We start from the raw sequence: 115,343 nt of genomic DNA, 5'->3' as shown, positions 1-115,343 counted from the left end.
TGGCAGGGTTGTCTAGATGCCATTGATCTATCTGCGACTGAATTTTGTCACGAGTCTCAAGCAGTGCCTTGTTGCGCGGGGTGAATTCTTTAATGACTTTTTCGAAACCTGACCAATAACTGTCTGAGTCAACACCGACTTTCGGTAGCACTTCGTTTTCAATAAAGTCATACAATTGCTGGTCGATGGCAAGGATGCCTTTTTGAATACGATTGGCGTTAGAAGACTGGCTCATGTTGTTATCCTTATCTGTTCGTGAGAGTGTAAATACGAAGTTACTACCGCAATGATTGGACATTGTCGGTCTTAGACATCTATTCCAAGTTTAGATGCAGTACGAATCAAACTTGTTGTTCTATCATATAAGCTTGTCATGAATAGCGTTTTAAACATTTGTGCTATGCTACTAGCATACATTTTTTGCGGCGTTGAAGCACGCTTGCTAATAACATTATAGAAAACGATACAGGTCATAAATATAGCCATTTATTTCAAACGGCGTATACCTGTGTATCAATAGCTTTATGTCGTATTGGCATGAGTTATAATACTCACTACCCATCACCAAGTGATGATTGATATATCAATAGTAAGAAAGATTCTGCTTTAGCAAAATCTTATCCTACTATCAAATAAAGAAATAAACAAGAAAACACCATTCACTAAGTAAATGTTGGGGTTGTACAATAATGATGACCTATAAACTGTCGAGCCTAAGGCCTATTCTCAGTGATTTCATATGCACAGATAATTAGGCCCAGATAAACAGTAAGTAATCATTGCTGTATCGACTTATAGTTATTAGTTATCTATCCAATTTTTATGTTTAGCCAATACGTACCAAATACTAAACCATGACAGAGACTATGAACAAAGAAAATATGAAACCTATTAACAGCAGTGATAATGCCTTAAACGATGAACTTATGAACGACAACGATATGGTAAAAGACGGCATAGAAAGAGAAAGTGCTGATATCACTCAGCTACGGACGCCTATAAAGGTAGACCTCACCCCTGTCTATAATTTCTTGGGTGCTCGAACCACTCAAGCATGGGTAGATGCTGCGATTAATAACTTGCCATTAATCATTCAGGACCACGCCAATTGCGAAAAGAAAGCAGCAGGCACCGCCATGAATCTCATATTCCGCTATGAGTTTTCCTATGATTTGCAGTGTAAATTGGCACAGTTGATACGTGAGGAAATGCTACATTACGAGCAGGTATTAGGCATCATGAATGACCGTGGTCTAGAGTGGAAATACCTCAGTGCTGGACGCTATGCTAAAGGTATGCTAAAGCACAAGCGAACTTACGAGCCAGCAGCGATGGTCGATGTACTAATCATTGGAGCATTCATTGAAGCACGCTCTTGCGAACGATTTGCGTCGCTAGCCGAGGTTATCAATGATGAACGCTTGGCAAAGTACTATCGTTACTTACTTAAGTCAGAAAGTCGTCATTTCGAGGATTACTTGGCCTTGGCTCAATCACTGTCTGAAGACAATATTGATGAGAGAGTGGCTTTCTTTAAAGAAGTAGAGTCAGAGCTGATATCTAGTCCGGATGCTGAATTACGCTTTCATAGCGGTACACCTGCTTAGGTATTGCTAGTAGTTGTTTAGATACTGATAATCGTTTAGATAAAAAAGGTACTACTACGGTTCAAGGTTAATATCTTGAACCGTAGTAGTACCTTTTCTGATTCTAATTCTAATTAGATCTGTCTATTGACGTTTTTACTTATGACATTCTTTGTTAAGTCCAGAACCATCACAATAAATCATTATTCATCGTCTTTCATTAATGGACTATCATACTGTTTGTTATTTTTGGCAATGTTATGTGGGTCGTGATCGTCTGTGGCTCTTTCTGCAGCAGCAGGATTGGCTTTCTGTAGTGCATCGTCAGCGACAATGCCATTGTTATCATCTGCATCTTTTAACTTATGACTCTGATTAACTTCCTTATCGTCTGGCATGCTCATAATGACACCTCATTCTCGTCGTTATTATTATTGTCTTATTCAAATATAAATTACTAAGTAAATACTATCTGTCTTTTTCATCAGGGTTCAACACACGCGATTGCGCATTATCAGCGTTTGCATAACGGTTTAAATTATTGATACCTTCACTCTTAGATGGATCATTAGTAACGGTATGCTCATTGATACCGTCATCAAAAGCATTGCCTTCTTGGTCACGGCGGTCAGGCTGACGTGCAGGATTGTCGTTATCATTTACGTGTTCTGAATGAACGACACCTTCTTTAAACGTGTCCGTTCCTTTGTTCTCAGTGATCTTCTTTTCTATCTGGTCATCTGATAATGCTGATTTTTTATTTTCCATGGTCGTATCCTTATTATTTTTATTCGTCTGTTTTCGACTGCTATGATGCTTATCATTAAAAGCTGTTCATTACTAAAGCTGCTTATCAGATCCTCTCGACATCAGCCGATCTTTAATTGTTACCTTTCTGACTCAAGTCATGAACATTCAAATCTGCAACGTTTTTCCCACCAGCAGGTAGATCTTCCTCTTTGCGTGGATCAACGTATACCTCATCTGTTTCTTGAGAGGCTTGCTCGGGACCGTCGATCTTCGGTTCATGCTTGCGGCCTTCATAACTATCCCGTGGGTTGTTTGGATGTGATGCTGCCGAATCGTTAACTACTACTTTTTCTTCATTATTTGGCTGACTATCAGTTGTCATAGCGTATCCCTCAAGTTGTAGTCAATCCTCTATAAAAGAGTTACCGCATTAACCTTGCTTGAAGTATTAAATATACGTCTACACTCGGTTGCCTTGTATTTCTTCTAAACTGGATTAACTATAGTTTGTTGAACGTTAAATAAAAGGTTATATCGCAATGACTATTTATCAGTGCGTAGCTCATCTTCGATAAATGAGGTTTGTTCTTCATCACTTAATGATTCAGGCGCATCTACTTTTTTATCACTCTTAAGGTTTTGTGCAATTTGTTTGCTGTCAGCGTTTTCAGCTGCTTGTTTGATATCTGAGCTGTCGTTGTTTGTCGTACTCATAATGATTTTCCTATTTTTATAATTTATTGGTTTTACTTGCTCTTTTATGTAGCTGCCTATCTAGTAGGACTGCTATTGATTATAAGTAGAACGTTGCGCACCTCACCAGTGTACTGCCGTATCAATATGTGAATAAATGTGAGGTTACAAGACAGTTTGTAACTTATACAGATCATTTGCCCAAATAAAAACCAAGCGCCAGTATCTACCAGCGCTTGGTTTTGTTCATTCATTTGCCACTTTTAATGTCATCAAAGATGTCATTCACAAAGTACGCTAGACTGAATCTCCCACCCCATTGATAACCTTTAATAGGTGTTCTTGGGCAACATACGGTGTCTCACCCGCTACTGATTGCAGATGTGTCCACACACCATTACCGTCTAGTGTCCAAGCTTGAGTATTGTCTTTTAGATAACTGAGCAATCCATCTTGATAGACTTGCTTAAAAAGTTTTTTGTCTTCAATGGGAAATGCCACTTCTACGCGATGGAATAAGTTACGATCCATCCAGTCGGCACTGCCACAATATAAGCGCTCATCACCATTGTTATAAAAATAATAAATACGCGTATGCTCTAAAAACCGGCCGATCACAGAGCGTACTGTAATATTTTCAGACAGACCTTTTACTTGTGGACGTAAACAACACATAGAACGCAAAATCAGCTCGATTTTGACCCCTACTTGCGAGGCGTCATATAACTTAGCAATCAGTCGACGCTCAGTCAGGGCATTAACTTTCACAATAATATGAGCGCGTTTGCCTGCTTTTGCATGTGCGATCTCATCATCGATAAAGCGTATCAATTTATCATGCAACGTAAATGGTGCATGTAATAGCTTTTTGAGATTGGCAGGTTTGCCCATGCCTGTTAACTCTTGGAATATTTTATGGACGTCTTCAGAGATGTCAGGATCTGCGCTAAACAAACCATAGTCGGTATAGACTTTTGCGTTGGCAGCATGATAGTTACCCGTACCTAAATGCACATAACGGCGGATACGGTCGTCCTCACGGCGTACGATAAGCATAAGCTTGGCATGGGTTTTATAACCGACGATACCGTAGACTACAACTGCGCCTGCTTCTTGCAAATAGTTGGCAACAGCAATATTAGAGGCTTCATCAAAACGCGCGCGCAGCTCGATGACAGCAGTCACTTCTTTACCATTACGAGCAGCAGCGGCAAGTGCTTTGACGATTTCTGAATTGGTGCCTGAGCGATATAGGGTTTGCTTAATCGCTAGCACTTTTGGATCGCTGGCGGCTTGCCACAATAAATTGATAATTGGCGAAAACGCATGAAAAGGATGATGCACGAGCACATCTCTTTTGCGCATAGCCGCAAACATACTGGTCGCTTTGTCCAGCTTGTCCATCTCACGGCGGAACTCTTTCGGTATCACATGCGTAAATGGCTCATAACGCAGCGCTGGAATATTAAAATCAAACAGCAACCGTGTTAAGTTGACCGGACCATTGACGCGGTATAGCTGATTGTCATGCAGCTCAAACTCATTGAGCAAATAGTCACTGATATGCGTCGGACAGTCCATTGTGACTTCTAAGCGGACTTTATCACCAAACCGGCGATTCTCTAGTTCACCCTCTAGCGCTTTGGCAATATCTTCGACATCATCAGCCAAATCTAAATCAGCATTACGAGTCAACCTGAACTGATGACACCCTGTCACACTCATACCAGGAAATAGCTCGCCGATATGCTCATGAATGATGGCAGATAGCATGACATGATGCTCTTTGCCACCTGTCAATTCATCAGGTAGACGAATCACACGTGGCAGGCTGCGCGGTGCTGGCACAATCGCCAGATTGATATCACGACCAAAAGCATCTTTGCCTTCTAAGGTAGCGATGAAATTTAAGCTTTTATTAACCAGACGTGGGAACGGATGCGCAGGATCAATACTAATCGGCGTCAACACTGGCGATACTTGCTCAGTGAAATAGCGTTTCATCCAAGCCGACTGTTCAGCATTCAACTCATCGCGTTTTAGGTAACGGATGTCTTCCTTAGCAAGTGCTGGCAAGACAACTTCATTAAGAATACGATACTGCTCATCGATAGCATCGTGCATCACCGTGGATATCTCGTTCAGTACCTCACTAGGACGCATACCATGAATGCTGGTCGAGACATCACCAATATTGAGCTTTTGCATCAGGCCTGCGACCCGAATCTCAAAAAACTCATCGATGTTTGAAGAAAAAATAATCAAGAAAAACAGGCGCTCAAGTAGCGGATGACGAGGGCTGGCCGCCTGCGCTAGCACACGTAGATGAAACTGCAATAAAGATAGGTCACGATTAATATAGCTGCTCGGCGAGTAGCTACCGTCTTCTGAGCGCTGCCATGGCACTGAGGTCAAACTCTTATTATTGCCCTCTATATAAGCTTTATTATCAACAGCCACAATGTCATTTACATTGCTATCACTACTTTGCTCTTTATTCATATCTAACACGTCATTATTCCTTTTACTTTATCGATACGCGATCATCTTTTGTAGGTTAATGAAACTAGCGCGACTATGGTAACACTGCGTTTTTCATACGCTTTTTAACGACACTCTGTTTGTTACGTAATCGTCTGTCACCCTGATTGTCTTCGTAATATTTTGGGTTGGTCAGCATGGAAATAAGCAAAGCTGACTCATCACGGTTGAGATTGGCAGCCGACTTATCAAAATAATGATGCGCCGCCGCATCGATACCATAAATACCATCGCCAAACTCTGCCACATTGAGATACGCAGCCAAAATACGCTGCTTGTCCCATAGCGTTTCAATCATCACGGTAATCACCGCTTCTTCGCCTTTACGAGCGTACGAACGATGCGAGGTTAAAAATAAGTTTTTTGCGAGCTGCTGAGTAATCGTTGAGCCACCAGCAGACGCTTTGCCTGTTTCTTCATTTTTCTTACGTGCGGCCTCAATACCTTTAAAATCAAAACCACTATGTTGGCTAAACGTTGAGTCCTCACTCACTATCGCCGCTTGTTTGGCAGATTTTGCAATGGCATCATAATCAGCCCACGTCTGTGTGACCGTGCCACCCGTTAGGCGATGCGACAACATAAACATGCTGTTATTGATCGGTTGCGTTTTCCAAATTAACAGCAGTCCAGCGACTAGTACGTGAAATGCCACAACTAATAGTATTAATACCAATAATAGTCGTTTGAGAAATTTGCCAAAACTTGCCATGCGCGATATCCAAATGTTAAAAAAGGTAATAAGATGAAGTAATAAGTCAGTAATGAAAAGCAGCAGGTCATCTTACCTAATCTCACAATCGCTGTCATTATTTACCCTACTTCTTTATCATGTCATAACGGTGAAATACTGTGTTAATTTTTGATTAAAATTCTAGGGCGTGTCCTCAATTCAATCGATAGTCATCTAAATGGGTTAAAAATGGCTAAACCTTGCCAAACGGCGTCAAATAGCTGACTAATATCTCGATATTATCTGCGCTATTTTCCTTGTTTGACGGCAATTTATCTCATTTTTATCACCATTTCTAAAATGAGGACACGCCCTAAGACAAGCTTTTTGTGACAAGTATTAAAACAAGAGAATTACTATGTACGATGATAACAATATAAAAGAGCTGCGAGCACGCCTCATTGAAAAAACTCCTAGTCTCAAGGCCGATCAAGATAAATGGTGGTTACTGGGTACGTCTGGCTGTCATCTATGTGATGTCGCAGCACACCTGCTGACACAGTTTCAAGCAGTACAGCCCGTTACTTATCAAGATGTTGATATCGCTGATTTTGATGAATTATTAATGATGGAATTTGCCACCACGATTCCTGTTATTCTGACACCATCCAAACGATTGAATTATCCGTTTTCGGTATTGGACCTACAGCAACTGCTCAGTCAATAATATTAAAACAGTCATAGAAACCAGATAGTGGGAACGCCATGAAAGACTTAACGCCTATTTTAAAAAAGATAACAGAAATCGAAGACTTGCGGCGAATCGCCGAACGCAAAGTACCGCGTATGTTTTATGATTATGTCGATTCAGGCTCATGGACCGAAACCACGTATCGCAGTAATGAAACTGACTTTGACCGTATCAAATTGCGCCAGCGGGTCTTGGTCGATATGGACAATCGCAGTCTAGCCACACATATGATTGGCGAATCCGTCAAGATGCCAGTGGCGATTGCACCAACTGGATTTACGGGCATGATGTGGGCGGATGGCGAAATTAAAGCTGCTCAGGCGGCTGAAAAATTCGGTGTACCCTTCTCACTCTCGACCATGAGCATCTGCTCTATCGAGGATGTCGCTGAAAACACCAGTGCACCATTTTGGTTTCAGCTGTATGTCATGCGCGATCAAGATTTTATGGCCAATCTGATTCAACGGGCAAAAGACGCTAATTGCTCGGCACTGATATTAACTGCCGACTTACAAGTCATGGGACAACGCCATAAAGACATCAAAAATGGCTTATCTGCACCGCCTAAACCAACGCTGACCAATATCATTAACCTAATGACCAAGCCGCAATGGTGCATGAACATGCTAGGCACTAAGCGTCACAGCTTTGGCAATATCGTTGGTCATGCAAAAGGTGTTGAGGATTTGTCCTCATTAAGCTCATGGACCGCAGAGCAGTTCGACCCGCGGCTAAGCTGGGACGATGTCGCCCGTATCAAAGATGCATGGGGTGGCAAGCTGATTATAAAAGGCATCATGGAACCTGAAGATGCCATCATGGCCGCTCGTAGTGGCGCTGATGCACTGGTCGTCTCCAATCATGGTGGTCGTCAATTGGATGGCGCGCTGTCTTCCATCTCTGCGCTTTCTGACATCGTGCAAGCTGTGCATGCCGAAAATAGCGATATAGAGGTCTGGTTAGACAGCGGTATTCGCTCTGGTCAAGATGTATTAAAGGCTATATCGCTGGGTGCGAAAGGCACGATGATTGGACGAGCATTCCTGTACGGGCTTGGCGCTTATGGTGAAGATGGCGTACGCCGCGCACTTGAGCTTATCTATAACGAATGTGATATTAGTATGGCATTCTGTGGTCATACCGATATCAATAACGTCACAGATAATATCTTAGTGAAAGGTACTTATGAAAACCTCAAAATTCCTAATTATTAGAAACACCATCTTTATAACTAAAGCTGTCAGTCATTCACTTGCCAAGCTTTAAACTATGCTGGCAGGTTGATGCATAACATTATCTGACCATACCCTTTATACTCTACTCATAACCTTTCATTAATAGTTAGCTTTTATGACCATTCAACAATTATTCAAAACAGCGCCCGTCACTACGTTATTGTTAGTCAGCTTTATTGGCTTATTTATTGTGCAGATGCTGACAGGCGTCGATGCCAATAATCCCTCGACTGAGGCATTGCTAAACTGGGGCGCGAATGCATTGCCTTACACTATGCAAGACCAACCATGGCGGCTAGTCAGTAGCGCATTTTTGCATATTGGTTTGATGCATTTATTGTTTAATGGCTTTGCTATGTATTTCTTTGGGCAAGTTGCCGAGCCGATGTTTGGCTCAGCCAAGTTTTTGGCATTGTTTTTATTGTCTGCAATCGGTGGTAACTTACTCAATAGTTATGTGACATGGCAAAGTCTTTTAGAGGGTACGGGACAACCTGGGCTGTCGGCTGGTGCTTCTGGTGGTATTATGGGTATTGGTGCAGCATTGTTAATCGCTGCCCTGTTTAAAATATCAGTGAATGGCATGGTGCTGAATCTAAAAAGCCTGATATTTATCATGGGCATTAACCTCGTCTATGGGTTTGCCGTACCGGGTATAGATAATGCGGGTCATATCGGTGGCGCTATTACCGGACTGGTCATCGCACTGGCTTTCGCTATTGCTTACCGTCACCGTTTGGCTGTTGCGCTACAAAATGCAGCTATTTATCAAAATCAAAACCTACACAGCTATCAAACGACCTATATCAACCAACCGCCTAGCATCGATAGTTACTCAGCTCCTCACGCTACTGATTTAGATAATAGTGACTTAAATAGCTCTGACTTAAATAGCTCTGACTTAAATAGCTCTAACTTTAATAGCCAAGACTTTAACAACAATAATTTAGATAGCCGTGATTTAGATAGCACTAATTTCAATAGCAATGACATTGATGGCTATCGTTCAGATATGACCGGCTCATATAATGATGATACTTATGCGCAACGTAGCGCTGGTATGGATTCAAGGTTAGATATCGACACTGCTCATGCCAACAGCACCACACCAAAAACACCTATTAAACCCTCGTTTATCTGGCAGTTATTGCCATGGCTAGCGATCTTATTGATCAGCATTGGCTTTGTCTGGTGGTGGCAAGATATTCACTATCAGATACTACAAGTATTAAAAGCTATTGAGTAAACGCCCATACTTATCTATCATGGCTCAACGGCTTCTTAGTTTGGTTTTCCCTACTCGCTTATTGCCACCTAACTGTTTTACCTTATTATGATCACTCCTTTACGAGATTCTCTTATGTTTACACTTGCAGCGCTACATCATATCTCTACGCGTACTATGTTCAATGCGTTAACCGCTACTGCGCTACTCAGTGTGGCTAGCCTGTCTAACGCTGCTCTTTTTGAGGACGACTTGCCCACTGACAAAGACGCGGTACTAAGCGTCGGTGTCAACGTCATGGCGGTCAAGTCCGCATATGATCTAGAAGATAACACCGAGGTAAATGTGTTACCTGGTGCATTTTATGACAATAATAGAGTTTATATCCGGGGCGCTCAAGCGGGTGCTTATGTGCTGAATGATGGCGTCAATCAGTTGTCTGCTTATGTCAAACTCGCAGGTTCTGAGTTTGATCCTGATGATGCCAATGGCGATCTGTCTGGGCTTGATGAACGTAAGTCATCAGCAGAAGCTGGTCTGAGCTATCAACGTAATACATCACTGGGCGCTATCCGTGCTCAAATAGGGACTGATGTGCTAGATCGCAGTGGTGGTAATACGGCTCGTTTGACGTATCTTGCCAGAATCACTAAGGGCAATTTGACAGTCTACCCGAGCATTGGCTTTGAATATTATGATGCTGACTATAATGAATACTATTATGGTGTTAGTGATGAAGAGTCAGCGGAAACGGGCGTTGCTGCTTATCAGTCTGATTCGAGCCTGAATCCTTATGTAAGCATCAGTGCTAACTATGATTTCAATGACAAATGGGCTGGCTTCTTTAATCAAAGCTTGAGCTATCTACCAAATGAGCAATATGATAGTCCAATGGTAGACTCACGTGTCGAAGGCGCAACGACACTTGGTTTGCTTTATAAGTTTTAATTAAGATTAAATATTTGATATAAAAAAGACCTTACCGCGTAATGTGGTAAGGTCTTTTTTCATAGGATGTTTAGTGAAAGTTATACTTTGACTTTTGAGATATTTTCGCCAATTTCTTGGATAGCTGCTTTCAATACGTGCAGACATATTTTGGCAGTATCTTCTCTTGGATTAAATCCAACACTCATTTGCTGATGCGGATGAATATAGTTCCGAAAATCTCGTAGCGTATGGCTAAACCTCTGAATATCATGTTGTACCAAGCTTAATTCATAAGCAACATCAATAAAAGAGCTTAACGACCATTTGGAGAGTTCGTAAACTTTACCTGATTTATCCTTAGGAGAGGATTTTGCAGTATTAAAATGTCTAGGATACTGATTCGCTAAACCTAACAAAATTCCTTCGAGAGTACTGCCTGCTATGATAATCACAGACAAATAGGCTTCTGAAGAATAGCACCTTTCTATTTCTTTTATTCTTCCTTCTATTACTTCCGACACCATTCCTTCTAATCCAATTTTTTGTACAGAAACATTTGAAAATTCCCGACTTAAAAACTGGTTCTCAGTAGTAGTCTGTTTAGGTTTTAAAGGCTCCTGCACCTCAATCTTATCTAGCCGCTGAAAACTAATATCAGAACCGTTACGAATTATCTTCCATTTATCGAAAGCAATATATTTATTAAACCCTGTGATATATGCATCGAGGTCTTCTAAACGCTCTATAAAGTTAACAGGATTGAATAAATCTTTGATACAACGATCTAGCTTAGGAGTTCCATTAATACCTTCTAGTTTTTCATCAGTATACGACCAGCGTGAGGGAAAACCCTGTCCATAAGTATCATTGAATCCAAGATTATTAAATAGGCGAACAAGCTGAGGACCCGACCTATACTCAGTATCTTCATTAATTAAAATACGTAATTTCTCAAGCGACTTTGAATTTAAATTCATAGACAATCTCCAAATATATCTATGCATCATAGCATGAACATCTGCACCTAAAACCTTTCTCACAAAGGGACGTAATTTAACGAATAGTTTTTATTTTGAATAAAAAAAAACCTTGCCGCGTAATGTGGCAAGGTCTTTTTTATTTCTAACTTCTCAATAGACTCTAAGCATTACTTTTTAGGTACTCTAACATAGTGTCTGCATCTGATACTTCAAATGGGTCTATTGGACAGTTGTCGCCAAAATCGGCTTCCTTAAACACTTTCTTAACTTCTTTATTGTCGACAACCATCGAATAACGCCATGAGCGCATACCAAAGCCAACATTACTCTTATCAACAAGCATGCCCATTTTACGAGTGAACTCACCATTACCATCAGGAAGTAAGAAAACGTTTTCACGGTTTTGCTTTAGACCCCATTGGTACATGACGAACGCATCATTGACAGAAATACAAACTATTTCATCTACGCCTAATGCCTTAAACTCATTATAAAGCGCTTCATAACGAGGGAGATGGCTAGTCGAACAAGTTGGCGTAAAGGCACCTGGTAGAGAAAACACAACTACCTTTTTATCGGCAAATAACTCATCTGTGGTTAGATCATACCATGTGAACGGGTTGTCTCCTCCAATAGAGTCATCACGAACACGAGTTTTAAAAATCATATCAGGTACATGGGTAATCATTGTTTACTCCGATTTAGGTTGTTGTCTTTTTTTATTCTAAATTCTCAGTCGAACAAATATGACGCTGCTACCAGAAAGACGAATGCAAATGGTACTTATCGTACATTGAGCAGGTCTGACGCCGTAGCAGGTCACTACTTGATATACTGCTTACTTAGGGTTCACCATATCAGCAGGAATTACCCACTCATCAAACTGAGCTTCAGTTAGTAGCTCTAGCTCAACCGCAACTTGCTTCAAGGTTTTGTTTTCTTTATAAGCAGTCTTAGCGATTTTCGCAGCATTTTCATAACCAACATGACGGTTCAATGCAGTGACTAGCATCAATGAGTTGTGCAAGAAATCATCGATTTTGTCTTTTACTGGCTCGATACCAACGGCACAGTTTTCATTGAAGCTGTTACAGCCATCACCCAATAGTTTGATAGATTGCAACAAGTTGAACGCGATAACTGGCTTATAAACGTTTAGCTCAAAGTTACCTGATGCGCCAGCCATGCTGATCGTTACATCGTTACCCATAACTTGAGCGACAACCATCGTCAATGCTTCTGACTGAGTTGGGTTAACTTTACCCGGCATGATAGAAGAGCCTGGCTCGTTCTCAGGAATCGTCAATTCGCCTAGACCACAACGAGGACCTGATGCCAACCAACGTACGTCGTTAGCGATTTTATTCAAGCTAGCTGCTAGCGTTTTTAGTGCGCCTGACGCAAATACTTCGGCATCACGAGCGGCTAATGCTTCGAATTTGTTCGGTGAGGTGACGAATGGCAAGCCAGTCAATGTCGCTAATTGCTCAGCCGCTGTTACTGCATAATCAGGATGGGCGTTTAGACCAGTACCAACCGCAGTACCACCTAATGGCAATTCATATAGGCCTTGTAACGCATTATCAATACGTACCAATGAGTGATCAAGTTGGCTAACATAACCACTGAATTCTTGACCCAACGTTAATGGAGTAGCATCTTGTAAATGCGTACGGCCGATTTTTACAATGCTATCAAATTCTTTGGCTTTAGCCGCTAGCGTATCACGCAATGCTTTTACCGCTGGAATCAACAAGCTGTTGATCTGACGAGCAGCAGCCACACGAATTGCTGTTGGGAAACTGTCGTTGGTAGACTGTGCATGGTTCACATGGTCATTTGGGTGGATTGGCGTGTAGCTGCCGCGCTCAGAACCAGCGATTTCGTTGGCACGATTAGCCAATACTTCGTTCATGTTCATGTTTGACTGCGTGCCAGAACCCGTCTGCCATACAACCAATGGGAACTGATCCGTTAAACCACCATTGATGATTTCGTCAGCAGCTTGCACGATGAGATCACGCTTGTCATCTTCGATACGCTCAAGGCTAGCATTGGTGATTGCAGCGGCTTTTTTGACCAATGCCATTGCTTCAATCATCGGACGTGGCAAAGTCTCGCCACCGATTTTGAAATTTTCGCGGCTACGCTGGGTTTGCGCACCCCAATAAGCGTCAGCTGGGACTTCCACGTTGCCCATGGTATCTTTTTCGGTACGAGTTGCCTGATTCTGTGTCGACATAACTACCCTCTTTGATGGTTTGTTGTTTTATAACTGCTTCGTAAAAAGTGCAACACCTGCTGCACATAAAGGAGAATACGATGTAAAGTGGCGTTATGATAGCATGACTAGGGCGTGTTGAATATTCACAAATAGCCATTGCTAACGTCTAAAAGCACCAGTAACCATCAACTTAATACATTATTGGATAGTATAACTATGCATCCTGAACCAAAAAACGTAGCGTCAGAGGAATCAGCCGTTAGCAACCCACCTAGACGACACTTTACTCGCCAGCGTCGACAGTTAAGTGATGGCACGCGTAGGAATATGGGACAAGCAGCGAGTGTGCATTTAACGAAGTTACAGCAGCGATTACCAGCACATGCTCGGATTGGCTTATATTACGATGGCTTTGGTGAGCTACCCACTCAGCCAATATTAGATTGGTGTCAACGCTTAGGCTATTTTCCTTATTTACCAGTCGTCGGCTCACTTGGTCGTGCTAGCAATGGCAGCGATAATAAACATTTACGCTTCGTACCTGTTTATCACTCAAAGCTACTCAACATACCGACGCGTATCCATCGGTTAGGTATGAAGCAAAACCATCATCGTCGTCTACTTTGGGCGCGCGAATTGGATGTCATTATATGTCCACTGGTGGCGGTCGACCTAAACGGCAACCGTATGGGCATGGGTGGTGGGTTCTATGATACGACGCTTGGCAAAAGCTATCGGTCAGGTGCGAAAAAACCATTAAAAATTGGCTGGTGTTATGACTTTCAAGTGGTTGAGCAATTAGAGCGTCAGCCTTGGGATGTGCCATTAGATGGCTTAATTACACCAAGCGGCATAAGGTGGTTTTGATGAAAGACGATAAACAGTTTGAAAAAGACTCTAGCGCTGCTGATTCCAGTGCAGATAGTGTGGATGAGTATTTGCAGACATTAGGCAATGAGGACGCTAGAGAGCTACGTTACTACAGTCAAGAGCAGCCCTTTAGCGCTGATGAGATGACAAGGCTTGTCAATGAAGAGCGTCTAAATAAACTGCTCGCACAAAGTGATGAGTTTTTGAACAGTTTAAGCGGTGAGTTGAGAGATTTTGATCAAGACAGTCTCTGATTTAAGTAGGGTACGCCCAGCGCACTAAAAAATAGATTGATGATAGTTCTTGGTACGCTCGGTGCACCCTACAAAACTTATATACCAGCCACATATATTCCTTTACTTCCGACATCAGCATAGCTCACTTTTTTAAATTTAATTAACATAGGTATCGTACCTTGATTCCCTCAATAACTCATTCTAACAAGAAAACCATAACGATAGTAATTATGCTAATAGCAGTCATCGCGCTATCACTTGCCTTTTTTTTAAGCAAGTTTCAAGTGTTTTGGTCACCCTTTCAAATCCTAAGCCATGACGACATTGAAAAAAACCAACAAGGCATTTGCTTAGCGGAAGATAGACAACTTGATGAAAAAGAGCTGTTTGTTCGCGCTATGCAAGGCTATTGGGACAAACGTACACACAGCGTAGCAAGAGATATTAATTATGAAGGTGACGTTATAATGCGGTGTCAGAAACAATCCCTATGTGAATATTGGAAGATACCTGAACCCCTGCTGTTAGGAAAGTATACAAAAGCCATTTTAGATCGACCAGATACTATCGATTTCAAAGCCCTGATGACGGACTATTTTCAGGCCGCACTCTTTGAGCAAGACAGTATAGCGAACCTGTCCCAATACAAGGATGGTGGGTTTCCTTATTCTATTTTGGCTGCAGAACAGGGTAGATACAGTTTGATTCCCAGTGATTGCTGTCAATTATTGACTGACAAACACTATAGTCAGGCGTTTATCAAAAAAGACCCTGAACAAAACACGAAGCAACAACAACGAGGCAATGGTCATTACTTTATTAAGGTAAAAGATGTACTTTTGTCCAAGGCTTTTTCTGATAATGATATGGCTAAACCTCATCATTTAAGACCAAGGAATATACATTCTACGATATATTCTATCTCTAATTGTGGTGAGTTCTATGAGGAATATTATGAAAGCATACTTAATTCTGATTATGTCCCTTTATCTTTCAAAGACAGCGTGCTTGAAGGGCTTCTCCCTACTGACGATTCACTGTATTGGTATGACGATAAATATATCAAAGGAGAGGTATTCGAATCCACCACAGACTATGACGAGTATTTAAAAATACGAAAAGTCATAGACGAAGAAGCGCGGCAGTATCTGTTAAAAAAGTCAATTAAATAACGACCAATCAAACAAACAAACCATAGGAAACCTATTATGAGTACTTTTAATTTAAGCTTTTAGCGCCGATAAGTAACGGCAGTGATTAACGAGAAAAGCCTAAATAAACTGCTGGCGCAAAGTGATGCGTTTTTGAATAGTTTGAGCGGTGAGATAAGAGGTTTTGATGATTAGGCATGACACATGAGCACAAAAAAAATTTCTATGAGGACAGTTGCTAGCTACTTTAAAGCGCAGAAACTACGAATAGTTTTCGCTATTTTATGGGCTTTGTTTGTCGGTCTTATTATTACTTTAGGTTTTGAGCCAAATCCTTATGCGCTAGAGATGCTTGATGCTCCTGAGCCGCATTCGTATGATATAGAGCTCGTCGTCATATTGGTGGTTGCGATGCTTTTTCATTTGAGCTTTCTCGTCACTATCGACGTATACATGCGTAGCCGGTGGAAGTTTTTTACCATGCTGGTTATTACCACGTTATTTTTGCTTTGCTTCGGTATGGTGGCAATGCATGCACCGCCGTCACTAGGCTGTATGATTTTTTGGACTTTCTTATCATTTTTACTGTTTTTAGTTATTTGCTTTTGTCAGGCTTGCTTGTTTCTTTTGCGCCGATTTTTTGGTAGAAAATAAGTTTGATGGCATAGTAACAGGTATTTAAAAATGATTTAAATATCCAATTTTTGCTAACTAACAACCAAACTATAAAAAAAGGCGAATGATTATAAAATCACTTGCCTTTTTCATGTCTATTATAATAGTTCGCATTATTGATTAAAGCACCATCGCCGCTATCCAACCAAATATCAATAACGGAATATTATAGTGAATAAAGGTTGGCACCACACTGTCTTTGATATGGTCATGCTGTCCATCAATGTTTAGACCAGACGTTGGCCCTAGAGTCGAGTCTGACGCAGGAGAACCTGCATCACCCAACGCGCCAGCCGTACCGATAATCGCCACAGTCGCCAATGGAGAGAACCCTAACGAGATACATAGCGGTACATAAATCGCGGCCAAAATAGGAATCGTCGAGAATGATGAGCCAATTCCCATGGTCACAATCAGGCCAACCAATAACATAGTAAATGCAGCGATTGCTTTATTACCAGCGAACAGTGAAGCTGCCCCATCGACCAATGGCTGAATCTGCTCAGTTACTTTCATGACTTCCGCAAACCCTTGCGCAGTAATCATGATAAAACCAATCATCGCCATCAACTTGATACCGTCATTAAAGACCGAATCGGCTTCACGCCACTTGACCACGCCGGTAGCCATAAAGACACCAAAACCAAACATTGAACCTAGTAATAGCGAGTCGGTATAAAGTTGTACGACAAAAGCAGTCACAATCGCTGCCAGTGCAACTAGCGTCTTTAGCTTGCTTTGCGACTGTGCATCAGCCGCCGTTTTGCTCAATGCATCACCCTCTACGACCGCATCATGTGCCTCTTTATCTATGGCAACTTGTTGATACGCGCGTGGCTTGCGATAACTGATAAAAACAGCAATCAGCAAACCAATAAACATGCCTAGGGCTGGTATCGCCATCGCTTTAGTGACAGAGATATCAGTAATATCAATCCCCGCCTCACCCACGTTTTTGAGCATGATTTGATTGAGGTAAATATCACCAAAACCATATGGGATAAACATGTAGGTAGTGACCAGACCAAAAGTAATCAAACACGCAATCAGTCGTCTATCAATGTGCATACGATTGAATGCTAGTAACAGTGGCGGTACCAATAAAGGAATAAAGGCGATATGAATAGGGATTAAGTTTTGGCTAAAGCAGCTCATGGTAATGAGGCCTGCAAACAGCATGTACTTAATCATGCCACTAGTGCCGCCTGCATCAATGCGCTTGATGACGGATCCTGCCAGTGATTGCGGCAAGCCCGAATGAGCAATTGCGACCGCAAACGCCCCAAGTAACGCATATGACAGTGCAATCTCTGCACCATTGCGGATACCTTCTTGAAAAGCCTCTAAAGTCTCAGTAATACCGAGACCCGCTATTAGTCCACCAGCCAGCGCACCAATTAATAAACTGAGCACCACGTGCACTCGCGCAAGTGACAGCCCCAACATGATGATGACTGCCAGCAGTACCGCATTGATTGCCATGTGTTGCCTCGTATTCTATTTGCTTTAATTCAATGTAAACTTATTGATATCTCATAATGTATGGATATCACCGTCGTCTCAAAAATGCTTTTTCTCTAATGTGTCTCTAAAAATTTCTACTCAAAAACACACCGTTTAAGACGCGCGACAGTTTACCTTATTTTGCCTATAAAACCTATGCGTAGAACCCAATAGATATTTGATAGCGGCTATTTATAAGTAGTCTATAAACAGTCGTTATAACTGCTTTATGCCATTTTTTTATGGCTATTTCCGATATACTAATTCTCATCAATGACGCATAAAACTGATAACCGTATGACGCTCTGTATTCAGTTAGATATAAATATTTTGCAAAGTTAAGCAGGTGAGTATGAGTACAAGCCTTGCAATTTTATCTGCGAGCACCATTTATCTAAACATGAACCACGAACTTGACTTTACAAGTCTGGTGAACGAGGAAAAATATATGAGTGAACATAAAATAGCCCAAGACAATATCGACATAGATGTCGATGTTTCATCTACTGTTGCTGATGATAGCCAGCCAGACACTGTGTCTAGTCATGCTTCAGAAAGCGAGTTAAAGACAGCGTCTGATAGTATCGAAGATATTACAAAAGACGAAGATACTGCTAAAGATGACGATAGCGAAGACAGCACTAGTGAAGACGACGATGCTAAAGACAGCGTTGAAGACGACACCTACTTACCGTTATTGGCATTGAGAGATGTGGTCGTCTATCCACATATGCAAATTGCCTTGTTCGTCGGTCGTGCACCATCGGTCAAAGCCGTTGAACTGGCACAGGCTGAGTACGGTAATAAAGTACTGGTCGTAGCGCAAAAAGACTCGCTGACCGAAGATATTGATCAAGACAACTTGTATCAATACGGTACGGTGTGCCGCATCGTCAGCACCATGCCACATGATAGTGACGAAAACTGCATAAAGGTATTGATCGAAGGTCAATATCGTGCGCGCGTTGACAATATAGAAGATCACGACACGCTATTGATGGCGAGATTTGAGCGTGCTGACCTCGATGTCAGTATGGATGAGAGTCAGCAAAAGAACACCATTCAAGCGCTGACCACGCTATTTGAAAGCTATGCTGATGCACGTCTACGTAATGCCCGTGAGCTAACGCGTGTGGCGAAACGCATCGACGACTTACTTGAGTTGGTGTACTTCATCTCAACTCGTGTGTCGATGGATCTTGATATCAAACAGTCGTTCTTAGAAAAAGACGATATCAAAACGCATATCAATACCTTGACCGAATACTTGGTCAAACAAAGTGCTGAGCAAAATATCGAACAAGATATCCAAGAAGCTGTCCGTCAGCAAATGGAAGAAAATCAGCGCGAGTACTTCTTAAACGAAAAAATGAAAGCCATCAAAAACGAGCTGTCAGATATGAATGACGGTGCGTTCGATGGTGATGATGATGTCGCCGAGCTTGAACAGCGCTTAGAAGATGCTGACTTGCCAGAAGATGTCCGCAAAAAAGCGGAGCAAGAGTTTAAGAAACTTAAGATGATGCCACCTGCATCGAGTGAATCGTCAGTCGTACGCAACTATATCGAATGGATTTTGGACACGCCGTGGAACGCGACGACCAAAGTTTCTATCAATTTAGACAAAGCTAAAACAGTATTAGACGAAGACCATTACGGTTTACAAGATGTAAAAGACCGCATCTTAGAATATCTCGCCGTGCAATCACGCGTGAAAAAACTCCGTGGCCCGATTTTATGTCTCGTCGGTCCTCCTGGTGTCGGTAAAACCTCATTGGGTGAGTCGATTGCACGTGCCACTGGTCGTAAGTTCGTGCGTATGGCGCTTGGCGGCGTGCGTGATGAAGCGGAAATTCGTGGTCATCGCCGTACCTACATCGGTGCGATGCCGGGTAAAATCGTCCAGTCACTGGCCAAAGTCGAAGTCAAAAACCCGCTATTCTTATTGGATGAAATCGATAAGATGGCGCAAGACTTCCGCGGTGACCCAGCATCAGCGTTGCTTGAAGTGTTAGATCCTTCACAGAACGATACGTTTAACGACCATTATTTAGATATGGACTTAGACTTATCGCAAGTGATGTTTATCTGTACGGCAAACAGCATGGACATTCCAGCAGCGCTTCTTGATCGGATGGAAGTTATCCGCTTACCGGGTTATACCGAAGAAGAAAAAGTGAATATCGCACAGAAGTATCTGGTGCCAAAAGCGATCAAAAATAACGGTCTCAAAGAAGGCGAGATTGAGATTGTCGAAGCAGCGCTGCACAGTATCGTTCGTAGCTATACCCGTGAAGCTGGTGTCCGTAATCTCGAGCGTGAAGTGAATAAAATCTGCCGCAAAGTTGTTCGCGGTTCAGTTGAGACACATGGCGCTCGTGCTCCGAAAAAAGCAGAGCGTGAGCTAATCGTGGTTGATGACAAAAACATCGATGATTATCTTGGTGTTCATCAATATGACTATGGTCTGGCTGAAGAAGAGCCTGAGATTGGTCGTATCACTGGTCTGGCTTGGACACAGGTCGGTGGTGAATTATTAACCATCGAAGCAGTCGCCATGAAAGGTAAAGGCGAGCTTAGCTTTACAGGTTCGCTCGGCGATGTCATGAAAGAGTCTATTCGCGCAGCCATGAGTGTGGTTCGTGCTCGCGGTGATAGCTTAGGCATTGATTATGAGACGTTTAAAACCACTGACGTCCATGTGCATATGCCTGAAGGCGCTACGCCAAAAGACGGCCCATCAGCTGGTGGTGCACTGACCACAGCGCTAGTCTCTGCGTTGACAGGTATTGCGATTCGCCCAGATATTGCGATGACAGGTGAGATTACTTTACGCGGGAAAATCCTACGTATCGGTGGTCTCAAGGAAAAGCTACTCGCGGCACATCGCGGTGGTATCAAGCATGTGTTGATTCCAGCGACCAATGAACGTGATTTGGCTGATATCCCTGATAACGTGAAAGAAGGCCTAACCATTCAACCAGTCGCCACGATTGAAGAGATATTGAAAGTTGCGTTGGTCAGTATGCCAAAACCAATTAAGCCTGCCAAAGTAACGGTTGATAAAACTAAAGGTAAAGCATTGCACAGTTAATAAGTGTTCTGTTATTAGCTCAATCTGATAGATTATAAAAAGCCGCTCATCATATGATGGGCGGCTTTTTTCTGCATGTTAATTGCTCATTTTTGAATATTCATACATTGTTCAATATGCACTTCTTACAAACCCAGATTAGTTTACTCTCACAAGGCTTTTAGCTAAGTCTGTTTTTCAAACCCATACGATACTTACATTTATTAACCGATTGTTGCGCATTTGATGAATAACTATAGGGTTAGCTTGGCTATACTAACTCCGATGTTAACGGATATTGACACGAGTTTTAGTAGAACAATAACCATAGATATTCGAAACTTTCATGACAACCAAAAATAATGACTAAAACAATTGGAGAAAATAATGAATAAGACAATGCTTGCAAGTGCTCTATTATGTGGTTCAGCTTTAGCGATGACTGGTTGCCAAACCGTAGAAGGTCAGATGCAAACAGGTAATCCTTTGAGCCAACCTACCCTAAAATCAACCATACACACTGTAAATGGTGATAAAAAAGAAGTTGGCCAAGTATTCTTACGTCCAGTTGATGAGGGCGTACAAGTATACGGTAAGCTGATGAACCTACAGCCAGGTCAGACTGTATCATTGCATATCCATGAAACAGGTAGCTGTGCCGATATGGGTAAAGCCGCAGGTGGTCACTTCAATCCAGATAACAAACCACACTCTAACCCAGACGACATGAATGGTCATGCTGGCGACCTACCTAACCTAACGGCCAATGACAATGGTGTAGCGACTATTAACTTCGTAAACAAGAAAATATCTGCGGCTGAAGCAGGTAAATATAGCGTGAACCGTTTAGCATTTATCGTACATGGTGGTACAGATGACTATACCAGTCAGCCAGCGGGTAATGCTGGTGATCGCGTCGCTTGCGGTATCATCGAAACGATGTAATAGCTTACTAATAATATTTAAAGCTAAAAGTTATTGAAACTGAATATCATTAGAGCTAAATATTATGGATAGCATAAAAAAACCTCTTAGATGATCTAAGAGGTTTTTTTATGCTTTAAAACTATTTATGACAAAGGTAAAAGAGATTTACTCTTCTACCCACTCACCTTTACGCCAGTACACACCCCAACGGGTGGCTTTGCCATTTTTCTCAGAGCCGATATATTGCTCTTTTTTCTTGCGTGACCAACGTAATATCGTTGCATTACCCTCAGGATCTTCGTCTGGGCCTTCGAACAGATACTGGAACTTGTCTTCCATCTTATCTTTGATTTCTCTTAGCTCAGCCAGCTTTGGCGGACGTGTCTCGCGCACTTTCGGGAACTTAGACGCTGCTAAGAACATCCCTGCTGCGCCTTCACGCAAGATAAAGTAATCTTCATGCTTGGTCGATTTTAGCTCTGGTAAGTGAATCGGATCCATACGCGGTGGTGCTGCTTCGCCCGTTTTTAGTACTTTGCGAGTATTGTCACACTTTTGACAAGCGAAATAAGGACCAAAACGTCCCGTCTTTAGCTCCATCTGTCCATCACACTTATTACAGTCGATGGTAGGGGCATCTGAGCCCGGCACTTCGAACTTACCTTCTTCTAGGATATAGCCGTCGCAGTCAGGGTTGTTACCGCAGATATGCAGCTTCAAACCACCATCCACGATATAGCCGTTCATCGCTGTACCACATTTGGGACAGCGTTTTTTCTCCATCAAATCTTTGACTTCGGCCGCTTCGTCCTCTTCACCTTCAGCATCATCGAGATTGGCGAAAGCTTCGACTGGCATTAAGTTTTTGGTGCCTTTACAGCGCTCTTTCGGTGGTAAATTATAACCAGTACAACCTAAGAACACACCTGTCGAGCCAGTACGCAGCTGCATCGGGCGGTCGCAAAGATCACAATGGACGTCTGGCACGTCGGTCGGATCATTTGGACGCATGCCGTCTTTTTCTTTAGCACGATCTAGAGTCGTTTTGAACTCGCCGTAGAAATTATCTAGCACGTCTTTCCAGTCTTGCTCGCCCTCTGCCACGTGATCAAGCTTGTCTTCTAATGCGGCAGTGAACGTATAATCCATCAAATCTGGAAAACTTGCTGTCAATCTGTCAGTAACGATATCGCCCATTTTTTCGGCAAATAAACGCTTATTCTCAAGCTTCACATAGCCGCGATCTTGAATGGTCGAGATGATAGAAGCATACGTCGATGGACGACCGATACCTTTTTTCTCAAGCTCTTTGACGAGACTGGCTTCGGTGAAACGAGGTGCTGGCTTGGTAAAGTGCTGGCTTGGATCTAGTTTATCTAGCGTTAGCTTATCGCCTTTTTTAACATCAGGTAATAGCGTGTCATCGGTCTTGGCTGGTGGCATAACACGCGTAAAACCATCAAACACCATGGTACGACCACGGGCCTTTAACTCGACATCATCAGCGCCAACAAACAAGTTTACTGACAGGTATTTTGCCGGTAGCATCTGACACGCTACAAACTGACGCCAGATTAGCTCATATAGACGTATCGCATCACGCTCAACCCCTTTAAGTTGGGTTGACTTCATATTGACGTTAGAAGGTCGAACGGCCTCATGCGCCTCTTGTGCGCCTTGTTTATTACCATAAAAGTTCGGCTTTTCTGGCACATATTTTGTGCCATAGCTGTCTTCGATATAACCACGTACCGCCGCCAGTGCATCACCTGACAAGAATGTCGAATCGGTACGCATATAGGTGATATGGCCAGCTTCATATAAACGCTGCGCCAAAATCATAGTTTTCTTAACAGAGAATCCCAATCGCGTACTAGCGGCTTGTTGCAATGTAGAAGTAATAAATGGCGCACTTGGACGTGACTGTGTTGGCTTCTCTTCGCGTTCTTTGACGATAAAATCATTTGCATTAAGGATGGCTAGTACTTTATCAGTCTGCTCTTTATTCACCAGCTTAAGCGTCTTGCCACCTTGCTTGGTCGCTTCTAGGCGTATACCAATTTGCTCAGCGTCTGAAGTTTTTGAGGCATTGCTATTGGCAATATGCGTGTCTGCATGAATCTGCCAGTACTCTTCTGGAATAAAAGCGCGAATCTCATGCTCACGCTCAACTACTAAACGCATGGCGACTGACTGTACACGACCTGCTGACAGACCGCGCGCGATTTTTTGCCATAATAGTGGCGACACCATGAAACCAACCACACGATCTAGAAAGCGACGTGCTTGTTGAGCATTGACGCGGTCAATATCGAGCTTGGATGGTTGTTTGAAGGCATTTTGGATAGCAGATTTGGTAATCTCGTTAAAGACCACGCGCTCATACTTACTATCAGCACCGCCAATGACTTCTTTTAGATGCCAAGCGATTGCTTCCCCTTCTCTATCCATATCCGTTGCGAGATAGATTTTGTCAGCGTCTTTGGCTAGCGCTTTTAGCTCTTTGATGACTTTGGTTTTGTTTGGCAGTACTTCATAGACTGCTGCCCAATCGTGCTCTGGGTCTACACCCATGCGCCTTACTAAGGCTTGCTGGGTTTTTTCTTCTTTACTTAGGCTCTCATCTTTTTTGGTCGTTGCTGCTTTTTTGGCGCTCTTGCTCGCACCAACTGGTAAATCACGAACGTGACCAATACTTGAGCGCACAATAAAGTCATCACCAAGGTATTTATTAATGGTTTTTGCCTTGGCTGGTGATTCTACGATCACCAAAGACTTACCCTTTGGGCTGTCAGCAGGAGTTGCTGTACTTTTTTTGGCTGCGGTTTTTGCCATATTTTACGACACCATAATATAAGTAAATTAAAAGTAAGAATAAATTCAGCGGCATGGCAATTTATAATAATTGGTTATAATAGCTCAGCGAATTATTGTATTGAGGCGCATTAAACATTCGACCATGGCGCTGATAGTTGCTCATAAAAACAGTTATAAAACAAACAATAACCATAATATAAAGATATAGTTATAAAGACGTTACACTGCTAAGCGCTAAACTGTCAACTGAAAATGACTGGGAGTCTATCAAAAGCGCTTGCATATTGGTTATTAATGGAGATTAAAAAATTATTTACTACCCTGCTTAGGTTTTCTGCACTTCTATTGCCCATTTTTCCAAATTTTCTTTTAACGCTAACAGGTCTTTTTCTATCAGTGAGTGATGATAAGCAGGATTACTTAATGGACGTACATAAGCAATATCTTCCCAATAAATAATAATACTATTGGCTTTGGTCCATAAGCCTTTTACAAATGGCTCAATACTGACTGGTAAATCAAGCGGTACTTTATCCAAGCTAAAATTGGTTTTTTTGACCGTGGTATCCGCATGACCATAATTGGAACGAATAGCACTTGGGATAGTAAGTTTGGTCGTATCTCTCGTCGTATCGACAAAACTACTGTCTGGACGCCACTGTCCATCAATCACTTGATAACGTGTATGCGGTAATTGCGTGTCATCTAGCACCAAGCAATATTGACCCATCATGCCACGGCCATACTCGTTATCTTTACCTTTAATCCAATCAGGACAGGCCACCAGTTTTGGATTGAGCTGTAACCGACGCGCCGTCATGCGCAGTTTATCCAAGCGCTGATCGATACCATTCGGTTTGAGCGCCATCATACTCCCTAATACAAATAGTACAATGATAACGCCAATAAATATGCCCATGATGGTCTGACCTTTTGACTGAATTAAGTAATACTATATAGATGCTTATAATGAGCACGAAACACGAAAAATCAAGCACCATGAACTGGTAGCCATTTACCGGCGACTCATTTAAGCCATAGTAATACCACTATATATATTGATATATCAAATACTTAGCAGCACTAAAAGCCAGCCTAATAATAAGATAGAAAAAGTGGTCGGCCGTAAAAAGTGCTATGATAAACCATAATTTTAAACGCGCGCAGGTTTATTATGAATTATCTTATTAAGCGAAACTCATCGACTACCGATATTTCTAACAATTTGGTCAATAAAGTCATGAGCAAACCCGGTATCTCCATATCACTGATCAGCGCGGTGTTACTGACATTGTCAGGCTGTGCAACCACTCAAAGCCTCACACCGCAGCAATGCCAAGCTAGTAACTGGCAAGAAGTCGGCTATACAGATGGCAGCCGTGGCCGCTCAGGCGCTTATTTCGGACACTATGCAGGTAGCTGTGCAAGTATAGGCGGTGCCACGCCCAACCGGATACAGTGGGAACAGGGGCGTCAGCAAGGGCTCAGAAACTACTGCACAGAGCTCACAGCTTACAAACTTGGCCGCGAAGGTTACGAGTGGCAAGCGGTCTGTCCACTAGAAGGTATCGAGAAGTTAGAAGAAGCCTACTCACAAGGGCGCTACTATTATATCCGCCAGCAAGATTTGGACTATTTACGCTCACCTTATCCTTTCGGATATGGTCACTTTGATCGCAGATATCGCCCACTGGGCCATCGCTGGTAAAAATTAGACATTATTATAAAAATAAAGCATCGCTAGTAAAAAAGAAAACCTCACTGAGTACTTAATTTGAGGTTTAAGTACTCAGTGAGGTTGGAGAAAAGTTTATTATTTTTATTTTATTATTATACTAGCTACCTATCTTGCTATGTACCTATCTGATGGTTGGCTATCTAGCAATCATCATATGACAATCTCACCCCACCTTACTCATTGACAAAAGCTATCTTGGTCAGCCCTGCTTCGCTAGCAGATGCCAGTACTTGTGCGACCGTGTCATACTTGCTTTCTTTATCTGCACGCAGCTGAATAGAAGGATTTTTGCCTTGCGCGCTTTCCTGCTGTAGACGCTTATCTAGCTCCTCTATCGTGATCGGATCACTGTCCCAAAACACGCCCGCATCCTGATCAATACTGATCTGAATCGTTTCTGGTGGCGGCTCATTGACTTGTGCACTCGTCTCCGGCAGGTTAAGCGGAACAGTCGGATTAAGAACGGTCGCAGTCAACAAAAAGATAATCATCAAAACCAGCATGACATCGATAAGCGGAATGAGGTTCATCTCATTCATGCCTTGGACGTCATCATCACCTAACTGAAATGCCATAATTACTCTCAATATATGCTTGCTATGTGTGCTTAGTCAGTACTTGTCTTCACTGTTTGTTGCATCGTTACTTATACAACGATAGAAATCGCTGTTACCCACTAAAGGTAACCGTCGCTATCTCACGATGCCGTCTATAACTGTGAAGTAGACACATTACGATACTGTTTATTAGTATTGCTCGCTTGCGTGTCAGCTGAGCTTTTCACTGAAGTTACTTGCTCGGTAGGCTGCGTGTTCGCTACTGCTTTTATATTTGCAGAATCCGCCAGCAAGTCATGCGCTCTATCATTTGCCTGATACATCACACGGCGATTGATACGTACAGCGAGGTTATAAAAAACCACCGCTGGAATAGCCACAGCGATACCTAGGCCTGTCATGATAAGTGCCTCACCGACTGGCCCTGCTACTTGACCCAAGCCTGCTTGTCCGCTCGTACCAATATTATGCAGCGCATGAAAAATGCCCCATACGGTACCAAATAAACCAATAAATGGGGCAATCGCTGCCGTCGTACCAAGAATAGGCAGGCCACGCTCACTAGAAAAGCGATAGCGTCCAATATGCTTGAGTAACGCCTGCTCTATCACCAAGCGACGAGTGGGTGCATCCTGCTCTATCAACCCAGTCTGTTTGGCTTGGATTTGATGAGTTAAATCATCGGCAACCGTCGCCGCCAACTTGCGGCTTTGTAGTACACGAATGATACCCGTCACCCAAGAGATAAGGGATAAAGCGAATAGTACAAAGAACAAGGTTTTGGTCACCATGTCACTATATTGCCAGTATTGCATAAAGTCCATGTCAGACTCCTTCGTCTTTTGTGTTATGGCTTGATATTGATGTAGTTGACGTGTTTTATCGTGTTATACAACTATCCATTAAAATCATGATAGTTGTTAAAAAAAATAGTTGTAGATTTTGAAGCTGCTTGTCAGAAAATTACTTTTGCTGAGGTTACTTTTATAAATAAATAATATTAACTATCAGGTAGTAGACTTCATATAAACCTTTATTGGACAACAACTGACATAGTAACGTTACCCACGACCGCTACCCCGCCTCTTATAAAAGGCTTTATTTTACTATTACGCATTCTCTTTTTAACTTCCCGAACTGCATCCCGATCCTTACCACTAACATCGATACCTTGAATCACACCTTGTTTTGTCACAGTAAACCGTATCGTCAAGGTCTGAGACTTACTAGAAATGTCTGTAAAATCTGGCGCTACTATCCATGATGCATCGCTACCACTAAAAGACTGTGGCGTATTGCTTGCGGCAGCTGCGGCTTCTGCATCCGCTTTTGCCCGCGCATCGGCTTTTGCCTGTGCATCGGCAGCGGCTTTAGCATCAGCTATCTCTTGAGCTTTTTTGGCATCAGCAGCAGCTTTTACCTGTGCTGCTATTGCAGCCGCATTGGCTTGTGCTGTCTGTTGTTCTGCTAATAATGCATCTCTTCTTGCTTGTTCCGCTTGCGCTGCCAAAAGTCTACGCTGATCATCAGCCACTTTCGTATCAAGGCTCTTTTGAGGGGCAGTTTTTTGTGGGGCAGGTGGCGGCGGCAATTTGGCAGGTTTAGGCTTCTCTACTGGCTGCTTTTTCTGAACAACTTTAGGCTTGGGTGCAGCAACTGGCTTCGCTTTTGGTTTAGGCTTAACTTCTCTAACCGGCTCTGGATCTTCTTTCAGATTTATCTCTTCAACCTCCACAGGTGGTGGAGGTGGTGGAGGCGTAATCAGCTCTATTTCAATAGGTGGCGTCACTTTTTCTGGTTCTACTTTCATCTCAGGCGTTTTGACCGCCGCTAATGCTACTGCCGTCAGCACATGCAATCCCACAACTACCGCAATAGTCGCAAGCGTCAACTTAGGTGATGGCGCGTCTAAATTCGTTGAACTCATAACACCCTAATATTAATTAACTGAGATAGAATGGCGTAGATAATAATGCAAACGATAATTATTATCAATAATAAATTGAGATAATCGCTCTTTTATTAATACAATTATAACAAACCAAATCTACCTTGTTAATAAAAATCATTATCATTTATATTGATAATGAATCTCAATTGCCTTATCATTGCGGTTCTTTAACAGCTTATAGCACTTATAAAAAATTACTTATCGAACGCTATCTTTTATTTTACACCGTAAGATAATTAAACACTTTAAGTTATAAGTGCACAACCACCTCATAAAAACTATAACAGTTAAATAAATACCGCCGAGCATTGTCTGGTATATACATCACATTAGACAAACTCATTTCATTTTTATATGGGTAATCATATTTTTAATAATCTGCCCAAACCGCTAATATACCGAGTTATCTATGTCTATCGCTTTATTGTCTAACCGCTCTCCTAGCGCCTTTTTTAGACGCCCATTATTGACTGCTATGACGACTGCACTCATTGCTAGTATCAGTGTGGCAGGCTGTAGCTCACCAGAATCAACTGACTCTGAGCCAACAGATACCACGACTGAAAATCAAACGGCCGATAACAGCGCTGCTAGCACTATCACAGTGGATACCGTAAAAGGAGATGTCGAATTAGCGGTAAACCCATCGCCAATCGTGGTGTATGACATGACATTGATGCAGGATTTGGCAGCGCTTGATGTTGCGATTGATGGCGCCCCTAGTGGGATGCATCTAGATAATTTGAAGTCTAAAAACCAACCAGAACCTGCAAGCATGGGTACGGTATTTGAGCCAGATCTTGAGGCATTGAATGCGATGCAGCCGCAAGCTATCTTAGTTGGCTCACGTATGGCTGAAAAATATGACGAGCTCTCTGGCATTGCCCCAACATTAGATATGTCTATCGATACGGCCAACATCTATGAGTCAAGCAAACGCCGCTTGGCCGATTTAGGCGCATTGCTTGGCAAAAGTGAACAAGCCGCTAAATTACAACAAGACATTGATGGTTTGATTGAAGAAACCAAAGCCGTCACCAAAGACAGCGGCACTGGCCTAGTGGTCATGGTCAATGGCAATAAAATGTCGACATATGGCGCTGAATCACGCTACGGCTTTATTCATAACGTCGTAAACATACCCATCGCTGATGATCAAATCAAAGAAGGGCGTCATGGTCAGCCAATATCGTTTGAGTATCTGCAAAAGACAAATCCAGACTGGTTATTTGTGATTGATCGTAGTGCGGCTATCGGCGAAGACAGTGTCGGTGCAAAAGCGGTATTAGACAATCCATTAGTGGCACAAACTACTGCCTGGAAAAAAGACCAAGTGGTGTATCTAAGCCCAGATTCTTACCTTGCATTTGGCGGCTATTATCAGTGGATGCAAGATTTGACGACCATCAAAGATGCCTTTACTAACGCTAAGTAAAAGCCATCATTGCCCCATTAACTGTGGTTGATTGCCGTTTTTAATGACCGTTTTTATACCTCATCTGTATGCCAGTAGCCGTTATGTCGTTATTTTCACATCGTGCACAGCCCAGCGTTAAAACCAGTACTTCTTCGCCAGCCGCATCAACGAGTTGGAAAAGAAGTATTGGCAACAGTCTAAATACTAAACATCGCCGTGCCGCCATGCCACCATGGTTAATCAACACGGGAAGCCTCATTATTATGGGGCTTTTGGTGTTATTGAGCTTATCTATTGGTGTCGCAGATTTTTCGTGGTCCGGTTTTCTACACAGCCTTATCAGTCATAGCGCCAACTCTGATAGCTCGCTATTTTTAGTTAGCAGACTCCCCCGCACTATTGCGATTATCTTAACTGGTATCTCGATGGCAGTTGCAGGGATGATTATCCAAGTAGTGCTAAAAAACCGCTTTGTTGAACCTTCGATGGTTGGTGCCACTCAGAGCGCAGCGCTCGGACTGCTAGTAGTCAGTCTGCTGTTTCCAGCCAGCGCACTCATTGTAAAAATGGGTGTGGCGACCGTCGCAGCAGTATTTGGCATGATGCTGTTTATGCTGCTTATTCATCGAATTCCACCGACAGATTTTTTGATGATTCCACTGATTGGTATTGTCTTTGGCGGCATTCTCGAAGCAGTGACAACCTTTATCGCTTATCAGACTGAGTCATTGCAGATGCTCAGCGTTTGGCAGTTTGGTGATTTTTCTGGTGTACTAGCCGGTCGATATGAGTTGCTTTGGCTGACCGGAGGTCTGTGTGTGTTGGCTTATATCATCGCTGATAAGCTCACCATCGTAGGATTGGGCGATAATATCGCACTGAACTTAGGCATTAGTAAACGACAAGTCACATGGCTTGGCGTTGGCATGGTTGCGATGATGAGTGCTGTCGTCGTGGTCACTGTTGGGATGATTCCTTTTATCGGCTTAGTCGTGCCCAATATTGTCAGCCGACTGATGGGAGATAAGTTACGTCGTAGCTTGCCAGCAGTCGCATTGCTCGGTGCATCCGCCGTCCTGCTCTGCGATATCATTGGTCGCTCTATCCGCTATCCATTTGAAGTGCCCGTCGCGACGGTATTTGGCGTGGTCGGTACGGTGCTGTTTTTATGGCTACTATTGCGCGCGCCGGCTGATCGATAAGCTTGATATTTATGCTTGATACTACAGGATTCGCGCATGTTTTCACCGTCTACGCCTCGCTCTAAAAAAACGACCATGGCTAAAACCAATACAACAAAATACAGCTCGATAGAAAGCGGTGCCTTGGAAGATAGCACTTTGAAAAACAGTGCTACTGCCACAGCTTGGCAGAGTCGTCTGGCACAACTTTGGATATGGATCGTCAATCATCCAAAGTCGATTGCCACCGCTATCTTGGTCATCTCGATGCTGCTATTTTTGACACTCAACGTCAACGGACATTGGGACTTTGCCCTACCATTACGTGGCAAAAAACTGCTGGCATTAATGGTGGTCGGCTATGCTATCGGAGTGTCGACACTACTGTTTCAAACCTTAACGCACAACCCTATTCTCACGCCTTCCTTGTTGGGCTTTGATTCACTATATATCTTACTGCAAAGCCTACTGGTGTTCTTTTTGGGTGCGATTAGCTTTACCAGTATCGACCCCCTTGCCAAATTCACACTTGAAATTGTCTTGATGTTTGGCGCGTCATTATTACTATTTAAGTTGCTATTCTCAAAAAGCAGTCAGGATTTGACGCGGCTAATACTGGTCGGTGTTATCTTTGGCGTGCTGTTTCGTAGCTTATCAACCTTGATTGCCAGACTAATTAATCCTGATGATTTTGTCATCGTACAATCTCGCAGTTATGCGCAGTTTAATACGATCAACCCGCAACTGCTTGGTATCAGTCTACTCATTTGCCTCATTAGTGCTGTATTTGTCTGGCGTTGGCGCTATCAGTGCGATGTATTGATGCTTGGTAAGTCACAAGCCATCAACCTTGGTATCCATTATCAACGTCTCGCATTTGGCCTGCTGACTGTCATCGCTATATTGGTCGCCACTGCCACTGCTCTAGTCGGCCCTGTGACTTTCTTTGGCTTATTGGTATGTGCATTGACCAATCGTATCGCCCGCCATATGTACCACAGCGAGCGGCTGATATTGGTCAGTCTGGTTGCCATGATTTGCTTGGTACTCGGTCAGACTATCTTTGAGCAAGTACTGGGCATGGCTGGCGTACTATCGGTTGTGATTGAACTGGCAGGTGGCCTAGTATTCTTATTATTAATATTTACGACACAACGTCGCCGTCGATAATACCAATAAAAATTAGCACTCTATAAAGACAAGAAGCTCTATGATTAAATTAGACAACATCTCATACCACATCGGTAAACAGCAGATTCTACATGACATTACATTGTCCTTACCAAGTGGACAAGTCATTGCGTTGATAGGCCCAAACGGTGCTGGTAAATCCACCTTGTTTTCCGTTATGGCACGCTTGCAACCGCTACAGTCAGGGCAAGTGTGTTTTGGTGAGCATGATATTGTCAGTTGCCATGCTCGGACGTTGTCCAAGACGGTCGCGATGCTCGGGCAGGAAAACCACGTCCAAGGGCGACTGCGTGTACATGAGCTGCTGATGTTTGGGCGTTATCCCTATCATCAGGGACAACCGACTACTGACGATCAGCAGAAAGTGCTAGAAATTATTGAGCGATTTGAGCTAGAGCTATTGGCCGACCGCTTCTTATCGACATTGTCCGGTGGTCAACGTCAGCGCGTACTGATTGCAATGATTGTTTGCCAAGATACGCCCTATCTATTGCTTGATGAGCCTCTAAATAATTTAGACATGTATCATTCTGGTCGTCTCATGCGTGAGCTACGTGAGCTGAGCCATAGTCAGCAGAAGACCGTCGTCATCGTCTTACATGATATCAATCAAGCCGCACAATTTGCTGATACCGTGGTCACGATGAAAGAAGGCCAAGTGATGGCTGTTGGTCAGCCTGTCGATGTGATCACACAAGAAACGATGAAACAGTTATACAATGTCGATGTGACCGTGCTAAACCATCAAGGTCGTCCAGTGATTGTTGATGCGGTTTAAGTACAGGACTTTGCAAACGAAAAAAGGAATTGTCGATGCATAAAGCTTTATTGAATAATCGATGGATAAACTATAAAAATCTATCTATATTAATTTTAGTGATTAGCTTTTGCTTGTTCATTTTTAATGCTTTAAATAAAGAGATAGCAAATACTTTTTTTTGGCTAGGAATCACTTTATATGCTCTAAGATTGGTGGTTATTCCTATGGATTTTACTCAAAATATCTCTTCAGTAGATTACACAAAGAACTACGATGAAAATAATACATGGCATAAATGGGTGATGCTAGGTGAGAGATTTTCTTCCTTTATTTTTACTATCTTGATAGCATACACAATATTTTTGCAATTCAAGTGATAACTAGGACATGCCTTTAATTCAGTACGTAGCTATTTACTGAATTAAAAGCCTACCTTAGGTTACTGAATTAAAAGCCTACCTTAGGAATCTGGCAATATCACCTACCCTTTTGCAACGCCTTTAATCGCTGTTGACGACCTTTCCACCACAGATAAACGCCAGTAATAGATAAAACAGTCACAGCCAAACCTATCAATGCTAAAAATATTTGATACAGTACATGGCCAATACCTTGGCTAATATGCCCCATATGTAAGGTCGATAGCCATTGATCAGCTTTGCTACCAAATGATGAGTTTTGATAGCCAAAGTTGACGCGCTCAACGCTACCCGTCCTTGCGTTGACAGTAATAGACGAAGCGCCGCCTTTTTTGCCGATATCTTTATCTGTTTTAAAGCGCAGTTGCCATTGACCTTCATCCTCTACCCAACGTATGCCCAATAACTCACGTACTGTCAGGCCCTTATTTTTGGCAGCGATGTCTGCCTGCTCACTTAGATAAGCAATACTATTGGCTTTGCTGACAATATCCATAGCATTGACATCAATAGTATCGACATTACCAGCTTCGTTATTCAAAGCCTTACCCTTTGTAGCATCAATCCTCGCAGCCCTGCCTGCATTAGCAGTCTGCCCAACTTTTTCACGTGGTTTGTTCGATTTTTCCTGTTTTTCGCCTCTGCCTTCGAGCCCCACGACTGCCTGCATGATAGGGCGATAGACTTGCTGTAAATTAAAACCGACACTCGACCAAGCAATGACAAATAACATGCCCCAAAGCCACAACCCAAAGGCATGGTGCAAGTCATAATTCAGTTTAAACAGATTGCTCTTGGTACGAATTTTCCACGCTGGTAGCCAACGCTTGAGAAAGGACGCACGTTTTTTCGATGAGGACTTTTTCTGTAAGTTTTTCTTTTTAAGTGCTCTCGGAAACGTTAAATAAAAACCGATAAAGCAGTTAACTGTCCAAACGACAGACACGATACCTAATATCCATTTGCCGATATCACCAAGCAATAAATCGCGGTGCAACCAGAAAACTTTCCACATGGTATTGTGCAATGCCCATTGATCTTTATCACGGGTGCCGATGATGTTACCGTCATAGGGATTCACATACACTTCTTGAAACGGTGCTTTTGGTTGATTTTGGGCAGCCTTACCTCGGGCTCTATCTACCGAAAATACTGCCGACCTGTCTGCCGCTATCGAGGTCGGCATGCTAGAAAAATTATGTTCTGGATAGGCACTAACAACCCTATCATGCAGCACTGCAATAGGAAGGTGCGACGTGTCTTGGACATCAACCTGAGCCAGTTTATGATTGAACACATCGTCCAACTCTTCATGAAATGCTAATAACGTGCCAGTAATACCAGCGATAATTAAAAAGGCTGCCATGGCAAGCCCTGTATAACGGTGAATCCAAAGACAGCTAAGGCGAATATTGAATGACATAAATAAATCTGCTGTTATATTATGATAGTTATTAAAAGAAGTTTGTTTAAACAAGCTCACTTAAAGAGGCTTAATTCAAGAAAGCCATTTAAAGAAAGTTACTGACAACACAAAAGGCCTGAGCAAAAGCCCAGACCTTTTTAGTGACAGAAATAATGTACTTACATGCTAAAAATCAACGCTAACGTCGAGCACATAAGTACGTCCCGGCTCATTGAACGTACGTGCACCAGCATTGGTACTGGTACCTTCGCGATATATTTGTTTATCAAATAAGTTTTTGATACCAGCGCCCACGGTCACGGCCTGGGTCAGATCATAGCGGGTACTAATATTGGCAATGGCGTACGGATCACGATCAAGCGTCGCTGTATCGAGATCATCACCTGTGGTCACCGAAATATCAGGCGCTTCAATCGTGCCGTAGTAGCTCACATCAGCGTTAGCATTCCAGCGAGGCGTGATATCCCAATCCACACCTGTGTTCACAGTAAACTTAGGAATCAGCGATAACGGCTCGCCATTATCTTTTCGCTCTGAGCGGAGAATGCCCGTCAGGTTAGAGGACCATGACACCGTATCGGTGACAGGAACTTTTACGAAGCCTTCTAGACCTTCAATAACCGCTTCGCCTTGGTTCTCCCATACAAAGATAGAGCGATCTTCAGTTACGCTGTTCTCTACAACACTTATAGTACCTACTCGGTCTATACCAGCACCAATGCGGTTATCATAGGCGTTATGGTAATAAGTTAAGCCAGCAGACAGCCCAGTACCATCGTCATAAGTAAAGGTCAGCTCTTTATTCCAAGAAGTCTCATTTTCTAGGTCAGGATTGCCTAAGACGTAACAGCCTTTTTCATCGTCAGGTACCCAAGATGGGCAGCCATTACCACCAGTATAGTAGATGTAATTTGGATCAAGCTGGTAAAGTCCGGGTGCTTTAAAAGCACGACTGATACCGCCTTTCACTGACCAGTCAGGACTAAAGTGCCATGTGGTATTGATACTAGGTGACCAATTACTACCAGCTTCACTATGATAATCAAAGCGTAGACCTGGTGTCACATACCAGTCAGGCGTAATCTCATAGTTGTCTTCTAAGTAAGCACCGACAAGATAAGCATCTGAAGTGGGATTGCGCGCTTCAGGATCAGTCTCTACATCACCAAACTCAAAACCTTCGTCAAATTCCAAAGCAGACACCACAGGGTTATCTAACCTTTCACCGCGGAACTCAGCACCAGCCGTTAACGTATGACGGTCAAAATAAATGTCCCATTCTGATTTGGCATTCAACGTATCGTAAGTCGCTTCTGTCCATTCGTAACTTTCTCCTTCATCAGGTATCGAAATTTGACCTTCACCGCCACCAGCACTTCCTACAGCCAGACCCTCATTAACCGTCCGATTATACTCGATGTAACTGTTACTACTAGCATTGTCATACTCACCGCGGTGGGTGAATGCCGCGCCATAACGTTGCATTTTGCTAGTCGTTTCACCTTCTAACTCATTTACCAGACTTTCATTCACCGTTTGGAACAATGAGTCACCTGCCCAGCGATTCTCTTGACGGCTATAACTGACCTCAAAACCGACCGTATTCATCGCATCCATCGCGTATTCAAACACTTGGCGCACATCGATATTTTCAACACCCTCAATACCTGCTGCGACAGAATCATCTAGTGCTTCTGCTGCATTAATAGAAGGATCATCGCCTTCACTATCATGGTAGCCAAGGGTGGTTCGAGAGGACAGTTTGTCCGTCAATGCACCAGCCATATTGACGTTAGTGCGCCAGCTACTGCCTTCTAAATCACTTTCTGGTGCCTCATAATGGCTAGTGATAGAGAACTCGGTTTTAGTTGGGCTTTTAGTGATGATATTCACCACGCCGCCCATACTACCAGAGCCATAACGAGCGGCTGCTGGACCACGCAATACTTCGATACTCTCAATCGCACTTGGCGGTACCCACTGCGAGTCACCGCGAGTGTCTTGCTCACTACCACGGCTAGGACGTACAGAGTTACGAGAGGTCACTGGACGACCGTCGATTAGGATTAGCGTATTGTTGGGGCCCATACCACGCAGATCAATTTGACGTTGGTTACCGCGCTGTCCCGATGTCGATGATCCTGAGAGATTCACACCCGGCATTTTACGTACAATCTCTGAGATGTCATTAGAAAGCGATGCTTTTTCGATGGCTTCTTCACTAATGATAGACAGCCCTGCCGCTTGTTCCAACTCCTCTCTGGCCGCTCGTACCACAATCGTGTCTAGTGTGGCTGTAGGCACTGCTTCCTGGTCAGTCGCTGCTTGCGTCACCATCTCATCGCTCTCCACCGCGACAGCCGTGCTACTGAGAATAGAAGCCACAGCGATACTGAGCAATACTTTGCCTGTCACTAAGCGTTGAGCGTTCTTTGGAGAAGTGAGGTATGACTGATCAGAGCGACCTGATTGGTTTAACATAAATAACGTTCCTTGAAGCACTTAGGCTCATTAGTACCTTTCAGCTGCACCGACAGCGAATATTTTTAGCCACTTCGTAACAAACATGTCATGAAATATGCGTATGCAAAGTGTGACTAAAGCATGACCAAAGAGCTTAAATATCGGTATAAGGCAAATTCGTAAAGGTAGGTGCTGAGTAGGGTTAAAAGTTTGGTGATGCTACAACTGGCATAGTCCAACTATTTAAAATATGGATCACAATAAGTTCTCTAGAATAGAGACAGCAAAGAACCTTTAACTATTCTGTGATGAACGGAACACACTTTAGCAATATAGAAAAGATAATGCAAACATTAATGATACTTATTCTCATTAATGTTTGCACACACCCTCTACTAGTTGTTTTAAATGCGAAATCGGTGATCAACATGCCTATAGAAGCGTCTCATAATGCCAGCTGTGATAGCTCAGCATCTCCAAACTCTATTAAGCTCTATCAGTACCTCCAAAACCTCAGTGATAGCCTACACCGTTATAAATGCTACACATCAGACTCTGCATCCTGACGCTTGATTACTTTGTGTTCATCTTCGCTATTGTCCAGTTTCCAATAGCTCGAAATATACAAATGGGTTTTGGCCACATTTCGGTCATGTTTGAAGTATTGGCGTAGTGCTCGCATACTATTGAACTCACACGCTGTCCATACGGCGGCCTCACCATCTAACCAAATCAGTGCTTCGACTTGCTCTAATAAGGGATAATGGCTATCGCTTGCAGTTGGATTTATAACCCAATGAATCTCTATATTTTGCGGCTTGTTAATAGACTGAATGTCAGCTTCGCTTAGCACTTCTATAACGGCATAACCTATTGCGTCATCAGGTAACTGTGCTAAATTCACTGTGATAGCTGGCAGTGCCGTCATATCACCTACCAACAAAAACCAGTCTGCTTGATGATTAATCAGCTTTTTTTCACCAGGGCCACCAATCAAAATTCCATCTCCTATGGCAGTTGTTTTCGCCCAGTGCGATGCCAGTCCTTCGGTACCTTGATGGTTGAGACCATGTAATACAAAATCAACATCGATCTCATTGTCACGCTGCTGGACAATAGTGTAAGTGCGCATAATCGGTTTACGCCCTTCATCCTGTGGAAACATCAACTTGATATAGCCGCTTTCCTGATCGGCAGGAAAACCGTCGAACGCTCCTCCACCTAGCGTAATACGGCGCATGTTGGGCGTGATATCGATAATATTTTTAACAGCTAAAACTCTAGGGGTGGGTTTGGCCATTTTTTGTATCCTTTTCTATAAAGTTATCTCTAACGTTTAGGGTCTGATAACAACTCAATCAATAGTTCTTTAACAGAGGTAAAAATAGAACAGTCAATCTCATATAAATATTAAAAAGCCAGCGACCTCATAAAGGTAACTGGCTTCTACTAGCTGTCAAATTGACGTGTTAAACATGAATTATCAAAGGCCAGTTGTCTAGCTATCAAACCTAACTATAAAATCTAGCGATTAGAATTGATAGGTTAGAGAGGCTTTCACATTTCTTCCAATCGCATAATCCGTATAGTCCGAATCATCTGAGAAACGTGATGAGTGATTTGCATACGTTTCATCAAACATATTGTATACGCCTAGCGTCGTCTCCACGCCTGCTAGCTGCTGAGGCCTGTAGGTCATGAAGATATCATGCACATCATAGCCTGGTTTTTTGGTATCCGTATCATCGCCTGTATTAGGGTTGATAGAGGTTACATACGTACTACGCCAGCCTACATCAATTGTGTCAGTTGGTGCATAGCCCAAGTTAACTATATACTTGTCACCAGAGTCGTTTTCATCTCCAGTGTCCTGAGATAAACTGTAGCCAGACTCTTTGCCTTCGCTACGCGCTCGTGCATAGCTCAGCCCCATATTGAAGTTACTAGTCCGATAATCAGCCGAGAGCTCGACGCCTTTTATCTCGTAATCTTCATCTGCATTGAATGAGCCTGCACATGTGCCCGTATCAGAGGCCAACCCTGTGGTGCAATCAAGGCCGCTTTCGTAAGAAATCCAGTTTTCCAAATCTGTCACAAAGTACTTACCAGAGAGGCGTAACGAATCATCTTCAGTGGTTAAGCCACGGAAAGTAGTCGATACACCAATTTCAGCATTACTACCAGTTTCAGGCTCTAAATCAGAAGAAATATATTTATCTTCACCATCTGTATTGCGAATGGCTTCCTGCAAGTCAGGACCATTGAACAACTGCGTGTAGCTTGCGAATACATTGGTACTTGGCAACACTTGATAGCTAGCGGCAAAAGCGCCCACTACATTGTCGTACGTTTCGCCATTTGCCACGTCTTCTGGTGCTTCGTAATGATCATAACGTACACCAGGCGTTAGCGTTAACTTACCGATTTGCCACTGGTCTTCTAAATAGACAGACGTGTTTTTTGCCTCATCACTTCCTCCAATGACACCTAGACGAGATACCTCAGATTCTTTTGTATAATACTCAACACCAGTAATCAGCTTATGCGATCCTAACTGACTTGCTATGCGACTGGTATTTTCGATCTTGCCGCCTTTGGTGATCAAATCAACGGCAATAGATCCATTGTCTTTATCAAGCTCTGTTTCAGACTGATAGATATTGGCTTTTAAATCAATCCAGTCATTGGCTGGTTGGTAAGCATACTCTAAAGTATAGGTATCACGGCTTTGCTTCCAAAGTACGGCAGGATTCCAACCATCATCATCGGTTAGTGGAAAGTCAGCTCGGTTTGCATACATGCCTTCATTTTCTGTACGGCTAAAGCTACCACTGACGTGATGATTGTCACCTAAGTAAGTACCAGCCTTTAACAAAATACTTTCGGTGTCACCATCTGACGTTTGAATGTCGCGACCATCGCCATCTTCACCTGCTTCAGAGGTGCGTTTGCCATAGTAAGCCAACAAATCAACATTTTCTGTCGGTGCAGCAAATACGGTCGTTGAGGTTAACAGCTCGTTATTGTTGCTGGCGTAGCCGGTATGGACTTTTGCACCAATCTTTTGATCGACATCAAGCAAATCTGCAGCATCGACTGTCTCAAAAGCGACCGCACCGCCGATTGCGTTATTACCTAAAGTCACTGAGTTATTACCAACAGACACCTCAGACTGCTTCAACAAGTCTGGATCAATAACCAAGTCACCAGCATGGTGGAACGCATAGCCTTCTTGACGAGCGCCATCAACGGTCACTTTTAAATTCGTATCATCAAGGCCACGAATACGCACACGTTGATTGATAGCCGTTGTACCACCTACTGAAGCGCCTGGCACGCCATCTAAAAAGTCACTTAAAAGACTGGCTTGCCCCGCAGGTATATACTGGGCTGAATCAACAGAGTTATTTTGCAGGCCATCACGTACAGAGCTATTGGCTGTCACTGTGATGGTCTGTAGCGTGACGTTAGGCACCTCTTCTACAGAAGCTGCACTAGCCGCTTGCGACCACAATACCGCAGCAACACCCATAGATAATACTGTTAATGGGCTAGAGAGCTTTGATAATTTCACTTCACGCATAACGAACTTACTCACTTTATTTTCTATTAAGGACTGGAGAGTTTGAGACGATTTCTTCAAACGTTAATTATTTTAAATAATCGCCTTTATTAATGATTAATAACTGCTCTTTTCATGATAGGTGTTCAGATGAACGGTCATTTTTACAACGCTAAACCTATCTTATAAATAAAAATGCTAATGATAATTGTTAGCATTTAATAACGAAAGGTATCCTAACTAAATATTAACAATTTAGCAATAATTACTATGATTAATTTCACGTTAAGTAGAATCTAAAGACCTGACCCTTTATAAAACCCTACTCATCACTTCTTAGTCAAAGGCTTATACAACGGGCATTTACATGCAAAAAACATCTAAACATTCTTATAATAAATAACCATTATTTTGGAAATAAACACACTAATGTTAAAAAAATGTTGCAATAACTAACCCTTTCCCTATACCCTTAGATTGTTGACCAATTAGTCAGGTTCGTAATCATGGCTATTTGCTAGACTCACAAATAACTAATAGCTACCTACTTTTATGTATTCACATAAAAATAAGTGCGACTCTTTGTGAGATGGCTAAACAATACGACTGCTTCTCTAACCTAGAGTCAATTCAGTTTGAAAGTGTGACAGGGCAACCGAGTGTAGATGTATATTGAATACTTCAAGCGAGGCTGACGCTGTAACGCATTTATAGTGCATTGACACTATGTATCATCGCATTGCTTAATAATCTCCATAGAGCTGGGACTGAAAGTCACCTTAGGAGGAAGCCAAGATGAGTGAGCACACTCAAGGGAACCCCGATTTATTGTATGGACTGCATGACCGTCCTGCTCCTGCAAAAGCATTTTTAGGGGCAGTACAACACGTACTTGCCAGCTTCGTTGGTATCATTACTCCATCATTAATCATAGGCGGTGTCTTGGGTTTAGGGGAACACATCCCCTATCTCATCAGCATGTCATTGATGGTTTCAGGTATTGCAACCTTTATCCAAACACGTAAAGTTGGGCCAGTGGGTTCAGGTTTAATGGCGTTACAGGGCACCAGTTTTGGCTTCTTAGCTGCGGTACTAGCAGCAGGCTTTGTGGTAAAGAACAGGGGCGGTAGTCCAGAGGAAATTCTCTCTGTCATCTTTGGGGTATCATTTCTTGGTGCCTTTGTCGAAATCTTCTTAAGTCAGTTCATCACCAAACTCAAATCATTGATGAGTCCAATCGTGACAGGTTGTGTGATCGTGACTATCGGTCTGTCGTTAACTAAGGTTGGTTTGACAGATTTGGCAGGCGGTGTCGGTGCTGAAGACTTTGGTAGTATGCAAAACTTACTACTAGGCGGTGGTGTGTTGGTCAGTGTGGTATTAATTAGTATCGTCAACAATAAAGTCATTCGCTCAAGTGCGATATTTATTGGGTTGATGCTTGGTTTGATAGCTGCTGTCTTTATGGGACGTATTGATTTTTCTCTAGTCTCTGAAGCGCCTCTATTTACGATGCCTGTGCCTTTCAAGTTCGGCTTTGGTTTTGACTGGCAGGCCTTTATTCCTATTGCCTTTATGTATGTCATTACCAGTATTGAGACATCAGGTGATTTGACAGCGACTTCGATGATCTCAGGTGAGCCAATCAAAGGCCCAGTATACGAAAAACGTATCAAAGGCGGTGTACTAGGTGATGGTGTCAACTCATTGATTGCAGCCGTATTTAACACGTTCCCAGTGACGACTTTTAGCCAGAACAATGGTGTTATTCAGATGACAGGTATTGCCAGCCGTTATATTGGTTTCTATGTCGGCGCTATCTTATTCACCATGGGTATGTTTCCTATCCTCGGTGCTATCTTTACCCAGTTACCCAAGCCCGTCATTGGTGGCGTAACATTGCTGATGTTTGCAACGGTAGCGACTGCTGGTATTCGCATACTATCAACAGTGAACTTCACACATCGCAATATCTTAATCATTGCAACCTCTCTAGGTCTATCAATGGGCGTGGCTTTTGTTCCTGATGTATTCGCACAAGCACCGCAGCTATTCCGTAATATCTTTGGTTCAGCGGTGACCATGTCAGGTATCGTCGCCATTGCACTTGATATGATTTTACCCAAAAACTACGGTGTTGAATTTGATACAGCAGAGCAGCATTTGGATGATGGCCTAAAGCCGCTTTGACAAAAATTTAACCTTCCATAATGAAAATAACGCTAGCGTACCATCGGTGCACTAGCGTTATTTTTTATAATTCGTCCGTAAAAAATGGCAAGAAACAATCGTTATTCAAGTCCACAGCCACGTAGGATAAACGGCACCAGAAAGTCAGCGGCACGTGTTTCGTCCTGCTGATCGTAATCTGTCTTTTCCATCAAGCCAACGATTTCTGTTTCAAACTCAGCATAACGTTGCGTCGTTGCCCAAATCAAAATCAGTAACTGTAATGGGTCAGCGATACCAATTTTACCTTGCTCATGCCAGACTTTCATGACCTTGGCTTTATCAATCGCCCACTCTTTCATCGTCGTCGACATAAAATTATGCAAATGTGGTGCACCGCCGATGACTTCCAGCGCAAACAGTTTATGTCGATTTGGATTGGCAAAGGCCTGATGTAATTTGGTACGAACAAATTTTTCGATGACTACTTTTGGATCACTATCAACCGTCATGGTCACTAAACCATCGTTCCACTCTTGAATAATAGAGTGCAGCACCATCTGATACAGGTTCTTTTTATTCTTAAAATAATAATGAATATTGGCCTTTGGCAACTTAGCTCTATCAGCGATACTTTGCATCGTCGCACCACCAAAACCCTGCAGCACAAACTCTTCTTCAGCTGCCGCTAAAATCACAGCCTGATTGTGCGCACGAATGCCCTGTTGGTTGTGCGGTGTCGCCGCCTCAAACGTCTCTTGTATCTTTATGTCGGTCTCTTGGGTCATCTGAGTTATACCTGTCGTTATTATGATGAATAGATAGCAGGATTCGAATAAACAGCTCTATTTAATTTCTAATTTTTATGAAATATAAGCCACTTAAGTAAAATATCCTGATAAAGTAGTTGACCAAATGGTCAGGTTTGAGCAGAATAGTAATATTAAACCAATTATTATTCGATAAACACCATTTCAATATGTGATTTTGTATCTGGCAGCATTAACGTATCGCTATAAACTCAATGCCCGCCCATTCTAATCTATCATTGTTAAATGAAAAGGAGATTACTGTGAAATTATCTTTACAGCAATTTAATGAACTCTCGCCAGCTGACGCCACCTCACATCTCTTGACTTGTTGTACCAGCACTGATTGGGCGCAGGCTTTAGTAAATAAACGTCCTTTCATCGATATGTCTGCCATACTCGCTCATAGTGACGATGCTTGGATGCAATCTCAAGCGGATGAGCAGAATCTACTAGAAGCGTTTGATGGGCATCCACAAATTGGTAATGTCGATTCGCTAAAAGAAAAATATCGCAACACGCAAGACAGTGCAGCTCATGAGCAATCAGGGGCCAATGATGCTGAAGACGATGTCATTGAGGCTTTGGCACAAGGAAATCAAGATTATCTCGATAAATTTGGTTTTATCTTTATTGTCTTTGCCACCGGTAAAAGCGCTCAGCAAATGCTAGATCTACTGTTAGCACGGCTACCAAATAATCGCGATACTGAACTCGTCAATGCCGCTGCCGAGCAAAATAAAATCACGCGTTTACGGTTACAGAAACTGCTGAGCGCCGAGTAAACCTCATATGCATCACATATATAAATGGAGTTATTATGTCAGCCACTCTCTCATCACATATTTTAGACACTCATTTGGGCAAACCAGCGGCTGATGTCGCGGTGACCCTACATCGTATTACCGATAGCGGCGAGGCTGTTCTATTGGCAAACGGTACCACCAATGCCGATGGTCGCGTATCTCCTGACAACTGGCAATTTGGCTCAACACTTAGTAGTAGCGAATCTGATTTGAGTCATGGCCGTTATACGCTGACTTTTGATACTCAGTCTTACTTTGATACGCAGCAAATTAGCGCATTTTATCCGCAAGTTATCATCGATTTTATGGTGCGTGATGCCAATCATTACCACATACCACTATTACTGAGCGCACATGGTTATAGCACCTATCGCGGCTCGTGATTGTATTTGAGATAGCATTTGATTTGATGTCATGACGACGAAATGACGGTGCAAGAGCACATCCATCGCAATACATCGCAGTAAAACAGTATATTAAATAACAAAGTACATCGAACGAAAAACGCTGACGACAGAGCATCGTAAAAAAGGACACTTGCCACATGGGCGCTTATTATCTCGACTGGTTAAATTTATTTTTCCGCTGGTTCCACGTCATCGCTGGTGTAGCATGGATTGGGGCCTCATTTTATTTTGTTTGGTTAGATCTCAGTCTGCGTAAGCCACCACAATGGAAAACAGACAAAGGTATTTCCGGTGACCTATGGGCAGTACATGGCGGTGGCTTTTATGAAATTGCCAAATATAAGCTTGAACCTGAACAGATGCCCAAAACGTTGCATTGGTTTAAATGGGAAGCTTATACGACATGGCTGACGGGTATGGCCATGTTGTCTATCGTCTACTATGCCAATGCCACTGCGTATCTGATTGACCCAAGCAAGGTTGCCTTTGGTAGCAGTGTTGGTGCTATCTCGACCAGCTTATTATTTTTATTCGGTAGCTACTTTATCTATGAAGTCATTGTCCGTAGTCACTTAGGCAAAAACTCACTTATCTTTAGTAGCATTATTTTTATCCTATTGATTATCGCTTGCTGGGGTTCGTACCAGTTATTCAGTGACCGTGCATCGTTTATCCATATCGGTGCCATTTTAGGTACGGTTATGGCAGGGAATGTCTTCTTTGGCATCATGCCTGCCCAACGAGCGCTAGTCGATTGCGTGAGGCGCGGAGAGAAACCGGGCAAGGAAGTAGCCGATTTGGCACTACAAGCCAAAAACCGCTCGTTGATGAATAACTATTTCACCCTGCCGCTTATTTTTATCATGATTAGCAACCACTATCCGATGATGTATGCTCATACTCATGGTTGGTTGGTGTTAGTCTTTGTGTGTATCATCACTGCAATCGTACGTCATTACTTTAATCAAAAGCATTTAGACAATCATAAGCCGCGCTATTTGGTTATCCCTGCTGTATTAACGGTTTTATTAATTATTTGGATGCGTCCTGAGCCAATTGAGCCGTTGCCTGTTGCCACTGCTGCAGTCGCAGCTGAAACGGTAACATCTGACAGTGTACCACCAACTACTGAGAGTGCAGTCGCCAGCTCTGCTGTGAATACGGATGCCGTTTCTGATGAAGCTGTCTCCAATGAAAGTGTCACTACCGACGTCGTACCAGTTACGGCCTCTGTAGCCACTGGTGCTGACGATGCTATGATGAATGTCGTGCATACGCGCTGTAGCACTTGCCATGCAGCACAGCCTACTCAGCAGGGCTTTGCCGCGCCGCCCGCAGGGATTATATTACAGACACCAACAGACATGAAAATCCACAAAGCTAAAATTATTACTGCCGTACAAACAGGCTATATGCCATTAGGCAATCTCACTCAACTGACGGATGAAGAACGTCAGCAGCTCGTGGCTTATGCGTCGGGTCTGTAATGTCATTCGATGTGACTTATTGATGAGACTGTTCGAAAAACACGGTTAAAAATATTACTAATGATGCAACATGCATACTCTTATTTGGCTTCCGTTTACTTAGGATAATTTACAATGACTCAGAAGATAACCAGTGATTTCGATCAAGACGCTTACCCTCGTGACTTGAAAGGCTACGGTGGTAACCCGCCAAAGGCCAACTGGCCAGGCGGCGCCAAAATCGCTGTTCAGTTCGTCCTAAATATTGAAGAAGGCGCAGAAAACAGTGTCATTCATGGTGACGGTCAATCAGAACGTTTTTTATCTGACGTCTTGGGTACGCCAGAGTTTAACAATCGTCACCAGTCGATTGAGTCAGCATTCGAGTACGGTAGTCGTGTCGGTGTGTGGCGAGTATTGGATACCTTTAAAGAGTATGGTTTGCCTATTACCACCTTTACTTGTGCGGCCGCTGCCGAAAAAACACCGCATATCATCGAGCGCGTATTAGAAGATGGACACGAAATTGCCAGTCACGGTCTACGCTGGATTACTTATCAGAATATGTACCGCGAAACCGAGCGTGAGCACGTACGCCGTGCTACTGAGATATTCGAGAGCATGATTGGTGGTCAACCGCTTGGTTGGTACACTGGCCGCGATAGCCCAAACACTCGTGAGCTGGTCGCTGAACAAGGTGGCTACATTTATGACTCTGACTCTTACGCGGATGAACTGCCCTACTGGCTCAATGTCAAAGTAGAAGACGGTAACAAAATCGCGCGCAAGCCTCATTTGGTCATCCCTTATACGCTAGAAACCAATGACATGCGCTTTGCATCTAGTCCCGGGTTTACCAACGCTGAACCTTTTTATCAGTACTTAAAAGACAGCTTCGACACCTTATATGAAGAAGGCGAACATACACCTAAAATGCTGACTATCGGTTTGCATTGCCGCATTATTGGCCGTGCTGGTCGCATTACCGCCCTCAAAAAGTTTTTGCAATACATCACTAGCAAACCTGACGTGTGGGTATGCCGCCGCGATGACATTGCCAAACACTGGTATAAAAACCATCCAGCCACTGCCGACAACACGGCAAACTGGCTATAAACCTACGTTTAGACACCTATTTAGCGCGGCACACCATTATTATCGCAGCATACAATCATTATCGCGGCACACCATCATTATCGCCGCACACAATCATTATCGCGGCACAAAACCATTAAGGAACATTAGTAATGTCAAAAAAAAGCACTTACTACGCACCAACTGGCGGATTACCTCCGCAAACACAGCTACTGTCCGATCGCGCTATCTTCACTGAAGCTTATGCAATTATTCCCAAACGTGTACTAACCGACATTGTGATTAGCTACCTGCCATTTTGGGAAGGTATGCGCATGTGGGTGATTGCTCGTCCATTATCTGGATTTTCAGAGACCTTCTCACAATACATCGTTGAAGTAGCACCAAATGGTGGCTCTCAGAAGCCTGAACTGGATGCCAAAGCCGAAGCGGTATTGTTTGTCGTTGAAGGTGAAATGGATATTACCATCGAAGGCGAAGCGCATCATTTGGAAGCGGGTGGTTATGCGTTTTTACCGCCTGAATGTAAGTGGACGGTGAAAAACAACAGCGACAAGCACGTGAAATTTCATTGGATCCGCAAAGCTTATCAGTTTGTAGACGGTATTGATGCGCCCGAAGCTTTTGTCACAAGCGATCACGAAGTAGATGGTATTGAGATGCCGGGCACAGACGGCGTATGGGCAACCACTCGGTTTACAGAGCAGTCTGATATGCGTCACGACATGCATGTAAATATCGTTACTTTCCAGCCAGGTGGCGTGATTCCATTTGATGAAACGCATGTGATGGAACATGGGTTGTATGTATTAGAGGGTAAGGCTGTCTATCACTTAAACGGTGAATGGGTAGAAGTAGAGGCAGGTGATTTTATGTGGCTGCGCGCATTTTGCCCGCAGTCTTGTTATGCCGGTGGACCGGGGCCATTTAGATACTTACTCTATAAAGATGTGAATAGACATATGCCATTTATTCGTCCAGAACGATAAGTTGTCTAAAACAATTAACAGTATAGAAGGGTCATCGTTATCATTTATTTGAGTATGTCATTTATTCTCAAGTGGTGATTTAGGTCGCGTACTGGTTTATGATAAATTAGCTCATAATAAGTATAAACAGTGATTATAAATAGTAATCGCCAAAAGCAAGGCAAATCATGAGTACTCTTATGAAGACTACGATCGTTGCAAAACCTTTAACTAAAGCTGATTTTGCGCCCTATGGCACCGTTATCGAACCCTATGATAAGGGCGAGCAAACGCCTGAAAACAGCTACCATATCAATAAAGGCTACGCATGTCGCCATCATGCCATCGCTGAGGCTAAGCTCGATGGTGGTAATGTGGGCATGAGTATCTTCCGTGCCAAAAAACGTGATTTCCCTATCTGCTTATCGGTGATGGAATACCATCCGTTTGGCACACAGGCCTTCTTTTCAATGAATGCTCAGGACTATGTCGTTGTCGTTGCTCCCGCAGGTACGCCGCCTCAATCTGCTGATGATTTGACCGTGTTTTATGCCAAATCTCATCAAGGGGTGCAATATGACGCCAATGTTTGGCATCACCCCCTACTCGCACTGGGCCATGACTCTGACTTTTTAGTGATTGACCGTATCAATGGTGAAGGCAAAAATTGCTATGAGCTTGATATAGACGGTTGGCAGGTGCAAATTGAGCTTGCCCCAGAGTAGGTTTGAGCGGTATTAATAAGAAATAATAGACAGGCCAGTTAATCGCTATTAACTGGTGTTTTACTTTGGACAAGTTCAGCTTTATAGAAAGGTTTAGTGAAAGTAAGACAGCATTTTACGACTATACTTGTATTTTACGTACTACTGTACTAGAATACTGAAACAAGATTAAGGCTGACATTAGCAAGACAGCTATCTACCCTTTTATTAAGATTGAACATTATGAGTACTGACCCTTATCGCAGTTTATTAAAGCATCTAGCGGCTTGTCATGACAGCGCTGATATCGAAGTGCTGTTTAGTGCGCTATTGACCGAAAAAGAACAACGCGAAATTGCCAACCGTATCCGTATCTTTGATTTATTAGAACACAATATCACCCAACGCGAAATCTCTGAGAAGCTAGGCGTCGGTATCGCTACTGTCTCTCGCGGTGCCAAAGTCATGCAAAGTCATGACGTCAGCGCGCTGTTAGCGACACACAGACAAGACTCTTGATATAGTCAATCCACTATGCCTTACACCATATTATTTGGATTTCTCCTATTTTTAACTGACACATATTTGAACTATTTCGGACTTTGTTATGACCTCCACGACTCGTATACAGACCACGCCTGCTCCTATCGATATTCCTAGCAAACCACAGCGTATCAAGCTCACTCAAGATATTGACTTTTTTGCGCTATTTAAACGTATTGAAAGCGCTTTTGATACCTGCTATTTACTCGAATCATTAGGCGAAGACAGCCATATCTCACGTCATCATGCTATTGGTTTTGACCCAGTTATGACCATTGCAGCGTTAGACCGCACTACCCTTGCGATTACTGACAACAAAACGGCTGAAACCAGCCATTACCAAACTGAAAACCCTTATCAGTTGCTCCGCACCATAACACCGCAGCATGTCATTGCCCGCGATCAAAGTGGTGGTTTGGTCGGCTATTTAGGCTATGACAGTGTCAATTTCTTTGAGCCCAGCCTCAATGCTAAGTCTAGCGACGACTTCGAACCATTTAAGTTTGGCGTATATCTAGATGGCTTGACGCTCGATAAGATGACGGGTGAGATTTTCTATTTCTATTACCCAACCGCTCAGCAAGAAAACCGCATCGAGCAAATCAAAGCCTTGTTTGATATCGCTATTCCAGACTATGAGAAGCCTACGGTTGAGTTTTTGGGCGATGGTATGAGCCAAGAGGAACATGCCAAGGTAGTGATGCAAGTCAAAGAAGACATTATCTCCGGACGTATCTTTCAGTGTGAGGTAGGGTTTAAGTCTAAGTATCGTATCGCTGGTGATAAGATGCCAATTTATGAAAAGCTGCGCGCCGTTAATCCATCACCGCACATGTATTTTATGAAGTTTGCTCAGCAGTGCATAATCGGCGCCTCACCTGAGCTGCTATTTCGCTTACGTCAAGGTGAGATGGAAACTTATCCACTCGCAGGAACAGCCAAGCGCGGCGTCGATGTGATCGAAGACCGTAAGCTGGCCCGTGCATTGCTCAACGATGACAAAGAGATTGCCGAACACAACATGCTGGTTGACTTACATCGTAACGATATTGGCCGTGTGGCACGATTTGGTACGGTAAAAGTCCGTAGCTTGATGGATATCAAACGCTTCTCACACGTGCAGCATATTTCCTCTGAAATCGTCGGCATCTTACATCCCAATGAAGATATGTTTAGCGCGCTTGCCAGCAACTTCCCCGCCGGCACATTGTCTGGGGCACCAAAAGTTGAAGCCATTAAAGTCATCAATGAGCTAGAGCCTGATGGTCGCGGTGCCTATGGTGGTGCGCTTGGGTCATTCAACTTCAATGGCGACTGTATCTTTGCTATTCCTATTCGCAGTCTCTTTATCAGTGGCGAATCTGCCTATGCACAAACCTGTGGCGGCAACGTTTACGACTCCAATCCTGCCGATGAATACTTGGAAATTCAGCGCAAGCTGTCTGCGATGAAAGTAGTACTAGACAGCTTTATGTAGCTGTCATTTGTACTAGCCATCATTCGTAAATTGACCATATTTTACCTAGCTATATTTTTACAAAAGAGTTTATGACCCATGAATGTTTTAATTATCGATAACTACGACTCGTTTACTTTCAATCTTTACCAATATATTGGTGAGATTTTACAAACCATGGATGGCAATGAAGAAGCAAACGTCATCGTTAAACGCAATAATGAAATTACACTGGCAGACGTGCAAGCGATGAATCTTGATCGCATCATTATCTCACCAGGCCCTGGTGCACCTGATGACCCTGCCTACTTCGGTATTTGTGCTGAGGTCATCGAAGTGATGGGCAAAACTGTGCCACTACTGGGTGTTTGCTTAGGTATGCAAGGCATCGCTCATGTGTTTGGTGGTGATGTGATACGTGCCAATGTACCAATGCATGGCAAGGTGTCATCAATTAGTCATGATGGTGCAGGTGTCTATCAAGGCCTGCCGCAAGAGATAGAAATCATGCGCTATCACTCATTAATGGTGAAAGCAGATACGTTACCAGATTGCTTGACCGTCACTGCTGTCGTGACTAACGATGTCCATGTTGAGCATAGCTTGGCAGAGTCAGCTTTAGCAGGTGATGAAATTATGGGTCTTCAGCACAAAGACTATCCCATTCAAGGCGTACAATTTCATCCGGAATCTTTTGCTACCGAAGGTGCCAAACGCTTGCTCAGTAACTTTTTGATGCAGGTATAAACCCGTCATATTAGGGCAATTATATTTATATCGAGGGCATTTCTAAGCGACTCTATAATATTTTCATGATAGACTAAAAAAACAAAAGACAGCCTTCAATCGGGTTGTCTTTTCTTATTTCAGTATTGCATTACGTCAGACCATTCACAAAATTTGAGCAGTAAAGAAAACAAGTTCAAGCGCTACTTTTGGTAATGCCTGAATATAGTAGTGCCTGAATAAGTTAACACAGCTGACTGTATTTTTTGAGTTTGATATATCATCAGCACGCAATATCGATATAAGGAGACTTTGTTAGCTATATATTGGTATGGTTAACGAAGTTGCTGCCGTAGCAGTTTTATAGTGATCAGATTGTAGTTACCCAAGAGGCTTGGACAGCCTATAACTTGTAAACATTGCGACACTCAAATAAAAAAGAGAACGATATGGCAGACACTGATAGCGCAATGTCGGCGCGGCAGTCATGGATAGGCACCATTCAAATCATTACGGCAGCGGTCTGTTGGGGCACCTTGGGGATATTCTCAACCTACATCAACCAAATGGGCTTTAGCGGTTGGCAAATTACGATTTTACGTATCGTGACTGCCGCTTTTCTAATCCTAGTCATGCTACCAAAATTATGGCCGCATCTGGTTAAGCTCAAACCAAAGCAATGGCTCGGACTGGCGCTCCAGTCTTTGATAGGCGTGCTTGGTATGTCGGTCTGCTATTTCTTTGCTGTGATCTACGTCGGTGCTGGACCAGCCGTCGCCTTACTTTATACTGCACCAGTTTTCAGCTTATTATTTTCAGCATTTTTGCTCAATGAGTCTATCACTCGCCAATCAGCATTATTGGCACTCATGGCGGTATTTGGTGTCGGCTTGACGATGCTAGGCGAGCAAGCACAAGTCAACTGGGGTATTTTATTGGGCTTGTCAGCAGGCGTGTGCTACTCCTTATATGGCGTACTCGGCAAGCGTGCTATGCATTATGCTCACCCTGCTCCGTTGGTATTTTTCACATCCATCATCATCAGTGCAGGTGTGCTGCTGCTATTGCCAGAGACTTATAATACTTATGAGCAACTATTTAGTCTGCCTCTGCTGACTTGGGGTTATGTCTTAGGGCTGTCTTTGCTAGGAACCGTAGTGCCTTTTGGATTGTACATGAAAGCGTTAGAAAAACTGCCTGCCAGTCGCGCTTCAGTGTTTACGATTTTTGAGCCTCTTACAGCCATTGCTCTGGCCATACTCTTACTACATCAGTCACTATCCCTGATTCAGTATGTGGGTGTGGTGCTGATTTTGCTGGCAGCTTTGTTTAATGCTGTGCTAAATGGTACTGCCACTCGCGTACCACGTTGGCTGAGGTTAAAAAAACGACAAAAAGTTTAATCGCTCTGTTTAATTATTTAACATCACCTGCTATCTACGGTTATAAAAAAAGCCCCAACCATGACATCATGATTGGGGCTTTTTTCGCTTAGAACGTCAGTTGATTGTCATAACGCTATGACTTTTCGATACGCTGTAAAAACGCTTGCGTACGAGGATGCACTGACAATTCAAACATCTGCTCAGGGCTGCCTTCTTCGACCACATGACCGTCTTCAATTAATACCACATGATCTGCAACATCACGAGCAAAATTAATTTCGTGGGTCACAACAACCATCGTCCAACCTTCAGAGGCCAGTTGTTTCATGGTGCCTAATACGTCTTGAACCAGTTCAGGATCAAGCGCAGAGGTCGGCTCATCGAACAACAGTAATGATGGCTCGATAGCGAGCGCACGAGCAATACCGATACGCTGCTGCTGACCACCAGATAGCTGAAACGGATACAGATCCGCTTTATCTGACAGACCAACTTTCTCCAGTAGCGCCAATGCCTGCGTACGAGCTTGCGCTTTGGTCTGACCCTGTACTACTGTAGGCCCAAGCATTAAGTTCTCAATGGCAGTCTTATGTGGAAACAAGTTATAAGACTGAAACACCATGCCTGACTTGCGCTGTAGTGCTAGCAATGTTTTCTTTTTAGGCTTAGTAGCAAAGTCTACTGTCAAGCTACCATCATCAAAAGCAATGACACCTTGATCGGGAATTTCTAGCGCATTGAGACAACGTAAAAACGTCGTTTTACCTGACCCTGATGGCCCTAATATCACCACCACTTTACCTTTATTGATAGTCAAGTCGATGCCTTTGAGCACCTGATTGCCACCAAAGGCTTTATGAATATTAGTGACTTTGATCATAAAAATTCCTGTTGTACTGGTCTCTATTTGCGACTGTTTATTCTTGCGTGCTTGTTCTAAAGCGCTTGTATGACTAATGGCTATCTAGCGAATAGCAGTGTAGCTAAGAATTATTCAACCATCACTTATTTTGCCACGTAACGATCTAGCCTAGTTTCAAGCTTGCCTTGAATAAAGGTCAAGAACAGACAAATACCCCAATAAATAATCGCCGCCTCAGTATAAACCAGCATAAACTCATAGTTACGTGCTGTGATAATCTGAGCTTGTTTAAATAGCTCAGTCACCAATACAAGTGAGGCCAAAGAGGTGTCTTTTACCAAACTAATAAACGTATTGGATAACGGTGGTACTGACACCCGAAGCGCTTGCGGCAAAATGACATGGCGGAAGGTCTGTAGATACGTCAAGCCTACCGTGGAGCCTGCTTCCCACTGCCCTTTTGGAATCGACAAAATAGAAGCACGCACCGTCTCCGATGCATAAGCGCCAATATTGAGCGAAAACGCAATAATCGCTGAAGGAAAGGGATCAAGCTTTATACCAATACTTGGCAAACCATAGAAAATAATAAATAGCTGCACAAGCATCGGTGTACCGCGAATCGCCGACACATACACGCGCGCAAGCCGATAGATTACCTCATGGAACCAACTGGCACGCGGTACGATACGAATCAATGCTACTGTCAACGCAATGGCCATACCAATCGCAAATGAGATCAATGCTAGCGGTATCGAGTAATAGATACCGCCTTTGAGCATCGGCCAAAATGACGAGATGACAATCTGTGCTCGATCAGGACTCATGAATGGCAATACTGCCAATAAGTCCGCGAACCATGATGCTGACATTACAGAAGCTGGCATGATAAAACCTGACATTATTTTTGTTGACTTATATCAGCACCAAAGAACTCTTTGCTAAGCTTGGTGAGCGTACCATCAGCGGTCAATTCTGCCATCGCGTCATTTAGTTTTGCTACGACTGCATCATCACCTTTAATCAATACTAAACCTGAACCACGCATCTCGCTAGCAGGAGCCGTCAGTTTGATCTCGAGATCTGCATCTGGGAATTTTTTGAGATAGTCCAATACGGCCAAGTTGTCATTCATCGTAAAGTCAGCACGGTCTTGCTTAACCAATTGAATTGCTTGCGCCATACCATCAACAGGAACGATTTCTGCCTCATAACGTTCTGCTAGCTCACCATAGTTACTGCTGAGTGATTGAGCGGTACGCAAACCCTTTAAGTTATCCCATGAGCTATAACGAGTTTCGTTAGTCGGTGCCAATACTACTGCACCTGACCAGCTATAAGGACTGGCTTTGTCATACTTAGCAAGGCGTTCAGGCGTGGTCAAACTGACTTGGTTGGCAACCATATCGAAACGCCCTGAATCCAAACCTGCCAACATCGCGTCCCATTGGGTTTCTTTGAATTCGACGTCTACGCCTAGTTTGTCCGCAACGGCACGTGTCACTTCGACATCATAACCCGTCAACTTGCCACTCTCATCATGATACGTGAACGGAGGATAAGTACCCTCTGTACCGACGTTGATGGTGCCGCCATTATTGATACGTTGTAGCAAATCAGAACCACCAGTCGCAGTGCTATCAGTCGCAGTAGTATCGGCATCATTGGTAGTAGACTGACCACAAGCGGCAAGGAACATAGTGCTGGCGGCAAGGGCTAAAAGAGTACGACGTTTCATAAGACGTCCTTATAAGAGTGAATGAATAAAGTGAAAACACATACAACCAATAAATAGGGAAAAGCCGAGATAAGAGACCGATACAATGACCGCCCTGCAATATTCGGCTTTGGCTGCTCGATTTGAGGTTATTTAGCCTATTTTTCAATACTGTTTCTAGTTTATTTTTGAATTTTTAATGCATATTCAAATATTACTGCTGTTCATGAAATAGCAGCTTACAAACATAGTATCTCACTTTAGACATAAAAAACGTACAAAATCCGTGAGCATGCGAAAGGTGACAACTATAAATCACCTGCGAACTGGTAGCGATCGCCAGCATGCCACATTTTGACAAAAGTGACGACTTGACCAGCTGAATAGGTTTGGCGACACAATACAAGCGTTGGTGACTGCGGTGCAACTTGTAAAAAGTTAGCAATCTCATCAGGAGCGGCCAACGCTCGGATGGTATAACTACCCCGCTCTAGTGGGCTTTTGGCGATTAGATAATCGCTGGTATTGACCACACTAAAATCTTGCTCAATGAACTCTGGCACTTTGTTCGCATCAACCCAGCGCTCTTCAAACTGTATCGGCTGACCATCTGCAAAGTGAATGATTTTCACTTCATATAGAATGGATGCTTCGCTACTACCATCTGTGTCAAAACTGCTATCAATCGTATTGATAGCAAAATCACGCCGTAGTTCATCATCAAGCATGTCAGCCGTAATGGCACGCTTACTCACAACCTCTGCTCGGTAGTCACGATTGGCTGATTTGAGATCCTCTGCGATATTGCGCACTTCAACAAAGGTATGGTTGAACTGCTGCTGCGCGACAAACGTCCCTGACCCTTGCCGACGCTCTAATACCCGCTCCTCGCTCAACTCTTTTAGCGCGCGATTGACTGTCATCCGTGACACACCAAACTCTTCAGCCAGTGCCATTTCTGTCGAAATCGCGTTACCTGCTTGCCATTTACCAGAGTGGATATTGTCCAATATGGCATTTTTTATTCGTTGATACGCTGGAATCGTCTTTGTCATATCCGCCTTTAACCGTCAGTGCTGCTAATAATAATGGCCACATAATATCACGAGACCGCTGTGCAAGCCTTAGTCAAAATGTCTAAGCGTTTAGTCTTGATCGAGTTAATAACAAAAATAGTGCGGCTATCCATAAAAAATCCTTGCATGAAAAAAGTATCTTTGATAATTTGTATATACAACTTTACGGTAGTGTCGATAATTTAGCCCATTTAGCAAGCAGCTAAGTGCACTCTTAGACTGATCGTAAACCACCCATTTTAATTGCCCAATCGCCTCAAAAGATTTCACAAGGATTTGACCATGACTACTGATAGCAATAGCAACAAACCTACTCGCCGTGATGAAAGCCGTAATATTGCTGCGCCTACTGGCTCCACGCTACATTGCAAAAGCTGGCTAACCGAAGCGCCTTACCGCATGCTACAAAACAACCTACATCCTGATGTAGCTGAAAACCCAAAAAGCCTAGTCGTATACGGTGGTATCGGACGCGCAGCACGTAATTGGGAAAGCTATGATCAAATCCTAGAGTCTTTAAAAGAATTAGAAGATGATGAGACATTGCTAGTGCAGTCTGGCAAACCAGTAGGCGTGTTTCAAACTCATGAAAACGCACCACGCGTCTTGATTGCCAATTCCAACCTTGTGCCGCGCTGGGCGACGTGGGAGCACTTTAACGAGTTAGATCGCAAAGACCTAATGATGTACGGTCAAATGACCGCCGGTAGCTGGATTTATATCGGTACGCAAGGCATCGTCCAAGGTACTTACGAGACTTTCGTTGAAGCGGGTCGTCAGCATTACGACGGTAGCTGGGCAGGTCGTTGGATTTTGACCGCTGGTCTTGGTGGCATGGGCGGCGCGCAGCCATTAGCTGCTACCTTTGCAGGTGCAACCTCATTGAACATTGAGTGTCAGCAGTCTAGTATCGATTTTCGCTTGCGTACTGGTTATGTCGACAAGCAAGCAGACAATCTTGACCATGCTTATGAGCTAATCAAACAACATACCGATGCGGGCGAAGCTGTCTCTATCGCCCTACTTGGTAATGCCGCAGATATCTTACCTGAGATGGTCAAACGCGCCAATGCGGGCGGTATGAAGCCAGATTTGGTTACCGATCAAACCTCGGCGCATGATTTGATTAATGGTTATCTACCAAGTGGCTGGACGGTAGAGGAATGGAAAGCCGCACAAGAAAATTCAGAGCAACATGCAGCGTTGAATAAAGCAGCTGCTAAATCTTGTGCTATACACGTACAAGCAATTTTGGATCTGCAATCGATGGACATTCCAGCGACTGATTACGGTAATAACATCCGTCAGGTCGCTTTTGATGAAGGCGTTAAAGATGCCTTTAACTTCCCAGGTTTTGTTCCTGCTTATATTCGTCCGTTGTTTTGTCAAGGTAAAGGCCCCTTTCGCTGGGTAGCGTTATCAGGCGATCCAGAAGATATCTATAAGACTGATCAAAAAATCAAAGAGCTATTCCCTGAAAACCAACATATCCATCGCTGGTTAGATATGGCAAAAGAACGTATTCAGTTCCAAGGCCTGCCTGCTCGTATCTGCTGGTTAGGGCTTGGTGAGCGTGATAAAGCAGGCTTGGCATTTAATGAAATGGTCAAAAACGGTGAGCTAAAAGGTCCTATCGTCATCGGTCGCGACCATTTAGACACAGGTTCTGTTGCCAGTCCAAACCGCGAAACCGAGAGCATGAAAGATGGCTCAGATGCAGTATCTGACTGGGCATTATTGAACGGCATGCTCAATGTTGCAGGCGGCGCGACTTGGGTGTCACTTCATCATGGCGGCGGCGTTGGCATGGGCTACTCGCAGCACTCAGGCATGGTCATCGTCGCAGACGGTACGGACGCTGCAGCCAAACGCTTATCGCGAGTACTTGTCAATGATTGCGGCTCAGGGGTTATGCGTCACGCCGATGCAGGTTATGAGCTGGCGATTAAAACAGCGAAAGATTATGGATTGAATCTGCCGATGGTTAAATAATTCGAATCATTTTACTTTATAAAAATAAATAGCCAGATAACTATGCAACTAGGATTACCCCTATGAACAATATCAAACAACTAACCCTACATCCTCGCCAGCTTAGCTTTAAAATGCTACGTGATATCTATGAGCAGCCTGTCATATTGACATTGCCTGAAAGTTCCTACGAGGCAATAGACGCCTCGCACGAAGATGTACGCACTATCATTGCACGAGACAAAAGCGCTTATGGTATCAATACTGGTTTTGGCCTGTTAGCAAAGACACGTATCAGTGATGACCAACTTGAGCTACTTCAGCGTAACCTAATCGTTTCTCACTCAGTGGGCACTGGTGAAGCGTTGCCAGACGGTGTGGTTCGATTAATTATGGTAATGAAAGTTGCCAGTTTGGCACAAGGTGTCTCTGGCGTACGCCGCGAGGTGGTTGATAGTTTACTTGGATTAATCAATAATCAAATCACACCAAATATCCCAGCCAAAGGTTCAGTTGGCGCATCTGGTGACTTAGCACCGTTGTCACACATGACACTTGCAATGATGGGAGAAGGTGATGTCTTTGTTGCTGGTAAAAAAGTGCCAGCTGCTGATGCCCTAGCCCAGCATGGACTTGAGCCTATTACTCTTGCAGCCAAAGAAGGCCTCGCGCTTATCAATGGCACGCAAGTATCAACTGCTCTAGCATTACGGGGTTATTTCTTAGCGCGTGATTTGCTTGAGACTGCCACCATTGTAGGCTCACTATCGATTGATGCTGCTAAAGGATCAGACTCACCGTTTGATGCCCGTATCCATGAAGTGCGTGGCCATCATGGTCAAATCGAAATAGCCAAAGCACACCGTCAATTAATCAAAGGCAGTGCTATTCGTGCCTCACACGATGGCGAGCAAGACGATAGAGTTCAAGATCCTTACTGCCTGCGTTGTCAGCCGCAAGTCATGGGTGCCTGTCTCGATATCATCAACCAAGCCGGTAAAACGCTATTGATCGAATCTAATGCGGTGACCGACAACCCACTTATCTTTAATAACGAAGATGGCCCTGTCGCCATATCAGGTGGCAACTTCCATGCCGAGCCTGTCGCCTTTGCCGCAGATATTTTAGCCTTGGCAATCGCCGAGATTGGCTCTATGTCTGAGCGCCGTGTCGCTTTGCTAATCGATGCGACGCTATCAGGTGGTCTGCCACCATTCTTGGTGGATAACGCTGGGGTGAACTCAGGCTTTATGATTGCTCATGTGACCGCGGCAGCACTGGCTTCAGAAAACAAAGCTATCGCTCACCCTGGTAGCGTCGATAGCATTCCGACTTCTGCTAACCAAGAAGACCATGTGTCTATGGCGACCTATTGCGCACGCCGCCTATACGAGATGGCGCAAAACACCGCGACTATCATTGGTATAGAGCTATTGGCTGCCGGTCAAGGTATCGATTTCCATCGTGGACTAGATACGTCAGAGCCCTTGACAGTCGCGCATCAGAAATTACGTGAGCAAGTGACTTTTTATGATAAGGATCGCTACCTCGCCCCTGATATCGAAGCAGCCAAGCAATTGGTATTAGACGGTACGCTTGCTGAACATTGGCAGTCACTACGCAGCGATTGGTACGAGTCTAAATAAATATCGATGTGCGGAGATCAGCGATGATAATAGCGAGAACAACAGCAACGACTACAAATATTAGCCATACACCTGCTGATATGACCCAATGGACAGGACGCGCAGAGCCGTTTGAGACTGCGCGCGCCTGTTATTGGTATCAGCTTGCTCAGCCTTATGAGGATCAAAATATTGGGCTAATTGGCTTTGCCTGTGATCAAGGCGTCAGACGCAATCAAGGGCGCGTGGGTGCTAGAGCTGCCCCACCATTGATTCGTCGAGCTTTTGCTACGCTGCCAGTCATCGCTGAATTACAACAACGTTTTGATGGACAATTATCAACCTTATTTGGTGATGCTGGCGACATTCATTGTGATGATAATGATTGCTTTGCCGAGAGCTCTCTTGAGCAAGCTCAGCTAAAGTATGCTGATGAAGTGAGCACTATCGTTAAGCAAGGTGGACTTCCCATCGGGCTTGGCGGTGGTCATGCCATTGCTTATGGTAGCTTTTTAGGATTGTGGCAGGCATTAGAAAATACAAGCGAAGCAAATGCCAAGCCTACTATCGGGATTATTAATTTTGATGCTCATCTTGATATTCGTCAGTCTGATGTAGCAACCTCTGGTACACCTTTTCGCCAGATTGCCGAGCACCTTGATGCAAATAATCAGCCTTTTCATTATTGCTGTATCGGCGTCAGTCGATTCTCTAATACGGCGGCGCTCTTTGATCGCGCTGAGCAATTGGGCGTACAAGTCATTAGCGATGAAGACTGCCATTATCAGCCTTGGGATACACTTGCTAAGCAGGTCAAAAGCTTTGTGGATCAGGTCGATATAATATATCTAACCATCGATATGGACTGCCTACCATCTAGTGTCGTCCCAGGAGTGAGTGCACCTGCTGCCTTTGGTATTGAGCTGGTTTTCGTTGAGCGTATGGTAAAAACCATCATGGCATCAGGCAAAGTAAAAATGGTAGACATTGCTGAGATCAACCCTACTTTTGACGTTGATAGTCGTAGCTGCAAAGTTGCTGCTCGACTGCTAGCGACTATTGTAGAGCAGTACTTACTTAACGATTAGGTCTTACACACAGGTTACTCGCCTCCCAATAATTAGGAGCATACTATGAATGAATCAGAGAACTCCGTCTTGAAAAACTCTACAGAACAGACGCTAGACGAGTCTACTATGACATCATTTGACCACATCATTATTAACGCCAATATTGCGACCTTTTCAGCGCAGCATGGTTTTGGTATTGATACAAGTGATGATGAAAATGAGCATGCTGATAGCATCCCATACGGTCAACTACATAACGCGGCTATCGGTATTAAAAGTGGTAAAATTTCTTGGATTGGTACACAGGATCAAATCACTGCTCATTTGCCTAAATATCAAGCTAGCCAACTCACTGATGTGGAGGGTAAATGGATAACCCCGGGACTTATCGACTGTCATACTCATATCGTTTATGGTGGCAACCGTAGCAATGAGTTCGAAGCGCGATTGCAAGGCGCTAGCTATCAAGACATCGCTGCACAAGGCGGCGGTATTGTCGCGACGGTGAGTGCTACCCGCGCCGCCAGTATTGAATCGCTATTTGCACAAAGTGAAAAACGTTTACTCGCACTTATGAAAGAAGGTGTCACCAGTATCGAAATTAAGTCTGGGTATGGCTTAGACTTAGACACTGAGCGCAAAATGCTCACGGTCGCCCGTCAGCTAGGAGAAAAATACGATATTCATGTGAGCACCTCTTACCTAGCAGCGCATGCCCTACCACCTGAATACAAGTCTCACATGCAGGATCTCTCGAATGACTATATCGAGCAAGTTTGCGAGTGGCTACCAATATTGCATTCAGAAGGTTTGGTCGATGCGGTCGACGGCTTCTGTGAAAACATCGCCTTTAGTACTGAGCAAATCAGACGAGTGTTTGAAATGGCGCGCTCATTGGATCTACCAGTCAAATTGCATTCTGAGCAACTGTCTGATATCGGCGGTAGCGCTCTGGTTGCCGAATATAAAGGGCTATCGAGCGACCATCTAGAGCATTTATCAGAAGAAGACATCAAAAAAATGGCGGATAGCAATACCATTGCCGTGATATTGCCAGGGGCGTTTTATACGCTACGTGATACCAATTTGCCACCGATTGAAGCCTTACGCAAACATCAGGTTCCCATGGCGATTTCAACCGATTGTAACCCTGGCACCTCACCGTTAACGTCGCTTTTATTAGCGATGAACATGGGCTGTACGCTGTTTTACCTGACACCCGAAGAAGTACTGGCAGGCTCGACCGTCTATGCAGCACAGGCGTTAGGGCTACCTAATAAAGGAAAAATCGAAGTAGGCTGTGATGCTGATTTAGCACTGTGGGATATTGCTCGCCCTGCTGACTTGGCCTATCAGATGGGCTTAAACCCTATCCAAGGCATCATGGTTCAAGGTAAATGGCGCGAGACCATCTAGGGCGTGTCATCAATTAGCACATTAATATATTTAGTGGCCTTAAAATGGCTAAATTTTGCTAAATATCGTCAGTAATTTCGTCAATATATTCATATTAACGGCAATTTCTTCCTTGTTTATCTACAATTTTTCTCATTTTAAGCCTCACAATCTAATTGATGACACGCCCTAGTTAATAAAACTTTATTCATCGTAATTAAAAAAGCCCCAGTCATTAAATGATTGGGGCTTTGCTACTTATGATAATCAACAAGTCCTTATCCTATGTCATTTCCAAAAATTTGAGGAGAAAAAAAGCAAGTGAAAATACTATAGTCAAAGAAACCTAAAACAGTTACAAGGCAGCCGACCGCAGATTTTACATATCGTACCTCTAGGAAGGGTAACGCCGCAGCGATTTAGTAGTTCGCTGACTATAAATCTAACCTGAAATAAATTTTAATAATATAACTAATTTCATCTTAAGTAACTTTATCAGAAACCTAGGCTAAGCAATTGTTCTCTATCAGATTTCTCATAAAAACTATAAATTAAAGGATTATTAGTCAAAGATTAATGGCAAAAAACCTCCATATTTCCAATTTAAATAGGAGATTCCTATATCAATATTATTAGTAAGGAATTATAATACCTTTCTTAAAGCAAGGATATAGTTAACCAGTTTTTTTACTTAAACAACCCACCACTTATCATAGAGAAAGCGATATGCGTACAGACTCATTTCAACAGATATTGGAAGACTTAAACAGCTCATCAGCAGATGTTGAAGCATCTGCCCTAATCTCTAACGATGGTCTGATGATTGCTTCGGCTCTTCCAACTGGCGTCGATGAAGACCGTGTGGGTGCTATGTCAGCAGCATTATTATCGTTGGGTGATCGTGCAGGTCGTGAGTTGGCGCGTGGTCGTATCGATCGTATTATGATTCAAGGTGAAAAAGGCTACGTTATTATGACGTCATCGGGAGATGAAGCGGTACTCACTATTATGGCAAAACCCAATGCCAAGCTTGGTTTGATATTCTTAGATATCAAACGTGCCTCAGAAGCCCTTGCAAAGCTCATTTGATTGGCGACTGCTTATCGAATTTATTAGCTTTTTAATTACTATAAACATAGTCGATTCAATATAATTTGGACACGAGGAAGTCGAGTGAAAGTTCTACAAATAGTAGACTAAGCAAGGCTGACACCGTATCCAATTTATGCAGGATTGACTACATAACGACCAATGAAGGAGATGACCATGGGTTCTCCAATCCCTGATGCACACAAGCCTGATATGCCTGCCGAACAGCTTACCCTGACTTACCATGATGGCACGTCACGTACTGTCTATGACACGGGTATCGAACGTCCTTATCCAGATGGTAAGTTGATTGTATCGCGTACCGATTTGGATGGCATACTGACACACGTCAACGATGCTTTTGTTCAGATTAGCGGTTACCATGTCGATGAGTTGATTGGCCAGCAGCATTATATTCTGCGCCATCCTGACATGCCAAAGGCGGCTTACAAAAATCTGTGGGACACTGCCACAGCAGGACAAAAATGGCATGGCTATGTCAAAAACTTATGCAAAGATGGTAGTCATTATTGGGTCTATGCAACCGTCGTACCTAACGTTCGTCACGGCGAAACCGTAGGCTACACGTCAGTACGACGCAAGCCATCACGCAGCAAAATAGAAGCGGCAATGGCGCAATATGCCCAAATGAAACAAAACGAGGAAGGCTAAATCATGACGACACACAATATGTTAATCGCCCCAGATTTTTCGCCTGAGCGTTTTGCAGGCTGGCACATGTTCAATACGTTGATTCAAAAACGTGCCAACTTAAATATGCACTTGAACATCCCTGCATCTCATGCCGAACAAGAGCAAGTCATTAATGCGGGTGACATTCAGGTCATTTACGCCAATCCTTTTGATGCAGCCACCCTAATCCGTGAGCAAGGCTACCGTGCCGTCGCCCGCCCTATCGGAAAGTCTGATGAGATGGTCATTGCAGCTGCTGCAAATAGCGACATTAATCACTTAGAAGACATTCAGGCTGGCGCTACAGTCGCTATGGCAGACAACCGAGATGTCAAGCTGATTGGTCTACGATTACTAGAAGCAGTTGATATCGAAGAATCTGATCTAACATGGGACATTACTGAAACCTATCAGGCAGCTGCCCGTAAAGTCATTAAAGGGGATGCCCAAGCTGCTTTCTTCTTGGCAGAGATTTTTCATAGCTTTTCGCGTCTGACCAAGACCCAGCTCTCCGTACTTATCGAAAGTGACTTGGCTGATATCAGCCACGTGCTACTTATTAAAGACGGCTTCCCTGATACCGACATCTTTATAGAAGCCATTCTCAATCTGCACAATGATGATGATGGCAAAGAAGCCTTAGCCGAACTTGGTATGCCTCAAGGGTTTGAAGCGATGACTGAAGAAGATGCCGAGTTCATGATAGATTTGATGCAGACACTGCTAGACTAATAGTTGGACTAATCACTGGGCTACATACGCAAGAGAAAACAGGTAAGAGCACTACAAGTAAGAGCACTATAAACAGTAGACTGAACAGGCCTGACAATCTATCTGATTTATATGGAATTGACTGTAGTGAATTCAAATAATTTCGATACAAGGAAACCGAGTCCAAGTTATACATTAGTATGCTTAGCGAGGATGACGATGTAGCGGATTTATATGAATTTGACTATATAGCGACCATGACTCAAAGGACACTGTTATGTCTGATTCAGATCTTATTAAAGAAAACGAGATGGAAGCGCGGAGAGTATTCCGCTTATACTCGCGCAAAGTGTTTTTGGCACCCAACAACCGTCACTTTCATGAACAACGAATCAATGCGGCGCTACTGTTGACTGAGAGAGAGCCGCTGCAAGGCGCTGTTGCAGACTTCTTTTATGGCTGCTGGTATGACATTCCTTATGATGTAAATAACCTGTTCATTCGTGTCAAAGATCGCCTGTACCCTCATATTCAACAAGGGTTTCGCGACTGTATCGATAAAAAAAGATATATTCAACGCAATAGCATGCTCGCGACCCGTTGGAGTGTATTGATATCGCCGTCTCTCAATGAGCAAAAACAACGACTACGTATCAGTAGCGATGATGCCAAAGAAATCTCCAAAGAAATCACAGCCGAGCTGATGCAAGCACGTACTAATGAGGATTGGGGTACGATTGAGCAAGTCGAAAACGAGTTCTTTGCACACTGTATCGCTCGCAATGATCGCCTTGCTTTTTCCTTAGTGTGGTTTCGCTTGGGCAAAAGTGACTGGCAATTCGATGCGCGTTGGAATAACTGTCAACAGCGCCTTGATCAAACTATAGTCAAATCCATATAAATTCGCTACATCGTCATCCTCGCTAAGCATACTAATGTATAACTTGGACTCGGTTTCCTTGTATCAAAATTATTTGAACTCAACTATATGAAAACCTAATTTATCGCCACTCTATAACCTTCATCATAATGGTAGCTGCTATGTCTTCTTATTTAAATGCTGATAAAACGTATCTGACTTTAACTCCAGCCGGTATTTTTGAGGCATTTTCACAAGGTGAGCCCACTGGGGAGCAGCTATCACTACAAGACTTGTTATCCTATGCGCAGACGTTACTCGCTGCCGACTGGCTTGAACGTTACTCTGATGAATGGCTGCAAAATTTCATAGAACAAGGTTGGATTGAGAAGTTATCTCTCCTGTTACCAGCGCCCAATCTGCCACTAGATCAGTTTTTGCCTTATGTGGTTGCTAGCTTATCGGGCAAACGCCGCGCTGCCATTGGCTCTGATGAAGGGTTTTGCTTGGCACGTATTGGCTACAGCCAAGAAGAAGCGGATATGCTCAGTGTGGCGGCGGCTGACTTCTCAGGGTTTATGCTACGACAAAAGCAACGCGGATGGGCCGTAGAAAGCCAAGCGATCTCATTTTTTCAGCAGGTCGACCTGCTAATTCCTGAGACCAGTTTTGTATTCTTATGGATTGATGGTTCAGGCTATGTTCTTATCATTGACGGCGAGCCTCTGACGAATAGCCGCGCCTTTGTAGAGTTGGTATGGGCACTCAAAACCTCTGGATTGAGGTTTCTTAACTAGGGAGATTTCTTAACTAGAACGCGTCCTCATATTTAGTGCATCCTACACTACCTATTTTTTCCACTCTTATTCTAGAACTGCTATTTCGTAATGCTCACATAGTAATGAAAATATACTGAGAACACACTCACGATCTTTGCTCCGGAGTAATCTTATACAAAACGTGCTCAGCAAGTCGATGATTAGAATCAAGCATTGGATGATAAAAGTTTTGTTGTGTATCACTCATCCCAATGCGCTGCATGATCAGTTGCGAGTGCTTGTTAATAACAGCCGTAAAGGCAACGACCTCCTCAAGTTCTAATACCTCAAATGCAAAATTTAATGAAGCCCGTGCCGCCTCCGTTGCATAACCTTGTCCCCAATAATCTTTGTGTAGTCGCCAAGCAATCTCAACAGTAGGTGCAAATGGCATATCGGCATGCGCTTCATTTAAGCCAACCATACCGATAAAAGTATCTGTCTCTTTTAGACTGACCGCCCAAAACCCCCAACCTTTATTTTCAATGAGCTGCAAGCATTTATTGGCTATCGCATCGCTCACTTTTGGTGATAATGGCTTAGGGAAATACTTCATCACGTCAAGATCAGCATTAATTTCAGCGAATATCGCAAAATCACTTGCTCGCCATTGTCTAAGATACAGTCGTTCGGTTTCTATTGTATTTATGATTTGATTCTCTCGCATTTCGTTGTTCAAAATGAATACTGTTCAAATAAATTAATCAGGCTAGCTATCAAGCCACTTTTGTTGTTTTGCATAGGTTAGCTGCTCCGGTGTGTCAATATCGTAGCTAAGTTGGTCATTATCGACCTCACCTATTTGTTCAGCGGGCAACCCTCTAATTAGGTGGCGAAGCCCTTTGTCGCCTATCAACTCTGACTGCCACTGTTTGAGTAACTTATAATTGATAGCTAGAGGCAGACCAATGATATCAGGTGCCATTTCATCTCGATTTTGGTGTTTCTCTAAACCTTGCCAACTGTGATAGCGACTGGCTACTACCGTCTGCTCGCCTGCTAGTAAAGCCGTTAGATGTGGCTCATCTAATAATACTTGATCCACTCCCATGATGAGCACTCGATCGATTGAAGTCGATTTAAGAGCAGCAATTGTTTCAATACCCAAACTCAAACTATGCGCCATACCTGTGTCAGATTTTGGGTTCATTACTATTCGAATTGATGGATACTGCAGAGTTAACTCTGTAATCGCACTGGAAATTGAACGATTATTATCAGGAATTATAACGACGATAACTTGTGGGTTAGTGTTCAGTGCTAATCGAGTCATATAAGTAATCAACGGCTCGCCATTCTTAACGAGCAGCTGCTTAGGTTGACCAAGACGCTGACTGAGGCCACTTGCCAAGATGATGACCACATGGTTTTGGCGCTGTCGTTCAGTACTTTCTGTAAATGCACTCTTGCTCATACAACACTCTGGATAATACCAGCATCCATTTCACTACTCATCGCTAGGATATTTGAAGAATTATTGTGCGAGCCGCCTTCTAGCGGGGTTTGATTGTGCATGACGGCATTTATCTGTGCCATGATGCCAAGTGCAAGTGCCTCAGGGCCATCTCCACCCAGCTTATAACCAATCGGATAATGCAATTTACGAATGCCCGCTTCTAACATAGTAGGATTGCTAATATTTATGCTGATTTCACTAATCAAGCGTTCGGTACGATAGCGCGGCCCCAATTGTCCTAAGTATTTATAATTGTCTGGATTCTTGAGCAGTATTGCTAGGCGAGCACGATCTTGACTCAAGCTATGTGACATCAGAGCGACTGCTGCGTTGTTGCTAAGCTCAAGCAAAGATTCACTGTCATCTAAAGGTAGCGACATCACAGCATCCGCTTGAGGGAAACGCATACGAGTTGCATATTGCGCGCGACTATCTATAACTGTTACATGCCAGTCCTGTAGCTTGGCCATGGTCACCAGTGGCATCACATCGTTACCCGCCCCGCAAATCAATAAACGCACTTGTGGTTGCAATCGTTGCACAAGCCATTCTGTTGTTACCTTACCGTTTTCCACTATCACATATTCGGCCTTTTTATCAGACAGCTTATATTCTGCTAACTCTTCTACAGTATTGGCAAGTATGCTTGAAAGAGCTGTTTTCCCTTGTTCTGAGATACCTCCTAAACTGCGGTGTTCATCTAAATTAATACGCATCCCAATTCGCAAGTTATCACTGTTTTGCGATATAGAATCTTGATGCTGATAGTCGTTAGCACGAATTAAAGTAGCCACTGTGATCAGCTGCTGAGTACGGCGAACATTACGGATGGTCTCTAGTAGTGGCTCAGCCGTTGCTAATCGCTCAAATAATACATGCACTCGCCCATTACAGCCCAATCCGAAATTTAGCTCATCAAAGTCCGCATCATCTAAAACGTCATCTAAATCGCTATCTGACTTATTATATATATCAGACTTAGTTTCTTTAGCACCTGCTTGCGCTTTGCCATCCTCAGCATATTCAATGTCATCACCGGTCTGATAAACTTGCACATTGGCACCGTCACGCGTGATCCAAAAGGCGCGTTTGATAATATGCGGCTCCAAGCAGCCCCCACTAATCATCCCAACTGAGCGACCATCCTCACAGATAAGCATCATCGCGCCAACACGGCGATACGCTGAGCCCTCAGTACGTACGACCGTTGCCAAAACAGCATCAATGCCTTGTTGCTGAGCCTCACGTGCCAGCTTAAGAATGTCAGCGACCTGATTCATAACACCTCTTATTTGATGTTTATTTTTTTGATAATGATGAAATGATACTACTGATTGAGTTATAAAAACCCGCTCATTAAGCGGGTTCCTGTCGTACATGTGGCTTAAAAAATTACTCTGGCATCTCGTAAAGCAGCTTATCGAGCGTAATCGGAAAATCATAAACACGTACACCAACGGCATTGTAGATAGCGTTAGCAATCGCTGCAGCGGCACCTGCAATAGCAGTCTCACCGATACCTTTGATATGCATCGGGTTGGTATAAGGATCATTCTCTTCAACCAATATCACATCCAACTGCGGGACATCAGCATTAACTGGCACATGGTACTCAGCAAGGTCATGGTTACACAGACGACCGTCACGTTTATCGTGGATGACCTCTTCCATCAACGCTGAACCAATACCAAATACCATACCGCCATAGCATTGCGAAGTTGCTGTCTTGTGGTTAAGAATACGACCTGCGGCAAATGCGCCAGTCATACGTTTCACTCTAATCTCGCCCGTGACTTTATGCACAGCTACTTCAGCGAAGTTCGCACCAAAAGAGGACTGACGATATTTCTTGCCATTTTTACCTGGCTTTATCTGACCTTTGGCACTGACTTTTTGCTCATCATAGCCTGCGACCACGTCAGCAAGCGTATATGATTCTTTACTCTCAAAATCATATTTTTCTGACGCTGACTGTTTTTCTAATACATTCTCTGAAAATGAAACTCCTGTCGTCTCTGATATCTTATCAATAGTGGTATCCGCGAACGCTTGACAGTTCTCTTTGGCTGTCTCTACTGCAGTCAGATCATGCTTACCTATTTGCTTGATTTGACCATTGTCCAACTGAATCGTATCAGGGTATAGACCGACTTTTTCTGCCAGCATCTCACGCAACTGTTCACAAGCAAGATAGACACTGCTACCCGCACTCGCTGCGCCCCAGCTACCACCAGAGCCTGATGCGGGCGGCAATGCACTGTCACCCAGCTTCATTTCTATATGGTCAATAGGTAATCCTAGTAAATCCGCAGCCACCTGAGAGAACACGGTATAAGACCCTGTACCGATATCTGTCATGTCTGTCTCAATAACAGCTTTAACACCAAGCGCTTTTGACTTGTCTACTTGCAAGGTGGCGCGTGCCTCAGAAGATTGCAGTTGGTTACCACGTGCCGCAGCAGCCATGCCTGTTCCTATCCACCAGTCACCTTCTAACTGACTGGCTGGCTTGGCATTGCGCTGACTCCAACCGAACTGTTCAGCGCCCTGCTCCATACACGCAATCAGCTGGCGCGTTGAAAACGGAATGTCTTTACTAGGATCTTTTTCGGGTTCGTTGCGACGACGCAGTTCAATAGGATCAAGTTCTAATTGTGAAGCCAATTCATCCATCGCACACTCAACGGCAATCATACCGACCGCTTCACCAGGCGCCCGCATCGACCCTGATAGCACTTGGTTCATGTCAACCAATTCATAATTTACACGGCGATTTTTACCACGGTATAGATAGTGCGTAGACAAAGCGGTCGGCTCAAAAAATGCCTCGTCTGGCAAATTACTAGAAACGGTATCGTGAATCAGCGTATCAATAACACCGTCTTTATCACAGCCGATGGTAATACGCTGACGAGTATTTGAGCGCCTGACTGTTGCTTCCATGACTTGTGGACGGGTCATTGTAATCAATACCGGACGTCCAAGCTCTTTTGAAGCGATAGCAGCAGCAATAGATTCAGGGGCAATACCAAGCTTGCTACCAAACCCGCCACCAACATAATGCGCGATCAACTGAACTTGGTCTTTATTTAAGTCTAGCGCGTCCATCACTTGCTGCTTACAAGACGCGAGCATTTGATTGGCAGTATAAAGAACGAGCTTGTCGTCTTCCCAATGGGCCAATGTCGCATGCGGCTCCATCGCAGAGCTGTTTTGACTTGGCGTATGATAAAAGCGATCAAGCGTTACCTCAGCATCAGCTAAGCCTTGCTCAGGATCGCCTTGAACATAGTTTTTGTCAGAGCCTTTTTTTTCATCGACAGCATGGGCGTTAGACAGCTCTTTAGTAAAATCCAATGCCGCTTGCTCAGTCTCATCTTTGTAAGTGACTTTAAGCGCCTTCGCCCCTTCTGTTGCTGCTTCGAATGTTTCAGCAATTACCACAGCGATAGGCTGACCGTGATAAAAAATCTCAGTCGCGCCCTGCTTTGGCGCTTTTTTTAATCCACCTTGCTGAGAGTTACGCAAAAAGTGCTTAGGGTCTGTCACGACCTTGATAATATTAGGAATGCCGTCTAAAGAGCTACTATCGATATTCTCGACTTGGCCTTTGGCAATGGTCGCACCGACTAAGACACCGTACGCTTTATTGTCTAAATGGATTTCGGCACTATAGTGCGCTTGACCACTAACCTTTAACGAGCCATCAACACGGTTAATTGGCTTACCAACCAGTTTACTCGCTGTTGTGCTAAACAAAGACTCAACAGGCTCATCCATGGTCATTTTTTTGGTCGGTTCTGTCTGAGTGATTGATTCAAATAATGACATGATTATGCTCCCTCGCCCGCTAGTGCGCGCTGAATGACTTGTTTTAGTAGGCGACGCGTGAGCGGTATCTTAAAGTCGTTTTGACCATTACCTTTGGCCTCATTTAATAACAGATCAGCGGCTTGCGCGATAATGTCACTATTGCCATCGGTATCCGTTAGTAGTGCCTCAACTTCTTCATTACGCCATGGCTCAGTACCGATACCACCAAATGCCAATCGTACCATCTTTAGATTACCGCTATCATCAGCATCGATGACTGCGGCACAGGATACCAGTGCAAAGGCATAAGAAGCACGATCACGCACTTTGTCATAAGTATGCATACCTTTGATAGGTGCAGGTAATACAACGTGAGTGATAAGCTCGCCTGCTTCCAATACGTTTTCGATATGCGGCGTATCTTTTGGTAAGCAATAAAAGTCTTTCACATTGATAGAACGAGTCGATCCATCAGCTTTGACTGTCTCTATTGTGGCATCCAGTAAGCGCATGGCCACTGCCATATCAGAGGGATGCTGAGCAATACACGCATCGCTTGTGCCCAAAATAGCCAGTGTACGGTTCTCACCATTGATAGCAGGACAACCTGTCCCCGGTTCACGTTTGTTGCAGGCGCTGTCTGTTTGATAGAAGTAATAACAGCGAGTACGCTGTAAGAAATTACCGCCAGTGGTCGCTTTGTTACGCAGCTGACCCGTTGCTCCTGCCAAAATCGCTCGGGATAATACTGGGTAATTTGCAATAACGTCAGGGTGCGCTGCCAAATCACTATTGGTCACAAGCGTGCCAATACGTAAACCACCATCAGCAGTAGTTTCAACTTGTTCTAAGTCAAGACGAGTGATATCGACCAATTTAATTGGGGTCTCAATCTCTAGCTTCATGAGGTCTAATAGATTGGTACCCCCTGCGATGAAGGAAGCATCTTTGGCACTGGCAGATATTGCCGCTTGCTCTGGTGCATCAGCACGACTATATTCAAAGCGTTTCATGAGCGGCCTCCTGTCGTAGCAGTTGCTGTCTGAGTATTTACCGTCTTATTATTTGCTGAGGGTTTGCCGAGTTGCGCCTCGCTAGGCGGCGGTGACCAGATACCTGTCACGCTCGAGTTTTGCACTGCGTTGTCTGTTGGTTGAATACTAGATTCTGAAACCTGACTCTCAAGCACTTGCGAGATGGCTTTGATAATATTTGGATAAGCAGAACAGCGACAGATGTTACCGCTCATGCGCTCAGCGATTTCTTGTACAAGGAAACTATCAGGATTTTTTAAGTCTGTGCTGACATGGCTTGGCCAGTTTTGCTTTATCTCCTCTATCAATGCTGTCGCTGAACAAATCTGACCGGGCGTGCAATACCCGCACTGAAAGGCGTCGTTGTCTTTAAATGCTTGTTGCAATGCTGATAATGAGTCTGGCATCCCGATGCCTTCAATCGTTGTGATTTCATCACCATCATGCATGACTGCAAGTGTCAGACAGGAATTTACCCGTCGACCATTGATGAGCATCGTACAAGCCCCGCATTGACCATGGTCGCAGCCTTTTTTGGGTCCAGTAATTTGTAGGTGCTGACGACAGACATCGAGCAGTGTCGTACGGGCGTCAAGGTTCTCGAGCTGATAATCTTGCTTATTGATGGTTAACGTCAAAGTAGACATGCTGGCTTCTCGCTGGCAGATGAATATAATGGGGTGATGAAAACGCCTCGTAAATATAGCGTCAATAAATTTATTATGACGGATGAAAACGGTTGTTTTGTTTTTACTTTGTAGTGATTGCAGTGTAGTTTTTAATCCAAAACAGTCTCTGAAAGTGAGCGCTACCAATAGCTGCAGGGTGATTGATAATCATTTACGTTAATAAAATTTACCATTCGCCTTTAGCTGATAATCACCAAATTTAACCCATAAATTCTTCAAATCCATTTCTATAATTTGACTATTATTTGACATAATCACTTATCAAATTAAGTCTCCTCATCAATACAGTAGATAAGTTTTTAATGTAAAAAAGCCCCATAGACGAATGCCTATGGAGCTTTTTTATAAACGCTTTAAATATAGTAACCATGCATTAGAACTTACTAAAGCAGCTATTTTCTTAGCAATTACTTAATTAGGCTTTCGTGATGATTGTCTCTTCATCAAAGCGTGATTTTGGCAGCTCAGCGTTAAAGTCATCTTCACTACGATAGCCAAGCGATACGACCGCAACAGCCGTATAGCCCTTGCTACGTAAATCAAACTCTTCATCAAGTGCTTTCAAATCCGCCCCTTCCATCGGCACAGCATCAATACCCAAGGTCGCAGCTCCTAGTAGCAAAGCGCCCATATTAAGATATAGCTGCTCTATCAACCAGTGCGGTTCATCTTTTTGCTCATAACGGCGAATGTCCAAAAACATCTTACGCACTTGGTGCATCTGCTCTTTAAATTTTGGTTCCGCAAAACGACCATCAGCTTCCTCTTTGTCTAGTATTTCATTCAAGAACTCATCATCAGCATAGACACGACTACAGAATACGATGACATGTGAGGCATCTTTTACTTTTGCCGTATTGAATTCATACATGCCATCTGTGCCTTTAGCGATACGAGCTTTACCAGCCTCATCATCAGCAATCACAAAATGCCAAGGTTGGATATTGGTGCTCGAAGGACTGAGACGTAAAATATCCTTTAGACTTTGGAAATCTTCTGCTGAGATTTTCTTATTGGTATCAAATTCTTTGGTGCTGTAGCGCCAGTTCATTGCTTCAGTAATGTTTTTCATTTGTGTATCCTGTATCGAATATTAAGTTTTTATTATTTGCTAAATACTTGGTGTTAGCGTGGGTTATAAGTTATGACTACCCATGTCGGCTAAGCTACTGTAGATAAAAACCCATTTCATGGCCATGACAGATTGGTTAAATATTCATACGTTTTGTTATCAGAGGTTGATTTTTGACTGCCTTATCGCAAAAAAGCAGCTATGAACAATAGCAATCTAGCGAGCAAACATTAGCGAGCAAATGAGTCACTCAGAGCGCATTGTATTCACCTGATTATGCTTTGAATGTTCATTAACGCTTAATGTTTAAAGCATGATTATTACTGAGGTTTCTTGGTCGACGACTATATCTAAGCAGACACATTTAGATGAGATATATAAGCAATCAAAAGTCTTAAATAAAATACAAATAACAATCCCTGCGAGGAAATATGAGCACATCAGAAAAACCACTCCGAATAGATATCGTCTCAGACGTTGTCTGCCCTTGGTGCGTCATCGGCTATCGCCAATTGGCAGCAGCACTTGAGCAAACCAATACAGCTCACACTATCCATTGGCACCCGTTTGAGCTAAACCCCAACATGCCAGCTGAGGGTCAGAACCTGCGTGAGCATATCATCGAGAAGTATGGTTCAACTAAGCAAGAGTCAGACGCCAGCCGAATCAGAATGACTGAAGCTGGTTCCGAGGTTGGCTTTGAGTTTAACTTCAATGATGACACGCGCATGCACAACACCTTTGATTTGCATCAGCTGCTACATTTCGCTGATCAGAAAGGAAACATGCATGAATTAAAACAAGCATTGTTTGCCGCGCATTTTACCAACAACAGAGATATTTCAGATATCAACGTACTTGCTGATATTGCAGCGGATACTGGGCTTGATCGTAGTGAGGCGCTGGCAGCATTAGAGAGTCAGCTCTTTGCTAAGGAAGTACGAGCAGAAGAGCAGCATTGGCAACAACAAGGCATCCAAAGTGTACCAGCGATCATTTTCAATGAGCGTCATCTGGTTAGCGGTGCTCAAGGGGTCGAAAACTATATCAGTATATTAGAGCAATTAGCTAATATGACCGAGTGAATGCATCTGTAACCATACATATAAAATACTGTAGCAAAAATAGCGCTTAATAAATGTGCCTGCTGAGCTGTTATTGATTTTCTCTAAAACAATTTTATAAGCTTTAAAAAAGGCCGCTTCGAAATCGAAGCGGCCTTTTTATTTTTAAAACCGTATTTTCAGAGCAATATCTAACGTTACTGTCAGATATTGCTCTTGCACAATATTTTTTAGAAATGTATCACTGTACGAATACTCTCACCCTTATGCATCAAGTCAAATGCTTCATTGATATCTTCTAGTGGCATGGTATGCGTAATGAAATCCTGCAATGGAATCTCGCCTGCCAAATAACGCTCAACATAACCTGGTAATTCTGAACGACCTTTTACGCCACCAAATGCCGATCCACGCCAGACTCGACCAGTCACTAGCTGGAACGGACGAGTAGAGATTTCTTGTCCCGCACCAGCAACACCGATGATGACCGACTCGCCCCAGCCTTTGTGACAGCACTCAAGCGCCGAACGCATGACATCGACATTACCGATACATTCAAATGAGTAATCTACCCCACCATCTGTCAATTCAACAATCACTTCCTGAATTGGTTTATCGTAATCTTTTGGATTGATGCAATCAGTGGCGCCTAACTTCTTAGCCAGTTCAAACTTACTTTCGTTGATATCAATTGCAATGACACGGCTGGCTTTTGCCATCGCAGCACCGATGACCGCTGACAGCCCAATACCGCCCAGACCAAAGATAGCAACGGTAGCGCCCTCTTCGACTTTGGCAGTATTCATGACTGCGCCCATACCGGTAGTAACGCCGCAACCAAGTAAGCAAACTTCTTCTAACGGGGCTTCTTTATTGACCTTGGCCAAAGAAATCTCTGGTAAGACCGTATATTCAGAAAAGGTTGAGCAGCCCATGTAATGATAGATTGGTTCGCCATCTTTATAAAAACGTGTGGTGCCATCTGGCATTAAGCCTTTACCTTGGGTTTCACGTACCGCTGAGCATAGATTGGTTTTGCCTGATGTACACATTTTACATACACCACACTCTGCAGTGTATAACGGAATAACATGGTCGCCGACCTGCACGCTGGTCACGCCTTCACCAATTTGTTCAACGATACCGCCACCTTCATGTCCCAAAATCGCAGGGAACACGCCTTCTGGGTCTTCACCAGATAAAGTAAATGCATCGGTATGACAAACACCACTGGCGACGATTTTTACTAACACTTCGCCTTTGCGTGGCAGCATGACATCCACTTCTTCGATAGATAATGGCTCGTTCGGCCCCCATGCGATGGCGGCTTTTGATTTGATAAATTTGTCTGACATAGTTATCTCTCTTTTTAATTGATTGTTATCTCAAGGATCTGATACAACGTCTTTCGTTATAAGTAAAAGCCCAGTCATTTTCAATTGAACGCTGTCTGTCCGTTTGTATTCATACTCGTGGCAAAAACATATCGATACAAACTGAGCTTATCTTGCTTAGTCATCGTAGGCAAGTTTCAATGATCGTAGAATGTTGTTTATTTGAATCGATACCAACCATTATATTTATTTCTGAGCTGATAACAATATGCTATATTTGCAAATATCTTTTACATATTGGTAATAATCATGCGCTGGGAAGGGATTAGTGAGTTTGTCAGTGTGGCAGAATCTGAGAGCTTCACAAAAGGCGCAAAGGCGCTTGGTATCTCGACGGCTCAAGTCAGTCGCCAGATAAGCGCGCTTGAGAAGCGATTGAACATCAAACTGCTCTATCGCACCACCCGTAAGGTCTCTCTGACTGAGGAGGGTCGCGTATTCTATCAGCACTGTCGTAGTGTGCTCGATGGCTTGGATGCAGCTGAACAAGCCGTGAGCAATTTACAATCCAAACCCCAAGGTCGAATCAAACTAACAGCCCCTGTGACTTATGGCGAGCAGCAACTGTTGCCGCTGATTAATGACTTTATGATGCAATATCATGATATCGAAGTGACGGCGTTTTTGAGTAATCAAAAGATTGACTTGATTGAGGGTGGTTATGACTTGGCCATTCGTATCGGCAAATTGAGCGACTCGACGATGATGGCAAAAAAGCTCAGTCAGCGTACCAATTTTATCTGTGCGGCGCCCTCTTATCTAGACGTACACGGCACACCGCAAAACCTTGGCGAGCTGGGTCAACACAACTGTTTGCTTGGCACTCGCGACTATTGGCATTTTATAGATGTTGGTAAAATAAAAGAAAGCACTAATACTAGTAGTAAAGCAACTGGCCAAAAAGCCAGTGTCGAAAGAAACCTGCGCGTCTCTGGGAGCATTCAATACAACAGCGGCTACAGTCTAGTCGACGCCGCTCTCAAAGGCTTAGGCATCGTACAGCTGCCTGATTATTATGTGCAAAAGTATCTAACGTCAGGTGAGCTGGTCAGTTTGCTCGATAATTATAGAGAGCCTGAAGAAAGCATCTGGGCCATCTACCCTCACAACCGTCATCTCTCACCGAAGATTCGGCTTTTGGTAGATTATTTGTCTGAGCATTTGATTTAGTAATCTATTCAGATATATTGCAATAACCAGCCTGATTACGCACAATGAGTATTCGATATTACCAACCATCACAAACAATCAAAGGATATGATTATGATAAAACTTGTCTCTGTCGCGGCACTAGCATTGGCCGTGTCATCCTGTGCCAGTATCGACACGCTTTTAACCAAAACCAATAACACAGGCTCAATGACCAAAACCATGACGTCTACCAATGCTGAAAAAGGCTTGGTAACCATGCAAAGTAATCACTCTGTCCAAGAGACTGCTGATAAACTGGCAGCCATTATCGAAAGTAAAGGCATGAAAGTATTTGCGCGTGTCGATCATCAGAAAAATGCACAAGGTGTCGATTTAACCTTGAGACCAACACAAGTGATTATGTTCGGTAACCCTAAAGCAGGTACACCACTGATGAATTGTGAGCAAAGCGTTGCTATCGATTTGCCACAAAAAATCCTCATCAGTGAAGATGCAGATAAAAAAGTATGGCTATCGTATAACGATCCCCAATACTTAAAAACCCGTCATAATATTAAAGGTTGTGATGCCGTTATTGATAACATCTCAAAAGCACTTAATGGCGTTAGTACAGCAGCAGTGGCAAAGTAATAGTTAAAAAATCTAAACAAAAAAAGGTGAGTTAGCGAAAGCATGACCCACCTTTTTATTTGTTCATGCACTTATTAGAAGTTATTAGAAGTTATTAGAAGTTATTAGAAGTTATTAGAAGTTATTAGAAACTATCAGACTGTGCTATTTGTGCATGTAACTCTACTTTTAACTTTTTAGCACACTCGATAATTTTTCTGCGATCAGCAGGAATAGCGCCGTACTCAATCGCGGTTTCTCGCATTTGTACGGTGACGTCATAATGCGGATAACTGGCATTACGGTGGAACAAACGCTCATCCAATTCAATGAACGCCGCAAACTCATGCAGCTCTTGTAACGTATCGGCCAGCAGGTGGCACCACTTGTAACCTTTAAACTCTATCTGCATAAAATCTACATATATTGCCATATAGCTGACTCCTTAATACGTTCTGCATATTTGGATAAAACCACCATTAGCCAGCTTCAACAATAGGAAACACTCTATCGTAAATCCAGTTATATAGTCATTCCACGATAAAAGTGTTACTACGTTAACCTCGCTTGAAGTATTTGATATACATCTACACTCGGTTGTCTTGTACTACTTTTAAATTGAATCGTCTATATTGAACATGCCCAGCTAACCTCTGTGTGAACTGGGCAGATTGTCAAGTACAAAGCTTGGAGGTATGCTGATTGATGGCAGGCTATAGATATCTCTATAATAACTCGTGTAAGTTTTTCTTTAGCTGCTTAAGTACTTTTTGGTACTCACTATCACTTATTTCAACCGTGCTTAAGCGTCCATAGCGTAGATGACGATAGTCTTGTTTGATTTGGATGATTTTATCTTGAATCACTTCAGGATGATCACTGTCTGTTAATTGACTGGCATTACTTGCATCAACGTTAGTTGCGGCACTAGAATCAATAGCTGTCGCTAAACGCTCTAGCCACGCTAACTGCCCTTCATTATCGGTACGAGCCAGTGACTTATCTCGCTTACCTATACGCTGTGACAACTGAGCAAGTGGTAAATCTACTGGATGCCAGCGTTTACGACGACGTTGCCAAATGATAAATACTAGAATAACCATGACCGTAATAGCACTCGCAGCTAACCAAATAATTTGCTGCGTGATTGAGCTGATATTGAACCACTTGAATAGCGAGTCTGCTTGTTTGTCTTGGTCGTAGCCGACGACGTCTTTTTGCCAATAGTAGCTCGCTTGGTCCGAGAGACGACGTAAGGTTTGTAGCATTTGATACTGCTGATAGTTAATCTGTGCACCAGCGCCATTACCAAACATTGCAGCGCCTTGTGACTGTGTCATCGCATCCATCCCCTGCTCGACGCGCTCGGGCGCTACAAAAGCAGTCGGATCGACACGTACCCAACCTTGACCCTCAAGCCAAACCTCAGTCCACGCATGTGCATCCATTTGCCGAACTTCCCACACATTACCACCACGGCTCGGCTCACCACCTTGATAGCCTGCGACGACTCTGGCAGGAATACCTGCCGCCCGCATCATAAAAGTAAAACTCGACGCGTAATGCTCACAGAACCCCGCCTTGGTCTCAAACAAAAACTCGTCAATACGATTGTTATTCAAGCGTGGCGGCGATAACGTATAGCGAAAATCTGTTTGATTAATCCAGTGCTCGATAGCTGCTATATAACGCGTAGGATCTGAGCCTGACTGCGAAAAAAGCTGCTGAGCCAATACTCTTGCTTTTGGATTACCATCATTTGGCAGTGCAAGATTCATCCACCGCGACTCATCCGTAAGGATAGGATCGATACTCATCGGTGAAAACTGCAATACGTCATAGCGCAGCTGCTGAGTGACAGGCTCGTCTTTTAATAACGTGAAATCTGAAGTAATACTGACATCTCGCCGCTGAGCAAAAGGATAGTCGAGACCAAATAGCCAGTTTTGCTGAGTAGGCTCTAAGATAATTTGATAATTATTTGGTGCAACTTGCACCTTTTCGGGAATGGTAGCAAACGCATTATCAATCCAAGCAGGACGTTGCTCTGAAGGCTGCCACTGTCGTTGTTGAGGATTACGACGCCACGTGACGCCATCAAAATCGCTAAATACCAATCCGCGCCAATAGAGCTGCTGCTGGGGTGGACGGTTATTTTCAAACTCTACCCGAAATGCCAACTCCGTTGATTGTCCTAAGTTAGCAAAGTCACCAGGTGACATGCTGTCGGAGACGCCCGTGGTCGCTTGCTGACCTGATAGCTGTACCGACCATAGCGGTGGTAGCCTAGGGAAAAATAGAAACAATACTACCAATAATGGCAGTGCACCAATACCTAATACACCCAAAGTGCGCAGGCGACCATCACCACGATCATTGCCATCATCGTTTAGCGCAATAAATGTCAGTAATACAATAACTGCCCCAATCACCACCTCTAAAGTCGTAAGCAGCCCTTGATCCATCAAAAACAGTGCTGCCAACACAAATAGCGATAAATTCAATACCACATAGGCGTCACGACGCTTGTACAATTCCCAGAGCTTACTGATGAGACATAGCACTAAAAATGCCACGCCCATATCTAGCCCGAATGCCGTATTGTAGGTCAACCACAATCCTAAAAGACCCAATAAGAAGCCAAGCATTTGCATGCCTTGATAGACACGCTTTAAATGAGCTGTCTTTTGAAATCGAGCCTTTACACGGGGCAGCTGGGCGATAATACTCACCACAGCAAAGCCCATTAGCCATAGTGGTAAGTGTGCAGCATGCGGCAAAATAACAATAACTTGTGCAATTATTATCCAATAATACGCTGGCAGTGCCAGTAGCTTGCGATACCATTTATTATTACTACCAAGCGCAACATGAGTAGTGATGTTTTGACCTGAGGCCAACTGCTCGAAGCTTGCAGATTTGATAGAGTCTGCTGTAATAGCATTGGTAGATGCTTCTACATCTTTACCCGAAGACAAGCGTTTAGAATTAGTCATGGTGCTTTTGCCAACCTTAGCAAGCAATCTTGCGCAAATTCATCGCCTTCACCCATCGTTGTAGCAAAGGGTGCATCATTGGGTAAGCACATATTAAATGGCACACCTAGCTGACCCAATGTCATCGCACCATAAGCCAATTGCGATAGCTTTTGTTCATGTTGTGCAGCAGGCATATCGGCATAGTCTAGCGTCTGCTCATGACCAATAGGATCAGCGAAGTGCTTGGTAAGCATTCCTTGACCACGCGCTACATGCCCCCAAGAGACACGTGCCAGCGACTCACCTTCTATGTAGTTATCGAGCCGTTCAAAGTCATCTTGGCCTTGGCGATACTGCCCACCTGTTGGCAAATCCTCTGAGCTTGCAATGGCATACTGCGTTTCCCAATCAAATACTTCAGGTTTTGGATATACCCACGCTGTACGGGCAAAATAGACATAAGACCATGCCTTCATAATACCCAAAGGATAAACTGTTTTTATTCTGAGACGTGGTAATTCAAACTGTCCACGAGCATTGGTCTGGACAGGTAACCGAATGATTTGCTCGCCTTGCAATCTTGTGACCAAGACAGAGCTTGGAATGTCCACGCTACTATCAACCTTCTTATTTAAACTATCAAAGCCAAATAATAGCTGTCGTCTGGGTTGGCGGCTCTCACTACGCAGTTGCAAAGTGACCCAGACTGGAGCACCTGCTTCCGCCATGGTGACTTCTAATAAATGAACTTTCAACCCTGAGATATGCGCGAAGGTTACATGAAAGCTGATGAGCCAAATGCTGATGAGATAAAAACATAAACCCAACACCAGATTATTGCCATAATTGATGCCAGCGATAAAGGTAATGATTAATAATACCGCAAACAGCATCCCTTCACGGCTAAAGAAGATATAAACGTTGCGCAAATTCAGAGTAGCACTGTCAGTTTTGGGTGCACGCGACGCAAACCAACGGCTTAATTTTGACTTAAATAGTACGGTTAGGGCTTTTGGCAAAAGACTCATGACTACCCTATCCTTACCATAGAATTGATAATATCGTCGGTATTGGACGACAAGTTTGACAACAGATGCCTTTCGAGTAATTACTTAGAAAGAACACAATTTCTGTTAAGTGATAAGCTTTTAATAGCCATTGATTCATTGATAAGTAGCTGAATGACTAAAACCTACAATCAATTAACTTTTACTTAGACGGCTTTTACTCAGAAGGCATTTAGATAACGACTGGCACTTCTGCCAAAATACGTTGTGCGATAGTCTTCGTCATTAGACCACCCGTCACATGCGCCGGTACAAAGCGTTGACCGAGACGATGATCAGTGACTGCTGCAAACACAGCTTGGACATCTTCAGGGGTCATCTCCATGTGCCCTGATACATAGGCATGAGCCTGTGCGGAACGTTGTAGCGACAGCACACCACGCGGTGATAACCCATGATATTCTTGGCTTGCTCGTGTTTTTGCGACCAGTCTCTGAAGATAATCCAAGACCACATCTGCAACATACACCTGCTTGACCCCTTGCTGTGCTAACAACACAGCCTCGGTATCAAGTACCGCATCTAAATCTTTCAGTAACTCACGGCGATCTTGACCTTTTAGCAGCTCACGTTCAGCGGCTGGTGAGGGATAACCCAATGACAAACATAATAAAAACCGATCAAGCTGCGACTCAGGAAGCGGATATACACCAGCTTGCTGTAATGGATTTTGGGTTGCAATCACAAAAAACGGCTGAGGCAAACGATAGGTCTGACCATCTTGGGTTACCTGTCGCTCTTCCATGGCTTCTAGTAACGCACTTTGTGTTTTAGGACTGGAGCGATTAATTTCATCGGCAAGCAAGAGCTGAGTAAAAATAGGACCGGGACGAAATTCAAATTTCAGTTTGCTTTGATCATAGATGCTCATACCCAAGATATCTGCAGGTAGCATGTCATTGGTGAACTGGACTCGACTAAAACTCAGCCCTAATAACTGTGCCAACCCTTGTGCTAACGTAGTCTTACCCATGCCGGGCAAATCTTGCAATAGTAAGTGTCCACCTGCCAGTATACCGCTAAGTGCCAACTTCACCACTTGAGGTTTGTCCAACACAATTTGATTCAGCTGGCTCATTAACTGCGTAATTTTTTGCTGATTAGGGGCATAGTCGGTGGTTACAATTGTCATAGTGAATCATTGGCTCATTTTTTATAAAAATAATGGGACGTATTAAACATTCAGTCATACAACTCAGATAGACGTTATTTGATCAGCACAGGGTGAAACCATATCGTTTGGTAAGTCTCAATGGATAGACTCGAATTCAATTTTTCGCTATAAGTGAAAGGCTATTTTTCATCACTCTCAACAGCTGGCACTGTCTCACGAAGTGTTGATAGATAGGCAATCACATCAGCACGTTCTTTGGCATCTGGCATCGGATTTGATAGCATCTTTGAGTCTGTCATGACTTTTTGCGCATCAGCAATATAAGGATCAAGTGTCTTAGCATCCCATACCCATTCTGATTGCTTTAACCCTTTACTATAGGTGTAATCTGTTAGCTGAGCGGCGTGAGCACCATAGATATTCATCAGCTGTGGACCTTTTTTGTTGAGTCCAGCATTGAGCTGATGACATTGCCCACAAGCATCTTGATAAATAATGGCACCATTATCTGCATCACCCTCAGTATATAGCGGCAATGTCACAGAAGCACGATGATCAGGTGGTGTACGATCGCAAGCACTGAGTAATAAAATAGCGGCAAGCAGACTGCTCATTTGATATTTACGAATGATAGGCATTTTTGGCAATCTTTGATGAGAGAGTATCAGCCATGTGTGAACGACATATATGAATGAGACAGTGATAAAAAAACACAGAGCACAATCAATCGCCACTTACACATAGCTGCTTGTAGAAATACAGCATTATTTATTAGACATACACTTATAAATAATGCTTGGATGATAAATAGATATAACGGAAAATATTAACAGGTATCTAAGTTGCGACTTTCATCGTGCTGCCAGGCGCTTCCAAATAATAGCCTTGCAGATAGCGCGCACCCACACTCCAAGCCACAGACATAGTCGCTGCATCTTCAATATAAGGCATCAGCACATCAACGTTAACTTCGTTAGTACGTATAATGAGTGATTTGACTGTTTCCAAATTCTCTGCTGAGTCAATATCTTCCACGTAGCTACGCGGTAAACGCACCATATCTGGCTGCACAAAACTGGCAATTTCTATGGATTTGGCAGAAGAGCCAAAATTATTAATACCCATCTGACAACCGGCTTGGCTAAGTGCTGCAAACTGAGTTTTCGCGACTGTCAAATGATCTGCAATGTCTTTTTCATTGAACTGTAAGGTAAGCACGCCCACTGCGCCGCCCACTGCTTTGATCAGCTGGCTAGCCACGCTAGCTAGTTTTTTATCTATTAATGAGGCACTCGTTAACTGTACTAATAACTTAGCTTCAGGATGTGTTTTACGCACATCGTTTACGTTTCTACAGGCATTGATCAGTACCCAGCGATCTATCTTTTCGAGCAACTTATGTTTTTTGGCAACGGCCATAAACTGGTCAGGTGTCAGCACTGTGTTATCCGCGTCTGACAATGGCAAGCGTAAATACACTTCAAAGAAGTCACTGCGATCATTATTAATATCATATATCGGCTGGAATGTTAGCTCAAAACGATTATTAGTAATGGCATCAATTAATGATTCAGCCAGTGCATGATCATCACTATTAGCATGTTCACTCGGATCATACAAATGATAAGTAGCCCCGTTGTTGGCTGTCTCCAGCATAATCTGGTTGATAGCGTCCATTGCACGCTCAAGCAATACATTTGACTCTGCTGTATTTTTTTCGATTTTGACAATACCGATACTGACTGTGGTACTGGTCGTGCGTTTATCCACTTCAATGAGCATACCATTAATACGTGCACCGATTTGCTCAGCCAGTGTTTTAAGCTCTGCTGTTGTTTTGTCTTCTACAATGATGGTAAAAGCCGTATCACTAAAACGGCTCACACTCCCGTCTGCTACTAGCTCATCTAACGCATAGGCGACCTGTTTGACAGTAGCATCTATTCCTTGCAAGCCTAGACTGCTTCTGATCTTACCAATATTGTCGAGTTGGACGTATAACAATCCTGCTGTCAGCTCCCCTTCGCGGGCTTGCTGATATATTACTGCCATTTTCTCTTCAAAACCGCGTCGATTGTTAATACCTGTCAAACTGTCTTTACATTCAGCCGCTGCCAAACGTTTGGCCACCTCGGCGCTGTTACTGTTGTTTTGTTGAATGATGACCTGAGTAACCGGCTCGCCCTCTAAGGTTGCGGCAGCCAATTGTAACTTTGCTTCAAAAGTGCTGCCATCCGTCCGTAGGCTTTCAAACTTAAACTCTACTTCTTGACGGTTTCCTTTCGCGAATTGACGTAAAAACTGCTTAAAGCCTTTAACGTTATCACCACCTGCAATCAAGTCAATAATAGGTACGCCGATGACATCATTCATCGATGCAAACCCAAAAAGCTGAAGATAAGGATCATTGGCAAAGATGTGAATACCTTGATCTATGTAGGCCACTGCACTTTTAGAATTTTTAATCAATACATTGGCACGTTGCTCTGCTTCAGAGAGTACATGCCGTAATGTTTTAAGCTCGCGGCGACTACGCAGATTATCATGCTGCAAACAAATAGACATCACAACAGACATCTCTTCCTCTACTTTTAGCGCCTTGACCATTGTACCGCTAATAATGTTGGGCAACCCCTCATCATTATGCGCTGTCGCTACCGTCTCCTCATTCAATAAGCAAATCATAGGTAAGTCTATATTTTGCTCTTGGACAAGGCCCACTACATCCGTAAAATTCATATCGTAAGCATTACCGAACACCAACACATCCCACGGTTGCCGCAGCAGTTTTAATAGCTCTTCTTTATCATCCAAAAATCCTAAATTCACACTATCATAATAACAGCCAAGTAACTGCACAAGGCGTTCAGCATAGAGCTGATCGTCATCGATGACTAATAGATTTAAGATAGATTGAGTACGCATAATAAGCCTTTTAAACTTTGTGATCTTATTTTTATATGTTGTGGTCGATACTCTACACCTGTTCTAAAAATCAATTTAGTACAGAGCGTCCTATGGGAATAGGCTTAACATTTTTTATGATACTGCTGTGCTTTCGGAATTAAGGTTATATGCTTTTGTGCCGAAGAGATCATATAAACGATAGCAATAATATCGATCATTATAGACAATAATTTGACTGGTTGCTGACTAACTTATTATTATTCAACATGCTACTCTGCTTTAGCTCTTGAAGCCAAAACCAACCAAATAAAGTCTAATCGTTTCTGTATTTATATCACTATTTTTCTATTTTTGAAAATTTTCTCAAAATATTATAACTGTGCCACCTCATATTGACTAAATTCATCCGTAATCAGTAGCCGTTTCCCCAAGCGTAATAAAGTTTGTTTGGTATTGATACGCATGATGACTCTATCGTCTGTTTGGAAGTAAGACGTTGGTACTATTAGCGTGCCTATAGTTTGTAGCCTCTCGTCCCTACCAAGGATAAATGCCGGTACAAAATGCTGACTACGTGTTTCTGTACCTTCTAAACGCAAACCACAAGCCATCAACTGATGTCCCAGTATTTGCCAATCAATTCCTAAATTTTCGGTATCAAGATTCAGCCAACGCACGACACCAAGTGACCAATCAGGCGGTGTATCTGTATCAGATCGGCAGACTAAAAGCAGACTCATAATATGTAATGGGGGTGGTGCTGTCATAGCAGCATCATCAGTAGTCACTGCATCTATATTCTCTTTATTGGAACTGTCCTCTGAGCTCTCTTCATTTGACTCATTTGCTTTAGCCGATACTCTCAGCGTGCGAAATAGTGACAAACCACCATTACGATCGAATATTTCACTGGCTAATATCTCACTACTATCTTGTTTTTTATTAACCGTATCGTACCGAGGTTGATGCTCATCTTGCAATTGACTTTTGACAATCAAGTTTGCAAAACTTTGTGAGTGACCCACACGATAATGAATATTATTAAAGCCAGTAACCAAAACAGCCTCTTTCTCTATATGGCGTTTTGGTGCTGCTGCGAGGGGCAACTTGAGATAGCGATAACGAATCGTCATTGCTATGTTTTGGAGCAAGTAACTCTCTAGCCCTTCATTGCCTTCTCTAATCAAAGCGTGGCTACGCGAGTCAAAATACTCAAGCATCGGATCCAACTCTATAAATAAGCAGTGATAGCGATCTTCATATGGATTGATTATAGAATTGGCAGTAAGATAAGAAGGCGGCTTGTTACTTTGTAAATCTACATATATCCGAGTCTCAGTTTGTGGCTCTATTGTCGCAATAATATGCTTAGCCCATACAGACAATAAACGTTGTACTAACAAAATATTAGGACGACGCATAGCACGTACGTTTAATAAGCTATGTAAGCAAATTTGACAGTACAAGCGGTGTATATTATTAGCATGCTGGGTATCTATCACTTTACTCAAATCAACTTCAGTAGCATGATACTGATAAGCAAGGTAATACAGCTGATTAATTTTGGCCCATAAATAAGAAGAGGGTTTTTGATAACAAAGCGCTTCTGCAAACAAGAGTCTTTGATACATCATCAACGTCTGATAAATAGCGATGGCAAGTGTCGTTGATGAAGATTTATCACCATTGAAATAGCGTTGCCAACCGTTACTTGCCGTGTATTTCTGTTGGCTGTTTAACAGTGATATTTTGTAACGTATAACTCTGTCATAGGCCATAATAATGAGATAGTACAGTGACTTTATCTGGTTCACATAACCTAGCTGAACGCTATTAAGTGCTTTCAGCTCATAAATAAAATGCTGCCGTAATGCAGCAATTAATTTATCTGAAGCACCTATTACCGCAACCATCAGTTTAAGACGTTGCTGCTCATCTATGTTGGCCACGCGTAATACCGTCAGTATCTTCTCTAACTGATCAACCTGCTGTATTTGCGTTTGCGAAGGCAAGTTTTCCAATAGTTTGAGCAAGTAACGCTCTTGACCACTAGCTGCTCGAATCAATAGTGGCGGTAGTGGTTCTGCAGAAGATAAGTATTCTTGAAACGCCGATAAAGTTATCATCATTCTTCCTAGTAACTCTGAGTAACTTAGCAGAAGGCGACTACTTAGCCATACCATCCGTAATAACAAAATAATGCAAAGTAGCTGCCACTCTCAAAAATCGACAGTATAGTTTTAGCTGTCATTGGGGTATCCAACACCTATTTGTCAGCACGTAAACCTTCAAATAAAACACTCTTTGTTTACTATTTCTAATATCCTATAGTGCCTATATTAATTTACATTGTAAATGTTAATTGGCACCTTAAAAGGTTTATTCGGTAGCTCTCTTACCAGTTTTGGCACGAGATAGCCTGGTAATGCGGCCAGTAGTGACCAGTAAAGCTCGATTGACGACCGCTCGTCTCTATCAAAATGTGCGGCGCCAGCAACCTTGTCTAATACATGCAGGTAATAAGGTAGCACCCCACATGAGAACAAACGTTGACTTAGTTGTGTTTGAGTCTCAACACTATCGTTGATGCCTTTTAATAAAACGGCTTGATTTAGCAAAGTCACGCCAGCTGACCTAGCACGTTGCAAATATTCGGACGTTAAGGTATCTATCTCATTCGCATGATTGCAGTGAATCACCATAACAATATGGCAGCGACTTTGAGACAATCTAGCCAGCAACGCATCATCTAAACGTGCTGGAATGACCAAGGGTAAGCGAGTATGCAGTCGAATCGTGGTCAGTTGCGGGAGCGACTCTAGCGTATCCAGCCATGCAAACAAACGCCTATTTGTCACATTCAATGGATCACCACCACTCAAAATCACCTCATTGACTTCTGGATGGTCCATGATATAACGAATGATATTTTCTTTTGCATCGGCCGTGGGCATATTAGCGCTGTAGTCAAAGTGTTGACGAAAGCAATAACGGCAATGAATGGCACAAGCACCTGTAATGGTCAGTAATACTCTTGACTGGTATTTGTGAAGCATGCCCTTTACTGGGTTTTGAGCATTTTCGTGTAAGGGGTCAGCCACATAGCCCGTTACCTTGATTTGCTCCTGTTGATCTGGCAATACTTGCTTCAATAAAGGGTCATTACTATCCCCAACGGTCATTTTTGCCACAAAACCTCGCGGTACACGCAGCTCAAAATGCTTAGGCACATAGACACTGGTACGTAGTGATTCAAGCTGCAAGAGACTTAATAGCTCATCAATAGAAGTAATGGCTTCGGTTAATTGCGTTTGCCAGTTTTTTTGTGTGATTAAATGGTTTATCATGACAGCCTGTTACCTGTGCCCAAAAGCCGATATTATACGCTCTTAGTGCATCGCCTATCAAAGCATACGACCGATCTTGTAAACACTTAGCGTAATAAACGATTTTGATACAGCAAGCCCCACACCCCATTATCTATCATCATATTTACAACCCCTAGGAGTCTCCTGTGGCAAATTTTTCTACTAATGAATTTAAAGCTGGTCTAAAAGTCATGCTCGATGGCAATCCTTGTTCTATTCTTGAGAATGAGTTTGTTAAACCAGGTAAAGGCCAAGCCTTTAACCGCGTCAAACTACGCAATCTTCGTAGTGGCAAAGTGTTGGAACAGACATTTAAATCAGGTGACAGCTTAGAAGCTGCTGATGTGATGGATACTGAAATGAACTATCTGTATAACGATGGCGAGTTTTGGCATTTTATGGATCCAGAAAGTTTTGAGCAGATCCAAGCTGATAAAACATCGATGGGCGACTCCATACAATGGCTAAAAGAAAACAGCAATGCATCATGTACCATCACTTTATTCAACGGTGCACCTCTATCAGTAACACCGCCTAACTTCGTTGAATTGCAAATCACTGAAACGGATCCTGGTGTGCGTGGTGATACATCAGGTGGTGGTGGTAAACCAGCTAAGCTAGAGACAGGCGCTGTTGTACGTGTACCTCTATTTGTACAGCAAGGTGAAGTCGTACGTGTCGATACTCGTACTGGTGACTATCAAACTCGCGTCAACTAATAATACGTAAAAATAATAGGCAATTTATATTATTTTGATCACGTAATAAAAAAGCTGAATCCCTAATCGAGGGATTCAGCTTTTTTTATGTTTATGACGATTATAGAAATAATAATTTGGCAATCTCAGTAGTTATTTCTCACACAACTATTCTGCTGATTGTTTTTGTATTAACCAATACTGTACCAATGCATTCAACTGCTCTTGCTTAAATGGCTTGGTGCAATAGTCTTGCATACCAACCTTTAGATATTTTTCGCGTTCACCATCCATCGCGTTGGCCGTCAAAGCAATAATAGGTGGTAATGATTGTGAATCATACATTTCATGCAATTTAATGGTCGCCTGCACCCCATCTAAAATAGGCATATGATGGTCCATCAAGATAACATCATAGCGCTCAGGTGACAGCGCAAACGCTTCAATGGCTTGCTGCCCATCAGCGACATGCGTCACAGTATGACCACTATTGGTTAGCGCTTTTTTGGCGATAATCGCATTGACGGTGTCATCTTCAACCAACAGTATATGACCAGTACGCTCTTGCGTCGGCTTCATCATAGTGAAATCATTTTCTGCTTGCCATTTTTGGTAGTACTCTTCACCAATTGTAGGTAGAGGCAATAAAACAGTAAAAGTGGTGCCAACACCCACTTCGCTACTGACATCAATATGGCCACCCATCAAATCAACCAAAGATTTGCAAACTGATAGTCCAAGACCCGTACCACCATAGAGACGATGTGTGAATTGATTCGCTTGGTCATAAGCATTAAATATCGCATCTAATGACTCTTCTTTAATACCAACGCCAGTATCTGTGACTTCGATACATACCGTCATTCCTTCAGAGGAGATAGAGTCTGTACTCGTCTCGTGAACAGTAATTTCATGCAAAGTGCTATTGGCTGCTGCTTGAGAGTGCTGTTCATCTGTACCATGCTCTTCAATACCGTCACACTGACAATTAGGTGCGTGTTTAACATTAATACTGACTTGACCCCCTTCACGAGTGAACTTAATCGCATTATTAACGAGATTCGCAATTATTTGTTTAATACGTACTGGGTCTCCTTCCACATAAGGCGATAACGACTCAGTATAATTATATTCTAAAGCTAAACTTCGCTGATGTGCTTTCACAGAGAAGAGGCTGATAACTTCATTACACAATTCAGATAAGTTGACTGGAATATGATCAATCGTCATTTTTCCAGATTCAACTTTCGATAAGTCTAAAATACCATTAATAATGGCCATCAAATGCTCATTGGAAACTTTGATGTTGTCGACACAATCCTGTTGTTCTTTGCTAAGTTTGGTATCCCCTAGCATCTCTACCATACCAATGATACCGTTCATCGGCGTACGGATCTCATGACTCATATTGGCCAGAAAGCTCGACTTCATCTCATTGGCATGCTTAGCATCACGCTGCTTATCCTGGAGCTGCAAAGCATCGGCTGCCATCATTGCAAATTGTGCCAATACCTGTGCTTGCTCCTCATCAAAATCATGCTTGGGCTCTGTATCCATCAAGCACAAAGAGCCTAAACGATAGCTTTTATTGTCTTCAATGAGAATAATTGGTGCACCAGCATAAAACTTTAAACAAGGAGGCTCTGTCACCAACGGATTTTGGCTAAAACGACTGTCTACTGTCAGATCTGGCACCACAAAGACCTCATCAGACAGCACCGTATAATTGCAAATAGCGACTTCACGTGTTACTTGGCATACATCGTCTAGGCCGTAGGCAGATTTTAGATACTGTGTCTCTTCATCCATAAAGCTAATAGTAATGATGGATACATCAAAAAACCGCTTGGCCAAATTGACCAGTCGATCAAATGCAGGCTCATTATTATCGTTTAGTACTTTATACTTTTTGAGCTTATGGATACGTTCTACTTCATCCGCTGCTACTGGATAGCTGTGTTTCGGTGCGTTAGATATAGACAAAATAGACTCCATTAAATAAGATCAGACGCTTTGTTTGGTGCCCGTCTGTTTTATTAATAATTGTAAAGCTTCACTCACCATAATCATCGCAACGACTGATGTGACAACAACTGCTGAGCCGTAACCACCACAGTGTAACCCGCCAGCTTGACAGCTTTTATCTACCCGTGGTGGCTCTGTCGAATAGACACATTTAATACCGAATTTTTCTTTTAAGGCACTATTGATGCCTTTTTCATGGCGCAGTTTATTACGTAATTTGGCAAGCAACGGGTCTTGGTAGCTGTCTTTCAAGTCACTCACTTTAATTTGGCTTGGGTCTATCTTGCCACCTGCACCGCCTGCACAGACCAGTTTTAGCTTATTAAAACGACAATGTAGCGCAATGGCCAACTTAGCGCTCATATCGTCTACACAATCTAAAACAACGATAGGTTTGCCTTTAGCCGTAGCCGCTTTTGCATCCTCACGACTTGGTAATAAATTTGCCACATTTTCTACTGTTAAAAAATCATCAATTAAATTGAGCGTGACCTTCGGGTTAATTTCATAAACACGATTCGCCATTGCCTCAATTTTACTTTGACCAAAATTACTATCTAGTGCTGGTAACTGCCGATTGACATTAGAGGCAACCAATATATCCAAATCAATTAATGTGATAGTACCCACTGCCGTCCGAGCTAGAGCCTCTGCTACCCAAGAACCAACACCCCCTACGCCTATAACATAGACATGAGAAGCAGCGAAGATGTCGACTGCTGAGGCGCCATAGAGTGTTCGTGTTCCTTGAAAACGACGTTCATATTGATCATCTTCCTCAATCACCTCTTCTACCACTGCTCCTACTATAGAATGTTCAGTAGTGATTGATTCTGACTCTGTTGGCTCAAAGTGTTGTGTTTCATTCATAACAGATTAAATGCTCTTTTAAATTGTCTTGTTTATAGATGCTGCGGTTATTTATGGTTATATCAATTGCTAGCAATGAAGAATAATGGCCTACAATTAGCGTGGTTATACTAAGGGATAATCCCATGTCTTTTGTAAAGCGCTGCAACTGTTGTGCCATAATTGCTCAGCAAGTCTGTCTGGCGACACGTCGAGCAACTCACTTAAGCTTGATAGTACCCATGGCAGGTTAGCAGGTACATTACGGTCATGTGACTGCTTATCAGGCCAACTATTATCTGAAACCTGGCACTGGATGGGCGTCATGTCTGGGCAATCTGTTTCTATCACCAAACATTCTATGCCATGACTATCGACAGCAGCACGAATGGCGCGGCGCAGTTTTTTGGCATTTGGATTGGTAATCTGACCAGTAACACCTAACTTAAATCCTAACTTCACAAATGCTTTTGCCTCTTGTTCACCACCGCTGAAACTATGAGCGATACCACCTAATTTGTGTGCATCATAATCGTGTGCCTTCAGTATTGCCAGTACTTCTGCATGTGCTTTTCGAATATGCAACATCACTGGCAACTTATGAACCACTGCTATGTCTAATTGCGCCTTAAAAAACCGTTTTTGTTTGGCAACTACTTCAGGCTCTTTCATGGATTCCGTGAAAGTATCCAATCCAATCTCACCGATTGCTATTGGCCGCTGCTTAGCAATCATGCTAGCCATACTTTTTAGATGATCTTCACTGTGCTCTTTGATATAAAAGGGATGTAAGCCTAATGCGGTATGACCTTCAATTTGTGATAGGTTTGAGCTATCAGTGTCTTCAGCAGTCAACGGTACCAGCTTATTTAATGAGTGTTCGGTAGTGTACATCCTCTTAAAATACTGATATGAATACCCCACCAATACGAGATGACGTATACCACTCTCATAAGCTTTCTGTACTAGCAAATCCCTATCGCTATCAAATACTGGGGCATCAAAATGAGTATGGGTATCAATGAGAGGATAAGTCTTGGGGAATGTCTGTTTAGATATCATATAGTCACTCCTATATAAATTAGATACGATGTCAGTCTTGATTAATCTATGACTTGTAGTACTTTCACTCCCCTTCCCTGTATTCAAATTATATTGAACCGAATATAGATGGAACGATAGGGGTAATTAATAGACTCTAAAATTAACGTTTTCTAATTGAGAACTCTATTGTTCGGTTTTTTTAACTACCATTCAACTGATTGCTATTCTACCAATGACTGTATAAATAATCAGAACAACTTATATTAAAAGAATTTAACTCTTAATTTAATACTTGTTTCATTCATCTGTAGCTATTAGTATTTTGAATGCTACTGATATTGCTATCAGGTTGTGTATTTTTATTATTATGTGGGTTTATATCAGTTTTTCGACTACTGCGTCGAGGGAAAAGCAACAAGACCGTCGCAATGACTCCCAAAGAAATCCATTTTTTTGCTTTTGTACTGTCTGTCATTTGACCTACCTTATACCTTTATATCATTATTCGTTCATTTTATCAGCAATTGTTCATAAGTGATATTCATTAACGAATAGTTATTCTTTAGTATACTTGGATATGATGAGATCTATGTTTATCTGTGTTATGAATACGCAAACTAGTGTATAGCTGTTCTCCTTTAGAACACTGCTACTATTGATTTCAGTTAAATTAATAAACCATCAATGCCCTAGTGGCACTAAAAATATGACGTACAGAAGATGCAAAAAAGCCAGTAGCTTCTTACCAAATAATGGTAAGAAAGATACTGGCTTTTATTTAGTGATCAGGGAGATCGCTATTAAATTTAATAAAAAATCTTATCAATCATATTGATAGTTAAAATAGCGCTGCCACCATACTTTGACGGGTTAGTGTCAATGCTTTGCTAAAGTGCGTACAAACTTGTTAGTGAGTACATAATTAAATAGCAAAATCTTCAATATCACGACCCGCTGCTAAGGCTTCGACCAACCACGTAGGCTTGCGACCACGACCAGTCCAAGTTTCTTCGTTGTTGTCAGTATTACGATATTTAATACTGCGTTTCTTCTCTAGCGTTTCACCAGCTTTCAAAATTTCTTCGATAGAAGCATTGCTTTCTTCTGCAATTTTCTCAAATTGCATATAAGCATCATACAGGCGCTGATGTTGTTTTTTAGCAATAAGCTGCTGAGCATTTTCAGTAATAGCTCGTAGCTCGTCGACGTTCAGATTTTCTAAATCGATTGCGTTATTTTTGCTCATAGTAAATCCAACTGTAAAATAAAAGGTACAACCTTAATAGAGATAATGTTCACTATTAAGAACCGAGATGACTTATTCATCATGAGATAAAGTCATGAAGAGATATTCTTTGTAATAAAAATATGGTTAGCCAACATATCTATGGGCGGAGACAATATAAACAAAAAGCAATGCTATCACAACCGCAAACTATCATATCTTATATATCAAAAGTCAACGGATAGTAAAATTTGGTAAATGAACAAATTTTCAGAACTTAAATGCTCGTTTATAAATCAATATTTGTTTATATTTTTTATTGAAGGCCTACTTATAAAATGGACTTCAAAGCTAATAGACCGCATACTTAATAAACATAAATCCATACATCAATATAGATTTTGAGTTTTGAAAATTATTTTTTATTTATAATATCTGAGTATAGTCAATTAATCGCGTTGGTCACTAAGCTCATTCATCAATTCACGGGCTGATTCAGCACTTAATAAGTATGGATTAAAATCAACGGTGGTAGAGTATTTTAAATAAATCGCAGCGTTTTTTTCAGTCGGAGTGGCATAGTTCATAGACCATTTAGACCACGTTCTATACTTTAATTCGCGTGTCTCAATAATCTGTAAATCATAATGACGTTGGTCAGCAATCAAGCTATACAATAGACGATTGATTTGCGCTCTCGGACCTTCCACCGTTTGCAAAAAATAATCTTTATTAAATGTCAGCATGCCAGTGATACCGTTGGCAGCATTATTTACCTGTGCTTGCTTCAATATTTCATTAAAATCTTTAGCTGATACGCCCGGATTAGCACGGCTCGCGTATGTCATGCTCATTAAAATGGGCGCATCTTCCATTATTGATGTCATATCGTATCTCTTATAATAAAGTCATAGGGTCTGATAGTTTTCCAAACGTCAATCAATTCAAAGAAAACCAAGGTTTCTTCTTTTTAGAAGCGTTGATTTCTTCTTGCTCTTGAAGATCTGATAACGTATCAATCAGCATCATAATTTGATTGGTATTCATCAAATATGGATTGAACTGACTGCCTGTCGAAAACTTGAGTGCCAGACCTTTGTTTTCATCACTTGGGATTAAGTATTTCATTGACCACTTACTCCAATGACGCTGCTCAACTTCACGGCACTCGATAACTTGCAGGGCATAATGTCGATCATCTTCGACCAACTTTCTCAGCAACGCATTGATAACAGGCCTCGCCCCTTCAATACTTTGCAAAAAGTAATTGTGGTTGAACACTAACGCACCCGTAATACCATTGCGCTCGTTATTTTGCTGCGCCTGAGTAAGAATACGAGTCACTTCACCAGTAGGATTGTCGATGTTATAACGGCTAATATAAGTTAAACGTAAAATAACATGCTCACCATGACGCATTTTTAGACGATTTAATTCCGATAGCTCAGCTGATTCCACAAGAAACTCCAATTAGTTTGCTAGATTTTTCAACAATGACAGCACCGTTATGCTTCATAACCAAATATTTGTCATATCCGTTGTTTACTACATGAATACCGTCAATATTAACGTTCAATTCTTTTGATAAAGTCATTCATACCACGCGCTAAACTACCGCTACTCGTATTCTGTATTTCTTTTGCTAAGATCAATAATTGCGTACTATTGCCGCATTGCTCTAGACTTAGTAAATAACCCCATGCCTCTATAGGTTCTGCATTTTTTTCAATAAATGTGGCTAAATCAGATTTTATCGTTTCATCGCTAACACTAGATGGCTTGGCTTTGAATATACTACTGAGTGATTTCTTTTCTGACTCTTTTACCTTAGTCGTGCTTTTACCATTAAATGTATTATTGAATTCTATTTCAGACTTCTCATCAAAATCTGGTGCTACTGGTTGAGTCTGAGTCGTGATAGGTATGGATGTAATTATTGTCTGTGAAAGCGTAGGTATTTCGGTCTCAGCACTGCCAGCCGACGCTACTTCAATACACTCAAGGTCTAAAAGTAGCTCAAACAGCGGTGCAATACCACCAAATTCAGCAAACATCTTGCTACTGTCGAGCGTATTAAGATAACTCTGATACGTGCGCCTGCCATCAATCATAATGAGTAAGGTTCTGGCCTCTCGCGGCAATACACCTAGACTTTGAGATTTAATCTCTTCTCTACCTAAATCACTTTTTCGAAACACATCACCATAATTCATTATGTATACTCAATACTAGCAGTGAGGCAGGCATTCTTATTTTAAGTTGCCGACCAAGTAAGTTTTTATGTTTTAAACCATTAAATGGCCAAACCCTGACTTTTCATTTGCTAATAAAAATTACTTTAAACGAAAGTCTAACCTTTAATATCGTATAAATCATTGATTCGAGTAAATTATATCAACCTGTCCAATAGACTGTTAGTATTAATTAGATTTAATAGAACAGACGGTTGATATAGGATATGAAAGGTAATTTTTATCATTTTCAACATGAAAATTGACGAATAAATAAGCGAAGTAGATATTTTAAACTTAATAATTCTAACCCATACCTATTCGATTATTAATTTTTATAATTAACCCAACACCTCATTACTGAATTTTTATTCTTTGAAAACTGAAGTTTTGGAAACCCTAATTAAAACCAAAAACAGACAAACGTTTTATTTTACTTAGTAATTAGTACCTATATAAATAAAGACTATTTTCCTAATTTTTACATGGCTTTTAGCAATACTATAAAACGACTTTTTTAAATTATAGTTGATTCAGTTGAAAAGAAATACAAGGCAACCGAGTGCAGATGTATATGTAATACTTCAAGCGAGGTTAACGCTGTAACTATTTTATAGAGGATTGACTATATTTATCGCCACATATAAAAAACCCCGCTATTAGCGGGATTTCAAAGCATACACTTTAGACTATTTTCGTTCTCTAAATACTAATAGCCCCCGTAAATACGGGGGCTATATAGATTATTATTAACAAATAACTCTAAGGTGCATCCTAGAACGGGATATCGTCATCTACAGGGCCATCTGGCATCGCCGTAGGCTTAGCTTGAGCAGGCTTTTGAGCTGGTTGATTAAACTGGTTTTGTTGAGCAGGTGCTTGATTGTTATTGTAGCTGTTCTGACCACCGCTAGCTTGGTTATAGCCACCTTGTTGAGCTGGCTGATTGTTACCTTGCTGACCAAAGTTGTTTTGACCATTTTGGTTGCTATAGCCCTGATTTGAGCCACCTTGATTGCCATAGCTGTTTGAGTTCTGACCACCAAAGCTATCTCCGCCTTGACCACCGCCAGTTGCACCGTCTAGCATTTGCATTTGCTCAGCACGAATCTCGGTGATATAACGGTCTTGGCCATTGGGATCTTGATATTTACGTGTACGCAAGCTGCCTTCGATATAGACTTTGCTGCCTTTACGCAAATACTGTGCCGCAATTTCACCTAAACGGTTAAAGAGTGCAATACGATGCCATTCAGTGGCTTCTCTTTTTTCACCGCTTTGTTTGTCTGTCCATTGCTCTGATGTCGCAACCGAGATATTGGTCACGCCGCCACCATTATTGAATTGACGTGCCTCAGGGTCTGCTCCAAGGTTACCGATGATGATAACTTTATTAACTCCGCGCATGATACCGTCCTTTTACTTATGAATAATTTGATAAAGCTTTTTAATTTTTCGTTAGTAGTATCGATTAATACTATTAGTATTATGATTTTACTTTAACTAATTTTGGTTCAAATATCTATAGCCTACTTACTACAAGCGACAATGCATGTCGCTTAGATCCTGATGCTTAGTTCCTAGCGCTTAGTTTCTGGCACTTAGGTATAGTGGTTATGATTATAGTCAAAAACAATGTGACTATTTTGCCATTTTCATAAACGGATTAACACCGTAAGCTTTCGATATAACCTTTTCATACCACTTTTTACTTAGCTTCAGCGCGATTGCGGTGCATACTTAAGGTGACACTACCCAACTCTACGCCAAACTTTTTCATTACAGATCGATTTAGCATGACATCTTCATTGATAAGATACATCCAATCATCGAAGTTGACTTTATAGGTCTTGTCTTCAACAGGCAATTCTAATAAATAATTCCAGTGGAGCGTATTACCAACGACTTTCCCTGTCGCCTCACCGATGACATCGCCTGCCGTCCCTTTCCAACTACCGTCATCTTGCTTGGTCAATCGCCATATACGCTGCGATTTTGACCCATCTGCCCATGAGAACTTCTCATCCAAAACGATAACATCGTCACCCTCATGAGTGGCATCGATATCGACATAAAAACGTTTCTTAACCTCACCATTGCGGCCCTGAAACATCCCCCAACCATCAATCTGACCTGAGAAAAACTCATGCATATCGAGCGTTGGCGTAGTATTTTGATAGGCTTGAATATTTTGGGTGGCACAGCCAGAGATGAATAAAGTGGCTGACAGCCCCGCACCTACCACGACCTTAGCTATCGATCGAGGCACCAAAGACAAAGAGGCAGATGGCTCAGCTACTCGAACAATGTCTTTGCTAATAACAGTACTACTAGACAGCATCGTAAACTTACTCATATTAATTCCTTTTAAATAGAGATAGATTTAAATAAAGAGGTTTAGATTGCACCTCATAATAGTGGCTGTCTATGCGGTTGTTGTCTACTCTGTTTTTGACTACCCAGAGCTTTTCGACAAACCTAATACCATTATGTACGGCCTATCAGATATCCAACGGACTCTGTGCCAAGCTTGATAGTTGCTGCCTTGAGTCGTCCGTTAGCTGGGTTTTATCCAATTTAAGATAGGCCACTTTTTCTTTTGCCATCACGACTAGCTCATCGACACCATCTACTGCTAGCATCTGGCGTGACCAGTCTTGCATATTGACATTTTTAGGAATACTAACGGTCGTGCTTGATAGGTATGGTGGCTGCGCAATCGGTATAATAAGCAGCAAAGCGACGCCCATAATGACCGCCAATATACCCCATGCCAAGAGGCTAGGCTGACTCAATAATAGCCCGCCCATTGCCCCACCCACAAACGCACCAAAAAACTGGCTAGATGAGCTTATTCCCATGGCTGTCGCTTTATTGGCCACTGGCGCGCGCTTAGAAATCCATGAAGGAATAGTCGCCTCAATGAGATTGAAGCCCATAAAGTACAGTAATAAGCCTAAAATAATACCAATACCATCCTGACTACCAAGTGCGAGTATGGCTAAAGCTGCGGTTATTAATGCCAATGCACCCAAAAACACCTGGCGCATCTTGCGTTTCTTTTCGGCGATGATGATAAAAGGTATCGCTACCGCAAAGCCAATAAATAGTAGGGGTAGATAAACCAAGCCCTGCTGGCGTACTGATAATCCCATCACCTCATTCAGCTGATGCGGCAAAATGACAAATATTGCAGTCATGGTCAGATGTAGCGCAAAAATACCGATATGCAAGCGGTTTAAATCACCAATTTTGAGTACTGTCGCTAATTGCTCACCGATCGATTTATTGTCCAGATTATGCTTAAGCACCCTTAGTGGCGTCGGTACTATCATTAAGAGCAACATTGCCAAGATAGCAAAGCCTGTGGTGAGCCAAAACAGTCCAGAAATACCAAGCGAACCAACCAACAGCGGGCCAAAGGCAAACGCAAGCATAATGGAGGTCGCAATGGTCAAACCCATCGTAGCCATCGCTTTGGTACGCATCTCTTCACGAGTCACATCAGCCAGTAATGCCATCAGTACGGCAGAGACCGCGCCACTACCCGCCAGCGCGCGACCGATAATGACTTCATAAATATCTGTGGCATTAGCCGCGATGATACCGCCGATAGCAAACAAGACTAACCCTAAAAATATAATAGGTTTGCGCGGGAATTTGTCAGCAGCAAGGCTCATCGGTATCTGAAAGATAGCCTGCCCAAGCCCATAAATACCAACTGCCAAACCAATCAAAAATGGCGTCGCATGCGCATAATTGTTACCGTATACAGAAAATACTGGGACAATCATAAACAAACCAACCATCCGTAAGGCAAAGATACCACCGACCCCGAGGATTGCCCGTTTTTCTACGCTATTCATACCTGCCTCACTGATTGATCATTAGCTGGTTTATCACTGCTGCTTTTATCGAGGCATCAGCCTATAAATCAAGCCCACTAGTATAAGACATTCGCCATTTGGTTGCCGAGACTTTTGCTTTATATACTGATGCTTAACGATAAATATGATGCCATTAATTTTGTTACTAAGTGCATCTGATAGCAACCATACCTTGAATAATGCCACTATCATGACAATAAAGTAAGACGGCGCAAACATTACCAGAGCAGCACTATATAGCTTAGACAATACCTTATACAGAATTGACCCTATAACGAATACCTCTCATAAAATGACATTGTTTGGCAAAATCTATAACAAACCTTATCTGTTACTCACTGCTGATTTGATTTAGATTTACTTATCAAAACAAAAACTTAAAATAAGAAACTAAAACCAGAGCACACCGACTGTCGTTTACATCGTTTCGTTTATATCGCTCTATGAAGCTATCCACGCCTTTATAGAGCGATATGAATGACAGCACTATCCACAATTTTAATAAACCACTTCGACTTCATTTACGCTTTCAACGTTTAGACATTTTTTAAATACCATTTTAGCAAATAGGAAACCTATCACCGATGGCACATGACCATATCGCAATACGCGGCGCACGTACGCACAATTTAAAAAACATTGATTTAGACATACCACGAGATAAATTCGTGGTCATCACCGGTTTATCAGGTTCTGGTAAATCATCATTGGCATTCGATACTTTGTATGCTGAAGGGCAGCGCCGTTACGTCGAGAGCTTATCGGCCTACGCACGTCAGTTCCTATCACAGATGGAAAAACCTGACGTCGATAGTATCGAGGGTCTATCCCCTGCGATTGCCATCGAGCAAAAATCAACCAACCATAATCCACGCTCTACGGTCGGTACGATTACCGAGATTTATGATTATTTGCGTCTGCTGTATGCACGTATTGGTACGCCGTTTTGCCCTGAGCATGGCGAGCCAATGGTCGCACAGTCGGTCACCGAAATGGTCGATCAAGTCATGGCGCTACCCGATGACACCAAGATTATGATTTTGGCACCCGTCATTCGTGAGCGTAAAGGTGAGCATACGGTCTTACTAGAGCAGCTCATTGGCCAAGGCTTTGTCCGTGTGCGCGTTGACGGCGATGTCTACGATACCGATGAGCTACCAACACTCGATAAAAAGAAAAAACACACCATCGAAGTGGTGGTTGACCGTTTCAAAGTGCGTGATGACTTGGGCAACCGTGTCGCGGAGAGTTTAGAGACTGCCCTACGCTTAGGTCAAGGTCTGGTCACGCTGCATTTTATGGATGGTAATCCAAAAGAAGGCGGCGATGACAATCAAGTCATGTCAGCCAAGCATTCTTGCCCTGTCTGTGATCGCGCCGTCTCTGAGCTTGAGCCACGCATGTTCAGTTTTAACAATCCGTATGGTGCTTGCCCAAGCTGTGATGGTCTCGGTAAACGTCAGTACTTCTCTGCTGAGAAACTGATTACCCATCACGAAAAATCGCTCAACCAAGGTGCTATTAATGGCTGGGATAAGCGTCATGCTTATTATTTCGGTCTGTTATCGACTGTGTGCAATCATTTTAAAATTGACATGGATGCGCCGTGGCAAGACCTACCAAAAGAGCAGCAAGACCTCATCATGAATGGTTCTGGTAAAGAGAAGCTGACCTTTAACTTTACCGATGAGCGCGGTCGTAAGACCAATAAGACCATACCATTTGAAGGCGTGTTGCCTTACTTAGAGCGTCGTTATGCTAAAACGCAAAGCAATCTCGTCCGTGACGAGCTGGCCAAATACTTAGCTGATACTACCTGTAACGTCTGTGATGGTGCGCGTTTGAATGAAATCTCACGCAATGTCCGTGTTGATGATCAAACCATAGCTGAAATCGTCAAACTGTCTATCGGTGATGCTGCAGAGTATTATAAAACACTAAAAATTGGCGGTCATAAAGGTGAAGTCGCAGAAAAAATCTTTAAAGAGATCAATGAGCGTCTGAACTTCCTAGTGAGTGTCGGACTGGACTACTTATCCCTTGCCCGCTCTGCTGAAACGCTATCGGGCGGTGAAGCGCAGCGTATTCGTCTTGCCAGCCAAATCGGTGCAGGTCTGATGGGCGTGATGTATGTACTCGATGAGCCCTCTATTGGACTCCATCAACGTGACAATGATCGCCTGCTCAAAACCCTGACGCGCTTGCGTGATTTGGGTAATACCGTACTGGTCGTTGAGCATGATGAAGATGCGATTCGCCAAGCAGATTACGTCATCGATATCGGTGTCGGTGCAGGTATACATGGTGGTCATATCATCGCTCAAGGTACGGTCGATGACATCATGGCAAACAAAGAATCGCTGACTGGACAGTACATGTCTGGTAAGAAAAAAATCGAGATTCCAACCATTCGTCATCAACCAAAAATGATGGATGTGGAAGTCAAAGGTAAAGCTAAGCCCAAACAAGTCCCAATGACGATCGAGCTAAAAGGCGCCTCAGGCAACAACTTGCACGATGTTGACTTGACGTTGCCAATCGGTGTCATGACCTGTATCACTGGGGTTTCGGGTTCTGGCAAATCCACGCTGATTAATCGTACGCTGATGCCATTAGCTGCAACGCAGTTGAATAATGCCTCAACGCTAATTGCTGATAAGTTTGAAAGCATTAGCGGTCTTGAGCATTTGGACAAAATGGTCGATATCGATCAAAGTCCAATTGGTCGAACGCCGCGCTCAAACCCAGCGACTTATACGGGCGTGTTTACCCCAGTACGTGAGATGTTTGCACAAACGCAAGAAGCGCGTGCCCGTGGTTATAAAGCAGGTCGCTTTAGCTTCAACGTCAAAGGCGGACGCTGTGAGATGTGTCAAGGTGATGGTCTCATCAAAGTTGAGATGCATTTCTTACCGGATATGTATGTGCCGTGTGATACTTGTGAAGGCAAGCGCTATAATCGCGAGACCTTAGAGATTCACTATAAAGGCAAAACCATCGCTGACGTACTCGATATGACCGTTGAAGACGCAACTGAGTTCTTCTCAGCCATTCCAGCGATCTATCGTCGTCTACAAGCCTTGATGGATGTTGGTCTGAGCTACATTCGCTTGGGACAATCTGCACCGACACTATCAGGTGGTGAGGCGCAGCGTGTCAAACTGGCTCGTGAGCTTGCCAAACGCGATACGGGACAGACGCTCTATATCTTGGATGAGCCAACCACTGGTTTGCATTTCCATGATATCGATAAGCTGCTCAATATCTTGCATGCTCTACGCGATAAAGGTAATACCATCGTGGTCATCGAGCATAACTTGGATGTCATCAAAACGGCGGATTGGGTGGTTGATCTAGGCCCCGAAGGTGGTAAAGGTGGCGGTATGATCATCGCAGAAGGTACGCCTGAGCAAGTGGCGGAGGTCAAAGAGTCTTACACGGGTATATTCTTAAAGCCGATGCTTGAGCAAGGTATGAAAGAAGTAAGCTAATACAAGCTAGTGAATCGTTGATGAAAGGCCACCCTTTATAGAGTGGCCTTTTTTGTTGCGTGTCATCGTTTCGCCAACCTTACTGAACTAACGAACACTAAGTATTGGATTTACCACTATTTTTATAGTATTTATATTTGTACTTTTTCATTACGTTACCTTTCTTAATATTTTGTTAAATGTATTTCAACTTCAATTGCATTATTATTTGATCAGTTCAACGGTATTCGTGAACTTCGGCTATATATAAATATCTCATTGAGGATTTCGTATGAAAAAATTATTGTTCATTATCTTAGCATCTACTGTTGGTGTTAGCGCCTGTGCATCAAGCGGTACGTCAGATACCAGCCACAGTCACGATCAGCAAAAGCCAGCGATATCAGCTGACATGAAACAAGCCATGGATGATTGCGCTAAAAACACTGGCGTAAAAATGTCTAAAGACAGTCGCCCAAGCCAAAGTGATATGCAAAAATTAGAAGCATGTATGACTGCAAAAGGTTATAAAAAACCTGAAGGCCAAGGTCAAGGCCGTCCGCAATAATTAGCATTTTTTAATTAATTGTTGATAAAAGGTCACTCTTTAGTGAGTGGCTTTTTTTTGAGAACCATAAAATAAAGCATAGCGGCTATATTTTATTTTTCAAAAGCTCAATCGCTTTTAAGATCTGATCACGATTTTTGGCTGCTTTCAGCCACTTTGGCAAACGACTGGCTAGTGAGCTATTTATCCAAGTATCAATATCTGAATTGCGTTGTCTATGTTTAGCTGATACAAAACCCTCTAAATATTTTAGATGACACTTATTGAACACCCATAGACTCTTGCCAACACGCTCTATTTGTAGCCATAGATTTGCGCCAAAATAACTATCTGTTGGATTATCTGCGCCCCAATAAAATTTTCTTTGCTCAGCTAATGTTTCTTGATGATAGCCACAACTCGGACAAGTTAATCTCGCTTTATCATTATGTAGAATAACGACGGCTTTAGACCTGCATTTCGGGCAATAAACTAGCGTAGGATCCTCTTTGCTAGGCGTACTAATAGTCAGTCTATTTTCCTCATTTTCTTGAAAATGTTGTGTAGTCATACAGTGACCATAATGAAAGATGGATTAAGCGTTTTAATATGTAGTCATATCCTCTATAAAAGAGTGACGGCGTTGACCTCGCTTGAAGTATCACAGTTACATCTGCACTCGGTTGCATTAACTCTCTTTTAAACTGAATCAACCATACAGTCATTGGGTATTATAACCTTCGCCCAATATATAAATTTCAGAGGAAGAAATGGGTCCTGATACAAGTGATGGCATCATTACTAATATAGATAGTATCTTATACAAAGCCTATATTCGAGATGCATATGAAGATACTGTTTTTTACTACGATTTATGTAAATATACAGGCAAGGATATATTGCTAGTAGGTACTCAAGTCACATACTATAAACTGTATTATAAGACCCCAATTGCCGTTGGCTTATTTACTAAAAAAGAAATATGTAGTGCTGAATTGTTCAAAAGCTATGATAAAAAAAGATATTATTCAAGTTGTTCTGGACAGGGGTTTGAAATGTCCACGTATAAGACTTTACTTCTTGGTATATGTTTTTTATTAGGTATTATTATAGGCTTACTCAATTTATTCTGATTTCGATAGGTAAGCTGATGCTAAAAATTAGAGGTATGTATGACTGCAAAAGGGTATGAGAACCTTAAGGTTAAGGCCGTCCGACTGCATACTAATTAGAATCTTTAGATAATTGATGATACAAGGCTACTCTTTATAGGGTGGCCTTGTTTTATTGAGAATCATAAAATAAAGCATGGCTGCTATATTTTATGGTTCAAAAGCTCAATCACTTTTAAGATCTGATCACGATTTTTGGCTGCTTTCAGCCACTTTGGCAAACGACTGGCTAATGAGTTATTCATCCAAGTACCTACATCTGGATCACGTTGCCTATAAATATTTAAGCGATAATGAAAAACAGATATACATTTCATCAGCTTTCGACGGCTGGGTTTATGTCATTAATTCTATAGAGTCACAACTGGATCTACTAGATAATGTAGTAGCAAATTTTTATGCATTTGGTAGTTATCGTATCGTAGGCTTTGTAGCATGGAAGCAGGTCGAAAACAGCCAAATAATCAGGCATTTTGCTTATACTGATGGTGAAGTGTTAGTAAACATTGGCTCTCAGACTCCAGAGGAAAAGCATCTAGGGTTCGTCAACTTATCGGGATTAAGCAATAGTGAGGCTACCGAAGTAATATTTAATGATGAAAACCTTGAGAATGATCTTATTGTATCTATGTTAGATGAAGACAATGTGATTAGTGTTTGTAATGAGTGGACAGAAAAAGATCCTTCTAGATTTGATGAACTTACGATAAATGCTGAGGACTTTCCAGAAAAAGGTGTCGGTGGAATAATAAAAACAACCTAAAGCAGATAACTACTACAAATACTTCAAGCAGTGCAAAATGAGACCGAGACATGGCGACAATAGAAGAAAAAATCAGTCAAGCTGAATACATCATTCATCAATTTGAGCTAGAATAGTTAGGAAGCGCTTTTGCTATTCTCAATGAAGTTATTGCCGATAATCGAGCGACTGAACTTGAGATAGCTGATGCTTTAAGCTTAAAAGGGTTTATAGTTGCAGGGCCTGCTCCATGTCATACTGAGTATGAAGAAGATGAAACTGGGCTGATCTATTACTTGCAAGCTTTAAAACATAATCCTTACCATCTTGGTTCGCTACTGAATATAATTAATTCATTTACCGAGCATGACATGAGACAGCCCTTTACTCGTGAAAATAAGCCTGCTTTTATAAAGGCTTACAAAGTATTGAGAGATGATTTATACGATAGTCTAGATGAAAACGGTAGAAATTGTCTGCTTAGATTTTCTGTTACGTACGACAAATTTAAGCAAGAAGTATTGTGACAAATCAGAGAACTCTGTTGAATATTTGAGTTAGATAACTTAAGTAGGTTTGACTAGAAATTCAAGACTAGAGCATTATATTCTGAGTGATACCATGAAATTTTATCAAGAAGTATGAGTGGAATGTTGGTATGAAAAAATTGGTACCGTATGGCTAATGCGTATGCGTCGTAAAAGAGAGTGAGTAGAACCTATCATAACAGCTATGGCTCATGAACCCTCTTAAGCTGCCACAATTCAAATCCCTAATAATAAGCCCATAATCTTATGAATTTCAATACACATTTAGAAAGAAATAAATTGGCTGTTATTAGCGCTCTCAGTAGTGACAAATCAATATTGATTGGTGAGTTTATAATTATTCTGAAAAACTCGGCTTCTTTATTAAAGACAGATGATTTTAATTTTTGGATTGATGAATTGCAAAACATAAATCATTCAGAAGTCCCAATGACAAAGTATGCAGTCGTTGACGCCCAAAAATCATGGAATGAATACAAATCTAGTAAAACAACTTTTAAGAATATACTATTAGATACATGTGAAAATCTATTTACCTACTGGCAAGGAGATGACCTCTGTAGTATGCAAGGTCAGTTCTACTATTATAAAGATAAGAATACAAATTTAGTTTTCAAGCAAAGTGTGTTTGGTTATATTGAATATGTTGATAGAGCTATAAAGAAGAGTACTGGTACTCAATTTGGTATCGCATTGATTTCAGATTTACATGGAATCGTTGTAGTTGATGACTTATATTAGCTAACCAATATATAAGACTATATCATCTCTAAAACTCTCTGCTTCATCAAGCTTTTCAAGAAACAGCTCAATTCTTGAAAGAATATACTTCCTTTCAGATAAGTAATAAACATTTTCTCCTTTCAGTAAGAATTTTCTTAATAACTTCAATTCTGTTATTACTTCATTGAAACTAGCTCTCTCTACCTCAATGCCATATAAAAAGGACTTTAACCAATATAGTTCATTCTCATTAGCAAACTTATACCAATAATCCCTATAAACTCTCTCAAAAGATATTGGAAAACTGAATTCTTCTTCATCCGAACTTTGCGCATTGTCAACCATTCCCATAACAGACATATTCTTTAACTCCACATATTGTTTTGAAATCGCAAGATACTCTCCGACCTAAGACTTAAGGTAATTAACGTTTAACCTAAACAAACTCCCTCTCAACATTCATCACCCTTGCATCCACCGTACGTTCTAGCTTTTCCTCAATTTGACTACATTGCGACTCGACCTCTCGTTTGGACAGTCCAACGATTACAAACGTCCATTCACTGGTATCATGTCGATCACGCTCACCGCTCTCACATACCGCGACGCTTGGTGTATTGCCAAAACGCGCGTGCAAGCCACCCATACGGTGGCGTTTTTCTTTTAGCGAGCTACAGCCGGGCAATGAAAACGTCAGCGTCAAAATAGCGATATGCACTTTATGCTCCTTGCCAAAAATACTTATACTTTATAGTATCATCAAATATAATATCGGATAATGCCTGCGCGTCAGCATCTATACCCTTTATAATAGGCTATCAACAACCAACATGCGTACTTCACATAATGACCTCTATCAGCTACGTAAAGCAGCAGCACATTACCCGACTATGCGTGCGCTGCGGCCTACTTCTTATGCAGTATGGCGCTGAGTCTGCCGTGGTGGTGGACTTGTCCAAACGCTTGGGGATTGCCTTGGGAATGAACAGCGTAGAATGCTCGCTGAACTTCAATGCCATTACCCTGACGACTATCTGTGATGAGCGCTGTATCACCACTACCAGAGACACGATCAATCAGAGCATCAACGTCAACTTATTGGTACAAATTCAGCAAATCGTTAATAAGACCGAAGACACCATCGGTAATGATGATTTGATAGACCTGACTACGCTTGCCTTTGATGAGTTAGACAAAACCGTTTATCCAACATGGCTAGTCGGCATATTCGTTGGCATTTCTTGTGCTGCATTTGCTTATTTGAATAGCGCCAGTTGGTTGATGACAGCGGTGACTTTTGTCGCTGGTATGGTGGCGATGCTCACTCGCATTTATTTGTCCAAACATCACTTTAACCCCTTTATCACGGTTATCGTGACGGCCTTTATTGCCTCTCTCATTGGCGCAACCACTTATTATTTTGATATTGGAAATAATGCCGATATCGCCGTTGCATCCAGCGTGTTGCTACTAGTACCAAGCTTTCCGCTCATCAATTCTTTTTCAGATATTTTAAAAGGCTATGTCAATATCGGGGTTGGGCGGGCTGTTTTTACCTATATGCTGACCCTATCCGCGTGCGTTGGCATTGTGATGGCGCTTGTTTTACTTCAAATACAGCACTGGGGGTTTTGACATGTGGTTTATAGAAACCGTTGTACTGTCGTGCATCATCACCCTTGGTTGGACGCTCATGTTCACCGTCCCCAAACGCTATATCTTACCGTGTTTGCTCATGACTGCTTTTGGGTTTGGACTAAAGACTGCGCTTGTCCATCAGCAAGTACATCTTGTAGTAGCCAGCTTTTTCGGTGCCATGCTCGCCAGTTTTTTGGGCGTGTATTTTTCTAAGAAGTATACCCTACCACCCAAAGCGCTCATTTCGCCAAGTGTCATCTGTATGATGCCCGGTATCGCCGCGTATAAGGCAATGGTCAGTATGGTACAGATTGGCTATTTCGGCTATTCAGACGAGTTGTTTAGTCAAATGATGGTGTACTTGTTTGAGGCTTTGTTTGTAACCTCAGGATTGGTACTGGGTTTGTCGATTCCTGGGCTGTTATTTTATAGACGTCGTGCTATTGTTTAAGTGGGTTTAGATGTCTAAATACTAGGTTATTTCTGACTAAACATTGATTATATTTAAGCGACTCAACCCACCTTAACCATAAAAAACTTGTAAGATGAATTATAAGACCCATTACAGTAGAGTCCAAAACAAGAGTATTCAAAACAATAAACCTTAAAACTGTACCAATAACAAGTTAATAAAGAGACCTGATTATGACCAAACATTATGACTATATCGCCATTGGCGGCGGTAGCGGCGGCATTGCCTCAATCAACCGTGCAGCCAGCTATGGCAAAAAATGCGCTATCATCGAAGCCAACCAACTGGGCGGCACTTGTGTGAATTTGGGTTGTGTTCCCAAAAAAGTGATGTGGTATGGCGCACAAGTTGCCGAAGCCATTCATAAATATGCGCCAGATTATGGTTTTGATGTTGAATTTAAAGGTTTTGATTTCCAAAAACTGGTGCAGAGCCGTCAACAGTACATCGAAAATATCCACCGCTCATATGACAACAACTTGGCCAAAAATGGCGTAGAAGTCATCAAAGGCTTTGCCAAATTTGTCGATACCAATACCGTAGAAGTGAATGGCGAACTCATTACCGCTGATCATATTTTGATTGCCACGGGCGGTCACCCGATTCAACCAAACATCAAAGGTGCAGAATACGGTATCGATTCTGATGGCTTTTTTGCATTGAACCATTTGCCAAAACGCGTTGCGATTGTAGGCGCAGGATATATCGCTGTCGAAATCGCAGGGGTACTAAACAGTCTGGGTGCAGAAGTGCATTTGTATGTACGCAAACACTCGCCACTACGCGCATTTGACCATACTATTGTAGAAACCCTACTGATAGAGATGGAACAAGATGGTATTCATCTGCACACCAACACTGCCATCAATGAAGTCAATAAGAATGACGATGACAGCCTGAACCTATCTACCAATAGTGGTGGCGAAGACTGTGTTGACACCGTAGATTGCTTGATTTGGGCCATCGGTCGTGCGCCATCAACAGACGGTATCAATCTGCAAGTGACAGGGGTCGCGACGACTGATACTGGCAAAATCAAAGTTGATAAGTTCCAAAATACCAATGTCGATAATATTTATGCAGTTGGCGATATTATCGAGAACAGTGTTGACTTGACCCCAGTGGCGATTGCCGCAGGTCGCCGTTTATCAGAGCGTCTGTTTAACAATAAGCCTAATGAGCATTTAGACTATACGTTGATACCGACGGTTATCTTTACCCATCCTGCGATTGGTACAATTGGCCTGTCTGAAATTGACGCGATTGAGCGCTATGGCAAAGACAATATCAAATGCTATAAATCGAGCTTTACCTCTATGTATAGCGCAGTGACTCAGCATCGCCAAAAATGCACCATGAAGCTGGTGTGCTTGGGCGATGACGAAAAGGTCATTGGCTTACATGGTATTGGCTTTGGTGTTGATGAGATGATTCAAGGTTTTGCCGTCGCTATCAAAATGGGCGCGACCAAGGCTGACTTTGATAATACTGTTGCGATTCACCCAACAGGCTCGGAAGAGTTCGTGACAATGCGTTAGTCATTATTGTATGACTTAAAATAAAAAGGCCACTCTGAATCGAGTGGCCTTTTCGTTTGGAATGTCCCGTCCTAGAATAAATGTTTTTATCTAATGCTCACATTGTCAAACTGCGTCAGATTTTCCAGACTTCCCTGCTCGCTCTGTGGCACTGACTTGAGTAAAACGCTCTTGTTAGCTTGTCTCACCGTAATGCCTTGCTTATTGATCTGATAGACTACAGGCTTATTGAGAAAGCTAAGTGTTTTTTTAGCAGTGTCATAAACAAATGGCCCATCATAATACAGCTCGACTCTGTCATTTTTATCTGCAAAGGCATAATACATCTGCTCACCTTCCTCGTTATAAGTCTTATTTAAGACCATTTTTTTACCGTTGTCTAAATCCAACTTATAAACGAACGGCAATCTACCATCGTAGTTTTCTTTATCGTACTCAGGTAACCTCTCATAGCTATCTTCTACCATTTTGCCATTCACTCTTGTGCTCTCGGTGATAGAAATTAATTGTTTTGGATTATATTCTTCCACAAGCACATGTACGGCCACTGGCTTATTTTCGATTACTTTATACTTTGTATATTCATGCCATGCTGCACCACTCTTAGTCATCGTATACAAAGTTTGACTGTCTTTATTTATACCAAAAAATCCGCAATAGCCTTGTGCTAAATCAGTAAATCCTTCACTAAGGACGAATGTGTCATCATTCTTGAGATAAACTTGATAAGAAGGCCCCCCATAGCAACCGTTGCGCCCATCTTTTATCGCTAAATCCTTTTGTCCATCAAAATTAAAATCTTCATAGATCAACACACTATGTTCACCATAAGGAATACTGACGATATTGGCACTTACTTTTTCACCCAATTGATGTTCTTCGCTATTACTTA

Annotated in this window: 104 protein-coding genes (2 of these 104 running past the window's edge); 49 read left to right on the top strand and 55 right to left on the bottom strand. The window is 42.7% G+C overall.

The window, feature by feature from the left end:
• On the bottom strand, window positions 1-235 hold the 5' end (the start) of the coding sequence (locus I6E61_RS10820; RefSeq protein WP_197134560.1) for a malate synthase G. Its footprint begins 1,964 nt before the window's first position; the window shows 235 of its 2,199 coding nt (coding positions 1-235); the start codon lies at window positions 233-235; its stop codon lies off the left edge, out of view.
• Window positions 236-941: 706 nt separating this feature from the next.
• Between I6E61_RS10820 and I6E61_RS10815 the strand changes: the two genes are divergently transcribed.
• Window positions 942-1,607 carry a tRNA-(ms[2]io[6]A)-hydroxylase gene (locus I6E61_RS10815; RefSeq protein WP_227685832.1) on the top strand — a complete coding sequence of 222 codons (666 nt, stop codon included), beginning with the start codon at window positions 942-944 and terminating at the stop codon, window positions 1,605-1,607.
• A 182-nt stretch (window positions 1,608-1,789) separates the two neighbouring features.
• On the opposite strand, the gene I6E61_RS10810 is transcribed toward I6E61_RS10815, so the two are convergent.
• From I6E61_RS10810 to mtgA, 6 genes are all read right to left on the bottom strand, one after another.
• Window positions 1,790-1,990, bottom strand: coding sequence for a hypothetical protein (locus tag I6E61_RS10810; protein ID WP_197134554.1), 201 nt, complete (start codon window positions 1,988-1,990; stop codon window positions 1,790-1,792).
• Window positions 1,991-2,054: 64 nt separating this feature from the next.
• The gene (locus I6E61_RS10805) at window positions 2,055-2,354 is read right to left on the bottom strand and encodes a hypothetical protein (RefSeq protein WP_227685809.1); all 300 of its coding nucleotides are present in this window, start codon (window positions 2,352-2,354) and stop codon (window positions 2,055-2,057) included.
• Window positions 2,355-2,466: 112 nt separating this feature from the next.
• On the bottom strand, window positions 2,467-2,718 hold the full coding sequence (locus I6E61_RS10800) for a hypothetical protein (RefSeq protein WP_197134551.1): 252 nt from the start codon (window positions 2,716-2,718) through the stop codon (window positions 2,467-2,469).
• 161 nt (window positions 2,719-2,879) lie between these two features.
• The gene (locus tag I6E61_RS10795) at window positions 2,880-3,050 is read right to left on the bottom strand and encodes a hypothetical protein (protein ID WP_197134548.1); all 171 of its coding nucleotides are present in this window, start codon (window positions 3,048-3,050) and stop codon (window positions 2,880-2,882) included.
• Between the two features lie 276 nt (window positions 3,051-3,326).
• A complete protein-coding gene (gene ppk1, locus I6E61_RS10790) occupies window positions 3,327-5,531 on the bottom strand; it encodes a polyphosphate kinase 1 (protein ID WP_197134710.1) in 2,205 nt (734 codons plus the stop codon).
• 73 nt (window positions 5,532-5,604) lie between these two features.
• Window positions 5,605-6,282, bottom strand: a complete 678-nt coding sequence (gene mtgA, locus I6E61_RS10785) for a monofunctional biosynthetic peptidoglycan transglycosylase (protein ID WP_197134545.1) — start codon at window positions 6,280-6,282, stop codon at window positions 5,605-5,607.
• A 379-nt stretch (window positions 6,283-6,661) separates the two neighbouring features.
• Here mtgA and I6E61_RS10780 point away from each other — a divergent pair, with 379 nt between their 5' ends.
• The 4 genes from I6E61_RS10780 to I6E61_RS10765 all read left to right on the top strand — a co-directional run bounded on the left by I6E61_RS10780 (window position 6,662) and on the right by I6E61_RS10765 (window position 10,402).
• Complete coding sequence (locus I6E61_RS10780) at window positions 6,662-6,970, top strand: glutaredoxin family protein (RefSeq protein ID WP_197134542.1); 309 nt, start codon at window positions 6,662-6,664, stop codon at window positions 6,968-6,970.
• 38 nt (window positions 6,971-7,008) lie between these two features.
• Window positions 7,009-8,208 carry an alpha-hydroxy acid oxidase gene (locus I6E61_RS10775; RefSeq protein WP_197134539.1) on the top strand — a complete coding sequence of 400 codons (1,200 nt, stop codon included), beginning with the start codon at window positions 7,009-7,011 and terminating at the stop codon, window positions 8,206-8,208.
• 136 nt (window positions 8,209-8,344) lie between these two features.
• Window positions 8,345-9,475, top strand: coding sequence for a rhomboid family intramembrane serine protease (locus I6E61_RS10770; RefSeq protein ID WP_197134535.1), 1,131 nt, complete (start codon window positions 8,345-8,347; stop codon window positions 9,473-9,475).
• 114 nt (window positions 9,476-9,589) lie between these two features.
• On the top strand, window positions 9,590-10,402 hold the full coding sequence (locus I6E61_RS10765) for a MipA/OmpV family protein (protein WP_197134532.1): 813 nt from the start codon (window positions 9,590-9,592) through the stop codon (window positions 10,400-10,402).
• Window positions 10,403-10,482: 80 nt separating this feature from the next.
• Here I6E61_RS10765 and I6E61_RS10760 read toward each other — a convergent pair whose 3' ends face one another.
• The 3 genes from I6E61_RS10760 to fumC all read right to left on the bottom strand — a co-directional run bounded on the left by I6E61_RS10760 (window position 10,483) and on the right by fumC (window position 13,606).
• Window positions 10,483-11,361 (bottom strand): hypothetical protein, encoded by an 879-nt coding sequence (locus I6E61_RS10760; RefSeq protein WP_197134529.1) that lies wholly within the window; start codon window positions 11,359-11,361, stop codon window positions 10,483-10,485.
• A gap of 163 nt (window positions 11,362-11,524) precedes the next feature.
• Complete coding sequence (locus tag I6E61_RS10755) at window positions 11,525-12,052, bottom strand: peroxiredoxin (RefSeq protein WP_197134526.1); 528 nt, start codon at window positions 12,050-12,052, stop codon at window positions 11,525-11,527.
• A gap of 150 nt (window positions 12,053-12,202) precedes the next feature.
• The gene (gene fumC / locus I6E61_RS10750) at window positions 12,203-13,606 is read right to left on the bottom strand and encodes a class II fumarate hydratase (RefSeq protein WP_197134523.1); all 1,404 of its coding nucleotides are present in this window, start codon (window positions 13,604-13,606) and stop codon (window positions 12,203-12,205) included.
• 198 nt (window positions 13,607-13,804) lie between these two features.
• Here fumC and I6E61_RS10745 point away from each other — a divergent pair, with 198 nt between their 5' ends.
• The 4 genes from I6E61_RS10745 (at window position 13,805) to I6E61_RS10730 (ending at window position 16,499) form a co-directional block, all read left to right on the top strand.
• Entirely contained in the window at window positions 13,805-14,455 is a 651-nt protein-coding gene (locus I6E61_RS10745) for a 5-formyltetrahydrofolate cyclo-ligase (RefSeq protein WP_197134520.1), read from the top strand.
• Complete coding sequence (locus I6E61_RS10740; protein WP_197134517.1) at window positions 14,455-14,712, top strand: hypothetical protein; 258 nt, start codon at window positions 14,455-14,457, stop codon at window positions 14,710-14,712. Before I6E61_RS10745 ends, I6E61_RS10740 begins: the two co-directional genes overlap by 1 nt.
• Window positions 14,713-14,924: 212 nt before the next feature.
• Window positions 14,925-15,866 (top strand): hypothetical protein, encoded by a 942-nt coding sequence (locus I6E61_RS10735; RefSeq protein WP_197134514.1) that lies wholly within the window; start codon window positions 14,925-14,927, stop codon window positions 15,864-15,866.
• A gap of 183 nt (window positions 15,867-16,049) precedes the next feature.
• Entirely contained in the window at window positions 16,050-16,499 is a 450-nt protein-coding gene (locus tag I6E61_RS10730) for a hypothetical protein (RefSeq protein ID WP_197134511.1), read from the top strand.
• A gap of 141 nt (window positions 16,500-16,640) precedes the next feature.
• Here the strand turns inward: I6E61_RS10730 and I6E61_RS10725 are convergent, their stop codons facing one another.
• The gene (locus I6E61_RS10725) at window positions 16,641-18,002 is read right to left on the bottom strand and encodes a Na+/H+ antiporter family protein (RefSeq protein ID WP_197134508.1); all 1,362 of its coding nucleotides are present in this window, start codon (window positions 18,000-18,002) and stop codon (window positions 16,641-16,643) included.
• 469 nt (window positions 18,003-18,471) lie between these two features.
• On the opposite strand from I6E61_RS10725, the gene lon reads away from it, so the two are divergent.
• Window positions 18,472-21,117 carry an endopeptidase La gene (gene lon, locus I6E61_RS10720; protein WP_197134505.1) on the top strand — a complete coding sequence of 882 codons (2,646 nt, stop codon included), beginning with the start codon at window positions 18,472-18,474 and terminating at the stop codon, window positions 21,115-21,117.
• A gap of 366 nt (window positions 21,118-21,483) precedes the next feature.
• Window positions 21,484-22,041, top strand: a complete 558-nt coding sequence (locus I6E61_RS10715) for a superoxide dismutase family protein (protein ID WP_197134502.1) — start codon at window positions 21,484-21,486, stop codon at window positions 22,039-22,041.
• A gap of 147 nt (window positions 22,042-22,188) precedes the next feature.
• Here the strand turns inward: I6E61_RS10715 and topA are convergent, their stop codons facing one another.
• Entirely contained in the window at window positions 22,189-24,858 is a 2,670-nt protein-coding gene (topA, locus tag I6E61_RS10710) for a type I DNA topoisomerase (RefSeq protein WP_197134499.1), read from the bottom strand.
• Window positions 24,859-25,165: 307 nt separating this feature from the next.
• Window positions 25,166-25,759 carry a hypothetical protein gene (locus tag I6E61_RS10705; protein WP_197134496.1) on the bottom strand — a complete coding sequence of 198 codons (594 nt, stop codon included), beginning with the start codon at window positions 25,757-25,759 and terminating at the stop codon, window positions 25,166-25,168.
• A gap of 255 nt (window positions 25,760-26,014) precedes the next feature.
• On the opposite strand from I6E61_RS10705, the gene I6E61_RS10700 reads away from it, so the two are divergent.
• A complete protein-coding gene (locus I6E61_RS10700) occupies window positions 26,015-26,548 on the top strand; it encodes a DUF2799 domain-containing protein (RefSeq protein ID WP_227685807.1) in 534 nt (177 codons plus the stop codon).
• A gap of 203 nt (window positions 26,549-26,751) precedes the next feature.
• Here the strand turns inward: I6E61_RS10700 and I6E61_RS10695 are convergent, their stop codons facing one another.
• From I6E61_RS10695 to I6E61_RS10685, 3 genes are all read right to left on the bottom strand, one after another.
• Window positions 26,752-27,153, bottom strand: a complete 402-nt coding sequence (locus I6E61_RS10695) for a biopolymer transporter ExbD (RefSeq protein ID WP_197134488.1) — start codon at window positions 27,151-27,153, stop codon at window positions 26,752-26,754.
• Between the two features lie 134 nt (window positions 27,154-27,287).
• Window positions 27,288-27,959, bottom strand: a complete 672-nt coding sequence (locus tag I6E61_RS10690) for a MotA/TolQ/ExbB proton channel family protein (RefSeq protein WP_197134486.1) — start codon at window positions 27,957-27,959, stop codon at window positions 27,288-27,290.
• Window positions 27,960-28,168: 209 nt separating this feature from the next.
• Window positions 28,169-29,062, bottom strand: a complete 894-nt coding sequence (locus I6E61_RS10685) for a hypothetical protein (protein ID WP_197134483.1) — start codon at window positions 29,060-29,062, stop codon at window positions 28,169-28,171.
• 433 nt (window positions 29,063-29,495) lie between these two features.
• On the opposite strand from I6E61_RS10685, the gene I6E61_RS10680 reads away from it, so the two are divergent.
• From I6E61_RS10680 to I6E61_RS10660, 5 genes are all read left to right on the top strand, one after another.
• The gene (locus I6E61_RS10680) at window positions 29,496-30,521 is read left to right on the top strand and encodes a siderophore ABC transporter substrate-binding protein (protein WP_197134480.1); all 1,026 of its coding nucleotides are present in this window, start codon (window positions 29,496-29,498) and stop codon (window positions 30,519-30,521) included.
• Between the two features lie 83 nt (window positions 30,522-30,604).
• Window positions 30,605-31,705 carry an ABC transporter permease gene (locus I6E61_RS10675; protein ID WP_197134477.1) on the top strand — a complete coding sequence of 367 codons (1,101 nt, stop codon included), beginning with the start codon at window positions 30,605-30,607 and terminating at the stop codon, window positions 31,703-31,705.
• Window positions 31,706-31,741: 36 nt separating this feature from the next.
• Entirely contained in the window at window positions 31,742-32,854 is a 1,113-nt protein-coding gene (locus tag I6E61_RS10670; RefSeq protein WP_265091297.1) for an iron chelate uptake ABC transporter family permease subunit, read from the top strand.
• A gap of 40 nt (window positions 32,855-32,894) precedes the next feature.
• On the top strand, window positions 32,895-33,653 hold the full coding sequence (locus I6E61_RS10665) for an ABC transporter ATP-binding protein (protein ID WP_197134474.1): 759 nt from the start codon (window positions 32,895-32,897) through the stop codon (window positions 33,651-33,653).
• Between the two features lie 35 nt (window positions 33,654-33,688).
• Window positions 33,689-34,012 carry a hypothetical protein gene (locus I6E61_RS10660; protein WP_197134459.1) on the top strand — a complete coding sequence of 108 codons (324 nt, stop codon included), beginning with the start codon at window positions 33,689-33,691 and terminating at the stop codon, window positions 34,010-34,012.
• A gap of 100 nt (window positions 34,013-34,112) precedes the next feature.
• Here I6E61_RS10660 and I6E61_RS10655 read toward each other — a convergent pair whose 3' ends face one another.
• The 4 genes from I6E61_RS10655 to I6E61_RS10640 form a co-directional block, all read right to left on the bottom strand.
• Entirely contained in the window at window positions 34,113-35,477 is a 1,365-nt protein-coding gene (locus I6E61_RS10655; RefSeq protein WP_197134457.1) for a PepSY domain-containing protein, read from the bottom strand.
• A 168-nt stretch (window positions 35,478-35,645) separates the two neighbouring features.
• Entirely contained in the window at window positions 35,646-37,961 is a 2,316-nt protein-coding gene (locus I6E61_RS10650; protein ID WP_197134454.1) for a FepA family TonB-dependent siderophore receptor, read from the bottom strand.
• A gap of 523 nt (window positions 37,962-38,484) precedes the next feature.
• Window positions 38,485-39,243 carry a siderophore-interacting protein gene (locus tag I6E61_RS10645; protein WP_197134440.1) on the bottom strand — a complete coding sequence of 253 codons (759 nt, stop codon included), beginning with the start codon at window positions 39,241-39,243 and terminating at the stop codon, window positions 38,485-38,487.
• A gap of 231 nt (window positions 39,244-39,474) precedes the next feature.
• Complete coding sequence (locus tag I6E61_RS10640) at window positions 39,475-41,526, bottom strand: TonB-dependent receptor (protein WP_197134438.1); 2,052 nt, start codon at window positions 41,524-41,526, stop codon at window positions 39,475-39,477.
• 774 nt (window positions 41,527-42,300) lie between these two features.
• Between I6E61_RS10640 and I6E61_RS10635 the strand changes: the two genes are divergently transcribed.
• Entirely contained in the window at window positions 42,301-43,695 is a 1,395-nt protein-coding gene (locus I6E61_RS10635) for a uracil-xanthine permease family protein (RefSeq protein WP_197134436.1), read from the top strand.
• A 101-nt stretch (window positions 43,696-43,796) separates the two neighbouring features.
• On the opposite strand, the gene I6E61_RS10630 is transcribed toward I6E61_RS10635, so the two are convergent.
• On the bottom strand, window positions 43,797-44,462 hold the full coding sequence (locus I6E61_RS10630; protein ID WP_197134434.1) for a TetR/AcrR family transcriptional regulator: 666 nt from the start codon (window positions 44,460-44,462) through the stop codon (window positions 43,797-43,799).
• 284 nt (window positions 44,463-44,746) lie between these two features.
• Between I6E61_RS10630 and uraD the strand changes: the two genes are divergently transcribed.
• The 10 genes from uraD to I6E61_RS10580 all read left to right on the top strand — a co-directional run bounded on the left by uraD (window position 44,747) and on the right by I6E61_RS10580 (window position 54,057).
• Window positions 44,747-45,268, top strand: coding sequence for a 2-oxo-4-hydroxy-4-carboxy-5-ureidoimidazoline decarboxylase (gene uraD, locus I6E61_RS10625; protein WP_197134433.1), 522 nt, complete (start codon window positions 44,747-44,749; stop codon window positions 45,266-45,268).
• A gap of 35 nt (window positions 45,269-45,303) precedes the next feature.
• Window positions 45,304-45,672 (top strand): hydroxyisourate hydrolase, encoded by a 369-nt coding sequence (gene uraH, locus I6E61_RS10620; RefSeq protein ID WP_197134431.1) that lies wholly within the window; start codon window positions 45,304-45,306, stop codon window positions 45,670-45,672.
• A 161-nt stretch (window positions 45,673-45,833) separates the two neighbouring features.
• Complete coding sequence (locus tag I6E61_RS10615; protein ID WP_197134414.1) at window positions 45,834-47,183, top strand: urate hydroxylase PuuD; 1,350 nt, start codon at window positions 45,834-45,836, stop codon at window positions 47,181-47,183.
• A gap of 114 nt (window positions 47,184-47,297) precedes the next feature.
• Window positions 47,298-48,278, top strand: coding sequence for an allantoinase PuuE (puuE, locus tag I6E61_RS10610; protein ID WP_197134411.1), 981 nt, complete (start codon window positions 47,298-47,300; stop codon window positions 48,276-48,278).
• A gap of 131 nt (window positions 48,279-48,409) precedes the next feature.
• On the top strand, window positions 48,410-49,246 hold the full coding sequence (locus tag I6E61_RS10605; RefSeq protein ID WP_197134408.1) for a bifunctional allantoicase/(S)-ureidoglycine aminohydrolase: 837 nt from the start codon (window positions 48,410-48,412) through the stop codon (window positions 49,244-49,246).
• 167 nt (window positions 49,247-49,413) lie between these two features.
• Window positions 49,414-49,950: an ureidoglycolate lyase gene (locus I6E61_RS10600; RefSeq protein WP_227685801.1), complete on the top strand. Its 537-nt coding sequence runs from the start codon at window positions 49,414-49,416 to the stop codon at window positions 49,948-49,950.
• Window positions 49,951-50,172: 222 nt separating this feature from the next.
• The gene (locus tag I6E61_RS10595) at window positions 50,173-50,448 is read left to right on the top strand and encodes a Trp family transcriptional regulator (RefSeq protein ID WP_197134402.1); all 276 of its coding nucleotides are present in this window, start codon (window positions 50,173-50,175) and stop codon (window positions 50,446-50,448) included.
• 88 nt (window positions 50,449-50,536) lie between these two features.
• A complete protein-coding gene (locus I6E61_RS10590) occupies window positions 50,537-51,949 on the top strand; it encodes an anthranilate synthase component I family protein (protein ID WP_197134399.1) in 1,413 nt (470 codons plus the stop codon).
• A 78-nt stretch (window positions 51,950-52,027) separates the two neighbouring features.
• Entirely contained in the window at window positions 52,028-52,675 is a 648-nt protein-coding gene (locus I6E61_RS10585) for an aminodeoxychorismate/anthranilate synthase component II (RefSeq protein WP_197134396.1), read from the top strand.
• A gap of 428 nt (window positions 52,676-53,103) precedes the next feature.
• Complete coding sequence (locus I6E61_RS10580; RefSeq protein ID WP_197134394.1) at window positions 53,104-54,057, top strand: DMT family transporter; 954 nt, start codon at window positions 53,104-53,106, stop codon at window positions 54,055-54,057.
• A 115-nt stretch (window positions 54,058-54,172) separates the two neighbouring features.
• Here the strand turns inward: I6E61_RS10580 and I6E61_RS10575 are convergent, their stop codons facing one another.
• From I6E61_RS10575 to I6E61_RS10560, 4 genes are all read right to left on the bottom strand, one after another.
• Entirely contained in the window at window positions 54,173-54,919 is a 747-nt protein-coding gene (locus tag I6E61_RS10575) for an amino acid ABC transporter ATP-binding protein (protein ID WP_110923194.1), read from the bottom strand.
• A gap of 125 nt (window positions 54,920-55,044) precedes the next feature.
• On the bottom strand, window positions 55,045-55,728 hold the full coding sequence (locus tag I6E61_RS10570; RefSeq protein ID WP_181416279.1) for an amino acid ABC transporter permease: 684 nt from the start codon (window positions 55,726-55,728) through the stop codon (window positions 55,045-55,047).
• Window positions 55,729-55,802: 74 nt separating this feature from the next.
• A complete protein-coding gene (locus I6E61_RS10565; protein ID WP_197134391.1) occupies window positions 55,803-56,639 on the bottom strand; it encodes an amino acid ABC transporter substrate-binding protein in 837 nt (278 codons plus the stop codon).
• A 287-nt stretch (window positions 56,640-56,926) separates the two neighbouring features.
• Window positions 56,927-57,673, bottom strand: coding sequence for a UTRA domain-containing protein (locus tag I6E61_RS10560; RefSeq protein WP_197134388.1), 747 nt, complete (start codon window positions 57,671-57,673; stop codon window positions 56,927-56,929).
• Between the two features lie 303 nt (window positions 57,674-57,976).
• On the opposite strand from I6E61_RS10560, the gene hutU reads away from it, so the two are divergent.
• The 9 genes from hutU to I6E61_RS10515 all read left to right on the top strand — a co-directional run bounded on the left by hutU (window position 57,977) and on the right by I6E61_RS10515 (window position 67,904).
• Window positions 57,977-59,686 carry a urocanate hydratase gene (hutU, locus tag I6E61_RS10555; protein ID WP_197134385.1) on the top strand — a complete coding sequence of 570 codons (1,710 nt, stop codon included), beginning with the start codon at window positions 57,977-57,979 and terminating at the stop codon, window positions 59,684-59,686.
• Window positions 59,687-59,748: 62 nt separating this feature from the next.
• A complete protein-coding gene (gene hutH / locus I6E61_RS10550; RefSeq protein WP_197134382.1) occupies window positions 59,749-61,311 on the top strand; it encodes a histidine ammonia-lyase in 1,563 nt (520 codons plus the stop codon).
• 23 nt (window positions 61,312-61,334) lie between these two features.
• A complete protein-coding gene (gene hutG, locus I6E61_RS10545) occupies window positions 61,335-62,378 on the top strand; it encodes a formimidoylglutamase (protein WP_197134379.1) in 1,044 nt (347 codons plus the stop codon).
• A 45-nt stretch (window positions 62,379-62,423) separates the two neighbouring features.
• On the top strand, window positions 62,424-63,776 hold the full coding sequence (hutI, locus tag I6E61_RS10540; protein ID WP_197134376.1) for an imidazolonepropionase: 1,353 nt from the start codon (window positions 62,424-62,426) through the stop codon (window positions 63,774-63,776).
• Window positions 63,777-64,481: 705 nt separating this feature from the next.
• The gene (locus I6E61_RS10535) at window positions 64,482-64,844 is read left to right on the top strand and encodes a roadblock/LC7 domain-containing protein (protein ID WP_197134373.1); all 363 of its coding nucleotides are present in this window, start codon (window positions 64,482-64,484) and stop codon (window positions 64,842-64,844) included.
• Between the two features lie 177 nt (window positions 64,845-65,021).
• Entirely contained in the window at window positions 65,022-65,516 is a 495-nt protein-coding gene (locus tag I6E61_RS10530) for a PAS domain-containing protein (RefSeq protein WP_197134359.1), read from the top strand.
• A 3-nt stretch (window positions 65,517-65,519) separates the two neighbouring features.
• On the top strand, window positions 65,520-66,269 hold the full coding sequence (locus I6E61_RS10525; RefSeq protein ID WP_197134357.1) for a PhnD/SsuA/transferrin family substrate-binding protein: 750 nt from the start codon (window positions 65,520-65,522) through the stop codon (window positions 66,267-66,269).
• 256 nt (window positions 66,270-66,525) lie between these two features.
• Window positions 66,526-67,149: a hypothetical protein gene (locus I6E61_RS10520; protein ID WP_197134355.1), complete on the top strand. Its 624-nt coding sequence runs from the start codon at window positions 66,526-66,528 to the stop codon at window positions 67,147-67,149.
• Between the two features lie 140 nt (window positions 67,150-67,289).
• On the top strand, window positions 67,290-67,904 hold the full coding sequence (locus I6E61_RS10515) for a hypothetical protein (RefSeq protein ID WP_197134353.1): 615 nt from the start codon (window positions 67,290-67,292) through the stop codon (window positions 67,902-67,904).
• A 127-nt stretch (window positions 67,905-68,031) separates the two neighbouring features.
• On the opposite strand, the gene I6E61_RS10510 is transcribed toward I6E61_RS10515, so the two are convergent.
• The 7 genes from I6E61_RS10510 to nfsB form a co-directional block, all read right to left on the bottom strand.
• Window positions 68,032-68,592 (bottom strand): GNAT family N-acetyltransferase, encoded by a 561-nt coding sequence (locus tag I6E61_RS10510; protein ID WP_197134351.1) that lies wholly within the window; start codon window positions 68,590-68,592, stop codon window positions 68,032-68,034.
• A 42-nt stretch (window positions 68,593-68,634) separates the two neighbouring features.
• On the bottom strand, window positions 68,635-69,339 hold the full coding sequence (locus I6E61_RS10505) for a nucleotidyltransferase family protein (RefSeq protein ID WP_197134349.1): 705 nt from the start codon (window positions 69,337-69,339) through the stop codon (window positions 68,635-68,637).
• Complete coding sequence (locus I6E61_RS10500; protein WP_197134347.1) at window positions 69,336-70,661, bottom strand: XdhC family protein; 1,326 nt, start codon at window positions 70,659-70,661, stop codon at window positions 69,336-69,338. Before I6E61_RS10500 ends, I6E61_RS10505 begins: the two co-directional genes overlap by 4 nt.
• Window positions 70,662-70,773: 112 nt before the next feature.
• The gene (locus tag I6E61_RS10495; protein WP_197134344.1) at window positions 70,774-73,212 is read right to left on the bottom strand and encodes a xanthine dehydrogenase family protein molybdopterin-binding subunit; all 2,439 of its coding nucleotides are present in this window, start codon (window positions 73,210-73,212) and stop codon (window positions 70,774-70,776) included.
• 2 nt (window positions 73,213-73,214) lie between these two features.
• Window positions 73,215-74,207, bottom strand: a complete 993-nt coding sequence (locus I6E61_RS10490) for a xanthine dehydrogenase family protein subunit M (protein WP_197134341.1) — start codon at window positions 74,205-74,207, stop codon at window positions 73,215-73,217.
• Window positions 74,204-74,875: a 2Fe-2S iron-sulfur cluster-binding protein gene (locus I6E61_RS10485; RefSeq protein ID WP_197134338.1), complete on the bottom strand. Its 672-nt coding sequence runs from the start codon at window positions 74,873-74,875 to the stop codon at window positions 74,204-74,206. The genes I6E61_RS10490 and I6E61_RS10485 overlap by 4 nt, the downstream gene beginning before the upstream one ends.
• 457 nt (window positions 74,876-75,332) lie before the next feature.
• Window positions 75,333-75,989 carry an oxygen-insensitive NAD(P)H nitroreductase gene (nfsB, locus tag I6E61_RS10480; RefSeq protein ID WP_194197736.1) on the bottom strand — a complete coding sequence of 219 codons (657 nt, stop codon included), beginning with the start codon at window positions 75,987-75,989 and terminating at the stop codon, window positions 75,333-75,335.
• A gap of 431 nt (window positions 75,990-76,420) precedes the next feature.
• On the opposite strand from nfsB, the gene I6E61_RS10475 reads away from it, so the two are divergent.
• The gene (locus I6E61_RS10475; protein WP_197134335.1) at window positions 76,421-77,074 is read left to right on the top strand and encodes a DsbA family protein; all 654 of its coding nucleotides are present in this window, start codon (window positions 76,421-76,423) and stop codon (window positions 77,072-77,074) included.
• Between the two features lie 209 nt (window positions 77,075-77,283).
• On the opposite strand, the gene I6E61_RS10470 is transcribed toward I6E61_RS10475, so the two are convergent.
• A complete protein-coding gene (locus tag I6E61_RS10470) occupies window positions 77,284-78,408 on the bottom strand; it encodes an S-(hydroxymethyl)glutathione dehydrogenase/class III alcohol dehydrogenase (RefSeq protein ID WP_197134332.1) in 1,125 nt (374 codons plus the stop codon).
• A gap of 288 nt (window positions 78,409-78,696) precedes the next feature.
• Here I6E61_RS10470 and I6E61_RS10465 point away from each other — a divergent pair, with 288 nt between their 5' ends.
• A complete protein-coding gene (locus I6E61_RS10465; RefSeq protein ID WP_227685799.1) occupies window positions 78,697-79,617 on the top strand; it encodes a LysR family transcriptional regulator in 921 nt (306 codons plus the stop codon).
• 93 nt (window positions 79,618-79,710) lie between these two features.
• Window positions 79,711-80,229 (top strand): DUF302 domain-containing protein, encoded by a 519-nt coding sequence (locus I6E61_RS10460; RefSeq protein ID WP_197134329.1) that lies wholly within the window; start codon window positions 79,711-79,713, stop codon window positions 80,227-80,229.
• 124 nt (window positions 80,230-80,353) lie between these two features.
• Here I6E61_RS10460 and I6E61_RS10455 read toward each other — a convergent pair whose 3' ends face one another.
• From I6E61_RS10455 to epmB, 8 genes are all read right to left on the bottom strand, one after another.
• Window positions 80,354-80,641, bottom strand: a complete 288-nt coding sequence (locus I6E61_RS10455) for a DUF4031 domain-containing protein (RefSeq protein WP_197134325.1) — start codon at window positions 80,639-80,641, stop codon at window positions 80,354-80,356.
• A 292-nt stretch (window positions 80,642-80,933) separates the two neighbouring features.
• Complete coding sequence (locus tag I6E61_RS10450; protein WP_197134322.1) at window positions 80,934-83,204, bottom strand: DUF3488 and transglutaminase-like domain-containing protein; 2,271 nt, start codon at window positions 83,202-83,204, stop codon at window positions 80,934-80,936.
• Window positions 83,201-84,214: a hypothetical protein gene (locus tag I6E61_RS10445; RefSeq protein ID WP_197134319.1), complete on the bottom strand. Its 1,014-nt coding sequence runs from the start codon at window positions 84,212-84,214 to the stop codon at window positions 83,201-83,203. The genes I6E61_RS10450 and I6E61_RS10445 overlap by 4 nt, the downstream gene beginning before the upstream one ends.
• Before the next feature lie 211 nt (window positions 84,215-84,425).
• Window positions 84,426-85,385 carry a MoxR family ATPase gene (locus tag I6E61_RS10440; protein ID WP_197134317.1) on the bottom strand — a complete coding sequence of 320 codons (960 nt, stop codon included), beginning with the start codon at window positions 85,383-85,385 and terminating at the stop codon, window positions 84,426-84,428.
• Window positions 85,386-85,546: 161 nt separating this feature from the next.
• A complete protein-coding gene (locus tag I6E61_RS10435) occupies window positions 85,547-86,005 on the bottom strand; it encodes a cytochrome c family protein (RefSeq protein ID WP_197134314.1) in 459 nt (152 codons plus the stop codon).
• Window positions 86,006-86,204: 199 nt separating this feature from the next.
• Window positions 86,205-88,292 carry a GGDEF domain-containing phosphodiesterase gene (locus tag I6E61_RS10430; RefSeq protein WP_197134311.1) on the bottom strand — a complete coding sequence of 696 codons (2,088 nt, stop codon included), beginning with the start codon at window positions 88,290-88,292 and terminating at the stop codon, window positions 86,205-86,207.
• Window positions 88,293-88,645: 353 nt separating this feature from the next.
• Entirely contained in the window at window positions 88,646-90,400 is a 1,755-nt protein-coding gene (locus I6E61_RS10425; protein ID WP_197134308.1) for a hypothetical protein, read from the bottom strand.
• A 213-nt stretch (window positions 90,401-90,613) separates the two neighbouring features.
• Entirely contained in the window at window positions 90,614-91,621 is a 1,008-nt protein-coding gene (epmB, locus tag I6E61_RS10420) for an EF-P beta-lysylation protein EpmB (RefSeq protein WP_197134305.1), read from the bottom strand.
• Between the two features lie 167 nt (window positions 91,622-91,788).
• On the opposite strand from epmB, the gene efp reads away from it, so the two are divergent.
• On the top strand, window positions 91,789-92,361 hold the full coding sequence (efp, locus tag I6E61_RS10415; protein ID WP_194197724.1) for an elongation factor P: 573 nt from the start codon (window positions 91,789-91,791) through the stop codon (window positions 92,359-92,361).
• Window positions 92,362-92,508: 147 nt separating this feature from the next.
• Here efp and I6E61_RS10410 read toward each other — a convergent pair whose 3' ends face one another.
• The 10 genes from I6E61_RS10410 to I6E61_RS10365 form a co-directional block, all read right to left on the bottom strand.
• Window positions 92,509-94,323 (bottom strand): GAF domain-containing hybrid sensor histidine kinase/response regulator, encoded by a 1,815-nt coding sequence (locus I6E61_RS10410; protein WP_227685797.1) that lies wholly within the window; start codon window positions 94,321-94,323, stop codon window positions 92,509-92,511.
• Window positions 94,324-94,344: 21 nt separating this feature from the next.
• On the bottom strand, window positions 94,345-95,235 hold the full coding sequence (locus I6E61_RS10405; protein WP_197134299.1) for a ThiF family adenylyltransferase: 891 nt from the start codon (window positions 95,233-95,235) through the stop codon (window positions 94,345-94,347).
• Window positions 95,236-95,340: 105 nt separating this feature from the next.
• On the bottom strand, window positions 95,341-96,276 hold the full coding sequence (locus I6E61_RS10400) for a TatD family hydrolase (RefSeq protein WP_197134297.1): 936 nt from the start codon (window positions 96,274-96,276) through the stop codon (window positions 95,341-95,343).
• 904 nt (window positions 96,277-97,180) lie between these two features.
• Entirely contained in the window at window positions 97,181-97,504 is a 324-nt protein-coding gene (locus tag I6E61_RS10395) for an H-NS family nucleoid-associated regulatory protein (RefSeq protein ID WP_197134294.1), read from the bottom strand.
• Between the two features lie 428 nt (window positions 97,505-97,932).
• A complete protein-coding gene (locus tag I6E61_RS10390; RefSeq protein WP_110923227.1) occupies window positions 97,933-98,370 on the bottom strand; it encodes a BLUF domain-containing protein in 438 nt (145 codons plus the stop codon).
• A gap of 52 nt (window positions 98,371-98,422) precedes the next feature.
• A complete protein-coding gene (locus I6E61_RS10385) occupies window positions 98,423-98,941 on the bottom strand; it encodes a BLUF domain-containing protein (protein WP_320158587.1) in 519 nt (172 codons plus the stop codon).
• A gap of 107 nt (window positions 98,942-99,048) precedes the next feature.
• Window positions 99,049-99,696 (bottom strand): hypothetical protein, encoded by a 648-nt coding sequence (locus I6E61_RS10380; protein WP_197134292.1) that lies wholly within the window; start codon window positions 99,694-99,696, stop codon window positions 99,049-99,051.
• A gap of 792 nt (window positions 99,697-100,488) precedes the next feature.
• On the bottom strand, window positions 100,489-101,121 hold the full coding sequence (ssb, locus tag I6E61_RS10375; protein ID WP_197134290.1) for a single-stranded DNA-binding protein: 633 nt from the start codon (window positions 101,119-101,121) through the stop codon (window positions 100,489-100,491).
• 301 nt (window positions 101,122-101,422) lie between these two features.
• Window positions 101,423-102,070 carry a DUF3833 domain-containing protein gene (locus I6E61_RS10370; protein WP_227685791.1) on the bottom strand — a complete coding sequence of 216 codons (648 nt, stop codon included), beginning with the start codon at window positions 102,068-102,070 and terminating at the stop codon, window positions 101,423-101,425.
• Window positions 102,071-102,215: 145 nt separating this feature from the next.
• The gene (locus I6E61_RS10365) at window positions 102,216-103,580 is read right to left on the bottom strand and encodes an MFS transporter (protein ID WP_197134287.1); all 1,365 of its coding nucleotides are present in this window, start codon (window positions 103,578-103,580) and stop codon (window positions 102,216-102,218) included.
• A 605-nt stretch (window positions 103,581-104,185) separates the two neighbouring features.
• On the opposite strand from I6E61_RS10365, the gene uvrA reads away from it, so the two are divergent.
• On the top strand, window positions 104,186-107,092 hold the full coding sequence (gene uvrA, locus I6E61_RS10360; RefSeq protein WP_197134284.1) for an excinuclease ABC subunit UvrA: 2,907 nt from the start codon (window positions 104,186-104,188) through the stop codon (window positions 107,090-107,092).
• A 271-nt stretch (window positions 107,093-107,363) separates the two neighbouring features.
• Window positions 107,364-107,639: a hypothetical protein gene (locus tag I6E61_RS10355; RefSeq protein ID WP_197134282.1), complete on the top strand. Its 276-nt coding sequence runs from the start codon at window positions 107,364-107,366 to the stop codon at window positions 107,637-107,639.
• Between the two features lie 85 nt (window positions 107,640-107,724).
• On the opposite strand, the gene I6E61_RS10350 is transcribed toward I6E61_RS10355, so the two are convergent.
• The gene (locus I6E61_RS10350; protein ID WP_197134279.1) at window positions 107,725-108,189 is read right to left on the bottom strand and encodes a hypothetical protein; all 465 of its coding nucleotides are present in this window, start codon (window positions 108,187-108,189) and stop codon (window positions 107,725-107,727) included.
• Between the two features lie 199 nt (window positions 108,190-108,388).
• Here I6E61_RS10350 and I6E61_RS10345 point away from each other — a divergent pair, with 199 nt between their 5' ends.
• The 3 genes from I6E61_RS10345 (at window position 108,389) to I6E61_RS10335 (ending at window position 110,821) form a co-directional block, all read left to right on the top strand.
• The gene (locus tag I6E61_RS10345) at window positions 108,389-108,751 is read left to right on the top strand and encodes a hypothetical protein (RefSeq protein ID WP_197134277.1); all 363 of its coding nucleotides are present in this window, start codon (window positions 108,389-108,391) and stop codon (window positions 108,749-108,751) included.
• A gap of 175 nt (window positions 108,752-108,926) precedes the next feature.
• Window positions 108,927-109,553 (top strand): hypothetical protein, encoded by a 627-nt coding sequence (locus tag I6E61_RS10340; protein WP_197134274.1) that lies wholly within the window; start codon window positions 108,927-108,929, stop codon window positions 109,551-109,553.
• A gap of 773 nt (window positions 109,554-110,326) precedes the next feature.
• Entirely contained in the window at window positions 110,327-110,821 is a 495-nt protein-coding gene (locus I6E61_RS10335; RefSeq protein ID WP_197134271.1) for a hypothetical protein, read from the top strand.
• On the opposite strand, the gene I6E61_RS10330 is transcribed toward I6E61_RS10335, so the two are convergent.
• Window positions 110,822-111,163: a hypothetical protein gene (locus tag I6E61_RS10330; RefSeq protein ID WP_197134268.1), complete on the bottom strand. Its 342-nt coding sequence runs from the start codon at window positions 111,161-111,163 to the stop codon at window positions 110,822-110,824.
• Window positions 111,164-111,239: 76 nt separating this feature from the next.
• Window positions 111,240-111,521, bottom strand: a complete 282-nt coding sequence (locus tag I6E61_RS10325) for a DUF503 domain-containing protein (RefSeq protein WP_197134265.1) — start codon at window positions 111,519-111,521, stop codon at window positions 111,240-111,242.
• Window positions 111,522-111,649: 128 nt separating this feature from the next.
• Between I6E61_RS10325 and I6E61_RS10320 the strand changes: the two genes are divergently transcribed.
• The 3 genes from I6E61_RS10320 (at window position 111,650) to gorA (ending at window position 114,451) form a co-directional block, all read left to right on the top strand.
• Window positions 111,650-112,438, top strand: a complete 789-nt coding sequence (locus tag I6E61_RS10320) for a threonine/serine exporter ThrE family protein (protein WP_197134262.1) — start codon at window positions 111,650-111,652, stop codon at window positions 112,436-112,438.
• A 1-nt stretch (window position 112,439) separates the two neighbouring features.
• Window positions 112,440-112,892, top strand: coding sequence for a threonine/serine exporter family protein (locus I6E61_RS10315; RefSeq protein WP_197101656.1), 453 nt, complete (start codon window positions 112,440-112,442; stop codon window positions 112,890-112,892).
• Window positions 112,893-113,086: 194 nt separating this feature from the next.
• Complete coding sequence (gorA, locus tag I6E61_RS10310) at window positions 113,087-114,451, top strand: glutathione-disulfide reductase (protein WP_197134259.1); 1,365 nt, start codon at window positions 113,087-113,089, stop codon at window positions 114,449-114,451.
• Between the two features lie 86 nt (window positions 114,452-114,537).
• On the opposite strand, the gene I6E61_RS10305 is transcribed toward gorA, so the two are convergent.
• On the bottom strand, window positions 114,538-115,343 hold the 3' portion of the coding sequence (locus I6E61_RS10305; RefSeq protein ID WP_197134257.1) for a hypothetical protein. It continues 358 nt past the right edge of the window; only the last 806 of its 1,164 coding nucleotides appear in the window; its start codon lies off the right edge, out of view; its stop codon occupies window positions 114,538-114,540.

Source organism: Psychrobacter sp. NZS113, from assembly GCF_015864825.1.
In the GTDB taxonomy this organism is placed as follows: Bacteria; Pseudomonadota; Gammaproteobacteria; order Pseudomonadales; family Moraxellaceae; genus Psychrobacter.
The sequence above is the reverse complement of the archived record's forward strand: the minus strand, read 5'-3'. Positions and strand labels throughout refer to the sequence as shown.

Excerpts from the sequence above, each read along its gene's own strand:
- nfsB (WP_194197736.1), bottom strand. The coding sequence starts at position 75,989 with ATGAAAAACATTACTGAAGCAATGAACTGGCGCTACAGCACCAAAGAA.
- I6E61_RS10810 (WP_197134554.1), bottom strand. The coding sequence starts at position 1,990 with ATGAGCATGCCAGACGATAAGGAAGTTAATCAGAGTCATAAGTTAAAA.
- topA (WP_197134499.1), bottom strand. The coding sequence starts at position 24,858 with ATGGCAAAAACCGCAGCCAAAAAAAGTACAGCAACTCCTGCTGACAGC.
- I6E61_RS10475 (WP_197134335.1), top strand. The coding sequence starts at position 76,421 with ATGAGCACATCAGAAAAACCACTCCGAATAGATATCGTCTCAGACGTT.
- I6E61_RS10560 (WP_197134388.1), bottom strand. The coding sequence starts at position 57,673 with ATGACAAAGACGATTCCAGCGTATCAACGAATAAAAAATGCCATATTG.
- I6E61_RS10445 (WP_197134319.1), bottom strand. The coding sequence starts at position 84,214 with ATGAGTCTTTTGCCAAAAGCCCTAACCGTACTATTTAAGTCAAAATTA.
- I6E61_RS10320 (WP_197134262.1), top strand. The coding sequence starts at position 111,650 with ATGACCTCTATCAGCTACGTAAAGCAGCAGCACATTACCCGACTATGC.
- I6E61_RS10665 (WP_197134474.1), top strand. The coding sequence starts at position 32,895 with ATGATTAAATTAGACAACATCTCATACCACATCGGTAAACAGCAGATT.
- I6E61_RS10670 (WP_265091297.1), top strand. The coding sequence starts at position 31,742 with ATGTTTTCACCGTCTACGCCTCGCTCTAAAAAAACGACCATGGCTAAA.
- I6E61_RS10650 (WP_197134454.1), bottom strand. The coding sequence starts at position 37,961 with ATGTTAAACCAATCAGGTCGCTCTGATCAGTCATACCTCACTTCTCCA.
- I6E61_RS10775 (WP_197134539.1), top strand. The coding sequence starts at position 7,009 with ATGAAAGACTTAACGCCTATTTTAAAAAAGATAACAGAAATCGAAGAC.
- hutU (WP_197134385.1), top strand. The coding sequence starts at position 57,977 with ATGACTACTGATAGCAATAGCAACAAACCTACTCGCCGTGATGAAAGC.
- uvrA (WP_197134284.1), top strand. The coding sequence starts at position 104,186 with ATGGCACATGACCATATCGCAATACGCGGCGCACGTACGCACAATTTA.
- puuE (WP_197134411.1), top strand. The coding sequence starts at position 47,298 with ATGACTCAGAAGATAACCAGTGATTTCGATCAAGACGCTTACCCTCGT.
- I6E61_RS10655 (WP_197134457.1), bottom strand. The coding sequence starts at position 35,477 with ATGTCATTCAATATTCGCCTTAGCTGTCTTTGGATTCACCGTTATACA.
- I6E61_RS10605 (WP_197134408.1), top strand. The coding sequence starts at position 48,410 with ATGTCAAAAAAAAGCACTTACTACGCACCAACTGGCGGATTACCTCCG.
- hutI (WP_197134376.1), top strand. The coding sequence starts at position 62,424 with ATGAATGAATCAGAGAACTCCGTCTTGAAAAACTCTACAGAACAGACG.
- I6E61_RS10780 (WP_197134542.1), top strand. The coding sequence starts at position 6,662 with ATGTACGATGATAACAATATAAAAGAGCTGCGAGCACGCCTCATTGAA.
- uraH (WP_197134431.1), top strand. The coding sequence starts at position 45,304 with ATGTCAGCCACTCTCTCATCACATATTTTAGACACTCATTTGGGCAAA.
- I6E61_RS10595 (WP_197134402.1), top strand. The coding sequence starts at position 50,173 with ATGAGTACTGACCCTTATCGCAGTTTATTAAAGCATCTAGCGGCTTGT.
- I6E61_RS10565 (WP_197134391.1), bottom strand. The coding sequence starts at position 56,639 with ATGAAACGTCGTACTCTTTTAGCCCTTGCCGCCAGCACTATGTTCCTT.
- I6E61_RS10495 (WP_197134344.1), bottom strand. The coding sequence starts at position 73,212 with ATGTCATTATTTGAATCAATCACTCAGACAGAACCGACCAAAAAAATG.
- ssb (WP_197134290.1), bottom strand. The coding sequence starts at position 101,121 with ATGCGCGGAGTTAATAAAGTTATCATCATCGGTAACCTTGGAGCAGAC.
- lon (WP_197134505.1), top strand. The coding sequence starts at position 18,472 with ATGAGTGAACATAAAATAGCCCAAGACAATATCGACATAGATGTCGAT.
- I6E61_RS10530 (WP_197134359.1), top strand. The coding sequence starts at position 65,022 with ATGGGTTCTCCAATCCCTGATGCACACAAGCCTGATATGCCTGCCGAA.
- I6E61_RS10600 (WP_227685801.1), top strand. The coding sequence starts at position 49,414 with ATGAGTACTCTTATGAAGACTACGATCGTTGCAAAACCTTTAACTAAA.
- gorA (WP_197134259.1), top strand. The coding sequence starts at position 113,087 with ATGACCAAACATTATGACTATATCGCCATTGGCGGCGGTAGCGGCGGC.
- I6E61_RS10755 (WP_197134526.1), bottom strand. The coding sequence starts at position 12,052 with ATGATTACCCATGTACCTGATATGATTTTTAAAACTCGTGTTCGTGAT.
- I6E61_RS10680 (WP_197134480.1), top strand. The coding sequence starts at position 29,496 with ATGTCTATCGCTTTATTGTCTAACCGCTCTCCTAGCGCCTTTTTTAGA.
- I6E61_RS10685 (WP_197134483.1), bottom strand. The coding sequence starts at position 29,062 with ATGAGTTCAACGAATTTAGACGCGCCATCACCTAAGTTGACGCTTGCG.
- I6E61_RS10580 (WP_197134394.1), top strand. The coding sequence starts at position 53,104 with ATGGCAGACACTGATAGCGCAATGTCGGCGCGGCAGTCATGGATAGGC.
- I6E61_RS10450 (WP_197134322.1), bottom strand. The coding sequence starts at position 83,204 with ATGACTAATTCTAAACGCTTGTCTTCGGGTAAAGATGTAGAAGCATCT.
- hutH (WP_197134382.1), top strand. The coding sequence starts at position 59,749 with ATGAACAATATCAAACAACTAACCCTACATCCTCGCCAGCTTAGCTTT.
- I6E61_RS10535 (WP_197134373.1), top strand. The coding sequence starts at position 64,482 with ATGCGTACAGACTCATTTCAACAGATATTGGAAGACTTAAACAGCTCA.
- I6E61_RS10630 (WP_197134434.1), bottom strand. The coding sequence starts at position 44,462 with ATGACCCAAGAGACCGACATAAAGATACAAGAGACGTTTGAGGCGGCG.
- I6E61_RS10510 (WP_197134351.1), bottom strand. The coding sequence starts at position 68,592 with ATGCGAGAGAATCAAATCATAAATACAATAGAAACCGAACGACTGTAT.
- I6E61_RS10730 (WP_197134511.1), top strand. The coding sequence starts at position 16,050 with ATGAGCACAAAAAAAATTTCTATGAGGACAGTTGCTAGCTACTTTAAA.
- I6E61_RS10585 (WP_197134396.1), top strand. The coding sequence starts at position 52,028 with ATGAATGTTTTAATTATCGATAACTACGACTCGTTTACTTTCAATCTT.
- hutG (WP_197134379.1), top strand. The coding sequence starts at position 61,335 with ATGATAATAGCGAGAACAACAGCAACGACTACAAATATTAGCCATACA.
- I6E61_RS10575 (WP_110923194.1), bottom strand. The coding sequence starts at position 54,919 with ATGATCAAAGTCACTAATATTCATAAAGCCTTTGGTGGCAATCAGGTG.
- I6E61_RS10425 (WP_197134308.1), bottom strand. The coding sequence starts at position 90,400 with ATGATAACTTTATCGGCGTTTCAAGAATACTTATCTTCTGCAGAACCA.
- I6E61_RS10390 (WP_110923227.1), bottom strand. The coding sequence starts at position 98,370 with ATGACATCAATAATGGAAGATGCGCCCATTTTAATGAGCATGACATAC.
- I6E61_RS10440 (WP_197134317.1), bottom strand. The coding sequence starts at position 85,385 with ATGACAATTGTAACCACCGACTATGCCCCTAATCAGCAAAAAATTACG.
- I6E61_RS10735 (WP_197134514.1), top strand. The coding sequence starts at position 14,925 with ATGCTAATAGCAGTCATCGCGCTATCACTTGCCTTTTTTTTAAGCAAG.
- I6E61_RS10430 (WP_197134311.1), bottom strand. The coding sequence starts at position 88,292 with ATGCGTACTCAATCTATCTTAAATCTATTAGTCATCGATGACGATCAG.
- I6E61_RS10765 (WP_197134532.1), top strand. The coding sequence starts at position 9,590 with ATGTTTACACTTGCAGCGCTACATCATATCTCTACGCGTACTATGTTC.
- I6E61_RS10395 (WP_197134294.1), bottom strand. The coding sequence starts at position 97,504 with ATGAGCAAAAATAACGCAATCGATTTAGAAAATCTGAACGTCGACGAG.
- I6E61_RS10635 (WP_197134436.1), top strand. The coding sequence starts at position 42,301 with ATGAGTGAGCACACTCAAGGGAACCCCGATTTATTGTATGGACTGCAT.
- I6E61_RS10460 (WP_197134329.1), top strand. The coding sequence starts at position 79,711 with ATGATAAAACTTGTCTCTGTCGCGGCACTAGCATTGGCCGTGTCATCC.
- I6E61_RS10695 (WP_197134488.1), bottom strand. The coding sequence starts at position 27,153 with ATGGCATTTCAGTTAGGTGATGATGACGTCCAAGGCATGAATGAGATG.
- I6E61_RS10400 (WP_197134297.1), bottom strand. The coding sequence starts at position 96,276 with ATGATATCTAAACAGACATTCCCCAAGACTTATCCTCTCATTGATACC.
- I6E61_RS10525 (WP_197134357.1), top strand. The coding sequence starts at position 65,520 with ATGACGACACACAATATGTTAATCGCCCCAGATTTTTCGCCTGAGCGT.
- I6E61_RS10805 (WP_227685809.1), bottom strand. The coding sequence starts at position 2,354 with ATGGAAAATAAAAAATCAGCATTATCAGATGACCAGATAGAAAAGAAG.
- I6E61_RS10515 (WP_197134353.1), top strand. The coding sequence starts at position 67,290 with ATGTCTTCTTATTTAAATGCTGATAAAACGTATCTGACTTTAACTCCA.
- I6E61_RS10485 (WP_197134338.1), bottom strand. The coding sequence starts at position 74,875 with ATGTCTACTTTGACGTTAACCATCAATAAGCAAGATTATCAGCTCGAG.
- I6E61_RS10590 (WP_197134399.1), top strand. The coding sequence starts at position 50,537 with ATGACCTCCACGACTCGTATACAGACCACGCCTGCTCCTATCGATATT.
- I6E61_RS10505 (WP_197134349.1), bottom strand. The coding sequence starts at position 69,339 with ATGAGCAAGAGTGCATTTACAGAAAGTACTGAACGACAGCGCCAAAAC.
- I6E61_RS10615 (WP_197134414.1), top strand. The coding sequence starts at position 45,834 with ATGGGCGCTTATTATCTCGACTGGTTAAATTTATTTTTCCGCTGGTTC.
- I6E61_RS10490 (WP_197134341.1), bottom strand. The coding sequence starts at position 74,207 with ATGAAACGCTTTGAATATAGTCGTGCTGATGCACCAGAGCAAGCGGCA.
- I6E61_RS10455 (WP_197134325.1), bottom strand. The coding sequence starts at position 80,641 with ATGGCAATATATGTAGATTTTATGCAGATAGAGTTTAAAGGTTACAAG.
- I6E61_RS10645 (WP_197134440.1), bottom strand. The coding sequence starts at position 39,243 with ATGGCCAAACCCACCCCTAGAGTTTTAGCTGTTAAAAATATTATCGAT.
- I6E61_RS10350 (WP_197134279.1), bottom strand. The coding sequence starts at position 108,189 with ATGACTACACAACATTTTCAAGAAAATGAGGAAAATAGACTGACTATT.
- ppk1 (WP_197134710.1), bottom strand. The coding sequence starts at position 5,531 with ATGAATAAAGAGCAAAGTAGTGATAGCAATGTAAATGACATTGTGGCT.
- I6E61_RS10470 (WP_197134332.1), bottom strand. The coding sequence starts at position 78,408 with ATGTCAGACAAATTTATCAAATCAAAAGCCGCCATCGCATGGGGGCCG.
- I6E61_RS10345 (WP_197134277.1), top strand. The coding sequence starts at position 108,389 with ATGGGTCCTGATACAAGTGATGGCATCATTACTAATATAGATAGTATC.
- I6E61_RS10380 (WP_197134292.1), bottom strand. The coding sequence starts at position 99,696 with ATGAATTATGGTGATGTGTTTCGAAAAAGTGATTTAGGTAGAGAAGAG.
- fumC (WP_197134523.1), bottom strand. The coding sequence starts at position 13,606 with ATGTCGACACAGAATCAGGCAACTCGTACCGAAAAAGATACCATGGGC.
- I6E61_RS10675 (WP_197134477.1), top strand. The coding sequence starts at position 30,605 with ATGTCGTTATTTTCACATCGTGCACAGCCCAGCGTTAAAACCAGTACT.
- I6E61_RS10760 (WP_197134529.1), bottom strand. The coding sequence starts at position 11,361 with ATGAATTTAAATTCAAAGTCGCTTGAGAAATTACGTATTTTAATTAAT.
- I6E61_RS10365 (WP_197134287.1), bottom strand. The coding sequence starts at position 103,580 with ATGAATAGCGTAGAAAAACGGGCAATCCTCGGGGTCGGTGGTATCTTT.
- I6E61_RS10370 (WP_227685791.1), bottom strand. The coding sequence starts at position 102,070 with ATGAGTAAGTTTACGATGCTGTCTAGTAGTACTGTTATTAGCAAAGAC.
- mtgA (WP_197134545.1), bottom strand. The coding sequence starts at position 6,282 with ATGGCAAGTTTTGGCAAATTTCTCAAACGACTATTATTGGTATTAATA.
- I6E61_RS10520 (WP_197134355.1), top strand. The coding sequence starts at position 66,526 with ATGTCTGATTCAGATCTTATTAAAGAAAACGAGATGGAAGCGCGGAGA.
- I6E61_RS10570 (WP_181416279.1), bottom strand. The coding sequence starts at position 55,728 with ATGAGTCCTGATCGAGCACAGATTGTCATCTCGTCATTTTGGCCGATG.
- epmB (WP_197134305.1), bottom strand. The coding sequence starts at position 91,621 with ATGATAAACCATTTAATCACACAAAAAAACTGGCAAACGCAATTAACC.
- I6E61_RS10815 (WP_227685832.1), top strand. The coding sequence starts at position 942 with ATGGTAAAAGACGGCATAGAAAGAGAAAGTGCTGATATCACTCAGCTA.
- I6E61_RS10715 (WP_197134502.1), top strand. The coding sequence starts at position 21,484 with ATGAATAAGACAATGCTTGCAAGTGCTCTATTATGTGGTTCAGCTTTA.
- I6E61_RS10465 (WP_227685799.1), top strand. The coding sequence starts at position 78,697 with ATGCGCTGGGAAGGGATTAGTGAGTTTGTCAGTGTGGCAGAATCTGAG.
- I6E61_RS10640 (WP_197134438.1), bottom strand. The coding sequence starts at position 41,526 with ATGCGTGAAGTGAAATTATCAAAGCTCTCTAGCCCATTAACAGTATTA.
- I6E61_RS10435 (WP_197134314.1), bottom strand. The coding sequence starts at position 86,005 with ATGCCTATCATTCGTAAATATCAAATGAGCAGTCTGCTTGCCGCTATT.
- I6E61_RS10340 (WP_197134274.1), top strand. The coding sequence starts at position 108,927 with ATGGCTGCTATATTTTATGGTTCAAAAGCTCAATCACTTTTAAGATCT.
- I6E61_RS10700 (WP_227685807.1), top strand. The coding sequence starts at position 26,015 with ATGAATTATCTTATTAAGCGAAACTCATCGACTACCGATATTTCTAAC.
- I6E61_RS10690 (WP_197134486.1), bottom strand. The coding sequence starts at position 27,959 with ATGGACTTTATGCAATACTGGCAATATAGTGACATGGTGACCAAAACC.
- I6E61_RS10500 (WP_197134347.1), bottom strand. The coding sequence starts at position 70,661 with ATGAATCAGGTCGCTGACATTCTTAAGCTGGCACGTGAGGCTCAGCAA.
- I6E61_RS10795 (WP_197134548.1), bottom strand. The coding sequence starts at position 3,050 with ATGAGTACGACAAACAACGACAGCTCAGATATCAAACAAGCAGCTGAA.
- I6E61_RS10335 (WP_197134271.1), top strand. The coding sequence starts at position 110,327 with ATGAATTTCAATACACATTTAGAAAGAAATAAATTGGCTGTTATTAGC.
- I6E61_RS10355 (WP_197134282.1), top strand. The coding sequence starts at position 107,364 with ATGAAAAAATTATTGTTCATTATCTTAGCATCTACTGTTGGTGTTAGC.
- I6E61_RS10330 (WP_197134268.1), bottom strand. The coding sequence starts at position 111,163 with ATGTCTGTTATGGGAATGGTTGACAATGCGCAAAGTTCGGATGAAGAA.
- I6E61_RS10770 (WP_197134535.1), top strand. The coding sequence starts at position 8,345 with ATGACCATTCAACAATTATTCAAAACAGCGCCCGTCACTACGTTATTG.
- I6E61_RS10800 (WP_197134551.1), bottom strand. The coding sequence starts at position 2,718 with ATGACAACTGATAGTCAGCCAAATAATGAAGAAAAAGTAGTAGTTAAC.
- I6E61_RS10660 (WP_197134459.1), top strand. The coding sequence starts at position 33,689 with ATGCATAAAGCTTTATTGAATAATCGATGGATAAACTATAAAAATCTA.
- I6E61_RS10745 (WP_197134520.1), top strand. The coding sequence starts at position 13,805 with ATGCATCCTGAACCAAAAAACGTAGCGTCAGAGGAATCAGCCGTTAGC.
- I6E61_RS10405 (WP_197134299.1), bottom strand. The coding sequence starts at position 95,235 with ATGAATGAAACACAACACTTTGAGCCAACAGAGTCAGAATCAATCACT.
- I6E61_RS10315 (WP_197101656.1), top strand. The coding sequence starts at position 112,440 with ATGTGGTTTATAGAAACCGTTGTACTGTCGTGCATCATCACCCTTGGT.
- I6E61_RS10705 (WP_197134496.1), bottom strand. The coding sequence starts at position 25,759 with ATGGGCATATTTATTGGCGTTATCATTGTACTATTTGTATTAGGGAGT.
- I6E61_RS10725 (WP_197134508.1), bottom strand. The coding sequence starts at position 18,002 with ATGGCAATCAATGCGGTACTGCTGGCAGTCATCATCATGTTGGGGCTG.
- I6E61_RS10740 (WP_197134517.1), top strand. The coding sequence starts at position 14,455 with ATGAAAGACGATAAACAGTTTGAAAAAGACTCTAGCGCTGCTGATTCC.